The organism is Stenotrophomonas sp. KH_052, assembly GCF_057838755.1.
Genome location: NZ_CM174475.1, coordinates 705427 through 816961 on the forward strand (window position 1 = coordinate 705427; position 111535 = coordinate 816961).

Consider the following 111535-nt stretch of genomic DNA (forward strand, 5'->3'; position numbering starts at 1 on the left):
AGTCCATCGAGCAGTACAACCAGATGCTGCTGCTGGGCTGCTTCGTGCTGCTGCTGGCGGTGTTCGCGCCGGGCCTGGGCAGCACCGTCAACGGCGCGCGCCGCTGGATCAACCTGGGCATCTCCAAGTTCCAGACGGTCGAAGCGGTGAAGGTGCTCTACATCGTCTGGCTGTCCAGCTACCTGGTGCGCTTCCGCGACGAGGTCAACGCGACCTGGCCGGCGATGCTCAAGCCGCTGGGCGTGGCCGGTGCGCTGGTGCTGTTGCTGCTGCTGCAGCCGGACTTCGGTTCGTCCACCCTGCTGCTGGCGATCACCGCCGGCATGCTGGTGCTGGGCGGGGTGAACATGCCGCGCATGTCGATGCCGGTGATCATCGGCCTGGTCGGCATGAGCGCGCTGGCGATCATCGAGCCGTACCGCATGCGCCGCATCACCTCCTTCCTCGACCCGTGGGCCGACCAGCAGGGCGACGGCTACCAGCTGTCCAACGCGCTGATGGCCGTGGGCCGCGGCGAGTGGACCGGCGTTGGCCTGGGCAACTCGGTGCAGAAGCTGTACTACCTGCCGGAAGCACATACCGACTTCATCTTCTCGGTCACCGCCGAGGAGTTCGGCTTCCTTGGCACCTGCGTGATCGTGGCCCTGTACGCGCTGCTAGTTGGCCGCACCTTCTGGCTGGGCATGCGCTGCGTGGAAATGAAGCGTCACTTCTCCGGCTACATTGCCTTCGGCATCGGCCTGTGGATCAGCATGCAGACCTTCGTCTCGATCGGCGTGAACCTGGGCATCCTGCCGACCAAGGGCCTGACCCTGCCGCTGATCTCCTCCGGCGGTTCGTCGGTGCTGATGACCTGCGTGGCGATGGGCCTGCTGCTGCGCGTGTCCTATGAACTCAAGCGTGCCGAGCGTCGCCAGGCCGTGCGTATCGGTGGTGGCGACGAGGCCGTGGCCGATGCGCCCGTGGACGCGCCGGCCGCACCGGCTGCGGCCAGCGTGCCGATGAGCGCCGAACCGGTGGCCGCCGCTGCCGGGCCGGCCGCCGCACGTGGCACCAGCCGCCTGCAGTCGCGCATCGAACCGACCTTCGGGAGGCTGTCATGAGCGCAGCCACCCATAGCGTGCGCCCGGTGATGATCCTGGCCGGTGGCACCGGCGGTCACATCTTCCCCGGCCTGGCCGTGGCCCGCGTGCTGCGCGAGCGTGGCGTGCCGGTCACCTGGATGGGCGCCGATGGTGCGATGGAAACCCGTCTGGTGCCGCAGCACGACATTCCGATCGACACCCTGGCCATCACCGGCCTGCGCGGCAAGGGCAAGCTGGCCCTGCTCGGTGCACCGTGGCGGTTGATGCGCGCGCTGCGCGCCGCCGGCATGATCATCCGCAAGCGCCAGCCGCGCGCGGTGATTGCCTTCGGTGGCTTTGCCTCCGGTCCGGGCGGCATGGCCACGCGCCTGCACGGGCTGCCGTTGATCGTGCATGAGCAGAACCGTGCGCCGGGCCTGACCAACCGCATCCTGTCGCGCTATGCGCGCCGCCTGCTGACCGGTTTCCCGGGCACCTTCGCCAAGCGCGAGGAGTTCATCGGCAACCCGGTGCGTGCCGAAATCGCCGCCATCGCACCGCCGGAACAGCGCTTCGCCGACCGCCAGGGTCCGCTGCGCGTGCTGGTGGTCGGTGGCAGCCAGGGCGCGCGTGCGCTCAACACCGGCGTGCCGCAGGCCATCGCTGCGCTGGGTGCCACGGTGCCGGTGCAGGTACGCCACCAGAGTGGCGAAAAAATGCATGCCGAAGCGGTCGAGGCATATGCCAAGGCCGGCGTGCAGGCTGAAATCACGCCGTTCATCGCCGACATGGCCGAGGCCTTTGCCTGGGCCGATCTGGTGGTGTGCCGTGCCGGCGCTTCCACTCTGGCCGAGCTGTGCGCGGTCGGTGTCGGCAGCGTGCTGGTGCCATTCCCCGCCGCCGTCGACGATCACCAGACCCGCAACGCGGAGTACCTGGTCGAGCGCGGCGCGGCGGTTTTGCTGAAGCAGGACGGAACGCTGGCTGACGGCATTGCCGCACTGCTGCGCGATCTGTCCGAAAATCCCGCCCGCCGCATGCAGATGGCGCAAGCCGCGCGTGCCCTGGCCAAGGTCGATGCCGCCGAGCGCATCGCCGATATCATTCTCGAGGAAGCTGTATGAAGAAGGCATGCCACCGCGCCTGCCCTGCGCGAGGCCGCGCATGATCCGCCGCCTGCACGACACCAACGACCTGGTGCGCGCGTTCCCGCGCGTGCATTTCGTCGGCATCGGCGGCACCGGCATGAGCGGTATCGCTGAAGTGATGCTGACGCTGGGCTATGAAGTGTCCGGCTCGGACAACGCCGACAACGTGGCGACCCGCCGCCTGGCCAGCCTGGGTGCGCGCATCATGCGCGGCCATTCCGCTGCCAACGTGCTGGGCACCGACTGCGTGGTGGTCTCCAGTGCCATCCGCGAAGACAACCCGGAACTGATGGAAGCGCGCAGCCAGCGCATTCCGATCATGCCGCGTGCGGCGATGCTGGCCGAGCTGATGCGCTTCCGCCGCGGCATCGCGGTGGCCGGCACCCATGGCAAGACCACCACCACCAGCCTCACCGCTGCGGTGCTGAGCGAAGGTGGGCTGGACCCGACCTTCGTGATCGGTGGCCAGCTGCTGGCCGCCGGTGCCAACGCCAAGCTGGGTGGTGGCCAGTGGCTGGTGGCCGAGGCCGACGAAAGCGATGGCAGCTTCCTGCGCCTGAATCCGCTGATGTCGATCATCACCAACATTGATGCGGATCATCTGGAAAACTACGGCAACGACTTCGCCCGCGTGCAGGCGGCGTTCGCCGAGTTCCTGCAGCGCCTGCCGTTCTACGGCCTGGCGGTGCTGTGCATCGATGATCCCGAAGTGGCTGCGCTGGCCGCCAAGACCCCGCGCCACGTGATGAGCTACGGCATGAGCCCGCAGGCCGACGTACGTGCCGAGAACGTGGTGCAGGAAGGTTCGCGCATGCGCTTCACCCTGCGCCTGCCGCAGGGCACCAGCCAGGAAGTGGTGCTGGCGCTGCCGGGCAAGCACAACGTACTCAACGCGCTGGCCGCCGCTGCGGTGGGCTGGCAGCTAGGCGTGGCGCCGGACGCGATCGCGCGTGCGCTGGAAGGTTTCGCCGGTGTTGGCCGTCGCTTCAACGATCTGGGCGAAGTGACCACCGCCAGCGGTGCCAAGGTCCGCATCATCGACGACTACGGTCATCACCCGAGCGAGCTGGAGGCGGTGTTCGCCGCCGCCCGTGGTGGCTGGGCTGACAAGCGTCTGGTGGTGGCCTTCCAGCCGCACCGCTACAGCCGTACCCGCGACCAGTTCGACAAGTTCGCCGCGGTGCTGTCCAGCGTCGATGCACTGGTGCTGAGCGAGGTCTACCCGGCCGGCGAGGAACCGATTGCCGGTGCCGATTCGCATGCGCTGGCCCGCGCCATCCGCGCGCGCGGCCGCAGCGAACCGGTGGTGGTGGGCAAGGCCGCCGAGCTGGCCAGCGTGCTGCCGGACGTGCTGCAGGACGGTGACCTGCTGCTGATGATGGGCGCCGGCGACATCGGTGCCGTAGCCACCCATATCGCGGTGGAAGGCTTCAAGGGGGAGGGCGAGGCGTGAGCGCGCTGACCTTCCCGCCGCTGCGAGTGACCGACCCGGCCGTGTTCGGCCGCGTCGCCGTGCTGCTGGGCGGCAGCTCCAGCGAACGCGAGGTGTCGCTGGACTCCGGCCGCAACGTGCTCGAAGCCCTGCAGTCGCGTGGCGTCGATGCGTTCGCCGTGGACGGCATCCCGGCGCTGGCCAAGGCGCTCGCCGCCGGTGGCATCGATCGCGTGTTCAACATCCTGCACGGCCACAACGGTGGCGGTGAGGACGGCATCGTGCAGGGCCTGATGGACGCCTTCGGCGTGCCGTATACCGGCTCGAACGTGCTGGGTTCGGCGCTGAGCATGGACAAGATCCGCACCAAGCAGGTGTGGCTGTCGCTGGGCCTGCCGACCCCGCAGTACCGCAAGGTCACTGCCGAGGACGTGCACGCCAATGCCGCCGAACTTGGCCTGCCGGTGGTGGTGAAGCCGGCCAACGAAGGCTCCAGCGTGGGCATCAGCCGGGTCACCGATGACGCCGGCCTGGACGAAGCGGTGGCCCTGGCCGCGCGCTACGACGGCCAGCTGCTGATGGAACAGATGGTGGTCGGCGACGAACTGACCGTGGCCATCCTCGGCGATGTCGCGCTGCCGTCGATCCGCATCGTGCCCAAGGGCCAGTGGTACGACTACAACGCCAAGTACATCGCCGAAGACACCCAGTACCTGTGCCCGGGCCTGGACGGGGATGCCGAAGATGAAATCCGCCGCATTGCGCTGGCTGCATTCCGTGCTGCCGGCTGCCGTGGCTGGGGCCGCGTGGACGTGATGCGCGACCGCGACAGCGGCCGCTTCTTCCTGCTGGAAGTGAACACCGCGCCGGGCATGACCAGCCATTCGCTGGTGCCCAAGGCCGCACGCCAGGCCGGCATCGGTTTCGAGGAACTGGTGTGGCGCGTGCTGGAACAGACCCTGGAGGCATCGCACGCATGAACGCGCTGCTGCGCATCTTCGTCTGGCTGTTGGCCTTGTCGGTGGTTGCTCTGCCGGTGGTGGCCGTGGTCAATGGCTGGGTCGGCGCAGAGCGCTGGCCGCTGGCGAAGCTGCGCGTGCACGGTGAGTTCAAGCGGGTGCCGGCCGAGCAGTTGCAGCAGGTGCTGATGCCTTATGCGCGATCTGGTTTCTTCGCAGTCAAGCTGCAGGACGCGCAGGACGCGCTGGAAAAGCTGCCGTGGGTGGAAAGCGCGCGGGTGCGCAAGCAGTGGCCGGATGTGCTGGAAGTGACTCTGGTCGAGCACAAGCCGTTCGCGCGCTGGGGCAACGATCGCCTGGTTTCCGAGCAGGGCAAGCTGTTCCCCACGCCGAAGAAACTGGCCGACCTGGCGCTGCCCGAACTGGACGGCCCGGACAGCCAGACCGAAGAAGTGATGAAGCTGTACAGCGACTCGCGTGCATTGTTCGCACCGGCCGGCGTCGACGTGCGCCGGGTGACGATGGATGCGCGCGGCAGCTGGTCGCTGGTGCTCAGCAATGGCACCGAAGTGGTGGTCGGCCGCGATGACGCGCGCTCGCGCATGCAGCGCTTCGTCAAGGTGCTGCCGCAGCTCAATCGTCAGGACGCGCCGATCGAGCGCGCCGACCTCCGTTACACCAATGGTTTCACGCTGAGCTGGGGTACCCCGGCCACGTCGGCGAAAACGCCGGCGACCCCGGCCAGAAGCACGCAGGAAAGAACATGAATCGCAAGGGTGACAAATCGCTGATCGTTGGCCTGGACATCGGCACCTCCAAGGTGGTGGCGCTGGTGGGTGAGTATTCGCCGGGCAATCCGATCGAAGTGATCGGTATCGGCTCGCATGAATCGCGTGGGCTCAAGCGCGGCGTGGTGGTGGACATCGAATCGACCGTGCAGTCGATCCAGCGCGCGGTGGAAGAAGCCGAGCTGATGGCCGGCTGCGAGATCCGCTCGGTGTATGCCTCGATCTCCGGCAACCACGTGCAGTGCAAGAACTCGCCCGGCATCGTGCCGATCCGCGACGGCGAAGTGACCTGGGGCGACCTGGACCGCGTGCTCGATGCGGCCAAGGCGGTGGCGATCCCGGCCGACCAGAAGATCCTGCACGCGATTCCGCGCGAGTACGTGCTGGACGATTCGCAGGAAGGCATCCGCAACCCGGTCGGCATGACCGGCGTGCGCCTGGAAGTGCATGCACACCTGGTGGTGTGCGCGCAGTCGGCCGCGGCCAACATCAGCAAGTGCGTGCAGCGCTGCGGCCTGCAGGTGGACGACCTGGTGCTGTCCTCGCTGGCCTCCAGCGTGGCGGTGCTGACCGCCGACGAGCGCGAGCTGGGCGTGGTGCTGGTCGACATGGGCGCCGGCACCACCGACATCGCGGTGTTCGTGCAGGGTGCGATCTGCCATACCGCCTCGCTGCCGATCGCCGGCGACCACGTCACCAACGACATCGCGCACATGCTGCGCACGCCGACCCCGGAAGCCGAGCAGATCAAGGTGCGCTACGCCTGCGCCCTGGCCCAGCTGGCCACCGCCGAGGAAAGCATCCAGGTGCCGTCGGTGGGCGATCGTCCGCCGCGCCGCATGCCGCGCCACTCGCTGGCGCAGGCCGTGCAGGGCCGCTACGAGGAAATCTTCGAGATGGTGCAGGCCGAACTGCGCCGCTCCGGCTTCGAGGAACTGGTGCGCGCCGGCATGGTGCTGACCGGTGGTGCGTCGAAGATGGAAGGCGTGGTCGAGCTGGCCGAGGAAATGCTGCAGATGCCGGTGCGCGTGGGCATCCCGCAGCACGTCACCGGCCTCGGTGAAGTGGTCGGCAACCCCGTGCACGCCACCGGCGTGGGCCTGCTGCTGATGGGCAGCCAGATCGAGCACCCGCGCCGGCCGTCGCTGCCGACCGGGCGTGCGGGAAGCATGTTCAAGAAACTCAAGACGTGGTTCCGCGGCGAGTTCTGACGCGGAACCGGTAAACCCCGGCATCGCCCGGGCGCAACACCTGCAGTACCCGCAACACAACGCAGCACCGGCAACACACAACCCACACAGCCGCAACGCCGGCATGCAGCAGGAAGGCAGGACGCCCGAATGCCCATGCCAGCCGAAGCGGATACAACGAGGACACGGACATGGCGCATTTTGAACTGATCGAAAAGATGGCACCCAATGCGGTGATCAAGGTGGTTGGCGTGGGCGGCGGCGGCGGCAATGCCGTGGCGCACATGGTCAACTCGGCGGTGGATGGCGTGGAATTCATCACGGCCAACACCGACTCGCAGGCCATCAAGAATTGCGGTGCCAAGCTGCAGCTGCAGCTGGGTACCAACGTGACCAAGGGCCTGGGCGCAGGCGCGAACCCGGAAGTCGGCCGCCAGGCTGCTCTGGAAGATCGTGAGCGCATCATGGACGCGCTGCAGGGTGCGGACATGGTGTTCATCACCGCCGGCATGGGCGGCGGCACCGGCACCGGTGCGGCGCCGGTGGTGGCACAGCTGGCCAAGGAAATGGGCATCCTGACCGTGGCCGTGGTCACCAAGCCGTTCCCGTTCGAAGGCCGTCGCCGCATGCAGGTCGCGCTGAAGGGCATCGAAGAACTGAGCCAGCACTGCGACTCGCTGATCACCATCCCGAACGAGAAGCTGATCACCGTGCTGGGTCGCAACGCGACCATGATCCAGGCCTTCCGTGCCGCCAACGACGTGCTGCAGGGCGCCGTGCAGGGCATCGCCGACCTGATCGTGCGTCCGGGCCTGATCAACGTCGACTTTGCCGACGTGCGCACCGTCATGTCCGAAATGGGCCTGGCAATGATGGGTACCGGTACCGCCCGCGGCGATGACCGCGCGCAGGCCGCTGCCGAATCGGCGATCCAGAACCCGCTGCTGGACGACGTGAACCTGGCCGGTGCCAACGGCATCCTGGTCAACATCACCGCCGGCGCCGACTTCACCATGGCCGAGTTCGACGAGATCGGCCGCACCATCGACGGCTTCGCTTCCGAAGACGCCACCGTGGTGGTCGGTACCGTGCTCGACCCGGACATGCAGGATGAAGTGCGCGTGACCGTGGTCGCCACCGGCCTGAACCGCGTCTCGGCCAGCAAGTCCCAGCGTCCGGGCGAACGTGCGCCGATCAAGCTGGTCCGCAACGCCACCACCGGCCAGCCGGAGTTCGGCGAGTTCGACAATGGCGGCGACGCCGTGTCGAAGGCGGTGGGTGGCATGGGCCTGGGCCTGCGTCGCGCCAGCAGCGATACCGCGGCAGCCTCCGCTCCGTCGGCCCCGGCCGCTTCGGCCCCGGCTGCGGCGGAACTGCCGAACGATTACCTGGACATCCCGGCCTTCCTGCGCCGCCAGGCGGACTAAGCGGGGCGGCCCGGGGCTTGTCCTCCCCGGGTTGCGCCACCATGTCCTGAAAACGCGGGCGCCGGGCCAGGATGGGCCCGGCCGCCCTGCTTCACGCGCGTCCTACCGGCGCGCCGGTGTGTCCTGCCGGCGTTTCAGTCGGGGTAGGGGACCCTGCGTGTTAATCTAATGTGTCACTTCCGGTCCACCCCCCATGATCCAGCAACGCACCCTCAAGAACACGATCCGCGCCACCGGCGTTGGCCTGCACAGCGGTGACAAGGTCTACATGACCCTGCGCCCGGCACCGGTCAACCATGGAATCGTGTTCCGCCGCGTGGACCTGGACCCGGTGGTGGAAGTGCCGGCCAAGGCCGAACTGGTCACCGAAGTGACCCTGTGCACCGGCCTGACCTGCAACGACGCCAAGATCCAGACCGTCGAACACCTGATGTCGGCGTTGGCCGGCCTGGGTGTGGACAACATCATCGTCGAACTGTCTTCGGCCGAGCTGCCGATCATGGACGGTTCGGCCGGTCCCTTCGTGTTCCTGCTGCAGTCGGCAGGCATCGTGGAACAGGATGCGCCCAAGCGCTTCATCCGCGTGCTGAAGACCGTGGAAGTGACCGAAGGCGACAAGGTGGCCCGCTTCACCCCGTATGAGGGCTACAAGCTGGGCTTCACCATCCAGTTCGACCACCCGATGATCCCGGCCAAGCAGTCGCGCCAGGAAATCGAGTTCTCGACGCTGGCCTACACCAAGGAAATCTCCCGCGCGCGCACCTTCGGCTTCATGCGCGACCTGGAGTACATGCGCGAGCGCAACCTGGGCCTGGGCGGTTCGATGGACAACGCCATCGTGCTGGATGAGTTCCGCGTGCTCAACGAAGACGGCCTGCGCTATGCCGACGAATTCGTGCGCCACAAGATCCTCGATGCGATCGGCGACCTCTATCTGGCCGGTGGCCAGGTGCTGGGCGCCTACGAGGGCTTCAAGTCCGGCCACGCGCTCAACAACAAGCTGGTGCGGGCGCTGATGGCCGATGCCACCGCCTGGGAGTGGGTCAGCTTCGACTCGCCGGCCACCCCGGACCCGGTCGAGTATGCGACGCCGGCTTACGCCTGATTCGCATAAGTTTTTGAATTAAAAGAAAAAAGCGCCGCCTTCAAGGGCGGCGTTGTCGTTTCAGACGCATGCCGCGCATTCAGCGCGCTTGAGGCGCGTCAAGGCCGGTTCGAGGTCACGGTTTTGTGAACCTGTTGGATCGGAAGCCTGAATTTAACGCAGTTTTAACAACAATCTAACGACAGGGCTCCGGATGGCAGCTAGGATGCGACCCGGCCCCCGAAATGTTTCACGCCGTGGTGACACGCGCGACGGGGAGTGGAGCCGGATGCTCCGCTGTCATCAGGACCGCTTCTTCGGCTTCGAAGGAACGTCCTGCAGGCAAGCCAAGGCGTCGCGTAGCCCTTTGTGCGTGGCGGCTGAAACTGCGTGGGGTCCATTCCGGTTGTCGAGCGCTGGGGAGCGCGTGGGAGTGGAGGACGCAGTCTTGATGGTCACCTTGGTGGCCTTCAGCCCGATGGACCGGGCCGCGTCGAGCAACTGGGCTTCGGCAAGCCGCAACTTGGCATGCCAGACCGGGGATTCGACGAGAAAAACGAGGTGTTCCCCGTCCACATTGGCCAGCCGGCAACGGCTGCGCAGAGGTGGCGGCAACTGGGGGCGCAACTGACGGTCCAGCGCGTCGAGCCACAAGGCACGCCGCAGCGGGTTCCCGCTTTTGTCAGCCATCACCGCATCCAGCGCCGGTTTCGGCTTGGAGGCGGGGCGAACGCTGGATTTCGGCTCAGACATGAAAACTCACTGATGGCATTCAAAAAGATCGTAATCAAAACGCGTGAAGGACAGGCCAAATCGTCGCCCATCGCGCGTTTGCGGTTCTATTTCGAGGACCGCCCCCGTGCCCTGCTGGGCAGCGTGCTCGGGGTAGGCTGCATTATCGGCCTTGCTGGCGGCATTGGCGCCAGCGCGCTGAATGATTCCCGGCTGCAGGCCAAGGTCGAGCGCCAGGACGCGGAGCTGGCCAAGGTCCGGCGCGACGCGCAGACCCAGGTCAACGCGCTGGCAGCCCGCCTCGGCGAGCTGCAGGCCCAGGCCACCCGCCTCAACGCCCTCGGCGAACGGCTGACCCAGATGGGCAAGCTGGAAGACGGCGAGTTCGACTTCAACGAGACCCCCGGCCTCGGTGACGGCGATGCTGGTGGCCCGACCACCGACATCCCGGTCAAGGACGTCAACGCCGACTTACAGGTGCTGGAGCAGCGCTTCGCTGCTTCAGGCCGCCAGCTGTCGGTGATGGAATCGCTGATGTTCGACCACCAGCTGCAGCAGAACGCCGTGCCGTCGCGCATGCCGATCCGCAACAGCTATGTGACCTCCGGCTTCGGCACCCGTGCCGACCCGTTCGGCCGCGGTGCCGCCACCCACAAGGGCATGGACTTCCACGCCAGGGTCGGTGACCCGGTGATGGCCGTGGCCGAAGGCGTGGTCAGCTTCTCCGGTGTGAAGGGCGGCTACGGCAACGTCGTCGACGTCGACCACGGCAATGGCTATGTCACCCGCTACGCGCACAATTCGCGCCTGGTGGTGAAGGTCGGCGACCTGGTCCGTGCCGGCCAGGAAGTGGCCAAGGCCGGTTCCACCGGCCGTTCGACCGGTGCCCACGTGCACTTCGAGGTGTGGGAGAACGGCAACGTGGTCAACCCGCGCAAGTTCCTCGGCGACGGCGGCAACACGCCGGTCGGCCGCATCAGCCGCGGCTGATGCCCGGGTCGGATCCCTTCCGCGCCGCGGGAGGGCTCTGACCCGATGTGGTTGATCTGGTAGTGCCGGCCGCTGGCCGGCAATTCCTTGAGGTGGCCGAGCGAGGCTGCCGGCCAGCGGCCGGCACTACCGGGAACGTTCGGATGCCATTGCCGCCAAGGGTTGAAACCCCTTGCGGCCGTCCCAAGCTACAATGGGTGTTGCCATCGACAGGGCGCCAGGCGCCCTGTTTCGTTTGCGACGGACGGATCCCAAGGGGGAGGCCGGGCGTCGTGTCCATCCAACCCGGTTCCTTCAATGATCAACAGCCTGCTTACCCGCGTATTTGGCAGTCGTAACGAACGACAGCTGCGCCAGCTCAACCGCATCGTCGCCAAGATCAATGCGCTGGAGCCGGAGATCGAGAAGCTTTCCGACGAGCAGCTTCAGGCCAAGACGCCGGAGTTCAAGCAGCGCATCGCCGATGGTGAAGCCCTGGACAAGGTGCTGCCGGAAGCGTTCGCGGTCTGCCGCGAAGCCGGTCGCCGCGTGCTGGGCATGCGCCACTACGACGTGCAGCTGATCGGCGGCATGGTGCTTCACCTGGGCAAGATCGCAGAAATGCGCACCGGTGAAGGCAAGACCCTGGTGGCGACCCTGCCGGTGTACCTCAACGCGCTGGAAGGCAAGGGCGTGCACGTGGTCACCGTGAACGACTACCTGGCCCGACGCGACGCCGCGCAGATGGGCAAGCTGTACAACTGGCTGGGCCTGAGCGTGGGCGTGGTCTACCCGGGCATGCCGCACAGCGACAAGCGCGAAGCCTACGCCTCGGACATCACCTACGGCACCAACAACGAATTCGGTTTCGACTACCTGCGCGACAACATGGCGCTGTCCAAGGCCGACCGCTACCAGCGCGGCCTGCACTACGCCATCGTCGACGAAGTCGACTCCATCCTGATCGACGAAGCGCGTACCCCGCTGATCATCTCCGGCCCGGCCGACGACTCCCCGGAGCTGTACATCCGGGTCAACCGCGTCGTGCCGAACCTGGTCAAGCAGGAAGCGGAAGACGGCGAAGGCGACTTCTGGGTCGACGAGAAGGGCAAGCAGGTGCACCTGTCCGAAGCGGGCATGGAGCACGCCGAGCAGCTGCTGGTCGAGGCCGGCATCCTCGACGGCGAGACCGAGGGCCTGTACGCGCCGCAGAACCTGACGGTGGTCCACCACCTCAACGCCGCGCTGCGCGCGCACGCGATCTACCAGCGTGACGTGGACTACATCGTGCGCGATGGCGAAGTGGTCATCGTCGATGAGTTCACCGGCCGCACCCTGTCCGGCCGTCGCTGGTCCGATGGCCTGCACCAGGCGGTGGAAGCGAAGGAAGGCGTGCCGGTCCAGCGCGAGAACCAGACGCTGGCCAGCATCACCTTCCAGAACCTGTTCCGCATGTACAAGAAGCTGTCCGGCATGACCGGTACGGCCGATACCGAAGCCTTCGAATTCCAGAGCATCTATGGCCTGGAAGTGGTGGTGATCCCGACCAACCGCCCGACCATCCGCAAGGACAGCCCGGACCAGGTGTTCCTCAACCGCAAGGGCAAGTTCAACGCGGTGCTGGCCGACATCGAAGAGTGCGCCAAGCGCGGCCAGCCGGTGCTGGTGGGTACCACCTCGATCGAAACCTCGGAAATGCTGTCCGAGCATCTGGCCAAGGCCGGCGTGAAGCACGAAGTGCTGAACGCCAAGCAGCATGACCGCGAAGCGACCATCGTCGCCAATGCCGGCCGTCCGGCCGCGGTCACCATCGCTACCAACATGGCCGGCCGTGGTACCGACATCGTGCTGGGCGGTTCGCTGGAAGCGGAAATCCACGAACTGGGCGAGGGCGCGACCGATGAGCAGAAGGCCGCGGTCAAGGCCGATTGGCAGAAGCGCCACGAGGCGGTGAAGGCTGCGGGCGGCCTGCACATCGTCGGCACCGAGCGCCACGAATCGCGCCGTATCGACAACCAGCTGCGTGGCCGTTCGGGCCGCCAGGGTGACCCGGGTTCGTCCCGCTTCTACCTGTCGCTGGAAGACAACCTGATGCGCATCTTCGCCTCCGATTGGGTGCAGAAGGCCATGCGCATGATGGGCATGAAGGAAGATGACGTCATCGAGGACCGCCTGGTCAGCCGCCAGATCGAGAAGGCGCAGCGCAAGGTCGAGGCTCACAACTTCGACATCCGCAAGAACCTGCTGGACTTCGACGACGTCAACAACGACCAGCGCAAGGTGATCTACGCCCAGCGCGACGAGCTGCTGGACGCCGAGTCGGTGAAGGACAACGTCGATGGCATCCGCGACGACGTGATCTTCGACATCGTCGCCCGCTTCGTGCCGCCGAACTCCATCGACGAGCAGTGGGACCTGCGTGGCCTGGAAGCGACCCTGGAGTCGGACTTCGGCCTGCAGATGTCGCTGACCGGTCTGGTCAAGGAACACGAGGAGCTGGACGCCGAAGCCATCGCCGCCAAGGTGCAGGAGCGCGTCAACCAGCACTTCGCCGAGAAGGAAGCCGGTGTTGGCGAAGAGACCATGCGCGCGCTGGAGAAGCACGTGATGCTGACCGTGCTGGACCAGAGCTGGAAGGAGCACCTGGCCCGCATGGATTACCTGCGCCAGGGCATCTACCTGCGTGGTTATGCGCAGAAGCAGCCGAAGCAGGAGTACAAGAAAGAAGCCTTCGAGCTGTTCTCGGACATGCTGGAGAACGTCAAGCGCGAAGTGGTGACCCTGCTGTCGCGCGTGCGCATCCGCAGCGACGAGGAAGTGCAGGCCCTGGAAGCGGCCGAGCGCCAGCAGGTCGAAGCCCGCCTGAGCCAGTCGCAGTTCCAGCACCAGGACGTTGGCAGCTACAGCGCCGACGAGGAAGCCGCGCAGGTGCAGGCCGCCCAGCAGGGCATCGCACAGGTGCAGCGTGACGAGCCGAAGATCGGCCGCAACGATCCGTGCCCCTGCGGCAGTGGCAAGAAGTACAAGCACTGCCACGGCCAGCTGAGCTGACCCGAAGAGCCCCGCGAAAGCGGGGCTTTTCTTTCATGGCGGCTGTTTTGCGCGGCTGATCCGGCCGGATCCGAGATTGCGCGGCCCGCCCTGTTCTGGGCATGCTTCCCCCATGCCTTCCCCCACCCGATCGATCCACGTCGTGGCCGCCGTCATCACCGACGCCCGTGGCCGCGTGCTGCTCAACCGCCGTACCGAGAACCGCGACATGGCCGGCCTGTGGGAATTCCCCGGCGGCAAGCGCGAATCCGGCGAAACCTCCGAACAGGCGCTGGTGCGCGAGCTGCGCGAGGAACTGGGTATCGAGGCGGATGTCGGCGAGTGGCTGATGGACGTGCCACAGCGCTACCCGGACAAGCACCTGACCCTGGAAGTGCGCCATGTGCGCAGCTGGAAGGGTACCCCGCGCGGGCGCGAGGGCCAGGCCATCACCTGGGTGGCGCCGGACAAGCTGGGCCGCTACTCGATGCCGCCGGCCGACCTGCCGGTGGTGGCCGCCCTGCGCCAGCCCGACAGTTACCTGATCACACCAGCGCCGGCCGACGATGACAGCGGCGTGCAGCACTGGCATGAGCAGCTGCAGCGCGCGGTAGGCGCGGGCCAGCAGCGCATCCAGCTGCGCCTGCCACCGGCGCATCCACAGCGGCAGGCGATGCTGGAACAGGCCCTGCGCACGCATCGGCGCAGCGGCGTGCAGTGGCTGCTCAACCGCGATATCGAACTGGCGCGCGCACTGGGCGTGGGCGTGCACCTGGGCAGCGAGCAGCTGCTGGAACTGGAGAAGCGCCCGCTGCCAGAGGGACAGCTGGTTGCCGCGTCCTGCCATGACCTGCGGCAGCTGCAGGCTGCGCAGCGTCTGGGCTGTGACTTCGCCGTGCTGGGTCCAGTGCAGGCCACGGCCAGCCATCCCGATGCCGCGCCGATGGGCTGGGATGCCTTCGCCGCATTGCGCGCGCAGGTATCGCTGCCGATCTATGCACTGGGTGGCATGGGCAGCGGCCACATCGCCGAGGCGCGCCGCCATGGCGGGCAGGGCATCGCCGCCATCCGTGCGTTGTGGCCGGCGTAACGCCGCGCACGCGGGGTCAGATCCCTGCGCAGCAGGGCTCTGACCCCATGGCCGGGATCGGGGGTCAGAGCCCTTTCCGCAGGAAAGGGATCCGACCCCTAGCGATCACAGCGTGATCCAGAAGCACCCGTACTGTCGCCGCAACCCCAGCACCGTCGAAGCGCGCGACGCGCTGCCGGGCAGCGTCTGCTCCAGGCGCAGACCGATCGGATGCCGCGCCACAGTGTCCACAGGGCCGGATCCCTGCGCAGCAGGGCTCTGACCCACTTCCTGCGAGTCGTCCTGCGCCTGCCGCGGATACACCGGCACCACGTCCACCAACGGCCGCCGCGCCAACGATTCCAACTGGCCGAGAATGCGCTGTGCGCCCGCGTCGGAGACTGCGCTCCACAGGTACAGCGAAGACAGCCGGTTCACATCATTGCTGACGATGCCGGTGCGCAGCGCTTCCACCAGCTCACTCAACCTTCGCGGACAGCGCGCGCCGAGGGTGTCGCGCGGCATCGTGTTGCCGGTGGGCGCAGGCGGTGGCAACCGCGACCGCGCGCCCAGGCTGTCGCAGGGCCGGTCGGTGTAGACACTCTGGCCCTGCGCATCGGTGCAGCGGTTCAGGCGCGTGGACTGCGCATGGGCGACGCTCGATGCCGCGCACATCGACAACAGCAGCAACAGGAAGAAGAGCCGGTTCATCGACGCAGGGTAGCGCCGATCATGCGCGCGTGGCGTGCTTTCAGCCCTGCAGCAGCTTCAGCACCGAGGTGGTCGGCTTGGCCAGATTCAGGGTGTAGAAGTGCAGGCCGGGTGCACCGCCTTCGATCAGGCGTTGGCACAGCCGAGCCACCACTTCGGTGCCGAATGCACGCACCGATTCGGCGTCATCGCCATAGGCCTGCATCTTGCGGCTGATCCAGCGCGGAATCTCCGCACCGCACTGTTCGGAGAAACGGCGCAGCTGGCTGAAGTTGGCGATCGGCATGATGCCGGGCGTGATCGGTACCTGCACGCCCAGCCGCCGCACTTCATCGACGAAATGGAAGTAGGCGTCAGGGTTGAAGAAGTACTGGGTGATCGCCGCATCAGCACCAGCGTCGATCTTGGCCTTGAAGTGCTTCAGGTCGGCCAGCGCGTCGGAAGCCTGCGGGTGCGTTTCCGGATAGGCGCCCACTTCGATGTGGAACGCATCGCCGTGCTCGGCACGGATGAAGTCGATCAGTTCGGCGGCATAGCGCATGTCGCCGGGGAAACCCATGCCCGAGGGCAGGTCGCCGCGCAGCGCGACCAGACGCCGGCAACCGATCGCGCGGTACAGCTTGAGCAGCTCGCGGATTTCCTGACGGGTGCCGCCGACGCAGGACAGATGTGGTGCGGCATCGAAGCCATGGTGCTGGTTGAGGTGGCGCACGGTCTCCGAGGTATAGCTCAGGGTCGAGCCACCGGCACCGAAGGTGCACGACACGTACTCGGGACCGTAGTCCTTCAGCTTGGCGGCGGCGCGGTCCAGCTGGCTGCGCTGTTCGTCGGTCTTGGGCGGATAGAACTCGAAGCTGATGGCGGTCATGGCACGGGCGGCAGCGGCGGGTGCGGATCAGTATATCGCTTCATCAAGATGGATGTGTGATGGCAGGCCGTCCGTCACTGGCGACCGTTCGCCCCGGCGCCCGGCCGTTGCTCCGGAATCGCAACCGGGCTGCTGCCGCTGGGGCCACGCTGACCCCAGACCCGGCAATACCCACCCGATGAAGGAGCAGACGATGAAGATCTTCCTGGCACTCTGGTACGCGATGAAGGCACTGGCCCGGCTGGCGATGATCGGCATGGCGATGGCCGTGCTGGGTTCCGGTCCCGCCCATGCGGCCACTGCCATCACAGCCGGCAAGGTGCAGGTCGAAGTGGTTGGCAACGGCCGCCCCCTGCTGATGATCCCCGGCCTGAACAGCAGCGCTGAGGTCTGGCGCGAGACCTGCCTGGCGCTGAAGGATGTGCAGTGCCACCTGGTGCAGCTGCCCGGCTTTGCCGGCGCCGCACCGGCCGATCCGCGCCCGGCCGAATTCCTGCCGGCGTTGCGTGGGCAGCTGCTGGCCTACCTGCATGACCAGCACCTGGGCCCGGTGGTGGTGATCGGCCACAGCCTCGGTGGCCTGCTGGGCCTGCAGATGGCGCAGGCCCAGCCGACGGTAGTCAGCGCACTGGTGGTGGTCGATGCGTTGCCGTTCCTGCCGGCCGCGCGTGACCCGAACGCCACCGCTGACAGCGTGCGGCCGATGGCCGACCAGCTGCGCAAGGGCATGCTGGCTGCTGACGCCGCGCAATGGCAGGCGCAGTTGAAGGCAGGTCTGCCGGGGATGACCCGCGACCCGCAGCGCCAGGCGGAGCTGGGCCGCTGGGGCGAAGGCAGCGACCGCCAGACCACGGCTGATGCCATGCATGCGGTGATGACCACCGACCTGCGCGACAGCATCGCCTCGATCAGCGCACCAACCCTGGTGCTGGGCAGCTGGGCCGGTTACCAGCCGATGGGCGCTACCGAGGACAGCACCCGGGCGGTGTTCCAGACCCAGTACGCGAAGCTGCACGGCGTGCAGATCGCGATGAGTGCGCAGGGCTTCCACTTCCTGATGTGGGATGATCCGCGCTGGTTGCAGGAGCAGGTGCAGCGTTTCCTCGCCGCACATCCCTGACCGTTGTCCGCCCTCCTGCCACCGCCGAGAGCCCGCATGGACGCCACCACCTCATCCCGTCGTTTCTGGACACTCAACGCATTGGCGTGGGCCGGCTACGCGATGTACAGCCTGTGGGTCGGGATGCGGATCGGGGGCGGCGTACTGTTCAGCGGCGTGGCCTTGATCAGCGTCAGCATCGCGGTCTCGCTCTGGCTGTGCAGCGGTGCATTGCGTTCGGTCGCGCTGCGCCAGCGCTGGTGGGACGGCGGGCTGGGCCTGCTGGTGTTGAAGCTGGCTGCCGGCGTGATGATCGGCGCCAGCGTTGCACAGGCGGTGACGGCTGCACTGTTGCTGCCATCGCTGGCACTGGACTGGGTGCGGTTGCCCGGAGGGCACGCCGACTACCAATGGTCCTCGCTGCTGGTGTACTGGATGAACACCGCGCTCTTCCTGCTGATGTGGACCGGCCTGTGGGCCGGCCTGCATGGACTGCGCCGTGCACGCCACAGTGAGCTGGCCCGCCTGCGCGCCGAAGCCGAGCGCAGTGCGCTGGAACGCGATGCCCTGCGCGCACGGCTCAATCCGCACTTCATGTTCAACGCGTTGAACAACCTGCGTGCCTTGATCCTGGAAGATCCCGAGCGCGCACGCGACATGGTCACCCGCTTGTCGCGCACGCTGCGCCAGGCGCTGGCGCACAACCGCAGCGAGCAGGTGACTCTGGCCGAGGAACTGGCAGTGGTCGATGACTATCTCGCCATCGAGGCGATCCACTTCGAACAGCGCCTGCAGGTGCAGCAGCACATCGATGCCGATGCCACCCAGGCGCAGTTGCCGGCAATGGCGTTGCAGCTGCTGGTGGAGAACGCGATCAAGCACGGCATCGCCAGTCGTCCGGGCGGCGGTGACGTGCAGATCCGTGCCACGCTGGACAATGATGTGCTGCGCCTGCAGGTGGACAACCCACTGGGCAGCGTCAGCGAGCCCACGCATGGCCACGGCGTCGGCCTGGCCTATCTGCGTACCCAGCTCGGCACGCGCGGTCGTTTCATCCTGCAGCCGGTCGGTGACCGCATGCAGGCCCTGCTGGAGATTCCGCAATGAGTGGTGCGCTGCGCGTACTGATTGTCGATGACGCGCGGCTGGCGCGGCAGGAGCTGCGCACGCTGCTGTCGGCGCTGCCGTGGGTGCAGTGCGTAGGCGAAGCCGACGATGTGCCTGCCGCACGCGAGGCGATCGCCACGCTGGCACCGGATCTGGTGCTGCTGGACGTGCAGATGCCCTCGGGCAGCGGCTTCGATGTGCTGGATGGTCTGGAGACGGTACCCGCCGTGGTGTTCGTCACCGCCTATGACACCTACGCAGTGCGCGCGTTCCAGGCCAATGCGCTGGATTACCTGGTGAAGCCGGTGGAAGCGCCGCGGCTGCTGGAGGCGCTGCAGCGGGCGCGTAAGCGAGAGGTCGTGGCGGCAGAAGTGCCGGAATCGCGCGGCACGCTGGGCGCGCAGGACCAGGTGTTCGTGCGCGAGGGTGAGCGCTGCTGGTTCGTGGCGGTCTCCGAGATCCGCCGGCTGGTGGTGGATGGCAACTACACGCGGTTGTGGTTCCGCGACCAGAACGCGCTGCTGACCCGCAGCCTGAGTGCGCTGGAAGCACGCCTGCCCACGGAGCTGTTCTTCCGTGCCAACCGCAACACGCTGGTCAACCTGCGGCGCATCCGTGGTGTGACGCCCAGCATCGGCGACGGCTACGACCTGGCACTGGATGACGGCAGCGAGGTGGAGGTGTCGCGGCGGCAGGCGCGTGAATTGCGCGAGCGGATGGCGTTGTAGCTGCCGCTACAGCTCGGCGCTGACCGGGCTGGTGATGAAGCCCCATAGCAGGCGCGCCATCACCGCCGGTGAACGGGCCTGCGCGCGGGCGTAGGCGAGCAGTGCATCCAGCCGCGGGCGGTTGTAGAGGTGCCCGGCCAGAAGCACCGCGTGCACGCGACGGGTATTGGCGGTGTCCTGCAGCGGGTTGCCATCGAGCAATACCAGGTCGGCGGCTTTGCCGACCTCGACACTGCCATGCGATGCCTGCAACTCCAGATGACGCGCCGCGTGCAGCGTTGCCGCGCGCAGCACGTCGGCCTGGCTCAGGCCTGCCTGCCGCAGCCACTGCAGTTCATCGTGATAGCGGAAGCCGCCCAGCCCGGTATCGGTGCCGACCAGCACGCTGACGCCGGCACGGTGCGCGGCACCGGTGAGGGCCAGTCCATGCTCGAAGTACGCCTTCAACGCGTCTTCGCCGCGCAGGCCAGGATAGCGTTCGGTGGTGGCCGTCAGATCATCGCGCCATGCCCAGCGCGAAAGTGGATCGAGATAGGCCAGGCGTGGATCGTCGACGAACTCTGGATCGCGCGCGCGTGCATCCTCTTCGCGGGTGACATGGGTCGGCACGAACGCGGCGCCGCTGGCCTGCATCAAGCCGAACGCCTCATTGCACACGGAAGGCTGGTAGCCGCCGACCATGCGTTCGGCCAGTGCGGTCGGGTCTTCGCCATCCAGCGTGCCGCCGCGCCACGCGGCGGCGTTGTCGAAGCAATGACGCACGAACAGGTGCGCATGCTCGAAACTGCGCTGGCCCGCCTGAAGCGCGTCCTCCAGCGGAACTGCCCTGGGCAGGTGGCCGACCAGCGGGCGATTCAGGTGCCGCGCTTCGCTGGCCAGCCGCTGGTAGGTATCCGCACGCAACCGGTTGTAGACCTTCAACGCGTCGACACCGCGCGCGCTGTACGTGCGCGCACGCTGTGCCGCGGTGTCCGGCGCCAACGCTGGATCTTCGAAATAGAAGCTGGCGATCTGCACGAAGCGGGGTGCGACCTGCTGGCCGGCAACGGCCTGTGAGGTCCAGCGGCGCTTGTCGGCCACGCAGGCGATCAGCGGATCGGTGGCCTGCGGGCAGTCCATCATGTCGCGGGTGCCGGTGATGCCGTTGGCCAGCATCAGCGGGAACTGCAGTTGCGGCGACAGCTGCAGGGCGTGGGTATGCATGTCCCAGAAGCCGGGCAGCAGCCAGCGGCCGCCGGCATCGAGCACTGGCAATGTGGTGTCCCGTGGCGTTTCGCCAATGGCGGTGATCGTGCCGCTGCGCACTGTCACTGTCGTGGGTTCGCTGACCTGGCCGCGCGCGACGTCCACCACCCGCGCGTTGACGATCACGCGGCTGTTGCCCGGCTCGGGCAACGGCGGTGCACGCAGCGGCCAGAGCAGGGCGGCGGTGAACAGCAATGGCGGCGCCAGCAGGACGACAGCCAGCACCTTCAGTAAGCGTTTCATGGGCCGCATTGCTGACCTCGAAGCTGCGCATGAACACCACCGTCATTGGCCTGTATGTCCAGATGCAGGCCGTGGTGGTCGCAAAGCCGGCGCATGATCTCCAGCCCCAATCCGCTGCCGCTGCTGTCTGCGCGCTTCTGGAAGGGGCGGGGCGTGGGCCAGCTGCCCAGCGACGGTGTGGAGGAAGCGGTGTTGTAGACCTGCAGAACGCCTGTTTCGAACGTGATCGATACCGTGCCCTGCGGCGTGTGCGCGAAGGCGTTGCCGATCAGATTGGCCAGCACCACCTGCAGCGCAGCCTCTGGCGCGCGCAGTGCTGCGCCGTGGGGCACAGAGAGTTGCACGTCCACCGGCCGCGAGGCCAACAGCGGTGACTGCTCGACGATCACTCTCTCAAGTAGCGGAACGAGTCTGACCGGCCCGCAACATGCGTCTGCAGGTTCTTCGCGAGCCAGCGCCAGCAATGCGGTCATGGCTTGCTGCAGCTGCAGCGCCGACAGGCGGATGTGCTGCAGATGCTGTTGCCCGCGTGCGGACAGTCCAGCCTCACCGAGCAACTGGCCGGCCGCGCTGGAGATGACGCTCAACGGCGTACGCAGCTCGTGGCTGGCATCACGGGTGAAGGCATGCTCCCGTTCGATGAACGCGGCAACCCGCTCCGACAAGCCATCCAGCGCGCGCGCAAGTACCCCGATTTCGTCATCGCCGAAACGGTCTGCCAGGTGAGTGCGCTGTCCAGACGGTGGTTGCAGCGCTTCAACCTCATGGACCAGCGCATACAGGGGGCGTGTGGCGCGGCGCGCCAGCCAAAGCCCGAGCAGGATCGCGACCAGGATCATGCCCAGCGCCGTACCGCCCAGCAGCAGCACTACTCTATCGCGGACCGGACGGACCACCAGCTGTTCGCTGACTTCATACACCAGCCACGCGGGAGGCATGGACGGGGAGGCCTGCAATCGCTTGACGTGGTAGTGGCGGCCCTGCTCGCCGCCGAACTCCGAGCGCCAGGGCTCCTCCGCGAACACGGTCCGCAGGTCGGCGGGAAATGTGGCAGGTGAGTCATGCAGCTGGACCGCTGCATCGGCGGGCAGGCCCCAGTGCCCCGTGCGGGCATGGTAGGCACGCTGCGCCTGCGCTTCACGGTCCAGCTGGGCGTTGAAGATGCTGTCCTCCACCGCATACATGAAGACCAGCGAATACACTCCGAAGACCGAGGCAATCAGCAGCGCGAAGACGGTGAACGCCACCACCAGGCGCCGGCGCAGGCGATGGACCGGGCGTGGCCTCATGGTGATGCTTCCAGACGGAAACCGACACCATGTACGGTACGCAGCATCTCGCTGTCGAAGGGTCGATCCAGTACCTGCCGCAACAGGTACAGATGCGAGCGTAGCGGGTCCGACGGTGGCGCTTCATCGCCCCACAAGCGCTGTACCAGTTCACTGCGGGTCACGGTGCACGGCCACGCTTCGGCCAGTTCGAGCAGGATGCGCTGAGCCAGCTGTGGCATCTCCAGCGCAACGCCATCACGCCACGCCTGGCCAGTGCGGCGATCGATGCACAGTGGGCCGATCTGCAACCGATGGGGCTGGTTGAGGCGATGGCGGCGCGCCAGCGCGAGACAGCGCGCCAGCAGCTCGGCATCGTCGAACGGCTTGATGAGGTAGTCATCTGCGCCGGCGGCGAAGCCCTGCAGTTTGTCGACCAGCGCGTCGCGTGCGGTCAGCATCAGCACAGGCACGTGGCGGTCGCAGCCATCGCGCAGGCGACGGCACACAGTGGTCCCATCGATTCCCGGAAGGCCCAGGTCGAGCAGCACGACGTCCGGCGGATTGGCCAGGGCCATCCGCAGGCCGAGCTCGCCGTCGGCGGCGAAATCCACCTGGTGGCCCTGCGCCTGCAGCATGTCGACGATGGCCGAGGCCAAGGGCAGGTTGTCTTCGATCAACAGCAGGCGCAGGCGTTCGGCGTTCATGGTCAAGGCTGCATGCGGGCCAGAAGTGCCTTAGCTTCTTCCAGTGCAGGTTGTTTTTCCAGCACGGCCTGCAGTTGCGTGCGGGCGTGCGTGGCATCGCCCAGACGCCAGTGCGCTTCGGCCATCGCCACGTCGAGGCGCGGTTCGTCCATGTGTGGACGGGCCAACTGCATGATCGCCAACGCATCGGCGATCGCTGCCGGCGTCTGTGCAGCCTGCAGCTGGTAGAAGCCAAGGATGCCGATCAGTTCGACGTGGTAATCCACGGGGTGCCGAGCCAGCTGCTGGACGGCCTGCTCGTCGCGCAGCTTCAGGTGCCGCTCCACCAGCGCCATGCTGCGCTCGTCGCGCCAGGGTTCACGGGCCACCGGTACCTGTCCGCTGGCACGCACGAAGGCCTCGGCCAGCACGGGAGTGGAATAAGGATTCTGTCCGGTTACGAGGCGTCCATCCACCACCACCTTTGGCATCATCAGTGGCGCTTCCTGCCAACGGGCCCCGAGTTCACGCATGCGTGGCTCCAGCTGGAAGGCAAATTCCTTCGCCCAGCGCTTGCCGAACAGTGCCTCCTCCTCCTCGCTGAAACCGGTCATGGAGCGGCCTTCCACCAGTGCGCGACCATTGCCAAGGCGGATGCCTGCCAGCGCCGCCGGACCATGACAGACCGCTGCGACTACGCCGCCTTGTTCCCATATGGTGGCAATCGTGCGCTGCAGCGCGCTGTCAGCCGGCAGATCGAACATGGCGCCCTTGCCGCCGATCACCAGCACGCCGCGATAGTCGCCTGCCCGCAGTTGCGCCGTTGGCAGCGTAGCGGCCAGTGCGCGGACGGCCAGGGGATCAGCCAGAACCGCAGCGTTGAAGGGTTCCGCGGCGTTGTACTTGTCGGCTTCCACGGCGCCGCCGCGTGGGCTGGCCACATCGATTTCGAAGCCGTTGCGCCGAAGTATCAGCCAGGCCTGGGCGAACTCGTCCATCTCGAAGCCTGGTCGGATACGGCCCTGATCGCGACCTTCGCTGCTGACGACCAGCAGCACGCGCGGTGGCTGTGTGGGATCGGCGGTTGAGGCGACCACGGGTCCGTGGAGGATGGCCATCACGCAGGCCAGCAGCAGGGGAGGGAAGCGGTTCATGCTCGGGTTTCCTGGGAATGTGCAGGCACTGTGCCGTGCAGATGTGAAGCAGACTTCAAGTCGCTTGGCCGGTACCCTGAACACTTGTTCCTGCACTGTGCCGCCATGTCCATCGTCCTCACCGATTTCGCCCGCCCCCGCCTGTTTCCACGCGTTCCGCGCGGCAACACCATCCAGGATTGCAGCGCAGAGCAGTTCGAGGCACACCTCAACGCGCACGCCCCGCTGAAGGTGCTCGATGGCTATGCGCCGTTCTGCAAGCTGTTCGTCTACGAGAACTGGACCAGCACGCGCTGCCTGACGGTGCCGGTCAGCGATGCCAACCGCCACCAGCTGCGCAGCGGCTACGAGGCACGCAACCGCGAGGAGCTGCCGGTGCTGGTGCGCTGGTTCGAGGGCGTGGAGTCGCCGCGTGCGAGCTACCTGGTGGTGATCCTGTACAGCGCCGAGCAGCTGGCGAAGGAAGGTTCACCGATCGAGGCTGACTGGGGCATCGTCGGCTGCATCTATACCGCCGAACCGGAAGAGGTGCCGATGGCGCCGATCACGATGATGCGCAATGCGCTGGGTGTGGAAGAGGGCGGTTCCGGCGTGCCGCTGGATCGTGAGGCCTACCGGCGTTCCGTCGAGTTCTGGGAGAACAACGCCAACTGGCGTCCCTGACTCGGATCCCCGTATCGCGGGGGCGCTGACCGGGTCATTCGACCCCACGCGCACGCGCCATGCCCAGCTGATCTATGATCGGGCCAGACCAACGCACGGAGGGCGGAGCATGGCTAGCTGGGCAAGGATGATCCTGATGGTGCTGGCTGGCCTGCTGCCGGCCATCACAGCACCGGCGGCAGCGCCGGTTGCAGAGACGGCCTGTTCGCCTTTGGCGGCGGTTCCGGGGCTGCGCGACAGGGGCGTGACCGCGTTGTCGATGCGGCCCGAGGGCGGTCGTTGCGTGGTCGAGGTGACCGCAGCCGACGGCAAGGCGCTGCTTCGGCAGCAGCAGATGCTGAGTGTATTGGCGCAGCACGCCTGTGCAGCGCCTGCGGAGGTGACTGTGGACGGCGCGCAGATGTCCCTAACGTTGCGCCTGCCGAAGCATTGCGCGGCGCGCGGCGCTCGGGACCTGTTCGCGGGCGAGGGCATCCCGTGGATGCAGCCGCGCGGCGTATCGCCGCGCTACCCACCAGAGGCCATGCAACAGGGACTTTCCGGACGCAGCCAGCTGAAGGCGCTGATCGATGCACAAGGAGCCGTTGCCGCGGTGATCGTGGAGACCTCCAGCGGCTACGCGCTGCTGGATGAAGCGGCGGTGGAAGAACTGCGCGGCTGGCGTTTCGTCCGCGCCGACGCGAAGAGCACGGTGCCGGAGTTGACCATCGTGCGCGTGCCGATGCGCTACGAATTGGTAGTGATGGCAATCCACGCACGGCGTGAATCTGCGCGCTGCCGCAGTAGCGCCACCCCATGCGTGGCTGCATCCCGTCAGGCGGCCATCCACTCCCACCAAGGGTAGTGATACTCGCGGTCGATGGCCTGCCAGTGCCGGCCACACTGTGCGCAGGCAACCGCGTGGCACTCGCCCCAGCCACCTTCGGCTTCGCCCACCGAAAGCAGCCGCATCTGCCCCTGTTCAAGCAGGCGACGGGGATCGAAGAACGGGTAGCCGGGATTGAGCGCACACAGGCAACCCTCGCGCGCACGCCAGTAGCGCAACCGTTTCAGTGCGGCTTTCAGGTGCGCCTGATTGCTGATCAGCATGCCACCGAGCGCGATGCCCTGGCAGCGCTGTTCGATCAGGTCCGCGTGCGTGGCCAGTGCTTCCAGCGAGGACGGGCTGAACAGCCGTGCGACCGTGCGAGCAGCATCGGTGATGCGCGCGCCGTCGCGCGACAACAGGTCCTGCAGTACTACATCGGCCTGTGCATCCTCAAGCCGGGGCAGTGGTGCGGCAGACCACGGCCAGCGCATCAGCGCGCCTTGCCGATGGCAGCGAAGTGGCCGGCGGTCAGGCGCAGCAGATCGGCCGGCGCCAGTTCCACTTCCAGGCCGCGGCGACCGGCGCTGACATGCAGGCTCGGCAGTACCTGCGCACTGGCATCCAGGAACGTGCGCAGGCGCTTCTTCTGCCCGAGCGGGCTGATGCCGCCGACCAGGTAGCCGGTCGCGCGCTGTGCGGCGTCGGCAGCGGCCATCTCGCATTTCTTGCAGCCGGCCGCTTCGGCCAGCGCCTTCAGGTCCAGCTGGCCGGCCACCGGCACGATCGCCACCAGCAGTTCGTGGGTTTCAGTGCTGGCCAGCAGGGTCTTGAACACCTGGGCCGGGTCGAGGCCGAGCTTCTCGACGGCTTCGCCCCCATACGATTCGGCGTGGGCGTCGTGCACGTAGCTGCGCACGGTGTGGGCGATCTTCTCGCGCTTGAGCAGGTTGATGGCCGGAGTCATGGGGGAATCGTAGCGTGGCGTGGAGGCGTTGCCTTGACCGAGGCTATTGCCGCCATCCGGTAGCGCCGGGCCATGCCCGGCGGCGTGGAGATCAAATCGCCGGCGCGCTCGCCGTGCATGGCCCGGCGCTACCGGCATATCCAACGCAGAACGGGCGCCCGAAGGCGCCCGTTCTTTCTGCTTCCGTTGCTGGGGCCAGAGCCCTTTCCTTTGGAAAGGGATCCGACCCCGGCGCGATCAGTAGCGGTAGTGGTCCGGCTTGAACGGGCCTTCCACCGGCACGCCGATGTAGTCGGCCTGTTCCTGGCTCAGGGTGGTCAGCTTCACGCCGATCTTTTCCAGGTGCAGGCGCGCCACTTCCTCGTCCAGCTTCTTCGGCAGCAGGTACACCTTGTTCTCGTAGCTGTCCTTGTTGGCCCACAGGTCGATCTGGGCCAGGGTCTGGTTGGCGAACGAGTTGGACATCACGAAGCTCGGGTGGCCGGTGGCGCAGCCCAGGTTGACCAGGCGGCCTTCGGCCAGCAGGAAGATCGCATTGCCGTTCGGGAAGATGTACTTGTCCACCTGCGGCTTGATGTTGACGTGCTGCACGCCCTTGAAGCCCACCAGCGCATCGACCTGGATCTCGTTGTCGAAGTGGCCGATGTTGCAGACGATGGCCTGGTCCTTCATCGCGCTCAGGTGCTCGATGCGGATGATGTCCTTGTTGCCGGTGGTGGTGACGTACAGGTCGGCACGGCCCAGGGTCGATTCGATGGTGTTGACTTCATAGCCTTCCATCGCCGCCTGCAGGGCGCAGATCGGGTCGATCTCGGTGACGATCACGCGCGCGCCGTAGGCACGCAGCGACGCGGCGCAGCCCTTGCCGACGTCACCGTAGCCGCAGACCACGGCCACCTTGCCGGCCAGCATCACGTCCATCGCGCGCTTCAGGCCGTCGGCCAGCGACTCGCGGCAGCCGTACAGGTTGTCGAACTTGCTCTTGGTGACCGAGTCGTTGACGTTGATCGCCGGGATCAGCAGGGTGCCGGCCTGGGCCAGCTGGTACAGGCGGTGCACGCCGGTGGTGGTCTCTTCGGAGACGCCCTTCCAGTCCTTGACCACGCGGCCCCAGTAACCCGGGCGCTCGGTGGCGACGCGCTTGAGCAGGTTCTTGATGACCTGCTCTTCGTGCGATGCAGCCGGCTCGTTGACCCAGGTGCTGCCGTTTTCCAGTTCGTAGCCCTTGTGGATCAGCAGTGTGACGTCACCGCCGTCATCGACCACCAGCTCCGGACCGGTCAGGGTGCCGTCGGCCAAGGTGAAGGTCAGCGCGTCCAGGGTGCAGTCCCAGTACTCTTCCAGCGACTCGCCCTTCCAGGCGAACACCGGGGTGCCGGTAGCAGCGATGGCGGCAGCAGCGTGGTCCTGGGTGGAGAAGATGTTGCACGAGGCCCAGCGCACGTCGGCGCCGATGTCCTTCAGGGTCTCGATCAGCACCGCGGTCTGGATGGTCATGTGCAGCGAACCGGTCACGCGCACGCCCTTCAGCGGCAGGCTGGCGGCGTGCTTGCGGCGGATCGACATCAGGCCCGGCATCTCGTGCTCGGCGATGTCCAGTTCCTTGCGGCCCCAGTCGGCCAGGGTGATGTCGCGGATCTTGTAATCGCCTTCGGTGGAGAAGGTCTTGGCAACAGCATTCATGCAATAGCTCCGGTTGTGGACGAGCGGATGCTCGCTTCTGGCCGGGCGCCGTTGTTGCAGTACCACCTGGCCGAGCCTGGCCGGCCTCAAGGGATCCGGTCGCAGCGCCCCTCGGCAGGGGAGGACGGCCATTATATCGCGCCTCCGGTGTGACACGCCGATGACCCAACCATCGGCAGGTGGGCCGGCAGGCATGGCCTGTTAAGGTCGTTGTTTTCACGCATCACACAGGTGGAACGATGAGCATGCACCCGCGCCGCAACCGGCGCTTGACCGGCCTGGTCCTGTCGATGGCACTGCTGGCGGTGGCTCCGCTGGCGCTGGCCGCTGCGCCGAAGGCCGCTCAGGGCCAGACGCAGGCCCAGGGCGCCACCGGCTACGAGCTGCCCTCGGCGGCGCTGCAGGCGGTGGTGGACGCGCCGCGCGCGCCCTCGCTGTACCTGTCGCCACGCCGCGATGTCGCCGCGATGATGCAGATGCCGTCGCTGCCGTCGATCCAGGTGGTGGCGCAGCCGGAACTGAAGCTGGCCGGCCTGCGCATCAACCCGCGCACCTTCTCCGACAGCCGCTTCAGCTTCGGCGAGAAGCTGTGGCTGATGAACGTGGCCGACGGCAAGGAACGGCAAATCAGCGGCCTGCCGGCCAAGCTGTCGATCGCCAGCGTGATGTGGTCGCCGGACCAGAAGTGGCTGGCCTTCAACCAGGTCGACGCCGCCAGCGGCGCCAATGAGCTGTGGCTGGTGGACGTGGCCGGCGGCAGCGCCCGTCGTCTGGTCGCCGGCCTGAACACGGTGATCGGCAGTGGCTACCAGTGGCTGCCGGACAGCCGCGGCCTGGTGGTGTTCACGCGTCCGGCCAACCTTGGTGCGGCCCCGGCCGCCGATGGCATCCCGACCGGTCCGGCCGTGCAGCAGACCAGCCAGGGTGGCGGCGTGGTGTCGATCCGCACCTACCAGGATCTGCTGAAGAACGAGGCCGACGCGCGCCAGTTCGATTACTACGCGACCACCCAGCCGATGGAAGTCAGCCTGGATGGCAGTACCCGCGCGATTGGCACGGCCGGCATCTTCATGGGCTTCGCGGTGTCGCCGGATGGCCGCTTCGTGCTGCGCCAGCCGGTGCAGCGCCCGTACTCGTACGTGGTGCCGGTAAGCAGCTTCCCGCGCCGCATTGAAGTGATCGACCGTGCCAGCGGCAAGCTGGTGCACACCGTGGCTGTGCGTCCGCTGGTGGAAGGCCTGCCGACCGGCAACGATGCCGAAGTGACCGGCGTACGCGATATCAGCTGGCGAGGTGATGCCGATGCCACCCTGGTCTGGGCCGAGGCGCAGGACGGTGGTGACCCGAACAGGGACGCCAAGGTGCGTGACGCGGTGCTGATGCAGGCCGCGCCGTTCGACACGCCGCCGGTCACGTTGGCCCAGCTCGGCAGCCGCCTGGCCGGCATCAGCTGGGGCCGTGGCGACCTGGCCCTGCTGACCGAATCGTGGTGGAAGACGCGCAAGACCAAGACCTGGCTGATCGCCCCGGACAATGCCAGCGCCGAGCCGCGCCTGTTGTGGGATCGTGACGCGCAGGACCGTTATTCCGATCCGGGCCGGCCGCTGTTGTCCAGCGACGACCGCGGCCGCTCGCTGCTGCAGACCAGCGCCGATGGCAGCAGCCTGTATCTGGCCGGTGCCGGTGCATCGCCGGAAGGCGATCGTCCGTTCGTGGACCGCTTCGATGTCGCTACGGGCAAGGCCACCCGCCTGTTCCACTCGCAGGCGCCGAGCTACGCGCTGCCGGTGGCGCTGCTGGACAACCAGGCCAGCTCGCTGCTGCTGAGCCGCGAGAGCCCGGACGAGCCGGCCAACTTCTACGTGCAGTCGCTGTCTGACGCTGGTGCTGCGCCGCGTGCGTTGACCCACTTTGCGCATCCTCTGCCGCAGCTGAAGGGCGTGCAGAAGGAGCAGATCCGCTACAAGCGCAAGGACGGTGTGGATCTGACCGCGACCCTGCTGCTGCCGCCGGGCTACGACCCCAAGCGCGACGGTCCGCGCCCGCTGCTGATGTGGGCCTACCCGGGTGAGTTCAAGAGCGCGGCCGCGGCCAGCCAGGTCACCGATTCGCCGTACCGCTTCAATGCGGTCAGCTACTGGGGCCCGCAGGCGTTCCTGGCCAAGGGTTATGTGGTGCTGGCCAGCCCGTCGATGCCGATCATCGGCGAGGGCGACAAGGAGCCGAACGACACCTACATCGAACAGTTGGTGGCCAACGCGCAGGCAGCGGTGGATGAAGTCGTGCGTCGTGGCGTGACCGATCGCGATCACATCGCCATCGGTGGCCATTCCTATGGTGCGTTCATGACTGCCAACCTGTTGGCGCACACGCGCCTGTTCAAGGCCGGCATCGCCCGCAGCGGCGCCTACAACCGCACGCTCACCCCGTTCGGCTTCCAGGCCGAAGAGCGCAACTACTGGCAGGCGCAGGACGTCTACCAGAAGATGGCGCCGTTCAATTACGCCGACAAGATCAAGGATCCGATCCTCTTCATCCACGGTGTGGACGACAACAACTCCGGTACGTTCCCGATCCAGAGCGAGCGCATGTTCGCTGCGGTGAAGGGCCTGGGTGGCACCGCGCGCCTGGTGATGCTGCCGAACGAATCGCATGCCTACCGCGCACGCGAGTCGATCATGACCATGCTGGCCGAGAGCGAGCGTTGGCTGGAGCAGACCATCGGCCCGGCCGATCAGGGCAAGGCGAAGAAGAAGCGCTGACGTGACCCGGTAGTGCCGGTCGCTGGCCGGCAACCTCATGGACTCACGCGGCCTGAGGTTGCCGGCCAGCGGCCGGCACTACCAGATGAAACCATTTTTGCATCGCAGCACGATGCCCGTTCTGGTTTAGGCTTGGGGTCTGGATCCGTTGACCGAGGCCTGTGCGTCGCCGATGAACGAGTACCGCAGCAGCATCGAATTCGCTTCTCCCGATCTTCCGCTTCGCGATGATGTGCGCCGCCTTGGCGCGCTGGTCGGCGACCTGCTGGTTGAACAGGTATCCGCCGCGTTCCTCGACGATGTCGAGGACGTGCGCACCCGCGCCATCGCCCGCCGCGAGAACCAGGCGCCGCTGTCCGAGCTGGCCGATGGCCTGGCCGGGCGCGCGCCGCAACAGGCCGAGACCATGGTGCGGGCCTTCAGCACCTACTTCCAGGTGGTCAACATCGCCGAGCGCGTGCATCGCATCCGCCGTCGCCGTGACTACCAGCGCGCCGGTACCGCAGGTGCGCAGCCCGATGGCCTGCAGGATGCCCTGCAGCATCTGAAGGCGCAGGGCGTGGGCCTGGACGAGCTGGCGCAGTGGTTGCCACGCATCGACATCGAACCGGTGTTCACCGCACACCCGACCGAAGCGGTACGCCGCGCGCTGCTTGAAAAAGAGCAGCTGATGGTGGCCAGCCTGGTCGACAACCTCGACGGCCAGCGCACGCCGGGCGAAGCCGCTGCCGATGCTGCGCGCTTCCGCATGGCGCTGACTGCCTCATGGCAGACCACCGATTCCTCGCCGGTGCGGCCCACCGTCGATGACGAACGCGAGCACGTCGGCTTCTATCTGGTGCAGGTGCTCTACCGGGTGATTCCGGTGCTGTACGAATCGCTGCAGCAGGCGTTGCGCGATACCTATGGCGAAGAACTGCCATTGCAGCGACTGCTGCGCTTCGGCACCTGGGTGGGCGGCGACATGGATGGCAATCCGAACGTGGATGCCACCACCATCCGCAACACGCTGGATGCGCAGCGGCAGGCGGTACTGGGGCGTTACCAGAAGGAACTGTTGCAGCTGGCCAGCCTGCTCAGCCAGTCCACCGAGCGGGTGGGCGTGAGCAATGCGCTGCAGGCGCGCGTAGCGCATTACCAGCAGTTGCTGCCGCAGGTGCAGTCGCGCCCGCGCCATGCCGACATGCCGTACCGGTTGCTCAACGACCGCATGCGCGCGCGCCTGCAGGCCACGCTGGATGATGGTGCAGGCGCTTACGCTGGTCCGGACGAACTGATCGACGACCTGCAGCTGATCCTCGACAGCCTGCGCGCCAATCGTGGCGAACATGCTGGCGGTTTCGCGGTGCAGCGCCTGCTGTGGCGGGTGAAAACGTTCGGCTTCCATCTTGCGCGGTTGGACGTGCGCCAGGAATCGAGCGTGCACGCGCGCGCGTTGGCCGCGGTGCTGGGTGGCGACGCTGCGTGGGAGGGCCTGGATGTGTTGGGTCGCGCGCGCCTGCTGGCGCCGCATGCCGGTGGCGAGGTGCCTTTGCCGAAGGGCGAGGACGAAGGCAACCAGCGTTTGGATGCGGTGTTCGCGGCGTTGGCCGATGCACGTGCGCGCCATGGTGGTGATGCACTGGGCAGCTACATCATCTCGATGGCACACGACCGCAGCGACGTGCTGGCGGTGCTTGCGCTGGCACGCCGTGGCGGCCTGGTGGAAGAGGGCGGTTCGGTGCCGCTGGATATTGCGCCACTGTTCGAGACCGTGGATGACCTCAAGCGCGGCACCGCGACCCTGCGTGACCTGCTGGCCGACCCGATCTATCGCGCGCACCTGCGTGCACGCGATGACGTGCAGATGGTGATGCTGGGCTATTCGGACAGCAGCAAGGACGGTGGCATCGCCGCTTCGCGCTGGGGCCTGCAGCGTGCGCAGGTGGAACTGCTGGAGGTCGCGGCCGAGGCCGGCATCCGCCTGACCTTCTTCCATGGCCGTGGCGGTTCGATCAGCCGCGGTGGCGGCAAGACCACGCATGCGGTCGATGCCTCGCCGCGCGGCAGCATCGATGGCCGCTTGCGGGTGACCGAGCAGGGCGAGGTGATCCACCGCAAGTACGGCATCCGTGCATTGGCCCTGCGCTCGCTGGAACAGGCCACCGGCGCAGTACTGCGCGCCAGCCTGCGCCCGCGTGCAGCGGAGCCGCGCGAGGATGACTGGCGACCGGTGATGGATGTGGTTGCTGGCTCCAGCAGCGAGGTGTACCGCGCCTTCGTCGGCCAGTCTGGTTTCATGGACTACTTCCGCACGGCGACACCGATCGATGTGATCGAGCGGATGACGCTGGGTTCGCGGCCGTCGCGCCGGCTCGGTCAGGACGCGGCGTTGGGCAATTTGCGCGCGATTCCGTGGGTGTTCGCCTGGAGCCAGGCGCGTGCCGTCATTCCCGGGTGGTACGGGGTGGGCAGCGGCCTGCAGGCGGCGGTGGATGCTGGCCACGAACAGACGCTGCGCGAGATGGCGCGTGACTGGCCGTTCTTCCGTACCTTCCTCGATGACATCGCGATGGTGCTGTCCAAGGGCGATATCACCATTGCCGAGCAGTTCTCGCTGTTGTCGGGCGACCTGCACGGGCGTTTCTTCCCGCAGGTGAAGCGCGAACTGGAACTGACCCGCCACTGGCTGCTGGCGCTGATGGGCCAGCAGACGTTGCTCGACCACGATGCGCGGCTGTCGCTTTCGATCCGCCTGCGCAATCCCTACGTTGATCCGATCAGCGTGCTGCAGGTGGACCTGCTGCAGCGCTGGCGGGCCAGCGGGCGCGAGGATGACGACCTGCTGCGCGCGCTGGTGGCCTGCGTGAACGGTGTTTCGCAGGGCGTGCAGAACACCGGCTGATCCGCATCCGCCGGGCATGGCCCGGCGAATTCGAAATGGTAGTGCCGGCCGCTGGCCGGCAACCTCATGATGTCTGGCAGCACGCGCGAGGTTGCCGGCCAGCGGCCGGCACTACCTCACTCTTCCGGCGACGGCGGGTTCGACGCCAGCAGTTCCAGATGGCGCTGCTCCATTTCCTGGCGCAGCTGGCGGCGGATCAATGCGGCTGCCTGGCGGCGCTTCTCGTCCGACGTGACCGGCTGCAATGACGGCACCGGTGTCGGCCGGCCTTCCTCATCCACCGCCACCATGGTGAAGAAACAGCTGTTGGCATGGCGCACGCTGCGCTTGAGGATGTCCTCGGCCACCACCTTGACGCCGATCTCCATCGACGAGGTGCCGGTGTGGTTCACCGAGGCCAGGAAGGTGACCAGCTCGCCCACCGCGATCGGCTGGCGGAACATCACCTGGTCCACCGACAGGGTGACCACGTAGCGGCCGGCGTAGCGGCTGGCGCAGGCGTAGGCGACCTGGTCGAGCAGGCGCAGGATGGCGCCGCCGTGGACCTTGCCGGAGAAATTGGCCATCTCCGGCGACATCAGCACGGTCATGGACAGCTGGTGGGTTTTGAGTTCGGTCGACATGCGCCGATTGTATCGGCAACCGGGTAGTGCCGGCCGCTGGCCGGCAACCACGCGATTGTTTCCGAAGGCCATGAAAAAGCCGGCCAGCGGCCGGCTCTACCAGAAAAGAGAAGGGCCGCTTGCGCGGCCCTTCTTCAGGGACAGCCGACTAACAGTCGGCTCTACCCGTCGGCTCTATCAGCCGACTTTACTTCAGCTTCGCATCGGCGCGCAGGGCGGCGGCGCGGTCGGTCTTCTCCCAGGAGAAGGCCGTGGCGTTGACGGTCTCGCCTTCGCCGTTGAGGTAGCTGAACTCCTTCGGCTTGCGGCCGAAGTGGCCGTAAGCCGCGGTCTGCTGGTACATCGGGTGCACCAGGTCCAGCATCTTGATGATGCCGTACGGGCGCAGGTCGAAGTGCTTGCGGATCAGCTTTTCGATCTTGTCGTCGCTGATCTTGCCGGTGCCGAAGGTGGTGACCGAGATCGAGGTCGGCTCAGCCACGCCGATGGCGTAGGAGACCTGCACTTCGCAACGGTCGGCCAGGCCGGCGGCAACCACGTTCTTGGCCACGTAGCGGGCCGCGTAGGCTGCCGAACGGTCGACCTTGGACGGGTCCTTGCCGGAGAACGCGCCACCACCGTGACGGGCCCAGCCGCCGTAGGTGTCGACGATGATCTTGCGGCCGGTCAGGCCGCAGTCGCCCACCGGGCCGCCGATCTCGAACTTGCCGGTCGGGTTGATGTGGAACTTGGTGCCCTTGTGCAGCCACTTGGCCGGCAGCACCGGCTTGATGATCTCTTCGCGGACAGCCTCGATGAGGTCCTTCTGCTTGATGCCCGGGGCGTGCTGGGTCGACAGGACCACCGCGTCGATGGCCGAGACCACGCCGTTTTCATAGCGCAGGGTGACCTGGCTCTTGGCGTCCGGGCGCAGCCACGACAGCGGCGAGTTCTTCTTCTTGCGGATCTTGGCCTGCTGCTCGACCAGACGGTGCGACAGGTGGATCGCGGCCGGCATGTAGCTGTCGGTCTCGTTGGTGGCATAGCCGAACATCAGGCCCTGGTCGCCAGCGCCCATTTCTTCGGGCTTCTTGCGGTCCACGCCCTGGGCGATGTGCGGCGACTGCTTGCCGATCAGGTTCAGCACGCCGCAGGTGGCGCCGTCGAAGCCGACGTCGGAGCTGTCATAGCCGATGTCCACGATGACCTTGCGGGTCAGCGCTTCCAGGTCGATCCAGGCGCTGGTGGTGATTTCACCGGCCACGATGGCAACGCCGGTCTTGACCATGGTCTCGCAGGCCACGCGGGCGCGCTGGTCCTGGGTCAGGATCGCGTCCAGCACCGCATCGGAGATCTGGTCGGCAACCTTGTCCGGATGGCCTTCAGAGACCGACTCGGAGGTGAAGAGGTAGCTGGACATCAGGCTTAATATCCTTTGATTCGGATGGAAAGATGGGCGCGAATGATACACGGGGTGCGCCGCCTGTGCATTGTGAACCTGTACCGGTTGCCGGTGGTTAAGCCCATGTAGGCCCGCCGGGCCCGCTGCAGCGGGATTGAGGCCCAGCCTCGACGCCCAGTGTTCCACCAGCGTGACAACGGCGCGGGTCCTGCCTGGCCCCGGCCGCGCAGTCCGCGACCCCGCCCCGGGGCACCCGGCCGTCATCGTTCTGCCCCGAAACCGCCATCTGGTTGCCGCCTGCCGGGCGCAGGCTGTCGGCCAATCCGGCCGCCGGGCACGAGCGAACACGCCATGCAGGAACTCGAACAGCGTCTCCAGCAACGCTTCCCCGATTGGTTCCATGGCCGTCGTGGCCAACTGGCCCGGCCCTTGCTGCGCAGCGTCGGACGCTGGTCGCGCCTGGACCAGATCGAAGCCTTCCTGCAGCGCAGTGCAGGATTGCGCGGATTCGGCTTCGTCGCCGCCGGCCTGGAGTTCATCGACGGCCAGTACCAGGTGGATCCAGCCGCGCTGGCGAAGATTCCCGCCACCGGCCGCCTGCTGATCGTCGCCAATCACCCCTCCGGAGCGCTGGACGCGCTGGCCCTGCTGGACGCGGTCGGCCGCATCCGCCGCGACGTGCGGATCGTGGCCAACGACCTGTTGGGGGCGATCGCGCCACTGCAGGACCTGCTGCTGCCGGTGCGCATCCTCGGTGGCAAGGCCCAGCGCGGCAGTCTGCATGCGGTCGAAGAGGCGCTGGCCGCCGAGCAATGCGTCATCGTGTTCCCGGCCGGTGAGGTCTCGCGGTTGTCGCTGCGCGGCATCCGTGATGGCCGCTGGCAGCGCGGTTTCGTCCGCTTCGCCCGTGCCGCCGGTGCGCCGGTGCTGCCGGTGCGGGTGGAAGCGCGCAACTCGGCGTTGTTCTACGGCGCCTCGACCCTGTTCAAGCCGGCCGGCACCGCACTGTTGGCGCGCGAGATGTTCACCCGTCGTGGGCGCCCGCTGCGCCTGTGCATCGGCGAGCCGATGCAGCTGGGCAAGGGCGGTGACCCCGGCGCACAGCTGCTCGCGGTGCGTCGCGCGCTGTACGCGCTGGGCCGCAATGGCACGACCGCCGATGCCGCGGCTCATGGCGGCCCCGAGCCGCTGGCCGCGCCGGTCCCGCCCTCGCAGGTCGCCGCGGGTATCGCGGCCGCCACCCAGCTGGGCCAGACCGCCGACGGCAAGCAGATCCTGCTGGCGACCTGTACGGCCGATTCTCCGCTGCTGCTGGAACTGGGCCGTCTGCGCGAGCTGACCTTCCGCCAGGTCGGTGAGGGCACCGGCCGCAGCCGCGACCTGGACGCCTTCGATCCGCAGTACGAGCACATCGTGATCTGGGACGCGGCCGCGCAGCGCATCGCCGGCGCCTACCGCATCATGCGCGGTGCCCATGCGCTGGCCCGGCATGGTCTGTCCGGGCTCTACAGCGCGTCGCTGTTCCGCTATTCCGATGATGCCATCACCCACATTGCCGAAGGCCTCGAACTCGGCCGCAGCTTCGTGGTGCCCGACTACTGGGGCAGCCGCAGCCTGGACTACCTGTGGCAGGGCATTGGTGCTTACCTTCAGTGCCGGCCGGGCATCCGCTACCTGTTCGGCGCCGTGTCGATCAGCGCAGCACTGCCGCGTGATGCGCGCGAGCAGCTGGTGGCGTACTACCAGCGCTATTACAGCGGTAGCGCCGGCCTGGTCGAATCGAACCGGCCGTTCCAGTACTTCGCGGCCCCACCGAGTTTCGGCGAGCTGGATGCCGGCGCCGCATTCGACGTGCTGAAGGCCAACCTGGCCGCACTCGGCACCGGCGTACCGACGCTGTACCGCCAGTACACCGACCTGTGCGAACCCGGCGGCGCCCGCTTCCTTGCCTTCGGGGTCGATCCGGATTTCAGCGATTCGATCGATGGCCTGATCGAAGTGGACCTGTGTGCGATACGGCCCAACAAGCGCAAACGCTACTTGCGCGATGCGGGGATGCCGGCATGAGCTCGCTGGCGAACCTGTCGCCGCACCGGCGCGCAGTGTTCGTCTCCGACGTGCACCTGGGCTCGCGCCACTGCCACGCCGCCGAGCTGGCGCGGTTCCTCTCGCAGTTGCGCTGCGAACGGCTGTACCTGGTCGGTGACATCATCGACCTGTGGTGGATGGCGCACCGCCGCGCCAACTGGCGGCAGTCGCACAGTGAAGTCATCCAGGCCCTGCATGCGCTGCGCCGTGCCGGCACCGAGATCATCTACATTCCCGGCAATCACGACGCCTCGCTGCGCCAGGTGTGCGGGCTGATGCTGCCGGCGATGCAGGTGCGCCGCCGTGCGATCCATACCACCGCTGATGGCCGCCGGCTGCTGGTCGTGCATGGCGACGACTATGACGGCGTGACCCATTTCGGGGGGCTGCAGGAGAAGTTCGGCGATTGGCTGTACTACCGGATCCTCACCGGCAACCAGGCGTTGAATGCGGTGCGGCGCCTGCTGGGCATGCGCTACTGGTCGCTGTCTGAATTCCTGAAGAAGCGCAGCGGTGCAGCCGAACGCTACATCGAGCGCTTCGTGCAGGCCGGGCTGGACGACGTTCGCCGGCGCGGCCTGGATGGCATCGTCTGCGGCCACATCCACCGCGCTGCCTTGATTGAACGCGATGGCCTGGTCTATGCCAACGACGGCGACTGGGTGGAGAGCCTGACCGCACTGGCCGAAGACCATGATGGCGCGCTGCGCCTGCTCGACCACAACGGGCAGACCCTGGTGGAGCTGCCAGGGGCGCGTATCAAGCAGGCCGCCTGACCCGCTCTTGTAGAGTCGAGCCATGCTCGACTGCCGTATGCGACGGGGTCGGACCGAAAAACAGTCGAGCATGGCTCGACTCTACAAAAAAGGCGCGAGCGGCACTCTTCAACAGGTGTGCCATCGAGACGGCGCGCACGCAAGCCGCTAGCATCGGTCCATGGATTCCCTTACCCAGATCGTGCTCGGTGGCGCCGTCGCCGCTGTCATCGCTCCGCCCGGCCATCGCCGCGCGGCCCTGCTGGCTGGTGCCGCGCTCGGCACCCTGCCGGATCTCGATGCCCTGTGGCTGGGCTTCACTGCTGCCGATCCGGTGGCGAACATGATCGAACACCGCAGCTTCAGCCACTCGCTGCTGGTGCTGCCCTGGGTGGCGGCACTGATCTGGTGGTTGTTCAAGCGCTTCGGCAATGGCCGCGTCGCCCAGTCACCTGTGCGCTGGTTCTGGGCGATCCAGTTGGCGCTGGTCACCCATCCCATGCTGGATGCGTTCACCGTCTACGGCACTCAGCTGTGGTGGCCGTTGCGGCCACACCCGACCATGGGTTCCAGCGTCTTCATCATCGATCTCGGCTACACGATGTGGCTGCTGCTGGGCTGCGTGCTGGCCTGGTTTGGCCGCGCCCGTCCCTGGGCGGGCAAGGTGCTGGGCGTGGCACTGCTGCTCAGCAGCGGCTACCTGGGCTGGGGCCTGATCGCCAAGGCGCAGGTCGACCGTGCCGCGCAGCAGAGCCTGGCTGCGATGGGGCTGGGCGATGCGCCGCGGTTCTCGGTGCCGATGCCGTTCAACACGCTGCTGTGGCGGGTGGTGGCGATGACCCCGAATGGCTACGTGGTGGGCGACCGTTCGCTGGTGGCCGACCATGGACCGATGCAGTTCGAAGGCCATCCCTCCAACGTGCAGGCATTGCGCGAAGCGGAGGGCATTCCGGCCGTTCAGCAGCTGCAGTGGTTCAACCGCGGTTTCATGCGTGCGCAGGTGGTCGACGGCCGGCTGGTGCTGAGTGATCTACGCATGGGCCTGGAGCCGGACTACACCTTCAACTTCGCCGTGGCCGAGCAGGTGGATGGGCAGTGGCGGGCGATCACGCCCGAGCAGCCGCGGGTGGACTACAGCAGCCCGGCCGCGCGTGCCGATGCCGGGCGCCGGCTGGCGGCGATGTGGCAGCGCATCTGGCATGCGCCCGCAGTACCTTCAGCCGGTGCCGCCGAGTAGAGCCACGCCACGCGTGGAAGGTGGGGTATTGGCGGCGGCAGCCACGCATGGCGTGGCTTTACTGCGGTGCGCGGTTGAGTTTGATCGATCGGTTCAATACCTGGCGCGGCACGTTGGCGATATCGAAGCCGACGAATGCCAGCAGGAACTGCAGGCCCGAGATCAACGCGACCATGGTGATCATGATCGTGCCTACCGGTGTGGCGACATCGGCCTGCGCCGAGCGAATCCAGTGATACAGGCCGAACAGCCCGCCGAAGGTGAGCAGGCTGCTGCCGGCGACCAGCTCCAGCGACGCGATGCTGAGATCGCGCAGGAAGTAGTTGTAGGCAATGCGCTTTAGCGTGTTGCGCATGTGCTTGAAGGTGAATTCGCCGAGGATGCGGCCAATGCGGAGATTGCTGGTCTCGTCGCCGTAGTGGGCATCCATGGCCACGTCCTGGACAACTGCGCGTACGGTGTTCAGGCGGAACAGCATGTCCGTCTCGAAGAAGTAGCGGTCGCTGACAGCATCGAGCTTGAGGTGGCTGGCGACCCTGGCATGGATGGCGGTGTAGCCATTGGTCGGATCGAATACCTGCCAGTATCCGGACGATGCCTTGGTCATGAAGGACAGCAGCAGGTTGCCCAGGCGTCGCACGGGCGGCATGCGACGGATGTGGGTCAGATTCCAGAAACGATTGCCCTTGGTGTAGTCCGCGTGGCCTTCCGCGATGGGGGTGACGAAATCCATGAGTAGTGCCGGATCCATCTGTCCGTCGCCATCGACCTTGACCAGGATGTCCATGCCATCGGCAATGGCCGCGCGGTAGCCGGTCTTGATGGCGCCGCCGACGCCGCGATTGTGCTCATGGAACAGCACGGTGACGCGCGGGTCGCTGGCTTCGGCCTGGATGAGCCGGCCGCTGCCATCAGGGCAGGCATCATCCACGCAGTAGATTGCCGTCACCGTTGGGTCGATTGCGGCCAGCACCGCCAGCACGTGGCGGGTCACCCTGTAGCAGGGGATCACCACGGCGATCCGCGGGGTTGGCGTAGCAGGTTGCGCTGTACCCATCGTCGGACTCACGGTTGCGCCCCTGCGCGGCAATCCCGGGTTCCGGGCGTGGCGCAGGCCGGGGCCGCAAGCAGGATGTTGGCCGGCACTTCCACCAGATCACCCTGCAGCACGCGCGGCATATCGCTATCGGCGGCCACGGTGATGTGGTGGTAGCGGTTGAAGGTGAAATTGAACGCTTCGTCCTGCATCGCCGGGAAGTACCGGCCGAAGTAATCCAGCTGTGGCAGGTACAGCACGTGGTTCACGGCTGCGATCCCGGCGCCGGGCAGAAGCGCCCCGAAGCCCCCCGGGGCGACCAGTACGCCTTCGGTGTTGTTGCGCGCGCCTCGCGCCTGTAGCGATTGCAGGACGGCAGTGCGGTCCATCGCGAAGATCGGACCGGCGGGTTGCACCGGATTGAACAGGCCGTTGCCCAGCAGGTTGGCCAGTGCGGCAGTGGCCAGCACCAGGCTGGCTGCATGCACCGAAAGCCTCGGGCGCTTTGCCGCAATGGCGAGCGCGGCCAGGCACAGGTACGGCAGTGCATCGGCGGTGCTGTGCAGGCGGCTGAGCTGACCCTCGCCGAACAGGAACTTGGCCAGGCTGCCTGCCACCAGCAGCGCGGCCAGCAGCAGCAGGCGCCAGCGCTCGAGGCGAACCCCGCATCGCACCAGGATCATGGCGCAGCCGATGTTGAGCAACAGGCCGAAGGCGAGCAGTGCGCGGGCGGGCGGCACCATCGACAGGCCCGTCAGCTTGCCGACCACGGCGGGAATGGGCAGGAAGATCCAGCAGGCGATCAACAGCAGGCCCGCTGCCAGGATCAACAGCGTGCTGCGATGGCTTCCCGCCCATGCGCGGAGCCGCGCACCATCGGCCAGTACCACGGTGAACAATGGCAGCAGGCTGCCCAGGACCGCGATTTCGCAATCGTTGGATGCCTTGAACAGTGGCAACGGTGCGAACCGGTAGGTCATCAGGTTCGGAAAGAGATGCGCCAGCAGGGTCGTCAGTCCGACGCCGCCACCGGCACTTTGCCGCTGGCCCGGATACACCGTGTTGCGCACGATCGGGATGATGTCGTGGAAGTAGCCGACGAATACGGCCAACGCGATCGCACCGGCAACTGCGGCGTCGAACAGCCGCCGCAGCGTGATGGCGTCGCGGCGGAAGGCCAGCACCAGAACCGCCATGGCCAGCAGCGAGGAAATGATGAACGGCGGGTAGGACACCGCAACCAGCCATGCCGCCAGTGCATAGGCACTGGCCGCGATACGCAAGCCACGATGGCCGATGCGCAGCCACGCCACCGCAGCCCAGGGCGCCAGCGCAAAGGCACCGGCGTTGCTGGTCCACCAGACCTGTACGAAAGGAGCGAAGAACAGCGTGACTGACACCAGCATCGCGGCCAGTGCCGGCAACCGCAATTGGCGCAGGAACAAGGCCCATCCGCACAGGAAGGCCATGGCCATGAACATGAAAAAGAACGAATAGGCGTTCGCGGCAGGCAGCAGGAAGAATGCCCAATGGTAGGGCTTGAACAGCAGGCCCCAGTCCAGAAGTGGCAGCGCCTGGAAGGTGCGCAGCGACTCGTGGTACGCCGAGTGCGCGTTGACCTGGCCGAAATCGTTGCCGACGGCGATCTGGATGTAAGGCGTGAACACCATCCATTCGTCGGTGCGGATGTAGCGCGCAGTGCCGAGCAGCGGTTGCTGCGGCGCCAGGCCCAGATACTCGTAGGCCAGCGCATAGGAAGATGGTGTCAGTGCGAACGCGACATAGAGGATGCACAACAGCGCGACGATCCCGGCGAACAGGCGTGCCTGGCTGGACCGAAGCCCACCCAGCAGGCTTGCGTCATGGGCAGGCAAAGGCGTTGGGGCGCTGTCACTCATCTCGTTCTCGAAGGTCGGGTCCATCCATGCGCGATGTGCCCGCGCACCGATGCCCGAGGGCAGCAGAGGGGGATCCTGGCACGCGCCTTTCTCGGCCGGGATTGGCGGATTCTAACGGGTTGCCGCCGCAGCTGCTGGTGGGACGAGGCCCGCTTCAGTACACCGCTGGCGCGGCCTTGCACGAGTGCGGCTTCGCATCAGAAGGTCCCCGCCATGCGTGGATGGCGGGGACATCGGCGGCTGCAGCCACGCAAGGCGTGGCACTACTGCATCAATCGGCCGTGCGGCGTCGGTTCAATACACCGTCGCGCGGCCCTGCACGAACGAGTAGAAGAACACCGCGTTCGGGTCGTTCTGCACCAGGCGGAACTCGCGGCGCATGCCCTCCACTGTCTCCTCGTCCACGCTGCCGGCCTGCAGCAGCGGGTCGGCCGCCGACAACAACAGCTGCTCCCAGAACGCGATCATGGTCTTGCGGCGTGCCGGCTCGCGATTGTCCAGGTGGATGGTCTTGATCTCGGTATGCACATCGCGGAAGCCGCCGGCCAGCAGCAGGTTGCCCAGCTTGGCGCCGACGAACGGGTCGCCGCCGTGGTCGTACTGGAAGTCGTTGAAGGCCATCCAGTAGCGCCAGATGTGCGGCGAGTAAGGGTCGAGCAGGAACGAGGCGTTCATCACCTCGGTGATGTACACCGGCGAACCCGGGGCCAGCACCCGTCGCACTTCGCTCAGCACGCGCGCCGGTGACGGCACGTGTTCCAGCACCCAGCACAGGAACGCCGAATCAAAGCTGCGGGCCTCGAACGGCAGTTCGTCGGCATCGGCCTGCTGCAGGGTGTAACGGTCGCTGCACCACGGCGTGCGCGCCAGGTTCTCGCGTGCGGCTGCCAGCTGCGTTTCGCTCAGGTCCACGCCGGTCACGTGCAGCTCGGGGAAGCGGCGCAGCAGGATCTCGGTCTGTGCACCGACACCGCTGCCGACTTCCAGCAGGCGGCGGGCGCCGCTGTAGTCGATCTGGCCGAAGATGCTCGATTCCAGCAGCCGGGCCTGGGTCATCAGGCGCTGCTGCTCGGTGCCGGAGAATCCGTGCAGGTAGGTCGGGGAAGAGATCGGCGGGGTCATGATGGGCTCTTGTAGCGTCGAGCTTGCTCGACTGCTCTGGAAATTCAGTCGAGCAAGCTCGACTCTACGGTTTGAGGAATCAAGCAAGCTCGACCCTACGGTGTAGCGGTTCGCTCAGGCAGCAGAAGACAACGCCGGTTCCCCGGCGATCAGGCTGTCGAAGTAATCGGTGGTCAGTGCGATCTGGCTGGCCGGATCCTCGGCACGGTTGACCACCGCACGGAACGCCGCGTTTTCCGGCCGGTCCTTGGCGTACCAACCCAGGTGCTTGCGCGCGATGCGCACGCCCTGCGGTTCGCCGTAGAACGCGTGTAGCGCGTGCAGATGGCCGAGCAGGATGTCGCGTACTTCGGCCAGCGACGGCCGCGGCAGTTCCTCGCCGGTGGCCAGGTAATGCGCCACCTCGCGGAAGATCCACGGCCGGCCCTGCGCCGAGCGGCCGATCATCACTGCATCCACGCCGGTCTGCTTCAACACGAAGGCAGCCTTCTGCGGCGAATCGATATCGCCATTGGCGATGACCGGGATGCGCAGCGCGGCCTTGATCTCGCCAATGGTGGCGTACTCGGCCTGGCCGGTGTAGTGCTGGTCGCGGGTGCGCCCGTGCACGGCCAGCGCAGCAATGCCGCTGTCCTCGGCAATGCGCGCGATCAGCGGGCCGTTGCGATGGTCGCAGTCCCAGCCGGTGCGGATCTTCAGGGTGACCGGTACGTCCACCGCGTTGACCACGGCTTCAAGGATGCGCGCCACCAGCTGCTCGTCGCGCATCAGCGCCGACCCCGCCCACGCATTGCACACCTTCTTGGCCGGGCAGCCCATGTTGATGTCGATGATCTGCGCGCCGTGGTCGACGTTGTAGCGTGCCGCCTCGGCCAGCTGCTGCGGCTCGGTGCCGGCGATCTGCACGCTGATCGGGGCCGGTTCGCCGTCGTGGTCCATGCGGTGGATCGACTTGCGCGTGTTCCAGAAGCGCGGGTCGCTGATGGTCATTTCCGAGGCGGCCAGGCCCGCACCCAGCCGTTTGCACAGCAGGCGGAAGGGCTTGTCGGTGACGCCGGCCATGGGCGCCAGCACGACGTTGGGAGCAATGGAGTACGGGCCGATCTGCATGCGCCCATTGTAGGGCGCAGGCACCCACTCGAACGTGCCCGGCACGGCCGGGTTCAGGCCTATCCGGACCGTTCTCATGCCGCACGGGCATCAGCAGATGCTTGACGGTTGCTTCCGCCGCCCCCAGGGGCAGGCAATGGTAGGCGGCTGGGCGGGGCCTAGCCCAAGGCCTGCCAGGCCTGGCGGGTGCCCAGCGCGAAGGCCAGGCCCAGTCCCAGGCAGGCCAGTGAACTGGTCACCCAGAATCGCGCGCCGTTGTAACCCGGCCGGATCAGTGCCAGCCCGAAGCCCATCCCCGCGCGCAGCAGCAACAGCAGGGCGATGCCCGACAGGATCTGGCGGCTGCCCGGCAGCGGCGAATGCCAGCCGGCGGCTGCCAGCGCGTACAGCGTCCAGATCACCAGCACGGCAGTGATGCCTGCGGTCATCAGCGGCGGCCACCAATGCCCGGCCTTGGCCAGCCGCACCACGCGCGAGCCAGCACCGAAACGCTGGTACCAGGCCGCGCCGAAGGCGATGCAGCCGATGTGCAGCAGCGCTGCGATGGCACTGCCAGCGGCTGCGACCAGCAGCCAGGGGAATCCGTCCATGTCCTGCCCGTGCAAGGAAGCTGCGCGGATGGTGGGCGAGGGCCGCGGTGCCGGCAATGCGACGGGCGGTCGCAGCAGGGATCAGTGCGGAGGGTCGATCCGCAATCCGGCGCCGAGACGGTCCAATGCCACATCCACGCGCGGCAGCCGTTGCCGGCCCTGCGGCCACAACAGCCGCAACGGCAGGCCACGGCAGTCCAGCGCCGGCAGGATCGACACCAGGCTGCCGCGCGCCAGCGCGTCATCGACCAGCCAGGTGGCCAGCTGGGCAATGCCGAAGCCCGCCTCGACGGCCGCCACCTGTGCTTCGGCACTGCCGACCACCAGCCGTGCGCGGGCCTGCAGCGGTGCACTGCGCTGCCCGCCATCGGCCACCTGCCACGGGCCGATACTGCCGTCGGCACGGCCGAACAGCACGCCATCGTGGTCGGCCAGCTCCGCTCCGGAGGTCGGCAGGCCGTGCCGCTGCAGGTAGGCCGGCGATGCACAGAAGCGCAGGCATTCGTGGCCGAGCAGGCGGCTGCCGAGGGTGGCCGGCAACGGCTCCGGGCCACCGATGCGCACGGCCAGATCGACGCCGTCCTCGGCCATATCGATGAAGCGGTCGCTGAAGGTCACTTGTGGTCGCAGCCGGGGAAACTCGGCGGCCAGCTGCAGCAGCAGCGGCCACACTTTCAATCGCCCGAAGGTGGCCGGAGCGTCCACCCGCAGGCGGCCCACCGGGGCATCGGCATGCGCGGCCAGCACCGATTCGGCATCGGCCAGTTCGCCAAGCACGCGCACGCACGTGCGGTAAAAGCCTTCACCGGCCTCGGTCAGGCGCAGGCGGCGAGTGCTGCGTTCGAACAACCGTGCCCCCAGGCGCGCTTCCAGTCGGGCAACGGTCTTGCCGACTGCCGAACTGGTCAGGTGCAGGCGCTCGGCGGCGGCGGTGAAGCTGCCGGCTTCGGCGGTGGCGACGAAGGCCTCGATGCCGCGCAGCCGCTCGTTGGGAAGCATGGGCGAAGTTCTGTCCGGAATGGATGGAAAACATAGCAGCAATCGGAACAATGGGAGGAAATAGGCTGGGCGGCCCTTGTCCTTGGCGGTCCTGCATGTCTTCCCTCGATTGTTCCGTTGCCACCGGTCACCGTGCTGCCCGTGCCCGCCTGTCCGTTGCACTGTTGGCGGTCTCCGCGTTCGTCATCGTCACCACTGAGTTCCTGATCGTCGGCCTGCTGCCGGCGCTGGCGCGCGATCTCGGCCTGGGTATCGCGCGCGCCGGGCAGCTGGTCACCCTGTTCGCGTTCACCGTGATGCTGGCCGGACCACCGCTGACCGCACTGCTGGCGCATCTCGACCGGCGTCGCCTGTTCGTGGCCATCCTGCTGCTGTTTACGGCCTCCAACGCGCTCGCGGCGGTGGCCACGCTGCCGTGGTTGCTGGCCCTGGCGCGGGTGTTGCCCGCGTTGGCGCTACCGGTGTTCTGGGGCACGGCCAGCGAGACTGCTGCGCAGCTGGCGCCGGCGGAGCAGGGTGGGCGTGCGGTGGCACGGGTCTATCTGGGCATCACCGCCGCGATGCTGTTCGGCATCCCGCTGGGTACGCTGGCCGCCGAGGCCATCGGTTGGCGCGGCAGCTTCTGGCTGCTGTCGGCGCTGTCACTGCTGATGGCAGGTGCACTCGCACTGTGGATGCCGGGCACCGCTGCAGAGCCACGGCGCGCGCTGGGCGAACAGGCGCGTGTGCTGCGGCAGCCGCGGCTGCTGGGCAACGTGCTGCTGTCGGTGCTGGTGTTCACTGCCATGTTCGCCGCCTACACCTATCTGGCCGACGTGCTCGAACGCCTGTTGCAGGTTCCCGCCCCTGGCTGATGGGTTTCGGTGCGGTCGGGTTGCTTGGCAATGCACTGGGTGGGCGTTGGGTGGATCGTGCACCGCTGGGCGCGACGCTGGCGTTCTGCACGGTGCTGGCGCTCGGCGTGCTGGCCAGCGTCTGGCTGGCCGGGCAGGGAGGGTTGGTGGTCATCGCACTGGCGTTGTGGGGTGTTGCGCATACCGCGCTGTTCCCGCTGTGCCAGGTGCGGGTGATGCGCGCGGCGCCGCAGGCGCAGGCGCTGGCCGGCACCTTGAATGTGTCGGCGGCCAATGCTGGTATCGGCCTGGGCGCGCTGCTCGGTGGCGGTGCCATCGAACGTTGGGGCCTGGACTCGCTGGGCGTGGTGGCCGCTGCGGTGGCGCTGCTGGCAATCGCAGCCGGGCTGCTGCTGCGACGTGCGGAGGAACCATGAAAAAGCCCGGGCATCTGCATGCCCGGGCTCGTTCATCCACGCATGGCGTGGATCTACTTTGCTTCGGAATCAGCCGGGGTGAAGCGCGGCATCGCCGCGGCAGCGCCTTCCTTCTCGGTCGAGCGACCGGCGAACTGGTTGGCGAAGCGCACGTGGCGGGCGAACGGTGCGTCGGCCACCTGCGCCAGCGACGCGGCCAGCGCGCCGTTGAAGGCGTCACCGGCACCGGTGGTGTCGATCGCCTGCACCTGTTCGGCACCCACGCGGTAGTACGGCTGGGTATCGCCGCGCAGGTTCTCGTCGGCATGCGACACGAACACGCCCACCGAACCCAGGGTCACCACCACCGTACCGTTGCCGACCAGCTTGCGGCACAGCGCATGCAGGCTGGCGCCATCCAGCGCGGCGACGTCGTTGGCATCCACGCGCTCACCGACATGGCGGCCGAGCAGGGCGGCGAACTCGGTCTCGTTCGGGGTGATCACATCGGCCAGCTTGAGCAGGCCGATGGTCGAGGGAGCGTCGGCCGGTGCGGTGTTGAGCACCGTGGTGACGCCGGCCTCGCGGGCCGTGGCCAACGCTGCTTCGATGGTCTGCACCGGCGATTCCAGCTGCACCAGCACCACCTTGGCGCCGGCCAGCAGCGCGTGCTGCTGTTGCAGGAAGTCGGTGCTCAGTGCGGCGTTGGCACCCGGGCCGATCACGATGGTGTTGCGGCCACGGGCATCCACGTAGATACCAGCGGTGCCGGTCGGTTCGCTGCTGGCTTCGGCGATCAGCCCGAAGCCATCCTGTGCGGCCAGCTCGCGGGCGGTGGCGCCACCGGCGTCATCGCCCAACGCGCACACGAAGTGCGTGTCGGCACCGGCGCGGCAGGCCGCCACGGCCTGGTTGAAGCCCTTGCCACCGGGGCCGGTGCTGTAGCGGCCGGCAATGGTCGCACCCGGTGCAGGCAGCGACTCGCACCGCCACACGTGATCGACATTGAAGGAACCGACGACAACGACACTGCTGCTCATAGGGAATCTTTTCTCAACCAAGGGTTCAACTGAAGTGCGTCAGCACGCCGGCGATGGTCGCCGTCATGAAGGTGGCAATGGTACCGCCCAGCACCGCGCGCAGGCCGAACTTGGCCAGATCGTGGCGACGTTCCGGGGCCAGGCCGCCGATGCCGCCGATCTGGATCGCGATCGAGCTGAAGTTGGCGAAGCCGCACAGCGCGTAGGTGGCGATCAGGCGACCTTCGTCAGACAGGCTCACGCCGGCCACCTGGCCGTTCACGATCTGCGACAGCTCGGTATAGGCCACGAATTCGTTGATCACGACCTTCTGGCCGATCAGCGAACCGACGGTGGTGGCATCGGCCCACGGCGTGCCGATCACCCAGGCGATCGGGGCCAGCACGTAGCCGAAGATGGTCGACAGGTTGGTCGGCTTGCCGATCTGCGCGGCCAGCCCGGTCACTTCACCGATCCAGGTCAGCGGGGCGTTCAGCAGCGCGATCAGCGCGATGAAGGCCAGCAGCATCGCGCCGATGTTCAGCGCCAGCTTCAGGCCGTCACCGGCGCCAGCGGCTGCGGCATCGATGATGTTGCTGGAGGTCTTCTCCACTTCCATCTTCACCGTGCCGCGGGTGAGCGGGGTACCGGTTTCCGGAATCAGCAGCTTGGCCACGACCAGCGTGGCCGGCGCGGCCATGATGCTCGCCGCCAGCAGGTGCTTGGCGTAGAAAGCCTGCTGTACCGGGTCGCCGCCGCCGAGCATGCCCACGTAGGCCGCCAGCACGCCGCCGGCGATGTGGGCCATGCCGCCGATCATCATGGTCAGCAGCTCGGACTGGGTCATCTTGGCAATGTACGGGCGCACCGTCAGCGGCGCCTCGGTCTGGCCGATGAAGACGCTGGCGCAGACGCTGGTGGTTTCCGCACCGGACACGCGCATCACCTTGGTGATCGACCAGGCCATCACGCGCACGATGCCCTGCATGACGTTGAGGTGGTACATGACCCCCATCAGCGCCGAGAAGAAGATGATGGTCGGCAGCACCTGGAAGGCGAAGATGAAGCCGTAGTTCTTGACGTCCATCAACGAGCCGAAGATGAACTTCGAACCTTCGTTGACGAAACTCAGCACCTTCACGAAGCCGTGGCCCAGCGCATCGAACACGTCGCGGCCGCCCGGCACCAGGATCACCAGCGCCGCGAACGCGATCTGCAGGGTGATACCGGTGGCAACCAGCTTCCAGTCAACCGCGCGCTTGTTGTTGGAAAACAACCAGGTGATGCCGATCAGCACCGCCAACCCGAACAGGCCGAAGCCGATCCTGCCCAAACCTTCGACCATGTGAGTGACTCCCCTGGGGCGTCGCGAAAAACGGGAAGCCTAGTGCAGGGCAGGGGCCGGGGCAAGGAAAAGCAGCGTGCGCGCGGCCATCGGTACCGATCAGGCCAGCAACGGCAAGGGGTTGCAGCCGGCAGGGGCAGGTAGAATGGCGGTTCGATCCCGGCCCGGATGCGGGCCCGCAGCAGGAGATTCGCATGCAATACCGTCGCCTGGGCTCCACCGGCCTGCCGATTTCCGCCCTGTCCTTCGGTGCCTGGGTGACCTTCGGCGACCAGATCCCGCGCGACGAGGCCCGCAACCTGGTGGCCGCCGCCTGGGATCATGGCGTCAACTTCTTCGATAATGCGGAGGGCTACGCCAACGGCCGCGCCGAACAGGTGATGGGCGATGTGATCACCGACCTGCGCCTGCCGCGCGATGGCTTCTGCGTGTCCAGCAAGGTGTTTTTCGGCAGCGCCAAAGACCCGCGGCCGACCCAGCGTGGGTTGTCACGCAAGCACGTGACCGACGCCTGCCACGCCGCGCTCAAGCGCCTGCGGGTGGATTACCTCGACCTTTATTACTGCCACCGCCCGGATCCGGACGCACCGATCGCCGAGACCGTGCACGCCATGGACACCCTGGTGCGGCAAGGCAAGATCCTCTACTGGGGTACCTCGGAGTGGTCGGCGGCGCAGATCCAGCAGGCGCTGGACATCGCCGAAGCGCACAACCTGCAGGGCCCGTCGATGGAGCAGCCGCAGTACAACCTGCTGCACCGCGAGCGGGTCGAGGTCGAGTACGCGCCGCTGTATGCCGGCGCCGGCCTGGGGACCACCATCTTCTCGCCGTTGGCGTCAGGCCTGTTGAGCGGCAAGTACGACCAGGGCATCCCGGCCGATGCACGGTTGGGCCGCGAGGGCATGGAATGGCTGCAGGACCTGGTGCTGGGTGCAGACGCCGAGGCACGGCTGGCCCAGGTGCGCCGTTTCAGCGAGGTCGCGCGCTCGCTCGGCCACGCCCCGGCGACGCTGGCGATTGCCTGGTGCCTGCGCAACCCGAACGTCTCCAGCGTGATCCTCGGCGCCAGTCGGGTCAGTCAGCTGCTGCAGAACCTGCAGGCGCTGGACGTGCTGGAGCAGGTCGATGCCGCCGGCTGGGCCCAGCTCGAAGCCATCTTCGCCTGACCGGCAGCAGCGCCATGTAGAGTCGAGCCACGCTCGACTCCGCGCGCAGCGCGGGTTTCCAGGATCGCCGCCTCTGTAGAGTCGAGCCGTGCTCGACTCCGCGCGCAGCGCGGGTTTCACCTGGCTGGGATCGAAGAGCAGTCGAGCATGGCTCGACTCTACAGAAGCGGTTATGCCTTCAATTCATAGATGGTATCTATCGAATTTCAGAATTCGATCATTAATCTCATCAATGAAATTGAGAATGGTTGTTGATTGTCAACTGAGAATCATTATCATTTAACTCGTCCCTCGCACGAGTCCAGATGCTCATGAATGCTCAACCTGTACTGCTGCGCCCCGAAACGCTGACCCTCCGCGATCGTCCGGTCCGCGTCGTTCCGCCGGAAGAGGTCATCGACAGCGAAGCCCTGCTCAAGGGCCGTCGTGAAATCCTGATCCAGCACGGCGACCGCTTCTATCGCCTGCGTCACACCAGCAACGACAAGCTGATCCTGACCAAGTAATCGCGGCCTGGTCGCCCGCCTCCCTCCCTCCTGCCGGCAGCGCCGACAGGGTGGGCGACCCGTCCGCTCCCGCTCTCTCCCCCTCGGTCTACCGCGTGCACCTTCCGGGTGTGCCGGTAACCGGGGGTTCCCTTGCCTGACCGAATGAACCCGATGACCCGCCATACCGCCCTGTGTCTCGCCGTCTGGATGGCCTTGCCGCTGTCCGCCCACGCTGCTGCTGCCGCCGCGCCCGATGCGCGCGAATTCGACCGGGTGCAGGTCACCGCCACCCGCACCGAACGGGCCGTGAGCGACGTCGCGGCCACCGTCGACGTCATTGACCGCGAGCAGATGGACCGGCACCTGGTACAGGACATCAAGGATCTGGTGCGCTACGAGCCGGGCCTGTCGGTCACCCGCAGCGCCACCCGCTTCGGCCTGGATGGTTTCCGCATCCGTGGCCTGGATGGCAACCGCGTGCGCATCCAGACCGACGGTATCGTCATGCCGACCCGGTTCGATATCGGTTCGTTCGCCAGTTCCAACCGCAACTTCACCGATCTCGATACGCTCAAGCGCGTGGAGATCGTGCGCGGCCCGGCCAGTTCGCTGTACGGCTCCGACGCATTGGGCGGCGTGGTCGCGTTCGTCACCAAGGACCCGGCCGACTACCTCAAGGACGGCAAGAACAGCTACTTCGGCCTGAAGTTCGGCTACGACGGCGAGTGGAAGGGCCTGCTTGGCGGTGCCACCGCTGCTTTCGGTGGCGAGCACTGGAGCGGTCTGGTCAACGTCAACCACCACCAGGGCCAGGAAACGGACAACAAGGGCACGGTACGCAGCGACAACGACACCCGTACGGCGTCCAATCCGCAGGACCGCGACGGCCGCAGCCTGCTCAGCAAGCTGGTCTACGCACCGAGCGAAGACCAGCGCTTCCGCCTGACCGTGGAAGGCAACGAAGACACCACCGATACCAATGTGTTGTCGGCGATTGCCAGCGTTGCACCGCGCCCCGGCGCGATGGCTGCGGCCACTGGCATGAAGTCCCACGACACGCAGAAGCGTACCCGCGTGTCCTTTGCCCACGAAATGGATGCGCTGGACCAGCCGTTCGCCGACAACCTGCATTGGCAGGTGTATGCGCAGAACAGCGAAACCCGGCAGCAGACCGACGAGACCCGCACCGACGGCAGTCGTCGCCACCGCGTGTTTTCCTTCGACCAGCATGCCTATGGCCTGCAGGCGCAGTTCAACAAGGCCTTCAGCACCGGTGCGGTCGAACATGCGTTGACCTACGGCTTCGAGGGCACGCGCACCGAGATCCGCCAGAAGCGCGACGGCTATCAGGTCAACCGTGCCGGTGTGGTCAGCAACACCGTTACCCCCGACACCTTCCCGGTGCGTGACTTCCCGATCAGCAAGACCACCGAGTTGGGCCTGTACGCGCAGGATGAAATGCGCCTGGCCGACGGCAAGCTGTCGCTGGTGCCGGGCGTACGCGTGGACCGTTACGAGCTGAAGCCGGAAGTGGACAGCATCTTCGCCGAAGACAATCCGACTACCGCCGTAGCGCAGCTGAAGAAGACCAGCGTGTCGCCGAAGCTGGGCATGGTCTGGCGCTTCACCGACGAATGGTCGCTGTTCGCCGGCTATGCTCGCGGCTTCCGGTCGCCGCCGTACAACGACGTCAACATCGGCCTGACCAACGTCGCCTTCGGATACACCGCCATCGCCAACCCGGACCTGAAGCCGGAAACCAGTGACGGCTACGAGCTGGGCCTGCGCTTCATCGCACCGGCCGCGTACGTCAGCGTCAGCGGCTATTACAACGACTACAAGGACTTCATCGAGTCCAACGTCAACACCGGCCGCAACGCACAGGGCCTGATGGTGTTCCAGTCGCAGAACATCGCCGACGCGCGCATCTATGGTGCGGAAATGAAGGCCGGCATCGAATTCGGTGAACTCAGCCCGGCGCTGAAGGGCTGGGCGCTGCGCAGCGCACTGGCGTGGTCGCGTGGCGACAACAAGACCGACGACGAACCGCTGGCCTCGGTCGATCCGCTGCGTGGCACGCTGGGCCTGATGTACGACACCGACACCTGGGGTGTCGAGCTGGCCGGCACCTTCGTGCAGCGCAAGAAGCATCTGCCGCCGCCGGCCGCGCAGACCAACCCGAATGCACCGGCGCCGTTCGTCTACCAGCCGGCTGGCTACGGCGTGCTGGACCTGATGGCGCACTGGAACTTCGCACCGGGTGCCACCTTCAATGTCGGCGTGTTCAACCTGGCCGACAAGCGCTACATCGAATGGTCGTCGATCACCCCGAGCCTGATCACCAATCGCGCATTGAGCGATCGCTTCAGCAGCCCGGGCCGTACCTTCTCCGCCAGCCTTGCCGTTTCCTGGTGACCTCATGAGCCGAGCACTGTCCGCCCGCAGGAATGACTCCATCGCCGCGCCGAACAGCGCGGCCTGGCCGACCCCGGCACAGCTGGCCACGCTCGGCACCGTGCTGTGCCTGTACCACGCCGACGGCAATGAGCTGGGTGGCTGGCGCCAGGCGGTGCGTGTACATGCCTGCCAGGGCGTGGACAGCGAGGGCCTGCGCGAAAGCCTGTGCTTCCTCGATGGCCGCGGCCGCTGCGTGTGGCGCCTGTACCTGCTGCCGGACAGTGACTTCCTGGCCTGGGACCGGCTGGTCGCCGCGCTGCCGCCGGGCCCGGAACACGACAGCGATGCCAGCGTCGGTGAACGCCTGTGGCGGCGCCTGGCCGGCCATCTGGGGGGCCAGCGCTGGCGCCTGTGCGCGCTGCGCCTGCATGCCGCCGACGATGGCCGCACACTGGCCGCCAGTCTGTCGACCCTGTCCTCGCTGGGCGCAGCCACCGCGCGCCGCATTGCACGGCTGGAAGGTGCCGAAGGCGAGCTGGCAATCGACGATTGCTGCTGTGCCGATGCCGCGCGGCGTCCGGCGCCACGGATTCCCGGCGACCTGCCGCTGATCCGCCTGTGACCCACTCCTGATGGAACGCCTGTCGGCCACGGACGGCCTCTCAACGCATCTGCAACCCCGAAGGAAGACCCCGATGAAGCTCCAGACAGCCAGCGTCATGCTGCTGCTCGCCGCCAGCGGCGTGGCCAGCGCGCAGCCCTCCGACATCGCCCGCGACCACGACAGCATCCTTGCCATGCAGGGTGAGTACACCGTGGACTTCGCCTTTGACGAGACCGTGCTGCTGAAGCCGGGCTACGAGCGCGCACCGGCGATGCGCAGTGGCGGCAACGAAGTGGTCATCGTGGTCGAAGACACCCCGAAGCGCATCGTGCTGCAGCACCTGCTGCTGGACGAGAAGAGCGGCCACATCACCAAGCACTGGCGCCAGGACTGGGTCTACGAAGCGCCGAACCGTTTCGAGTTCAGTGCCGACCAGACCTGGAAGGTGCGCAGCATTCCGGCGGCGGTGAACCAGGGCGCCTGGACCCAGTGCGTGTACGAAGTGAGCGACGCACCGCGCTACTGCGGCACCGGCACGTGGACCTACACCAACAACGTGCCGAGCTGGATCAGCGACCTGAGCTGGCGTCCGCTGCCGCGCCGTGAGTACACCAAGCGCAGCGATTACAACGCGCTGGCCGTGATCAACCGCCACACGCTGACCCCGAACGGCTGGACCCACGAGCAGTTCAACACCAAGGTGCAGCGCAACGCCGACGGCAGCCAGGTGGAGATCGCCCGCGAGTTCGGCTTCAATGATTACGTGAAGACCACCGAGGTCGATTTCACCCCGGCGCGCAACTACTGGAAGGCCACTGCCGGTTACTGGGCCAAGGTGCGCCAGCGCTGGGACGGTTTCCTCGGCCAGGCGCCGGGCGTGCACCTGAAGACCAAGATCGACGGCATGGCGATGATCATCCCGATGTTCACCCAGGCCGAAGAGATCCAGGCCGGCAAGAAGGTGAAGGACAAGCAGATCGACGACCTGTTCGCCAAGTACGTGGAAAAGGCCCAGTAAGTCGAGCCATGCTCGACTCATGGCGCGGATCCTCTGGTCAGGTGCCGTGCCGCATATCCGCTTCTGGTAGGTGCCGAGCTTGCTCGGCACGCTCTTCGCCGGCGATTGCACGTGGCATCCATGCTTGGGGTCGCGTTACATGGCGCCTGATGCGTATCGCTTTGACGTAATTCGCCACATTCTCTCGAAACCTCCGCTCGGAGGTTGGGCATGCGATAGGGTGGCTGCCCACGCCGCCCTTGATCATCCCACCGATGAAACTCTCCGAACTCTGCAGCCAACTGTTGTCCGGCGAAGCCTGCGACGACATCGACAGTTTCCATCTCGAAATCGACGACTTCGAGGAGCTGGAACTTGTCTCGCGCTTGAGTCGGATCGATGGAGTGCTGGAGCGCCTTGGGCCTCGATGGACCTCGGCCTATCTGCTCAGTCTCTGCAATCACGTGCTTTCAACAGTCCGCATTTCCGGTAGTGCACGCGATTCAGCCGATGCGAAGATGTTTCTCGCATTGAGCTTCACCGACTTCGAGCTGCACGCGCAAGAGGGCATCCTGCTTCCAAGCGTCTTCTATTATCCAGGCCCCGAAGGGGTTGCGTTCGGGAGCCACCGTCGGCACGAATCCGACAGGGCGGCTTCGGCTGAAATCGACATCGTGCGCTCCGTGTTCGAAGATGCTGGCATGATCGCTGGATTTCGCTTCTGCGAGAGCCGCACCGATGGTCCCCCAGGTCACGACGTGGTTCGTGTCTTTGCGATTCCATCGTTCGAAAATGAGGTTCGCTGATGCTCGTGGAAGAGCGCCAGGTGTTCGAAACCTACCTGTCCGATCCGCAAGTTTGTGATCGTCTCGAACAGCATTTCCTCGACGCGTTCACAGCCGGCATCCAGGCGGCCAATCTGCGTGCTGAAGACTTCCGCAGCCCGCATTACAACGTGTTCTTCGTCGATGGTACAAAAGACCGCGAAGCCAACCCCATTTTCTCCGCCAAGCATATGATCAGCGGCAACATCGTCCGTATCGTCATTTTCGAAAGCCCTCCGGACTACACCGAAGTCCACAACCGGTAGGGGATGACAATGCCAAGGACGAGCTCTGCGTGTTCGTAACGCTTTCGGGTATGCAGCGTGCGATGGATTCGACCGTGGCTTGGGCGAAGCAGCAGGCGTTGTGAGCCGCATCCACGCATGGCGTGGATCTACCTACCTCTGCTTCCGGTAGGTGCCGAGCCTGCTCGGCACGCTCTTCGCCGGTGATCGCACACCGCATCCACGCCATGCGTGGATGCGATGCACTCAAGACGCCTTCTCACCCAACGTGGTCAGGTCCAGCCCGGCGTCCTGGAAGGCACGCAGGGTGGCCTGCAGGCTGGCCTCGTCATCGCGGGTGCGGACGCCCATGACAGCTTGGTGGCAACGCACTCGATCCGTGCTGCAGGCGCTCCGGTCCGGCAGCAGCAGCGCGGTCTGTGCGACGAGGATCGCCATGTGCGCCACTTCCTTTCTCGGTTTCGGTTGGCCCCGGTAGAACCGGTCGAACTCAGTACGCAGGTCGGCCACCACGTCGGCATCGCTGCGCGTGCGTGACACGCTGGCCGGAACCAGATAGGTCGGGTGGCCCTCGTGGAAGGCTTGTGCTTCATCGGCCAGCACCGTTTCCAGCACGAAAGCCTGCACCGCGTCAGGAACATAGCCCTCCGCCGCGCGGGCGCCTGCGGGTAGCACCGCGGTGAGCAGCGGGGAACTGGCGAGAAGGATGCGCAGACAGACGCCGTATTTCATCTTCATTCCTTGAACATCGGGAGCGCGGTGAACGAGGTTCCGCTTCCGGACGATCTGATCGGGTGGGGCGCGCAGCATAGCGCCCCACCCGAGCGTGTCACGATCGCGTCAGGCTTCGCGCAGGGCCAGTGCCGGTGGCGTATGCAGGATCGCGCGCGTGCCCCACCAGCCTGCCAGCAGGCTCAAGCCGATGCCGACCACGCCGCCGATCAGCAGGCCCGGCCACGGCGGCAGCAACGGCAGCTCGAACACCTTCTGCGAGACCGCCACACCGATCGCAGCGGCCGCGCCCACCGCCAGCAACGCGGCCAGCGTGCCCAGCGCACCGAATTCCACCAGTACCGCGCCACGCAGCTGGCGCCGGGTCGCGCCCAGCGTGCGCAGCACGGCGCTGTCGTAACGTCGTTCGCCCGCCGTGGCCTGCAGCGCGGCCAGCAGCACCAGCACGCCGGCCAGCAGACTGAACACCATCACCAGCTGCACCGCCTGCGCCACCCGTTCCATCACATCGCGCACCTGCGAGATCACCGCGTCCACGTCCAGCAGCGACAGGTTCGGCTGCGCGCGTACCAGCTCGCCCAGTCCGGCGGCCTTGCCGGCCGGTAGATGGAATGCCGACAGCAGGTTGTGTGGCGTATCGCCCACCGCGTTCGGGTTCAGCAGCACGAAGAAGTTCGGACGGAAGGTGTTCCAGTCCGCCTTGCGCACGCTGGTGACAGTGAACTCGCGCTCCTGCTCGCCCACCGCAATGGTGATGCGGTCGCCCGGATACACGCCGTAGCGCTTGGCCCAGCCGATTTCGACCGAGGCTTCGGCGGCGGTGCTGTCTGCCTTCCAGAACGTACCGTTGACCAGCGTGTTGGCTGGCGGGAAGCTGCTGCGCCAGCTGAAGTTCAACGGCCGGTTTTCGTCATCGTCATCGCGCTGGCCTTCGCCGGACGCCGGCTGCCCGCTCTGTTCCGGCGAGCGGTCCACGCGCAGCGGCGGCTTGCCGTTGATCGCGATCAGGCGGCCGGTGGCCATCGGTTCGATGCTGGCGTCGTTGGCGCCCAGTCCACGCAGCGCGGCCAGCACGTTGTCGCGCTGCTCGGGCTGGATGTTGATCAGGAAGTAGTTCGGCGTATCCGCGGGCAGTCGCTCGCGCCACTGCTGCAGCAGGCCGGGACCGGTCACCGCCAGCAGCAACAGCGCGCACAGCGACAGCGACAGCCCCACCAGCTGCATCACCGCCAGCATCCGGCGCCGGGTCAGCGCCGCCAGGCCCAGTCGCCAGTTGCCATGCAGACGGTGCTGCAGGCCGCGCAGCAGCTGCAGCAGCACGAAGCCGACCACGCCGGCCGCCACCGCCAGCGCGGCCAGGCCGCCCAGCACCCACAACGCCAGCTTGAGATCACCGGTGACCTGCACCGCCAGCAGCAGACTGGCCGCCAACGCCGCCACGTAGGCCAGCAGCGAAGCCGGCGGCAGGGCGGCGAAGGAACGGTTGAGCACCCGCATCGGCGGCACCCCGCGCAGGCGCAGCAGCGGCGGCAGGCCGAAGCCGAACAGCAGCAACAGCCCGATGCCGGCGCCGGTCAGCGCAGGCATTGCCTCGGGCAGCGGCAGGCGCTGCGGCACCAGGCTGCCCAGCACCTGCACCAGGCCCTCCTGCGCAGCCATGCCCAGGCCGATGCCGAGTGCGCAGGCCGGCACCGCCAGCATCAGCAGCTGCAGTGCCAGGCCGGACAGGATGTCGCGCTGGCGCGCGCCCAGGCAGCGCAGGATCGCCACCTGGTCGATGCGGCGCAGGGCGAAGCGGTTCGCCGCCAGCGCCGTGGCAACACCGGCCAGCAATACCGCCAGCAGCGCGCTGAGGCCGAGGAAGCGCCCGGCCAGGTCGAAGGCCTGGCGCACGCCACGCTGGGTGTCGTCCATGCTCAGCAGGCGCAGGCCCTTGATCTGCGGCAGCAGCCACTGGCGCAGCGCAGCAACCTGGTCGGCCGGCCCGGCGAACATCAGCCGGTAGTTGATGCGGCTGCCCGGACCGAGCAGGCCGGTGCCTTCCACATCGGCGCGGTTGACCAGCAGGGTGGGGGAAAGCGTAAGCAGGTCGCCGCCGGTATCCGGCTCGGCCTCGATGATGCCGGCGATGCGCAGCGTGCCAGCGCCGAATTCAAGGTCGTCGCCTGCTTTCAGTCCCAGCCCCTGCAGCAGGCGCGGGTCGGCATAGGCCTGGCCCTTGGCCGGCATGCCGGCGTTGTCGATCAGGGCGCCCCCGGGCGTGGCCCGCACCCGCAGCGTGCCACGCAGCGGATAGCCCGCCTGCACCGCTTTGATGCTGGCCATCTGGCTGGCATCACCGTTGAACAGCACGCTGCCGAAGCTGGCGATACGGGTGTAGGACAGTCCGCGCCGCTGCGCCTCGTCGGCGAACGCCTGCGGCGGGTCATCGCGCCCGGCGATGCCGAGGTCGCCGCCAAGCATTTCCGCTGCGCTGCCGGTCAGTGCCAGGTTGACCCGGTTCACCAGCGTGCCGACCGCGGTCATCACCGCCACGCCCAGCACCAGCGCGGCGAACACTGTCAGCAGGTCGCCGGCCAGCGCCTCGCGGCGCAGCGCGCGCCACGCGTGCCGCAGCAGGTTCATGCCTGCGCCCCACGCTCGACCGGCAGCAGGCGGCCGTCGTCGATGCGGTGGATGTACTGGCAACGCTGGGCCAGGCGCAGGTCGTGAGTGACCAGCACCAGGGTGGTGCCGCTGCCGGCGTTGAGTTCGAACAGCAGGTCGCTGATGTGCTGGCCGGTGGCGTGGTCCAGCGAACCGGTCGGTTCGTCGGCGAACAGGATGCGCGGGCGGGTGACGAAGGCACGTGCCAGCGCCACGCGCTGCTGCTCGCCGCCCGACAACTGGCGTGGGTAGTGGCGGGCACGATGGCCCAGGCCGACCTGCGCCAGTACCTCGTCGACGCGTGCGCGGTCCTCGCGCCCGGCCAGCTCCAGCGGCAACGCGACGTTCTCGGCGGCGGTCAGCGCCGGCAGCAGGTGGAAGCTCTGGAACACGAAGCCGACCTCGCGTGCGCGCAGCTGGGCGCGGGCTTCCTCGTCCAGCGCCGCCAGATCCTGGCCGGCCAGCGCGATGCTGCCGCGGCTGGGCAGGTCAAGCCCGGCCAGCAGGCCGAGCAGGGTGGTCTTGCCGGAACCGGACGCGCCGACGATGGCCACGCTGGTGCCTTCATGGACGGTCAGGGTGATGTTGTCCAGTATGTGGACTTCACCCTCCGGGCCCTGCACGGATTTGCCGACCTGTTCGACGGCGATGGCGACGGGCGCGCTGCGGGGGGACAGGCTGTCGATGAGGAGACTCCAATGCGCAAGACGGGATGGAGCCGGCGAGCCGGCGCGATGATGGTGCTGTTGCTGGGGTTACTGCTGCTGCCCGGGCTGGCCTCTGCCAAAGGTCCGGTCGGCACGGTGCTGGTGCTCGGCGACAGCCTCAGTGCTGCCCACAATATCCCTGCCGACGCCGGCTGGGTCAGCCTGCTGCAGCAGCGGGTCAGGCAGCAGTCGAAAACCCCGGCGCGCATCGTCAATGCCAGCATGAGCGGTGAGACCACCGCCGGCGCTCTGACCCGCCTGCCGGGCCTGCTGGCCAAGGAGAAACCGACTGTGGTGGTGATTGCCCTCGGCGGCAATGACGCACTGCGCGGGCTGACCCCGGCGCAGGTGCAGGGCAACCTGGAAAAGATGGTGCAGGCCAGCCAGAAGGCTGGTGCCAAGGTGCTGCTGCTGGGCATCGATGTACCACCCAACTATGGGGCGGGTTATCGCCAGCGGCTGGCGGCGGCCTACAAGGCACTGGCCACGCAGTACAAGGTGCCGCTGCTGCCGTTCCTGCTGGAAGGTGTGGCACTGCAGCCCGGGCTGATGCAGGCTGATGGCCTGCACCCGACCGCGCAGGCGCAGCCGAAGGTGCTGGACAACGTCTGGCCATTGCTGCGGCCCCTGCTCTGAACGATTTACATCCCTCTTGACGGAACTTCACATCGCGTCCACCGTCGATCCGGCATGTTTCACAAAGCTGAAGTTAGAGGGAATCACATGCGTCAGACGAAGGAGACCTCCGGCTTGGTGCTGGTGGTCGAAGACAACCGCAACATCTCCGAGATGATCGGGGAATACCTGGAAGGTCGCGGCTTCGAAGTCGACTATGCACAGGACGGCCTGGATGGCTACCGCCTTGCGGCGGAGAACAGCTATGACGTCGTGGTGCTCGACTTGATGTTGCCGCGCCTGGATGGCATCGAAGTGTGCCGTCGCCTGCGCAACGATGCGCGCAAGTCCACCCCGGTGCTGATGCTCACGGCACGCGACACGCTGGATGACAAGCTCACCGGGCTCGGTTTCGGCGCCGATGACTATCTGACCAAGCCGTTCGCGATCCAGGAGCTGGAAGCACGCCTGCGCGCGCTGATCCGTCGCGAACGCCGTCAGGTCGGTTCGGAAGTGCTCAAGGTCGCCGACCTGGTGCTCGATCCGGTCAGCATGCGTGCCACCCGTGCCGGCACCGAGCTGCAGCTGTCGCCGATCGGCCTGCGCCTGCTGACCATCCTGATGCGCGAATCGCCGCGCGTGGTCACCCGCCAGGAGATCGAGCGCGAGATCTGGGGCAACGGGCTGCCGGATTCGGACACCCTGCGCAGCCATCTGTACAACCTGCGCAAGATCATCGACAAGCCGTTCGACCGCCCGCTGCTGCACACCGTACAGAGCGCCGGTTACCGCATTGCCGATATCGCCCAGCCGATGGCCTGAGCAGGGCCATCGCCGGTGCAGCAGCAAGCCCGGCCGGGCAACGGCCACGCACCAGGGCAGGGCATGACCGGCAGGCGGTACCGCCGGTCAGCGCCCATGCACGACTACGGCGCGGTGCGCTGCCTATAATCGCAGCGCTCCGACCGGGACCCCGCAATGCCGCACGGCCTGCCGCGCAAGATCCGTATCGCTTTCATCCTGCAGGCAGTGCTGGCCAGCCTGGGCATCCTGCTCGGTGCCTGGCTGGTATCGCTGGTGATCAAGCACAGCCTGGTCGGCGCCGCCCTGCGCGAAGAAGCGGCGTACTTCTGGACCCTGCACGAGGCCTCGCCGGTGCAGCCGCCACCCAACACCCAGAACATCCGTGGCTACCTGCTGGAAAGCGGGCAGTCGGCGTTGTCGTTGCCGGCCAACCTGCGCAATCTGGAGCCGGGCTTCCACGAACTGCGCAAGGACGACCAGCTGGTACTGGTCGATGTGCGCCCGGCCGGCCGCCTGTACCTGGTGTTCCTGCGTTCGCGCGCGGAAATGCTGGCGTTCTGGTTCGGCATCGTGCCGGTGCTGCTGACCCTGCTGGCGGTGTATGGCGCCAGCTGGGTGACCTATCGCGCCTCCAAGCGGCTGGTGTCGCCGGTGAACTGGCTGGCGCGCCGTGTCTCGCGCTGGGACCCGGGCCATCCCGAGGCGGCCGACCTGGAGCCGAACAAGCTGCCGGCGGACATGCAGGGCGAGACCCGGCAGCTGGCCGCCGCACTGCATTCACTGGCCAACCGGGTCAGCGCGCACGTGGCCCGTGAGCGCAACTTCACCCGCGATGCCAGCCATGAGCTGCGCACACCGCTGACCGTGATCCGCGTGGCCAGCGACATGGCGCTGGGCGATGACAGCCTGCAGCCGCGCCTGCGCCGCAGCCTCCAGCGTATCCAGCGCGCCGGGCGTGACATGGAGGCAGTGATCGATGCGTTCCTGATCCTGGCCCGCGAGGCCGATGTCGAGCCGCAGATCGAGCTGTTCGACGTCAACGACATCGTCCGCTACGAGGTGGACAACGCCAACGAGCTGCTGGGTACGCGTCCGGTATCGGTGCACCTGCACAGCGATGGTCCGGTGCAGCTGCATGCGCCGCCACGGGTGCTGCAGGTGGTGGTCAGCAATCTGGTGCGCAACGCCTGCAGCTATACCGACGAAGGGCGCATCGACGTGCACGTGCACAACGACCGGGTGGTGGTGCGCGACACCGGCATCGGCATGTCCGCCGAGGCGCTGTCGCGCGCGTTCGAGCCGTTCTACCGCGCCGAGCCGAGCCGCCCGCAGGGTACCGGCCTGGGCCTGTCGATCGTGCGTCGGCTGTGTGATCGCTTCGGCTGGAAGGTCAGCCTGGCCAGTGAGCCGGGCAAGGGCACCGAAGCCACGGTGATTTTCCGCTGACGCCACGCCGGGCATGGCCCGGCGCTACCCCGGTGCTTGGCCGGGGTCGGATCCCGTTGCCACGCAACGGGCTCTGACCCCACGCCCGATCCCGGTAGATCCACGCCATGCGTGGATGGGCGACGGTAGCGCCGGGCCATGCCCGGCGTCGGCAATGGCTCAGTTGCAGTTGACCTTCGGCGCCAGCGCCCTGGTCCAGATCGCATAGCCGGCCGGGGTCATGTGCAGCATGTCCTCGCGGAACAGCGTCGCATCCGGCTGGCCGTCGGTGCCGAGCATCGGCGTGTAGACGTCGGTGAAGCCGGTGTTGGGCAGCTTGGCCAGGGCCGCCTTGATCAGCGTGTTGGCCTCGTTGATCGCCGGCAGCAGGTGCGCGCGCGACGGGCTTGGCTTGATCGACAGGTACTCCACCTTCGTCTTCGGCAGGTCGCGATGCACGCGCTGCACGAAGGCAACCACATCGTCGCGCACCTGCACGGCGCTGCGGCCGCTGTTGAGGTCGTTGTCACCGGCGTAGAAGAACACCTTGCACGGTGCATACGGCACCACGATCTGGCCGGCATACCAGGTGCTGTCGCGCACTTCCGAACCGCCGAAACCACGGTTGAACACCGGCTGGCCGGGGAAGTCGGCTGCCAGGCCTTCCCACATGCGGATCGAGGAGCTGCCGATGAACTCGATGCCGCCCCGTGGCGGCGGGCTGGCCTGGTCGGCGCTGGCAAAGTGGGCCATGTCGCCGGCCCAGGCCACGTTGGAGACCTGCTCGGGCACGCGCGGCGGCTTGGCCGGGCTCAGCGCCTGAGCCAGGGGGGCGGCGGTCAGCAGGCCCAGCATCAGCAGGCAGGTACGGCGACGGGACATCAGGCGCTCCAGCAGGGAAGGGGAAAGCCATCATAGAAGCTGGGCCGGGCCGGGGCTTGCCCCTGGCAGTCCATTCACCGGGCCGGTGCCGGGATGCGGCTGGCGGCCTTGTGGCAAAATGGCCCCCATCTGCCTATCCCTGTGCACCCATGATTCCCTGCCGTGCGTCTGAGCGGTCGCTGCGCCGCGCCCCTGTTGCTGGATGTTCCACCCGTGGCTGATCAGTTCGGCCATCTGCCCCGCGGCCCGCGCCGCATCTTCCAGGCCGCCCGCTGGTCCTGGCAGGGCCTGCGCGCCGCCTGGCTGCACGAGTCCTCGTTCCGGCTGGAGGTCTACCTGCTGGTGCTGCTGACCCCGCTCGCGGTCTGGCTGGGCCAGACCCCGGTCGAACGCGCGCTGCTGATCGGCTCGATGCTGCTGGTGCTGGCGATGGAACTGGCCAACTCGGCCATCGAGGCGGTGATCGAGCGCTACGGCAGCGAGATCCATGAGCTGGCCGGCCGCGCCAAGGACATGGGCTCGGCGGCGGTGTTCATGCTGATGATGAACGTGCTGCTGTGCTGGGGCCTGGTACTGGTGCCGCGCCTGTTCCCGGCCAGCGCCGGCTGATCCTTCTTCCTCCCCCTTGTTGAAGACTTCCCATGTCCCTTGAGTTTCTCGCCGATCCGAACGTCTGGTTGACCCTGTTCACCCTTAGCGCGCTGGAAATCGTGCTCGGCATCGACAACCTGGTGTTCATTTCCATCGCGGTCAGCAAGCTGCCCGAGCACCGCCGCCCGTTCGCACGCCGGCTCGGCATCGCCGTGGCCTGCATTACCCGTATCGGCCTGCTGGTGTCCCTGGCGTACCTGGCGCACATGCAGGCGAACCTGTTCACCGTGGCCGGCATGGGCATTTCCATCCGCGACCTGGTGCTGATCGTCGGTGGCCTGTTCCTGATCATCAAGGGCTGGATGGAGATCAAGGAAATGATCACCGGTGGCGAGGATGAGGACCCGAGCACGACCAAGACCTCGGCCGTGTTCGGCTACGTGATCGCGCAGATCGCGATCATCGACATCGTGTTCTCGCTGGACTCGGTGATCACTGCCGTCGGCATCGCCGACCACGTGCCGGTGATGGTCGCCGCGATCCTGCTGTCGGTGGCGGTGATGCTGCTGGCCGCCAACCCGCTGGGCCGCTTCATCGATGCCAACCCGACCGTGAAGATGCTGGCCCTGGCCTTCATCCTGCTGATCGGTGCGGTGCTGATCCTGGATGGCCTGGACGTGCACGTGCCCAAGCCCTACATCTACGCGGCGATGGGCTTCTCGGTGCTGGTGGAGTGGCTGAACCTGCTGATGCGCCGCCGCGCGCGCGAACACCACGTGCCGGGCGCCGGCGACTGGTAAGCGGCTCACAGGCAAGCGTGTCACCCCGAACCCCCGGCCCTGCCGGGGGTTCTTCGTTTCGGGGCCGCTGCGCCCGCCGGGCATGGCCCGGCGCTACCGTTCGTGGCGTGGTCTGGTAGCGCCGCGCCATGCCCGGCGGGGAGGTTCCCGCCAGCTGTGAATTGAGATCAACAGTGTTTTCCCGGGGCGAGGCTTAATCCGGGCCGGTAAAGCGCGCAGGCTACGCGCTCTTTCCCAGGACCTGCCCCCACGCAGGATGACCCCATGAACTCCAGAGCCGCCTTGTTGGCCCTCGCTGTTGGCGCTTTCGCCATCGGCACTACCGAATTCGCGCCGATGGGCCTGCTGCCGGTCATTGCCGACGGCGTAGGCGTGAACATCCCCACCGCCGGCATGTTGATCACGGCCTACGCCGTGGGCGTCATGCTGGGTGCACCTGTGATGACCCTGCTGATGGGACGCTTCGGCAAGCGCACTGCGCTGATGCTGCTGATGTCGATCTTCGTGGTCGGCAACCTGCTGTCGGCACTGGCCCCGAACTACGGCCTGCTGCTGTTGTCGCGCCTGGTCACCAGCCTCAATCACGGTGCCTTCTTCGGCATCGGTGCGGTGGTCGCCGCCAGCCTGGTACCGAAGGAAAAGCAGGCGGCCGCCGTGGCGACCATGTTCATGGGCCTCACCATCGCCAACATCGGCGGTGTGCCGCTGGCCACCTGGGTGGGGCAGCAGCTGGGCTGGCGCCTGTCCTTCGCCGGCACGGCGGTGCTGGGCCTGGTCGCGATCACCGCGCTGGGCCTGGCCCTGCCGGCATCCGCGCCCGATGCGCGTCCGGACGTGCGCCGCGAACTGAAGGCGATCCTGCAGCCGCAGGTGCTGCTGGCCATGGCCACCACAGTGCTCGGCGCCGGCGCGATGTTCACCCTCTACACCTACGTGGCGCCGGTGCTGACCGAGCTGACCGGCGCGTCCAACGCCTTCATTGCGATGTCACTGGCCCTGATCGGCATCGGTTTCACCTTCGGCAACGGCATTGGTGGCCGCATGGCCGACTGGTCGCTGGATGGTGCCACCCGCATCCTGCTGGCGGTCCTGGCCGTGCTGATGTTCGTGCTGCCGCTGGCCTTCATGAGCCACGCCACGGCGGCGCTGGGTGTACTGCTGTTCGGTGCCGCGACTTTCGCGATCGTGCCGCCGCTGCAGATCCGGGTGATGCAGGCGGCCAGCGAGGCGCCAGGCCTGGCGTCGTCGATCAACGTCGGTGCGTTCAATCTCGGCAATGCGCTCGGTGCAGCACTGGGTGGTGCGGTGATCAGTTCGGGCCTGGGCTACGCCGCGATTCCGGTGGCCGGTGGCCTGCTGGCGGCCTCAGGGTTGCTGCTGGCATGGCTGGGGCGTCCGCGCGCTGCGGTGGCTGAGGCCTGCTGAGGAGTGTTGGATTCCGGCAGGGCTTGCAGCCCTGCACCCGCTGCAATCAACGTCAACGGCAAAAGCCGGCGCTGGTTTTCTGAGGGTTGGGCGGGGTGGTGTGGGTTGGCAGGACACGCCGTGAACCCATCCATGGGGGCTCGATGGCGCCATCCATGGCGCCAACGGTCCTGCCAACCCACACCGCCCCACCTCCGACAGATTGCCGCGATCGGTCGGAAAGGCGTTCTGCTTTGGTAGGTGTCGACCTTGGTCGACACGAATGCCTGAAGAACCGGCTTTTGCTTTTATTTTTTTCTTTTGATCTTCCCGCGGTGCGCAGGAAACCGTATGAGGCCGGGCGGGTGGGCGTGGCGGGGGTGTCCGCGGCATGGATGCCGCGGCCAAGCCTCCAGGGACGGATTCACGGCGTCCCCCGCCATGCCCACCCGCCCGGACTATTCAGGCGATCCATGAGCATGGCCACCGCGGAGGGGGCGGCGCCCGATGGCCGGTCTTTCACCCGAACCATGGCATGCTCGGCGCCAAGCCCACCCGGAACCTTCGCCATGCGCCTGTTCACCCGCGTCCTGCCCTTGATGCTGCTGGCTTCACTGCTCTCCGGCTGTGGCTACAACGCCATCCAGCAGAAGGATGAAGCGGTCAAGGCCAGCTGGTCCGAAGTGCTCAACCAGTACAAGCGCCGTGCCGACCTGGTACCCAACCTGGTGCAGACCGTGAAAGGCTTTGCCAGCCAGGAAGAGCGCGTGCTGACCGAAGTCACCAACGCCCGCTCGCGGGTCGGCCAGATCAACGTCAACGCCGACGACGAAACCTCGCTCAAGCAGTTCCAGCAGGCCCAGGGCGAACTCGGCAGTGCGTTGTCGCGGCTGCTGGTGGTCACCGAGAATTATCCGGTGCTCAAGTCCGACCAGAACTTCCGCGATCTGCAGGCGCAGCTGGAAGGTACCGAGAACCGCATCACCGTCGCCCGCGGTCGCTACATCCAGCAGGTGCAGGACTACAACACCTACATCCGCTCGTTCCCGCAGGTGATCACCGCCAAGATCTTCGGCTACAAGACCAAGCCGAACTTCACCGTGGACAACGAAGCGCAGATCTCCAATGCGCCGGCGGTGGATTTCGGCAGCGCGCCGCAGCAGCAGCCGGCTCCGCAGCCGGGCCATTGACCCATGCGCCTGGCCACTGCGCTGCTGGCCCTGCTGCTGTGGCTGCCGTTGGCGTCGCAGGCCCAGCAGCTGGCGCCGATTCCGGCGCTGGACTCGCCGGTGGTCGATACCACCGGAACGCTGGATGCCGCGCAGAAGCAGGCGCTGGTGCAGCAGGCACTGGACCTGCAGCAGCGCAAGGGTAGCCAGCTGCAGGTGCTGGTGGTGCCCAGCACCCAGCCTGAGGACATCGCGCAGTACACCACGCGGGTCTTCGACCAATGGCAGATCGGCCGCAAGGGCGTGGATGACGGTGTGCTGCTGGTGGTGGCGAAGGACGACCGGCGCGTGCGCATCGAACCGGGCTACGGCCTGGAGGGCGCCATTCCCGATGCCATCGCCAACCGGGTCATCCAGGAATACCTGGTGCCGCGCTTCCGAGCCGGCGACTACGCCGGTGGCATCACCGATGCCACCGCGGTACTGGTGAAGATCGTCGATGGCGAGGCACTGCCGGCGCCGGTCAGCGGCCAGCGGGGCCGCGAGCCCGACGGTGGCGGCGATACCTGGTTCCTGGCCCTGTTCATCGGTGTATTCGCCGGCAGCATCCTGCGCGGCGTGTTCTCGCGCGTGCCGCGACCGTTGCGTGGCCTGCTCGGCGGTGCTGGTGCCGCACTGGCGGCGTTCCTGTTCACCTCCACCCTGTTGGCCAGTGGCCTGGCGGGCATCGTCGGCCTGATCGTCGCCATGCTGTCCGGCCATCCCGGGCGCTTTGCCGGTGGTGGAGGATGGGGCGGTGGCAGCTGGGGCGGCGGAGGGGGCTTCGGCGGGGGCGGTGGATTTGGTGGTGGCGGCGGCTGGGGCGGCGGCGGTGGCCGTTCCGGCGGCGGCGGTGCTTCGGGGGGCTGGTGATGATCCAACGTCTGTGTCGCCATGTATTTTCGCCGTCGGTGCGGCGTGCGTTCCCGCCGGCCACGCTGCAGGCGATCACCGAGGCCATCGCGGCCGGTGAGCAACGCCACGGTGGCCAGGTGATGTTCGCGGTCGAAGCCGACCTGCCGTGGGCCGCGTTGTGGCACAAAGTGACCCCGCGCCAAGCCGCCGAACACGCCTTCGCCCGCCTGCGTACCTGGGACACGGCCCACAACAACGGCGTGCTGATCTACCTGCTGCTGGCCGATCACGCGATCGAGATCGTCGCCGACCGCGGCCTGCACGGCCGGGTCAGCCCGGCGCAGTGGCAGCGGGTCTGTACCCACCTGCGCGAGGGCCTGCGTGGTTCCAATCCGGTGGAAGCGCTGCAGGATGCCATCGACGAGGTCTCCAGCCTGATCGAAGGGCACTTTCCAGCCTCGACGCGGTCGAACGATGACGCGTTGCCGAACTCGCCCCAGCTCCTTGGTTGAGCCGGGGCGGCACTGGCCCGAGAATAGGCGTTCAACCGCAAGGCACCTTCCATGATCTATTTCCACGACATCGACCCCATCGCCCTCTCGCTGGGGCCGATCAAGGTGCACTGGTACGGCATCATGTACCTGCTCGGCTTCACCGCAGCCTGGCTGCTGGGCCGCAAGCGCATCGCCGATGGGCGCCTGCCGGGCGTCGATGCCAACGGCTTCTCCGACCTGCTGTTCTACGCCATGCTAGGCGTGGTGCTGGGCGGGCGCATCGGCTACATGCTGTTCTACGCGCTGGGCGATTTCCTGCACAACCCGCTGCTGCTGTTCAAGGTGTGGGATGGCGGCATGAGTTTCCACGGCGGCCTGTTGGGCGTGATTGCCGCCTGCTGGTGGTGGTCGCGCAAGCACAAGCTGCATTTCTTCGACACCATGGATTTCATGGCGCCGCTGGTGCCGCTGGGCCTGGGCTTCGGCCGTATCGGCAATTTCATTGGTGCCGAGCTGTGGGGCAAGTACACCGACGGCAGCTGGGGCGTGGTGTTCCCGTCCGGCCTGCCGGCGCCGCTGAACCAGCTTGACCACGCAACGCTGCAGGCGCAGTTCGCCACCGGTGCGTTGAACCAGTTCGCACGCCATCCCTCGCAGCTGTATGAAGCGTTGCTGGAAGGCCTGGTGATGTTCGTGGTGCTGTGGGCGGTATCGGCCAAGCCACGCCACCGCTACCTGGTGGGTGGCCTGTTCGCGCTGATGTACGGCCTGTTCCGCTTCGCGGTGGAGTTCGTGCGCATGCCCGACAACGGCGTCTACGTGGCCTTCGACTGGCTGACCCGTGGCCAGATCCTCAGCCTGCCGCTGATCGCCTTCGGCCTGGTGCTGCTGGTGATGTCGCGCCGCGCGCCGGTACTGCAGCCGCAGCTGCCGGTGGCTGCCGAGGGCAAGGCATGAAGGCTTACCTGGACCTGCTCTCGCACGTGCTGGAACACGGTGCCGAGAAGAGCGACCGCACCGGTACCGGCACCCGCAGCGTGTTCGGCTGGCAGATGCGTTTCAACCTGGCCGACGGCTTCCCGCTGGTCACCACCAAGAAGCTGCACCTGCGCTCGATCATCCACGAGCTGTTGTGGTTCCTGAAGGGCGACACCAACATCGGCTACCTGAAGGACAACCAGGTGCGGATCTGGGACGAGTGGGCCGACGACAACGGCGACCTCGGCCCGGTCTACGGCAAGCAGTGGCGCAGCTGGGCCACTGCCGATGGCGGTGAGATCGACCAGATGCAGTGGCTGGTGGACGAGATCAAGCGCAACCCCGATTCGCGGCGGCTGGTGGTCAGCGCCTGGAACGTGGGCGAGCTCTCGCAGATGGCGCTGATGCCGTGCCACAACCTGTTCCAGTTCTACGTGGTGGACGGCAAGCTCAGCTGCCAGCTGTACCAGCGCAGCGGCGACATTTTCCTCGGTGTGCCGTTCAACATCGCCAGCTACGCGCTGCTGACCCACATGGTGGCGCAGGCCACCGGCCTGGGCGTGGGTGATTTCGTGCACACGCTGGGCGATGCGCACCTGTATTCGAACCACTTCGAGCAGGCCCACGAGCAGCTGTCGCGTGAGCCGCGCGCGCTGCCGAAGCTGTGGTTGAACCCAGAGGTGACCGACCTGTTCGGCTTCCAGTTCGACGACATCCGCATCGACGGCTACGATCCGCATCCGGCGATCAAGGCGCCGGTGGCGGTATGAGCGCGCGCATGCTTTCCCGCTGCCTGTTGGCGCTGTGTGCCGCGCTGCCTCCGGGCATGGCCCAGGCCGCACCGTCGGATACGCTGTCGCTGGCCAGGCAGGTCAATGAGCAGATCGTGCACAAGCACATGCGCGAGGAAGTGCAGGCGTTCGCCGGGGCATTCAACGGCAGCACGATGATGCCCCAGGATGTGCCGGAAGGCTGCCGGGCACAGATGCGTGAGGCGGTGACCGGCATGTACACGGCGATGACCGAGCACTTGAAGGCGGGCGTCGAGAACCCGGCGTATCAGCGTGAGCTTGAACAGGGGCTGGCCACCGTCTATTCCAACGACCAGCTGAAGGCGTTCCTGGCGCGCGGCGCCAGTGACGATATCGCTGCGCTGTCGGCAGAGATCCTGTCGGGACCGGGCCTGAAGGAGATCGAAGAGGCGCAGAAGCAGAAGATCCTCGCTGGCCTGGATGAGCAGACCACGTCCAGCCCTGCGCTGGCTGCGGCATTGCAGGCCGCCAGTGCCGCGAACGCTGCCTGCGAACGCCTGCAGATAGATGCCAGCTGAGGAGGTGGTAGCAGTGAAGCTGTCGATGATCGTGGCGCTGGACCGCAATCGTGGCATCGGCCAGGGCAATGCCATGCCCTGGCACCTGCCGGATGATTTCAAGCATTTCAAGGCGCTCACCCTGGGCAAGCCGATCCTGATGGGGCGCAAGACCGCCGAGTCGATCGGCCGCGTGCTGCCGGGGCGGACCAACCTGGTGCTGACCCGCAGCGGCCAGGTGCCGTTCGAGGGCATGCGTGCAGTGGCGTCGCTGGACGAGGCGAAGGCGATTGCCGAAGGCGAGGGCGCCAGCGAACTGTGCATCATCGGCGGCGGCGAGATCTTCCACCAACTGCTGGACCAGGCCAGTGACCTGTACCTGACCTGGGTCGATGCAGAAGTCCCCGCCGACACGCATTTCCCCGAGGTGGACGCGGATGACTGGCAGGAAGTGAGCAGCGAGCCGCACCCGGCCGATGAACGCCACGCCTACGCGTTCCGCTTCGTGCACTACGTGCGCCGCTGACCGCCGCGCATCTGTAGAGCCGAGCCATGCTCGGCTGCTTTCCGCGGACACCTCCCGTAGCCGAGCATGGCTCGGCTCTACAGGATTGCCTACGGCATCCGGTAATGCCCGATGATCGTGTGCTGGAACAACAGGTTCTCTTCCCGCGTGCCGCGCGCGATGTTGTGCAGCACCAGCGGCGTGCCATCGGCCAAGCGCCGGTCGGAGACGATGCCCACATGCAGCAGGCCGTTGCCGTTGAGCTTCCAGGCGACGATGTCGCCGGCTGCGTAGTCGGCGGCGGCGGTGCTGATCGGCTGCTGCCAGCGCTGTCGCTCGAACCAGCGCATCAGGTTCGGGACGCGACGATGATCGATGTTGCGGTCCGGCCGTGACAGGCCCCAGATCGACGGGTAGGCGCTGAAGTTGCCGCGCATGTCTTCGTGCACGCGGGCCTGCAGGTCCAGGCCCTGGCTGCGCAGAGCGCGCACCACCACGTCAGTGCATACGCCGCGATCCAGTGGCACGTCGCCGCCGGGATAGGCCAGCACCTGGTAAGCGGGGTCGTAGCGGGTGGTGACGCCGATCTGCGCGCGTGCCGCAGCCACCAGCGGCGGTGAGGCGGCCTGCGCTTGCGTCGGTGCGCGTTCAGCGCTGTCCGCAGCCGTTGGAGCAGGCGGCGAGCCGGGCTGGCAGCCGCTGGCCAGAGCCAGCGTCAGCAGCAGCACCGTCCATGGTGCCCAGCCCTGTCGTGTCATGCCTGCGGTGGTGCGCCGTTGTTGTTGCCACCACCACCGTTGCCGCCAGCGCCACCACGACGGCGGCGACGACGCGGGCCGCGGTTGCCCGGGTTGGCGGCCGGAGCATTGCCTCCGCCCTGTTCCTTGCCCTGCGCCGGTGCAGCCGGGCGCTCGTGCGCCGGGCGCGCTGGCGGGCGGGCGTTGGGCACGGGTGCCGGTACATCGCGGCCTGGCACCTGCACCACGCGCAGTTCTTCGGTATCGAGCTGGATCGCGGTGAGCTTGCCGCCCCAGACCGCGCCGGTGTCGATGGCGTGCACGCCCTGGGTGATGGTCAGGCCCAGCGCCGACCAGTGGCCGCAGACCACCTTGAGGTCACGCTCGACCCGGCCCGGCACTTCGAACCAGGGGTACAGCCCCTGTTCCTGCGTGCCCGGCGTGCCCTTGTCCTCGATGCCGATGCGCCCACGCGGGGTGCAGTAGCGCATGCGGGTGAGCACGTTGATGATCGCGCGCGAACGGTCGTAGCCGGACAGGTTCGGTGCCCAGCTCGGCTTGTCGCCGTACATGTTGCGGAACAGCTTGCGGTAGCCGGCGCCGTGCAGCTGCACTTCGACTTCAGCGGCATGCCGCTCGGCCATCTGCGTGGTCCACTTCGGCGCCAGGCCGGCGTGCACCATCATCCAGCCCAGCTCGCGGTCCACATGCACCAGCTTCTGCAGGCGCAGCCAGTCCAGCAGTTCGTCGCGATCCTCGGCCTGCACGATGCGCAGCAGGTCCGGATTGACCTTGCGCTGTTCCTCTTCGGTGCGCGCACCCACGGCCAGCAGCGAAAGGTCGTGGTTGCCCAGCACCACCACGCTGTGCTCGCGCAGCGAGTGCACCAGCCGCAGCGTTTCCAGCGACTGGCCGCCGCGGTTGACCAGGTCGCCACAGAACCACAGGGTGTCCTGCGCGGGGTCGAAGCGGATCTTCTCCAGCAATCGCTGGGTGACGTCATAGCAGCCCTGCAGGTCGCCGATCGCCCACACACTCATCGTTCGGCCTCCGTGTCAGTGCAGGGTGCGCGGGATGGCCAGCACGAAAGGTGCGACCGCCGCAGCGAATTCGGTGCCATCGTCGGCAACCATGTCGTAGTGCCCCTGCATGGTCCCGTGATCGGTCCCCAGCATGACACCGGAGGTGTAACGGAAGTCTTCACCGGGGCGCAGGCGTGGCTGCTCGCCGATCACGCCATCGCCATCGACGTGCTCGACACGGCCGTTGGCATCGGTGATGCGCCAATGGCGTGCGATCAGGCGCGCGGCGACCTGCCCCTGGTTGTGGATGCGGATCGTATAGGCGAACGCATATCGGCCGTCTTCCGGCGCGGATTGATCGTCGAGGAAGCGCGGGGCGACTTCGACGGAGATGGCATAAACGTCAGCGTCTTCCATACCGGCAGTGTAATCAGGAGGCATTGGCCAAAGCGATGAATTCGGCCACGTCCAGCTGTTCGGCACGGGCATCGGGACGCACGCCGGCGGCAGCGAACTGCTCGGCGGACACCACGTTGTTCAGGGCATTGCGCAGCGTCTTGCGGCGCTGGCCGAAAGCGGCCTTGACCACTTCGGCAAAGCGCTTGTGATCGCGGATGTTGATCGTGGCCGGGTCGCGCGGTACCAGTCGCACCACGGCCGAATCGACCTTCGGCGGCGGCCGGAACGCGCCCGGCGGCACCACGAACAGCGAGGTCACCTCGCAGTACGCCTGCAGCATCACGCTGAGACGGCCGAACACCTTGCTGCCGGGGCCGGCGGCCATGCGGTCGACCACTTCCTTCTGCAGCATGAAGTGCATGTCGCGGATCACCGCGGCATGTTCCAGCGCATGGAACAGGATGGGCGAGGAGATGTTGTAGGGCAGGTTGCCGACCAGGCGGATCGGCTGGCCGTCGGCCAGTTCGGTGAAGTCCACGCGCAGCACATCGCGGTGGACGATGGTCAGCTCGCCCAACGGTTCGGCGGCCGCGGTCAGCGGCGCGATCAGGTCGCGGTCGAACTCGATCACCGTCAACTTCGGGTGCACGCGCAGCAGCGGCAGGGTGATCGCACCCTGGCCCGGGCCGATCTCGACCAGGCGGTCACCGTCTTTCGGGTTGACTGCCATCACGATCTTGTCGATGTAGTGGCGGTCGGCCAGGAAATGCTGGCCAAGCTGCTTCTTGGCCGGTGCGGTGAACACCGGGCCGGAGGGGGAATGCGGGGAATTCATGCGCTCAGTGTACGTTGCCGCGCAAGCTGCGCACACAGCGTCGTTGCCGCCTGCAGGCTGGAGGGATCGGCGATGCCGCGGCCGGCAAGATCCAGCGCGGTGCCATGGTCCACGGCCACGCGCGGATAGGGCAGGCCCAGGGTCAGGTTCACCGCCTGCTCGAAGCCTGAGTACTTCAGCACCGGCAGGCCCTGGTCGTGGTACATCGCCAGCACGGTGTCGAAGCCGGCCAGCTTGGCGGGCAGGAAGGCGGTGTCGGCCGGAAGCGGCCCGACCAGATCCATGCCCTCTGCGCGCAGGCGCTGCAGCAGGGGGATGACCAGGTCCAGCTCCTCGCGGCCCAGATGGCCGTCTTCGCCGGCATGCGGGTTCAGGCCGAGCACGGCGATGCGAGGCGCAGCCAGGCCGAACTCGCGGCGCAGCGCGGCATGCACGGTACGCAGGGTGTGCTCCAGGCCGGGAGCGGTGATCGCATCGGCGACGTCGCGCAGCGGCAGGTGGGTGGTGGCCAACGCCACGCGCACGATGTGGTTGGCCAGCATCATCACCACCTTTACCCCGGCCTGGTCGGCCAGCAGTTCGGTGGTGCCGCTGTAGGCGATGCCGCCCTCGTTGATGACCGCCTTGTGCACCGGGCCGGTGACCACCCCGTGCAGTTCGCCGGACAGACAGGCCTGGCCGGCACAGAGCAGGGCGCCGATGACCGCGCCGGCATTGGCCGGATCGGCGTGGCCGAAATGGCTGGGTACGGCGTTGGGGACGGCACGCACGCGCAGGTCACCAGGGACACGCGCTTCGGCGTCCTCGGGCAGCAGCTGCAGTGGCAGGTTCAGCGCGGCCGCGGCCGCGCGCAGGGTGTCCGGGTCGGCGAAGGCCAGCAGCCGGCAATCTTCACGCGGCTGCTGGACAAGGCGGACGCACAGCTCCGGGCCGATCCCGGCGGGCTCGCCCGGTACCAGAGCGAGCTCGGGGCGCATCGGTCAGGACTGCGGCGGGGTCGCGGTGTTTTCCGCGCGGTCACCGCTGCGGAAGCTGACGTAGGCTTCGCCACGCAGTTCCTGCAGGAAGCGGTTGTACTCGTCTTCCAGCTTGCGGCGGCCGATGGTTTCGCGGACCTGGGCACGCTGGTTGTCGTTGGTCACGTCGGTCTGGCGGGTGGCCACGCGCTGCAGGATGTGCCAACCGGCATCGGTGCGGAACGGCTGGCTGACGCCACCGTCCTGGATGCCGGCGACCTGCTGGCCAAAGGCCGGGCCGAATGCGTCAGCCGGGAACCAGCCGAGATCGCCGCCCTGGCCCTTGCTGTTGCTGTCCTCGGAGGACTCCTTGGCCACGGTCTGGAAGTCGGCACCGCCGGCGATACGAGCGCGCAGGGTATCGATCTTGGCCTTGGCGGCGGCGTCGGTCTGGTGGTCGTCCACCCGTACCAGGATGTGGCGGCCGTGATACTCGGTGACGGTGTTCGCGCCGGCTGCGGCACTGGCATCACGTACTTCCACCAGTTTCAGCAGCTGGAAGCCGCTGGGGCCACGGATCGGGCCGACCACTTCACCGGCCTTCATCTTTTCCATCATCTGCGCGAAAGCCTGAGGGATTTCATCCAGGCTGCGCCAGCCCAGGTCGCCGCCTTCCAGCGCGTTCGGGCTGTCCGAATAGCGGACGGCAGCGGCATTGAAGTCCAGCTCGCCCTTGTCCAGCAGCGCCTTCACGCCATCGGCCTTCTTCTGGCCGGTAGCGATCTGGTCGGCGTTGGCACCATCGGGCACGGCGATCAGGATGTGTGCCAGGTGGTACTGGTTGCCAACCGTGGCCTGCTGCTTCAGGGCGGCATCGACTTCGCCCTCGCTGACGCTGATGCGGCTCTGCGCGAAGCTCTGGCGCAGGCGCTGCACGGTGATCTCATCACGCACCGAAGCGCGGAAATCGTTGAAATCGATGCCGTCATGGGCCAGGCGCTGGCGCAGGGCGTCCAGCGTCGAACCATTCTGCTGGGCGATGGCATTCATCGCCTGGTTCAGCTCCTGGTCGCCGACCCGGATGCCGCTGCCCTGGGCACGGGCCACCTGCAGCTTGACCAGCACCAGGCGCTCAAGCACCTGCCGGCTAAGCACGTCTTCCGGTGGCAGCTGGTTTTCACGGCCGACGTACTGCGCCTTGATATTGGCGATCGCACGCTGGAGCTCGCTCTGCAGGATCACGTCCTCATCGACGACGGCGGCGATGCGGTCAAGCGGCTGCGCCTCCTGGGCAAGCACCTGCAGGGGGGCGGACACGCTGGACACCGCCAGCAGCGAGGCGAGAAGAACGGGGAAGCGCTTGGTCATGGGATCAGATTCGGATCGTAGTCATCGCGGGCCGCTCCGGTGTTGCTGGGCGGCACAAGATAGAGGTCGTCGCGGTTGTAGCCGAGGATAGCACGGCGCAGAGTGCGGTCCGTGTCCTGGCCGATGGAGCTCAAGCCCTTGAGTACGAACTCGAGCTGGAAGGCGTTGTTCATCTCACCTTCGCGGTTGCGGACGTAGCGGCGGGCGACCGCACGCACGGCCAGACAGCAGCTGTCCCACTGCACGCCGGCGATGATTTCCAGCGGCTCCTTGTCCTGCAGCGAGTAGTAATAGCGGCCAACCAGGCTCCAGCGCGCATTCAGCGGGTACAGGAAGGACAGGTCGGCCTGCTCCAGCAGGGTCCGGTCATGCTTGTTGGCGCCCGGGGCCGCACCGGCATTGATGCGGTAGCGGTAGCGGTAGCTCAGGTTGACCACGCCGTCGTTCGGCATCAGGTAGCGGGCACGGACGCTGGCCAGATCCTCGCGCTTGTACTTCGGGTCCCACTGGTAGGTGGCGCCCAGTGTCCAGCGGTCGTTGATCATGTAGTTGCCGTCGGCGATCCAGGCCGACTTGCCCTTCTCCACAGGCGCGCCGCCCGGGGTGGTGCTGACCCGCGACTCGTCGAAGTACTGGATCTGGCCGATCGCGGCCGAGAACCGTTCCTTGCCGGTGGTCTGGTCGATGAAGCGGGTTCCCAGCGCCAGGGTCAACTGGTTGGCATCGTTCTGGCGGTCGGCGCCGGTATAGCGCGAGTCGCGGAACAGCTGGCCCCAGCTGAAGGTGAAGTCACGCGTATCGAAGATCGGCAGATCGTCCTGGTTGCGATAGGGCGTGCGCAGGTAGAACAGGCGCGGCTCCAGGGTCTGCAGGAACGACTTGCCGCCGATGCGGGTCTCGCGATCGAAGAACAGGCCGGCGTCGATGCTGCCGATCGGCAGGCTGCGGCTGGGCGAAGTGTTGCCACGCAGCTGCTCGGGCGTGGCGGTGTTCGGGTCGACGCCCTGCGAGCGCAGGACGTTGGCGCGCACCTGGTCTGCCAGGCCGCGATCCAGCTCGTAACCGGTATAGCGGTAGGCCAGGGTCGGGGTGACATACCAGGCCGCGCCACTGATCGGGAACGACACGTAGGGCTTCACGTCCAGGCGCGAACCACCGTACATGCGCTGCACCTGACCCGTGCGGGTGTACTGCAGGTCAGGGCCAGCCTCGGCACCGTACTTGAGGTTGATGTCGTCGTGGGTGAAGCGCACCGCTTCGGTGTAGATGCCGGTTTCCAGCCACGGCAGGACCGGCTTGTCCCAGGTGAAGTACAGGCGCGGCTGCCGGTTGTAGGCCAGAGCGCTCTCGTTGAGGGTGTAGTCGGTCAGCTGCCAACGGTCGGCCATGATGCCCGCCGTCCAGTTCTGGCCGGTACCGTACAGGCCGACCGTGCTCTGCAGGTTGGAGGCGGTCACCCCCACCAGGCGGTTGGCGAAGTCCTCGACATAACGTTCGTCGCTGACCCAGGCCAGGTTGGCGCGGGCCTGCCAGTGGCTGTCCACGTTGTGATAACCGGTGAACATCACCCGGCCGCGATCACGATCGCGCAGCTTGTCGTTGGGCATGAAGGAGGTCAGCACCTCGCCGCGGCCGCCGTTGTAGAGATAGCGGAACTCGTTGTCGAGCAGCAGGCCGCGCCGGCTCATGTAGCGCGGGGTCAGGGTATCGTCGTAGTTCGGCGCCAGGTTGAAATAGATCGGCTGCGCATAATCGAAGCCATTGCGCCCGGACATGCCCAGCTGCGGGAACAGCAGGCCGGTCTTGCGGCGGTCATCGATCGGGAACTTGAAGTAGGGCGCCCACAGCACCGGCACCTTGCCGATGCGCAGCACGGCGTTGCGGGCCGTGCCGAAGCCTTCGTCGTTGTCCACTTCGATCTGGGGCGCCGACAGCTTCCACACCGGCTGCGACGGGTCGCAGGTGGTGTAGGTGGAGCGGTGCATCTGGCCGACCGCGCCCTGCAGGTCGACTGACTCGGCATCGCCGTTGCCCCGGCGCGACACCAGCTGGTACTGGATGTCGGTGATCTTGTGGGTGTCGCTTTCCTGGTTGCCCTCGGCGCGCTTGGCGACCATCCGGATCGACCCGTCCTGGTAGCGGACATTGCCGTCGGCGATGTAGTTGCCGGTCTCGGTATCAAAGCTGAGCTTGTCGGTACCGACGAACTGGTCACCCCGGCGCAGCGCCACGTTGCCCTCGTACTGCGGCACGGTGGTGGTGCCCAGCAGCTGGTCGCCTTCGATGTCGGTCGGCTGCTGTTCGCGCGCGGCGGCGGCAGTGGCCTTGTCCTGGCCGGGGACCGGGGTCGGGGCGTCGGTGAACGCGGGAATGACGTCGGTGGCCGGGCACAGGCCCCAGTTGAGCGGCTTTTCATCGGCCATTGCCGGCAGGCAGATGGCGATGCTCAGAGGCAGGGGAAGCAGGCGGAGGGCTCGGCGCACGCGGTTCGGATTCGGGCGAAAACGGACGGTAGCTTGCCCCATCCCTTGCATAGGGGCAATGAAGGGGGGTCGATCCTGCCGGTTCGGGTTCATCCGGCGCCGTCACCGGTGGCCGCTGACATCAGGGCCTGGACATGGGCCACGCTGCACTCGGCCAGGGCCTGCAGGTCGTAGCCGCCCTCCAGCATCGAGACCACCCGGCCGGCCGCATGGCGGCGTGCCAGCGCGTGCAGTTCACGGGTGATCCAGGCGAAATCGTCGGTCTCCAGCATCAGATCGGCCTGCGGGTCGCGCAGGTGGGCGTCGAAGCCGGCGGAGATCAGCAGGAGTTGCGGACGGAAGTCGTCGATGGCCGGCAGCATCTCGTCGGCCCAGACATTGCGGAAGCGGAAACCGCCACTGCCGGGGGGCAGCAGGATGTTCATGAGGTTGCCGGCACCGCGATCACGACGCAGGCCGGAATTGGGAAACAGCCCGGCCTGATGGGTGCTGTAGTACGAGACCCGGGCGTCGTGCTGGAAGATGTCCTGGGTGCCATTGCCGTGGTGGACGTCGAAGTCGACCACCGCGATACGCTCCAGTCCGTGGCGGTCGCGGGCATAGGCGGCAGCGATGGCGATGTTGTTCAGCAGGCAGAAGCCCATCGCCGTGCTGCTGGTGGCGTGGTGGCCCGGTGGGCGTACCGCGCAGAAGGCCAGCGGGTCCTCGCCCAGCATCACCGCATCGACCGCGGCCACGCCGGCACCGGCGGCGTGCACGGCGGCGCTGGCCGAGCCGGGCGAGGTCCAGGTGTCCATGTCCAGCTGGCGCAGCGGCGCGGTCTGCGGCTGCAGCACGAAGTCGAGCAGGGCGCTGTCGTGGACCCGGGTCAGTTCGCCGAACTTGGCCGGCGGCGCCTCGCGCCAGTCCAGCTGATCAGGGAAGGCGGCGTGCAGTGCGTCGAGTACGTACTGCAGGCGCTGCGGGCACTCCGGATGGCCGGGGCCGGGGTCATGCAGCAGGCAGGACGGATGGGAGTAGACCAGCATCGTGCCGACTCAGCGCTGGCGCTGCTGTGGCTGCCACAGCGCTTCGCCGTGGCCATCGGCACGGGCCAGCACCCGGGCCAGCACGAACAGCAGGTCCGACAACCGGTTGAGGTACTGCAGCGCCTCGCTGCGCACAGCCTCGTGGCGGGCCAGGGTGACCGTCTCGCGCTCGGCGCGGCGGACGATGGTGCGCGCCAGATGGCAGCGTGCAGCGGCCTCGCCGCCGGCCGGCAGGATGAACTCCTTCAGCATTGGCAGGCCTGCGTTGTAGTGGTCCAGCTGCTGCTCCAGCGCGGAGACATCGGCGGCGTGGATCGCGGCGTGGCCGGGGATGCACAGCTCGGCGCCGAGGTCGAACAGCTGGTGCTGCAGATGCACGACCAGCGCGCGCACGTCCTCGGGCAACGGGGCCGCCAGCAGCAGGCCGAGTGCGGCATTGGCCTCGTCGACGGTGCCGTAGGAGGCGACCCGGGCGTCATCCTTGGCCACGCGCTGGCCGTCACCGAGGCCGGTGCTGCCGTCGTCGCCGGTGCGGGTGTAGATGCGCGAGAGGCGATGACCCATGGTGCGGCTCAGTGGCGGATGTCGCGGCGGGCCTGCTGCAGCTTCAGCACCTGCTCCACGGCCAGCTGCAGGGCGGCGGCCAGCGCCACGTAGATCGCCGTGGTGCGCAGGTACGGCCCGAACCACTGCGCGTAGTTCTGTGCCCAGCCGGCCAGGGTCGGCTCGGCCACGTTGCGGCTGCTCCAGTAGAAGCCGCCCTGTGCCAGCAGATGGCAGACCGCCACCGAGGCAACCAGCAGCAGCGCGCCCTTGGCCAGCACCGACCAGCGCGCGCTCTGGTAGTTGCGGCCCAGCAGCATGCCGCCAGCCCACAGCGAGAAGTACGCCGGCAGCAGCAGCCAGTAGCCCGGCGACACGCAGTAGTGCTGCCAGAAATCCAGGCCACTGCTGCGGATCACGATCCAGTCCACCAGCACCGCGAACACCATCAGCAGCGGGAACGCCCAGCGCGTCCAGCGCGCCAGGTAGAAGCCGCCGATGAAGAACACGGCCCAGGAGGCATCGGGGATCGCCGCGAAGTGGTTGACGCGGGTCGCCGCCAGCAGCAGTACGAGTACTGACAGGACGAAGGCGCGGTTGGCGGTGTCGGACATGGCGGCGGGCCCGGAGCGGATTCAGGTTTCATTCTAGCCCGCCGCGCGGGTTGGCGCAGGTGGGATGCATTGGGCTTGCAGTGGGGGCGAGCGCGTATCATGAGCCCATGAGTGAACGACATGACGTGCTGATCGTCGGTGGTGGCCTGGTCGGTGCCAGCCTGGCCATTGCCCTGGACCGCCTGGGCCGCGACGTGGGCCTGCTCGAGGCCAGTCCGGCCGGAGAGCTGCCGGCGGTGTTCGACCAGCGCAATCTCAGTTTCGCCGCTGCCACCGTCAATGCGCTGACCGCGCTGGGGGTGATGCAGAAGCTGGCGATGGTACCGGGCCCGATCCGGCGCATCCATGTCAGTCGTGCCGGCGATTTCGGCCGTGTGCAGCTCGAAGCGGCCGATTACGACCGGCCGTGGTTCGGCCAGGTGGTGGTCGCGCGTGATTTCGGCCAGGCGCTGGAATCGCGTCTGCAGGAGCTGCCACGACTGCGTCGCTACCGGCCGATGCGGTTCCTGGGGCTGGGCGAGGTGGTCGATGACTACCGCCAGGTGCGGGTGGCCGATGAGGCCGGCGAACGCGTGCTGCTGGCACGGCTGGTGGTCGGTGCCGATGGCACCAGCAGCGGCGTGCGTGGCGCGCTGGGCATCGAGGCTGACCGCCACGATTTCCAGCAGACCCTGTTCGTGGCCCGCGTGCGCAGCCAGCGCGCGCCGGATGGCACCGCCTGGGAGCGCTTCACCGATACCGGCCCGACTGCCCTGCTGCCGCGTGGCGATCGCCACTTCGGCACCGTGCACGGTGTCGCGCGCGACCAGGCCGATGCGGTGATGGCGTTGGACGATGCGGCCTGGCTGCAACGCCTGCAGAGCGCGATCGGCTGGCGTGCCGGCCGCCTGCTTGAATCCGGCCCGCGTAGTGCCTACCCGCTCATCCAGGTGCTGGCGCGCGCGCTGGCCGGTGAGCGCACGGTGCTGCTCGGCAATGCCGCGCAGACCATCCATCCGCTGGGCGCGCAGGGCTTCAACCTGGGCCTGCGCGATGCGCTGACCCTGGCCGAACTGCTGGAGGATGCGCATGAGGATGCCGGCAGTGATGCATTGCTGCAGGCCTATGTCGCGCGCCGCGAGGAAGATCGCCGGCAGACGGTGGCGTTCTCCGGTGGCCTGGCGCGCCTGACCAGCAACCCGGCGCCGCTGATGCGGCCGCTGCGCAGCCTTGGCCTGGTCGCCGCACAACGCGCGTCGGTGCAGTCGATGCTGGTCGGTGGCGCGATGGGCTTCCGTGGTGAAGTGCCGCGCCTGTGCCGCGGAGAAGCCGCATGAGCCGGCGCACGCGTCTTGATGTAGCCATCGTTGGTGGTGGCGTCGTCGGTGCCGCGTGTGCGCTGGCGCTGGCCGATGCCGGCCTGTCGGTTGCGCTGGTGGAAGGCCGCGAACCAGCACCGTGGCAGGCCGCACAGCCGGACCTGCGCGTGTTCGCCTTCGCCGCTGATAACGTACAACTGTTGAACCGCCTGGGCGTGTGGCCGGCGATCGCGCAGGCCCGCGCCTGCCCTTACCGGCGCATGCAGGTGTGGGATGCGGCCGGTGGCGAGGATCTGCTGTTCGACGCCGACCGCTTCGGTCGTCGCGAGCTGGGCTACATCGTCGAGAATGGCTTGTTGCAGGATCGCCTGTGGGCGGCACTGCCAGCGGCGGGCGTGCAGCTGCACTGCCCGGCACGGGTGGAAGCGCTGGAACAGGATGATGACGGTGTTCGCCTGCGCCTGGACGACGGTCGTCGCCTGGAAGCGGCGCTGGCAGTGGCGGCCGATGGCGCCGAGTCGACCCTGCGCCAGCTGGCCGGGATCGAGGTTGAGAAGCATGACTACCACCAGCGTGGCGTGGTGGCCTATGTGGACAGCGATCTTCCCAACCAGGCCACCGCATGGCAACGCTTCCTGCCGACCGGGCCGCTGGCGCTGCTGCCGGTGGCCGAGCGCCGCAGTTCGATCGTCTGGACCCTGCCCGAGGATGAAGCGGCTCGCGTGCTGGCCTTGGACGAGGACGCCTTCAACCGCGAACTGACGCGTGCGTTCGCCGCGCGCCTGGGCGAACTGCGGCTGGCATCACCGCGTGCGGCGTTCCCGCTGCGTCGGCAGCTGGCCCGTCACTACGTGGCCGGCCGCGTGCTGGCGTTGGGCGATGCCGCGCACGTAGTGCATCCACTGGCCGGGCAGGGCGTGAACCTGGGGCTGCGCGATGTCGCCGCCCTGCAGCAGTGGCTGGCGCCGTCGGCCGAACGCCGCGGCCAGCCGCGGCTGTCGCCGCAGCGCCTGCAGCGCTGGGCACGCGAACGGCGCAGCGACAACCACATCGCCGCTTACAGCTTCGATGCGATCAACCGCCTGTTCTCCAACGACGAGATGCATCTGACCCTGGCCCGCGGCCGCGCGCTGGGCTGCGTCGGCAAGTGGCCGCCGCTGGTGCAGGCATTCTGGAAGCGCGCCGCCGGGGTCTGATGCAAAAAGGGGACGGAGGGGATTAAGTCGTATGTGCACATACGACTTAATCCCCTCCGTCCCCTTTTTCAATCAACCAGCCAACCGGCCAGGTCGGCACGATCCAGCTTGCCGCGGCGCTTCACGTCCAGCGCATTGAATTCATCGGCCAACGCCGGATTCGCCTGCGCTTCCTCGCGGCTGATGAAGCCATCACCGTTCACATCCAGCGCAGCGAAGTGGATGCGGTACTGGCCGACCACGCTGCTCGGTTCCAGCGAACGCACGGTCACCTGTGCCTCGCCGGCCGGCCGTGCAATCTCGACGCTGCCGCTGACCCGGCCGGCATCCAGCGGCTGCTGGCGGATCGCGCCGCCGGTCGGGCCCAACGGCTGGCTCTGCGCCGGCATGGGTGGCAACTGCTGTGCAATGGCCGGTGCGGCTGCCAGTACGGTGATCAGCAAGGCGAGCGGGTGGTATCGCATGGTTCCCTTCCTCGGTAGCGCCGGGCCATGCCCGGCGGGCGCGATGGCCTCAGCGCAGCGGCGAGGCCAGCACCGTGATCTCTTCACGGTCGTGATACAGCTGCTTGGCACGTACCACCAGCGGCTTGCCGGCCTGCTCCTGGAACAGGTCCAGGCACAAGCGGGTTTCGTCCCAGCGCTTCTTCATCGGCAGCTTCAGGTTGAAGATCGCGTGCCTGCACCAGCCTTCGCGGAACCAGGTGGCCATGCGTTCGGCCACGCGCCGCGGCTGCTCGACCATGTCGCAGACCATCCAGTCCAGCGGCTGTTCCGGGTGCCAGTGGAAGCCGTCGGCGCGCAGGTGCTCGACCAGGCCGGTGTCCAGCACGTGCTGGCGCAGCGGGCCGTTGTCGATGCTCAGCACGTGCATGTGCTGGCGGGTCAGCACCCAGGTCCAGCCGCCCGGTGCGGCGCCCAGGTCAGCCGCGCGCATGCCGGGCTTGGCCAGTGCCTCGCGTTCTTCCGGGGTCAGCAGGGTCAGCAGCGCTTCGTCCAGCTTCAGCGCCGAACGCGACGGCGCTTCCGGCAGCAGCTTCAGGCGCGGGATGCCCAGTGCCCACGGTGCGCTGTCGGCCGGGTCGGCCACGCAGACGAAGGCGTGGGTGCCGTCGACAAACACCACGTGCAGGCGCGGCAGGCGATTGTTTGGCTTGTCAGTGAGCTTGCCGGCCTTGCGCAGCGCCGGGCGCAGCGCATTGCCGAAGGCACGGGCCAGCCCGGACAGTGGCTTGCCGGCGTCCGAATCGGGATGCTCCACCCACAGGTCGCCGAAGCGCGGCGCATCGGCCAGCACCTCCAGCATCGGGGTGATGCGGTCAGCCGGGTCCAGCTGCGGCAGCTCGGCCAGCACCACCAGCTTCTGCCGCGCGAAGATCAGTTCGCGCCAGCGCAGCCGTGGTGCCAGCGCGGCGGCTTCGTCGCACATGAACAACACGTAGCCGTCATTGCGCTGGGTGCGCGCATAGCCGGCGAAACCGGCTTCACCGGCGCGGAACTGCAGCTCGCCGGCCAGCTCGGGCTCGAAGCCCTGCCGGCACAGGCACAGCAGGCCGATGCCGGTTTCAGTAACGGGCGCCATCGCTTTCCCCATAGGCACGCAGCACACTGCGTGCGGCGTCGCGGTTCAGGCCCTGCACCACTTCGATGCCGCGCTTGTTGAGTTCACCCACCCAGTCGGCCGGCAGCGGGCCTTCATCGAACGGGGTCAGCTCTTCGACGTCGGCCGAGTTGGCACCGATCAGCAGGCGGTCGATGCCGGCCCACACGGTGGCGCCGTAGCACTGGCAGCACGGCTGCGAACTGGTGGCCAGGGTGACCGGTGACAGTACCGCGTTCAGACGCGGCGTCTGCAGGCGCTGCTGGGCCAGCATGTAGGCCATGTTCTCGGCATGCGCCAGCGAGGTCGAGTGCGGCATGACCCGGTTCACGCCGGCGGCGATGACCTTGTCTTCAGGGCCGAACACCACCGCGCCGAACGGGCCGCCACTGGCGTGCTCGACGTTCAACCGCGACAGCTCGATCGCCAGCGCGACCTTGGCCTCATCGCCCGGATATCGACGATCCAGGTCGATCTGGTCGTGAATCCAGGCGGGAAGGGTCAGGTGGACTTGCGCGTACAGCATCGCGGGGGTGCCTCTTAGGGAATGGAAGAAGGTGCGGTTGCTTTGGAAACCGGCGCGCAGTGTAGCTGCACCGGCCTGTATCGGGTGTGGCGGCGGGTCAGCCCGGCGAACCGGTGCGGATCACCACGTACTGCTTGCGGAACTCCAGCCCGGCCTGCGGCCAGCTGGCGGCGTAGGCGCGCAGCAGGGGCAGGGCGGCGGTAAAGTCGTGGCCGTTGACCCGGCAATCGGCCTCGCACAGGCCGTCGGCATCGCGCGAGGCGAACAGGCGGATGGCGAGGAATTGGCGGGCTTTCAGCAGCTCATCGAAGGCCTCCATGCTGCGGGTGAACAGGCAGCATGGGCAGGAGCCGTGGTCGTCCTCGCTGCAGGTGGATGCATCCACCTCCTGCGCGCGGTAGTGCGCCAGCGGCCCCAGCACTACGGTGCGCTGGTGTTCCTCGCCGTCATCGCCGGCCGGATAGGTCAGGCCCATCATCGGCAGGCCCTGCGCGTCTTCGGCGCCGATCGCGGTCTGCAGCGTGGCCAGGTCCACCCGCACCCAGGTCTGGAAACCAGACAGCAGCGATGCCTGCTCATCGGCACCGTTGGCGTGCTGGTACTCGAACAGGCCATCGGCGAACAGCACCGGATGCTGGCTCTCGATGACGGTGGAGGTCTGCCAGCCGCCGTTGTCGCGCTCCTGCGCGGCCATCGCATGCGGGGTCAGGCGCAGGCCGCTGTCCAGCAGCAGCGCGCCACCGTTGGCGCGGCTGGCGATATCGGCGCCTTGCAGGACCTGCTGCAGCAGCGGGAGGAGGGCGGTAGAGGTCGTGGTCATGTCAGGCCTGTGGGTGGATGGGGGGGAACATCCAGGCAGGGCCTGGAACTAGCGCTCGAGCGCTTCGAGTTCGGCGCGGTATCGCTGCGCGTCGGGCTGCTGCTGCGGATCGTTGCCGTGGTCGCGCAGCCAGGTTTCCAGCTCGCGGCGATAGTCCGCGCGGAAATCGGCATTGCCCGGGCTGAAATGCAGCTTGCGTGCCGCCACCTCCACGCGCTCGCGCGCGCTGGCCCGGGCCTGGGCGATGCCGTGCGGTGATTCGTTGGTGAGGATGACGAAGTTGCGCGGGAAGCCCGGCGTGTACTTCACTACGAACGGCTGGTCGCGTGCAGGGATGCGGATGGCGTTTTCCAGCGGCCACAGCGAAGCGGTATTGGTGTGGAACACCACCTCCACGTCGCGGCCCTCGGCGGTGCGAAGCACCGCTTCGTAGCGCCAGATGTACTGCTCGTTGAGCGTGGAGTTGGTTTCCTCGGCCTTGACGATCACCGCTTCACCACGCTCGCCCACCACGTTGAGGAAGGCGGCGTTGAGGAAGTGGCCGAGGAACATGTTGAGCATCGCCAGCGGGAACACCACGATGGCGTAGCCCGGAAAGCGCCGCCACCACGAGACCAGCCCGGCCAGCACCATCGCTGCAAAGAACGTCAGCAGCGGATGCTGCGAGATGAACCAGAGCAGGACGGAGAGGGCGGTGATCATCGTCGGATTCGTGCGGGCGCCTTCCCGGCGCCCGCGCAGGTCCTCAGGCCGACCAGGTGTCGCGCAGGGTCACGCTGCGGTTGAACACCGGCTTGGCTTCGGTGTGGTCGCGGCGGTCGGCCACGAAGTAGCCGGTGCGTTCGAACTGGAACGACTGCTCCGGCGCAGCGCTGGCCGCGGCCGGCTCGACATAGCCGGTAACAGTGCGGCGCGATTCCGGGTTGAGGTAATCGCGGTAGGTCTTGCCTTCCGACTCGTCGTCCGGGTTCGGCACCGAGAACAGGCGGTCGTACAGGCGGATCTCGGCCGGCACACCATGCACAGCGCTGACCCAGTGGATGGTGCCCTTGACCTTGCGGTTGGCGCCTTCCATGCCCGGACGCGATTCCGGATCCAGCCAGCCGCGCAGCTCGGTGATGGTGCCGTCGGCATCCTTGATCACTTCGTCGCAGCGGATGATGCCGGCGCCGCGCAGGCGCACTTCGCCACCCGGGACCAGGCGCTTCCAGCCCTTCGGCGGTACTTCGGCGAAGTCCTCGCGGTCGATCCACACTTCGCGTGCGAACGGCACTTCGCGGCTGCCGAAGCTCTCGTCCTTCGGGTGGTTGCTGAAGGTGAGCTGCTCTTCGTGGCCTTCCGGCAGGTTGGTCAGCACCAGCTTGACCGGATCGACCACCGCCATGCGGCGCGGCGCGGCGCTGTCCAGGTCTTCGCGCAGTGCGCCTTCCAGCACGCTGAAGTCGATCAGCGAATTCTGCTTGCTGATGCCCACGCGCTCGGCGAACAGGCGCATCGCCGCCGGGGTATAGCCACGGCGGCGCAGGCCCTGCAGGGTCGGCATGCGCGGGTCTTCCCAGCCGTCCACCAGCTGTTCGGTGACCAGCGCCATCAGCTTGCGCTTGCTCATCACCGTGTAATTGATGTTCAGGCGCGAGAACTCGATCTGGCGCGGCTTGGCCGCTTCGCGCGGCAGGCCGGCATCGACCAGCGGCTGGGTCAGCGCGTCGTCATGGGCGAAATCGACGTTGTCCACGCACCAGTCGTACAGCGGGCGGTGGTCTTCGAATTCCAGCGTGCACAGCGAGTGGGTGATGCCCTCGATCGAATCACCCAGTGCATGGGCGAAGTCGTACATCGGGTAGATCGGCCACGCGTTGCCGGTGTTCTGGTGTTCGACGTGCTTGATGCGGTACAGCGCCGGATCGCGCAGGTTGATGTTGCCGCTGGCCATGTCGATCTTGGCGCGCACGGTGCGCGCGCCATCGGGGAACTCACCGGCACGCATGCGGCGGAACAGGTCAAGGTTTTCCTCGACGCTGCGGTCGCGCCATGGCGACGGACGGCCCGGCTCGGTCAGGGTGCCGCGGTAGGCGCGCACTTCCTCGGCCGACAGGTCGCAGACATAGGCCTTGCCCTGTTCGATCAGCTTCTCGGCGGCCAGGTAGTAGGTCTGGAAATAGTCCGAGGCGTGGCGCAGCTCGTTCCACTCGAAGCCCAGCCAGCGCACGTCATCCTGGATCGCGGCCACGTATTCCGGATCTTCCTTGGCCGGGTTGGTGTCGTCGAAGCGCAGGTTGCAGACGCCGCTGAACTCGCCGGCGATGCCGAAGTTCAGGCAGATCGACTTGGCATGGCCGATGTGCAGGTAGCCGTTCGGTTCTGGCGGGAAGCGGGTCTTGATCGCCTGGTGCTTTCCGCTGGCCAGGTCCTCGCGCACGATCTGGCGGATGAAATCGCGCTTTTCGTGGCTGTCGGCGGGGGTCTCGGGGCTGGCGGGGGTGTGCTCGGACATGAGTCGGCGAAGAGAAAGGCAGAAAGACCAACAGTTTAGCGCGTAAGGGGCGGGGCTGCCCGGTCCGGGTCGGTAGCGCCGGGCCATGCCCGGCGAGCGCAGCGGTAATCCGCCGGGCATGGCCCGGCGCTACCGGGATGGGGCAGGCGTATGCTGGAGCTCTGCCCCGAGGAGCCGCCGCATGCACATCGTGTACAAGGCCGACAATCTGTTCGACGCCCACCTGGTCAAGCACGCGCTGGAGGATGCTGGCATCCCGGCCTTCGTGTTCGGGGAGTCGTTGCTGGGCGGCATGGGCGAGCTGCCGCTGTTCGGCGTGCTGCGGGTGGGCATCCCCGATGCGGCGCGGCCGCAGGCCGAGGACATCGTGGCCGCGCTGGACTTGGGCCACGCGCCGGACGCCCCCATTTCAGATGCAGACGACATAGCCGGCCTTCCGGCGTAGGAGCGCATCATGTTGGGAATTGGCCAGGGCATCCTCGGCATCGGCGCCTTCAAACAGCGCCTGCCGCGCCCGGAAGAAGCACTGCCGGGCCGCGAGCAGCCGTTGCCGCTGCACAGCAACCAGCACTTCGTGAACAGCCATCCGCTGAAAGACCGTTTCGCCGGCCTGCAGCAGATCCGCTTCGCGCTGGGCTGCTTCTGGGGCGCCGAGCGCAAGTTCTGGACCGAACCGGGCGTGTACAGCACCTCCGTGGGCTATGCCGGTGGCATCACCCCGAACCCGACCTACGAAGAGGTCTGCTCGGGCCTGACCGGCCACACCGAAGTGGTGCAGGTGGTGTTCGATCCGGCCGTGGTGAGCCTGGAGCGGCTACTGCAATTGTTCTGGGAAAGCCACGACCCGACCCAGGGCATGCGCCAGGGCAACGACACCGGCACCCAGTACCGTTCGGCGATCCACGCCACCGACGAGGCACAGTACGCCGCTGCTCTGGCCAGCCGCGAGGCCTACCAGGCCCAGCTGGATGCGGCGGGCTACGGCCCGATCACCACCGAGATCGTGTACCCGGCGCCGGCGTACTACTACGCCGAGGACTATCACCAGCAGTACCTGGCGAAGAACCCGAACGGCTACTGCGGCATCGGCGGCACCGGTGTGAGCTGCCCGATCGGGTTGGATGTGGAGGCGCCGCGCTGACGCGCGGTGGTCCGCCTGCGGCGGGCAGAATCTACGGCAGAAGCCAAAGCCAAAGCGGCTCTGCGTTTCTGCGGGTTGGGCGGGGCGGTGTGGGTTGGCAGGACACGCCGTAAACCCGTCCCTGGGGGCTCGATGGCGCCATCCATGGCGCCAACGGTCCTGCCAACCCACACCGCCCCACCCCCGACAGTTTCCCGGTGACGGTGGGCAAGAGCATGGGTTACTGACGAACTGAAAGAAAAGAAAAAGGACGCGGCCTTCGCCGCGTCCTTTTTGTTTGATCGTGCACTGCCTTCTGTAGAGCGGAGCCATGCTCCGCTCCGAGCAAGCGAAGCGCGCGACCCGCTTTGCTCTTCTTTCTTTCATCCGTGGCGGGCGGCCGCAGGAAACTGTCGAAGGCAGGGTGGGTAGGCCGTGCAGGGGCGTGAGCCGCATGGATGCGGCGACCGAGCTTACATGGACGTACTTGCAGCGTCCCCTGCACGGCCTACCCGCCCTGCCAACCGCATGACCCGCTCTTCGCGACCAAGCCCCCCGCCACGAGGGGCTCAGCCGTTGGCCGAAATCCTCACAGTTCCGAACGAATGCGCTCGCGCAGCGCTTCCAGATCCTTGGCAAATGCATCGATACCGGTTGCCAGCTTCTCGGTCGCCATCGGATCGGCCGCCAGATCCGCCGCGAACTTCGCCGCGTCGATCGGGGTCACGGCCACGCCGTCGGCCGCACCGGCCACCAGCTTGCGCGGCAGCTCGCCGTGGTCGGCGTCCAGCTTCTCCAGCAGGTCCGGCGAAATCGTCAGGCGGTCGCAGCCGGCCAGCGCTTCGATCTGCGCGGTCGAACGGAACGAGGCGCCCATCACCACCGTCGGCGAACCGCGGCGCTTGAATTCGGCGTACACGCCGCGCACGAACACGACGCCGGGGTCTTCATCGATGCTGGCCGGGGTCTGGCCGTTGGCAACGTACCAGTCCAGGATGCGGCCGACGAACGGCGAGATCAGGAACGCGCCGGCTTCGCTGCAGGCCAGGGCCTGGGTCGGGTTGAAGATCAGGGTCAGGTTGCAGTCGATGCCCTCGGCCTGCAGGATGCGCGCGGCTTCCACGCCTTCCCAGGTCGCGGCGATCTTGATCAGGATCTTCTCGCGCGGCACGCCGGCATCGGCGTACATCTGGATGAACTGGCGGGCCTTGGCCACGGTGGCAGCGGTGTCGTGGGCCTGGTCGGCGTCCACTTCGGTGGACACGCGGCCCGGCACCAGCGTGCTCAGCAGCGCGCCGACGCCGATGGTCAGGCGGTCGGCCACGGCGTGCACCACGGCTTCGCGGTCGCCCGTCTGCTGGCGGCCCCAGGCCAGTTCGCGTTCGATCAGCTCGGCGTACACCGGCAGGTCCAGCGCCTTCTTCACCAGGGTCGGGTTGGTGGTGCAGTCCACCGGCTGCAGGCGCTTGATTGCCTCGTAGTCACCGGTATCGGCAACGACCACGGACAGTTCGCGCAGCTGGGACAGTTTGGACGGGGTACTCATTACGGCTCCTGGTGCAGGGGGATCGAATCGCGCGCTGTGCGCAGCGGTAATCAGGGGCGGTCGTTGTGGACCGCGGTCACGCGCAGGCGCAGCTTGCGGCCGCCGGGCGCATTCCAGTCGATGCTCTGGCCGATGGAAAGGCCAAGCAGGGCACTGCCGACCGGGGCCAGCACGGAAACCTTGCCTTCATCGACGTTGGCTTCGCGGGGGAAGACCAGGGTCAGGACGTGCTTTTCGCCCGACACTTCATCTTCGCACTCCACGCGCGAATGCATCATGACGATGCCTTCGGGAATCTGGTCCGGTGCCAGCACGGTGGCACGGTTGAGTTCTTCAGCAAGCGTGAGCGCGGCAGGCGTCTGGCTCAGCGCAGGGGATTCGAGCATGGCGTCCAGGCGGTCCATGTCGAAGGTAGAAACGGTGATCGACGGCGGCAGGCCGCTGGCGGTGTTCATGGTGAAGCTCCTTGGTTGAAAGCCATGCAAAAGGCGGCACCTGCTGGCGCCGCCTGTCTGTATTGTGGGGACAAATGCGACCGGAATCGACTCCCACCGATTCCGGGCCGGTGCTGCGTAGGCTCAGCCGTTCAGCACGGGGCCGGGCAGGGTGCTGGCGTCGCCGCCGGCATTGACCGCCTCGAGGGTGAACAGTGCCTCCGGCAGGCGCTTGAACTGATCGGCCAACTCCGTCAGGAAATCGTTCATCGCCGAGCTGCGGCGCCAGATCATGGCGATGCGGCGGCTGGGACGGCCCTCGCCGGTGAAGTCGAGCAGGCGGATGTTGCTCGAGCGCGGCACCGGCGGTTGCACCGACAGGCTCGGCAGCAGGGTGATGCCGACGTCGGCGGCGACCATCTGCCGCAGCGTCTCCAGGCTGGTGGCGCGGAACTCGGACTTCTCGTTGGCGCCGAACAGCCGGCACACTTCCAGTGCCTGGTCGCGCAGGCAATGGCCGTCTTCCAGCAGCAGCAGCTTCTGCGTGGCCAGCTCCTGCACGTCCAGATGCTCGCGGCGGGCCAGCGGGTGGCGCCCGGATACGGCCAGCAGGAACGGCTCCTCGAACAGGAACTCGGCATGCAGCTGGTCGTCGATCACCGGCAGTGCCAGCAGCGCGGCGTCGAGCTTGCCTTCGCGCAGGCGGTCCAGCAGCACATCGCTCTTTTCCTCGACCAGCAGCAGCTCCAGTTCCGGGAAACGCTCGCGGATGCGCGGGATCACATGCGGCAGCAGGTACGGGCCGAGGGTCGGGAAGATCCCCAGGCGCACCGTACCGGCTTCCGGATCGCGGCTGCGACGTGCCGCTTCCTTCAGCTGTTCCACTTCGGACACGATCACCCGTGCCCGTGCTGCTGCTTCCTGCCCAGCCGGGGTCAGCATCACCTTGCGCGGCGCGCGTTCCACCAGCGGCAGGCCCAGCTCTTCTTCCAGCTTGCGGATCTGCGTGGACAGCGTCGGCTGGCTGACGAAGCAGGAGGCGGCAGCCCGGCCGAAATGCTTGTGGTCGGCCAGGGCTACCAGGTACTTCAGATCACGTAGGTTCATCCTTACACCCCAGGGGTAACGGACCGGCTGACGGCATGGTTACCCGACAGGCAGACAATGTTCCCGGTGATCTGGGAACGATGGATCAGGCAGCTTCAGCAACAGCACCACTGCTGCTGCTCACCGACGAGCGGATCAGGTGGTCGAACGCGCTCAGTGCGGCGGTCGAACCGGCGCCCATGGCAATGATGATCTGCTTGTAGGGTACCGTCGTGCAATCGCCAGCAGCGAACACGCCCGGCAGGTTGGTCTGGCCGCGGTCATCGATGACGACTTCGCCACGCGGCGACAGCGCCACGGTGTCCTTCAGCCACTCGGTGTTGGGCAGCAGGCCGATCTGCACGAAGATGCCTTCCAGCTCGACGCGGTGGGCGTCGCCGCCGACACGGTCCTTGTAGACCAGGCCGGTGACACGGCTGCCGTCGCCCAGCACTTCGGTGGTCTGTGCGCTGGTCAGCACGGTGACGTTGGCCAGGCTGCGCAGCTTCTTCTGCAGCACTTCGTCGGCGCGCAGGCTGGAATCGAACTCCAGCAGGGTTACATGCGACACGATGCCGGCCAGATCGATGGCCGCTTCCACGCCGGAGTTGCCGCCGCCGATCACCGCCACGCGCTTGCCCTTGAACAGCGGACCATCGCAGTGCGGGCAGTAGGCCACGCCCTTGTTGCGGTACTGGTCTTCGCCCGGCACGTTCATCTGCCGCCAGCGCGCGCCGGTGGACAGGATCACCGAGCGCGACTTCAGTACCGCGCCGTTTTCCAGCTGCACCTGCACCAGGCCGTCTTCGCCGGCGGGCACCAGCGCACTGGCGCGCTGCAGGTCCATGATGTCCACCTCGTACTCGCGCACGTGCTGTTCCAGCGCCGTGGCCAGCTTCGGGCCTTCGGTCTCCTTCACCGAAATGAAGTTCTCGATCGCCATCGTGTCCAGCACCTGGCCACCGAAACGCTCGGCGGCGATGCCGGTGCGGATACCCTTGCGTGCAGCGTAGATCGCTGCTGCCGCGCCGGCCGGGCCACCGCCCACCACCAGCACGTCGAAGGCGTCCTTGGCGGCGATCTTCTCGGCATCGCGCTTGCTGGCATTGGTATCCAGCTTGGCCACGATCTGCTCGAGGGTCATGCGGCCCTGGTCGAACACTTCACCGTTGAGGTACACGGTCGGCACCGACATGATCTCGCGCTTCTCGACTTCGTCCTGGAACAGGGCACCGTCGATGGCCACGTGCTGGATGCGCGGGTTGAGCACCGCGGCCAGGTTCAGCGCCTGCACCACGTCCGGGCAGTTCTGGCAGGAAAGCGAGAAGTAGGTTTCGAACTTGTATTCGCCTTCCAGGTTCTGCACCTGCTCGATCAGCTCGGCGGTGGCCTTGGACGGATGACCGCCCACCTGCAGTAGCGCCAGCACCAGCGAGGTGAACTCGTGGCCCATCGGCAGGCCGGCGAAGGTCAGGTGGATATCCTGGCCCGGGGTACCCAGGTCGAAGGACGGCACGCGGCCCTGGCCATCGCGCAGGACCTGCAGCGTGATCTTGTCCGACAGGCTGTCCAGGGTCTGCAGCAGTTCCAGCATTTCCTGCGACTTGGCGCCGTCGTCGGCGTGCGCGGTGATCTGGATCGGGCGGGTCACGCGCTCCAGATAGGTCTTCAGCTGCGACTGCAGGTTGGCGTCCAACATCGGGTCATCTCCTGGCTTCAGGCAAACAGGGGGCGTGGCACCGCTGTAGAAGGTAGCGGACCAACAGGGGGTAGGGGTGAACCCAAGACAGCGACCGTGGAAGGGGCTGGCTGGCCAAGGCGGGCGAGCGTTGGCTGTCTTGGGTTCACCCCCACGCCGGCGGGGGGGGCCGGCACGGGGATGAAGGGCGCGCCGTGGCGTGGGGCCACGGCAGGCCGGTACTGCTTTAGATCTTGCCGACCAGGTCCAGCGACGGGGTCAGGGTCTTCTCGCCTTCCTTCCACTTGGCCGGGCACACCTGGTTCGGGTTGGCGGCGGTGAACTGGGCAGCCTTCAGCTTGCGCAGGGTCTCGGAGACGTCACGGGCGATCTCGTTGGAGTGGATCTCCAGGGTCTTGATCACGCCTTCCGGGTTGATGATGAAGGTGCCGCGCAGGGCCAGGCCTTCTTCCGGAATGTGCACGCCGAAGGCGTTGGTCAGCTGGTGGGTCGGGTCGCCGACCAGCGGGAACTGGGCCTTGCCGACGGCCGGCGAGGTTTCGTGCCACACCTTGTGCGAGAAGTGGGTGTCGGTGGTGACGATATAGACCTCGGCGCCGGCCTTCTTGAACTCGGCGTAATGGTCAGCGGCGTCTTCGATCTCGGTCGGGCAGTTGAAGGTGAAGGCGGCCGGCATGAAGATCAGGACCGACCACTGGCCCTTCAGGGTGCTGTCGGAAACCTTGATGAACTCGCCATTCAGGTAAGCATTGGCTTCGAACGGCTGGATCTGGGTGTTGATCAGGGACATCGTTATTCCTCTGGGTGAAGGGGAGTGGGTGAATCGACAGGACCTAGATTACCGACTCGCTATCGATAAGAACAATCCATTGATTGCATCTATTTGATAGATGAAGTCTATCAAAATGTACTGAGCAGGCACTGAACCCGGACGCTTTCATCCTGCAACTGCCTGTGTGACAAGGAAAATCTTCCGGAACGGCTGAATAGGGCCAATAGTCCCTCCTTATCCCGTCGGGCAGAACCTGAACGGATTGCAGCCTTTTGTAGAGTCGAGCCATGCTCGACTGCGGGCCTGTGGATGTGTAGCTCGACTGCGGCAGAAGCAGCCGAGCATGGGCTCGGCTCTACAATTGCGGCATGTCTTTCCAAACCGAACCCACCCTGCGCCAGGTCGTGGCCGAGGCCAGTGCCCGCCTGGGCGGCGTCGAGGCTCGCCACGAGGCCGAACTGCTGTTGTTGCACGTGCTGGATTGCCCGCGCAGCTGGCTGTTCGCGCATGCCACCGATCCGCTGGACGCCAATGACCAGGCCGCCTTCGAGGCGTTGCTGGCCCGCCGCGTGGCCGGTGAGCCGGTCGCCTACCTGACCGGCCGCCGCGGTTTCTGGACGCTGGACCTGGAAGTCGATCCGGCCACGCTGATCCCGCGTCCGGAAACCGAGTTGCTGGTCGAGCTGGCATTGGAGCGCCTGCCACAGGACCGCGCGCTGCAGCTGGCCGACCTCGGCACTGGCAGCGGCGCGATCGCCTTGGCACTGGCCAGCGAACGGCCGCAGGCGCAGGTGCTGGCCACCGATGCCAGCCCGGGCGCGCTGGCTGTGGCCGCGCGCAATGCTGCGCGCCATGAACTGCGCAACGTCCGCTTCGCCGAGGGCGGGCACGACTGGTATGCGCCACTGCAGGGTGCACGCTTCGACCTGATTGCCAGCAACCCGCCATACATCGCCAGCGACGACCCGCATCTGGAGCAGGGCGACCTGCGTTTTGAACCGGCTACCGCGCTGGCCTCCGGCGTGGATGGCCTGGATGACATCCGTCGTATCGTCGACGGTGGCCAGGCCCACCTGCTGCCCGGCGGTTGGCTGCTGATCGAGCACGGTTGGGAGCAGGGCGCGGCGATCCGCGCGCTGTTCGACGCCGCGGGTTTTGCAGAGGTGCAGACCGTGCAGGACCTGGAGCAGCGCGACCGCATCACCCTGGGCCGGCGTCCGGCCTAGAATGGAGGTTCTCCTGCCCCGGCAGGGCATCACCCTGGAGCTGCAAGCATGCGTACGCTGTACCCCGCCATCACCCCCTACGACGTTGGCACCCTGAAGGTCGACGACCGCCACACGCTGTACTTCGAACAGTGCGGCAACCCGGACGGCAAGCCGGTGGTGATGCTGCACGGTGGTCCGGGCGGCGGCTGCAGCGACAAGATGCGCCAGTTCCACGACCCGTCCAAGTACCGCATCATCCTGTTCGACCAGCGCGGTGCCGGCCGTTCCACGCCGCACGCCGACCTGGTGGACAACACCACCTGGGACCTCGTCGCCGATATCGAGAAGCTGCGCGAGCACCTGAAGGTTGATCGCTGGCAGGTGTTCGGCGGCAGCTGGGGCTCTACCCTGGCACTGGCCTATGCCGAAACCCACCCGCAGCGCGTGACCGAACTGGTCCTGCGCGGCATCTTCATGCTGCGTCGCTGGGAGCTGGAGTGGTTCTACCAGGAAGGCGCCAACCGCCTGTTCCCGGATGCGTGGGAGCACTACCTGAAGCCGATCCCGTCGGTGGAACGCCATGACCTGATCTCGGCCTTCCACCGCCGTCTGACCAGTGACGACGAAACCACCCGCCTGGACGCCGCCAAGGCCTGGGCGGTGTGGGAAGGCGCGACCAGCTTCCTGCACGTCGATGATGACTTCATCAACAGCCACGAAGACCCGCACTTCGCGCTGGCCTTCGCGCGCATCGAGAACCATTACTTCGTCAACGGCGGCTTCTTCGAGGTGGAAGACCAGCTGCTGCGCGACGCACATCGCATCGTCGATATCCCGGGCGTGATCGTGCACGGCCGCTACGACGTGGTCTGCCCGCTGGCCAACGCCTGGGACCTGACCAAGGTGTGGCCGAAGGCCAAGCTGGAAATCACGCCGGCCTCGGGGCATTCGGCGTTCGAAGCGGAGAACGTGGACGCGCTGGTGCGCGCGACGGATAGCTTCGCCTGATCGGTAGTGCCGGCCGCTGGCCGGCAACCCGGAAACGGTTGGATGCGCGCAGGCGCCGGCCAGCGGCCGGCGCTACCAATCCCCGGCCAGCAACGCGTCGGCCAGCACCTGCAGCTTCGGCGAATGCTGGCGCGAAGGCGGATAGATCAACGACAGCGCGCGGCTGCGGCCTTCGAATGGCTGCAGCACGCGTTGCAGGCGGCCATCGGCCAGCGCGTCGGCCACCGCGAAATCCATCACCTGCACGATGCCGATGCCAGAAATTGCTGCCTCCACCAGCGGGTCGCCGCAGTCAAACACCATCCGCGCCGGTGGCGTGACCTCCCGCAGTTGCCCGTCCTGCAGGAACTGCCAGTCCACCAGCCGGCCACTGCGCAGGTTGCGCACCGCCAGGCAGGCATGATCCTGCAGCGCGGCCACATCGTCCGGTGTGCCACAGCGGTCCAGATATTCCGGGCTGGCCACCGTCACCCAGCGTAGTGGCTTCAACGGGCGCGCCACCATGCGCTGGTCAGCGATGGTGCCGGTGCGCAGCGCGGCATCGAAGCCTTCCTCGACCAGATCGACCAGGCGATCGCTGAGCACGGCTTCCACCTGCAGCTGCGGATGCTGCTGCAGCAACGGCCCAAGCAAAGGCACCAGCACCCTGCGCCCGAACATCGACGGCGCGCTGATCTTCAAGGTGCCCGAGGGCGTGCACGGACGATCCGCCAATTGCCGCTCGGCATCGTCGAGGCCGGCCAGCAGCGGCGCCACCTGCTCGACGAACTGGCGGCCGTCCGGCGTCAGCGCCACGTTGCGGGTGTTCCGCTGCAGCAGCTTCACACCGAGGGTGGCCTCCAGCCGCCCGATCGCGCGCGACAGGCCGGATTGGCTCAGGCCGAGCTGGCCGGCGGCCACGGTGAAGCTGCGGGCTTCGGCCACCTGCACCAGCATGCGCACTGCATTGAGGTCCATCGAGGCTGCATTCATGCCGAAAATCATGACAGATATGGTCGAGGAGGGGTTTATTGATTGGCTCGCATCAATGAGACTGCGCTCCCCCACCGCGCCAGACCGCCGATGCCTCCCCTCAAATACCCGCGCTGGGCGCTGACCCTGCTGGCCACCGCCCAGCTGATCATCGCCCTGGATGCCACCATCATCTTCGTTGCCCTGCATGACATGGGCCGCGCGCTGCAGATCAACGCGCAGCAGCTGCAATGGGTGGTCAGTGCCTACACCGTGGCCTTCGGCGGCAGCCTGCTGCTGGGTGGCCGTGCCGCCGACCTGATCGGCCGCCGCCGCTTCTACCGTCTGGGCATGCTGCTGTTCGCGCTGGCCTCGCTGCTCGGTGCGCTGGCGCCGAATGCCACGCTGTTGATCATCGCGCGTGCGGCACAGGGCATCGGCGCGGCGTTGCTGTTCCCCGCCACGCTGGCACTGATCAACACGCTGTATGCGGAAGGTCCGGTGCGCAACCGCGCGCTGGCAATCTGGAGCATGGCCAGCGCGGTGGGCCTGGCGCTGGGCACGCTGCTCGGCGGCGTGCTGACCCAGGCATTCGGCTGGCCGGCGGTGCTGGCGGTGATCGTTCCGCTGGCCACCGCCTGTGCAGTCGCGGCCGGTGTGTGGTTGCCGGCCGATGGTCCACGGGTGCAGGGCCGTTCATTCGATCTGGCCGGTTGCCTCACTGTCACCGCCGGCGGCAGCCTGCTGGTCACCACCTTGGTGCAGGGCCCGGAGTGGGGCTGGACGGCGCCGGCCACGCTCATCTGCCTGCTGCTTTCCGCCGTACTGTTGACGGTGTTCGTACAGATCGAAAAGCGCAGCCGCGACCCGCTGATGCAGTTTTCGCTGTTGCGCCTGCCCGGCCTGCGCGCCGCGCTGGGTTTGACCTTCGCTTTCATGAGCAGCTATGGCGTGCAGTACTACTTCCTGGCGCTCTACTTCCAGGATGGCTATGGCTGGAGCCCGCTGCAGGCGGGCATGGCCTTCCTGCTGCCGACATTGGTGTGCACCTTCGGCATCCGTATTGCCGAACGCATGCTGCGGCGCCGTTCGCCACGGCAGGTGCTGGCCTGCGGCTTCGCCGCAGGTGCCGTCGGCATCGCCGCGGTGGCGCTGGCGATGCCGCATGGCGCAGGTTACTGGCCGCTGCTGCCGGGCGTCGTGGTGCTCAGCATCGGCCAGGGCATGAGCTGGACGGCGATGTGGATCGTGGCCGGGCAGGGCGTACCGGGTCCGCAGCAAGGTGTTGCGTCCGGCATGGCGGCCACCGCCCAGCAGATCGGCGGCGCCTTGGGATTGGCGGTACTGGTGATGGTCGCCAACGCCGCGCGCGGCACGCAGGCGGCAACCAGCCCTGATGCGTTGCAGGGCATGGTCAATGCACAGTACGGCGCCGCGCTGTTCGCCGCGTTCGGCGTGGTGATCGCGCTGGGCCTGCGCCCGGCACCGGTAGACTCGGCAGCGACTGCCTGCCTGAGCACCGACGCATGATCGAACTGCTGGACCTGCAACAGACCCTGCATGCCTTCGCCGCCTGCAACGATGAGGATGCGGTGTATGCCTCCTTCGGTTGGGTGCACGCCACCGATGGCGATCTGCTGCAGGCGCGTTTCTGGTTGCCGGCCGATGAAGAAGCAGCGTTCGACGACGACAGCGATGTTCCTGCCCGCGCGCGCGCGCTGGGCCTGTCCAGCTATCTTGAACCGGCGACCTTCGCCGACGTGCTCGACGTGCAGAAGCGGCAACGCCCAATGTCCACACTGGCCGATTATGCGCAGGCGCTGGCGTACTACGCCGAGTACGACGCGTTCCAGCAGGTCGATGGCATCGACGAGGCCCTGGGTGAAGCGGGTGCTGAGGAACAGGCGGCTGCGCGCGAGGCAGGGGTGGGCGAAGGCATCTTCGCTTCGTTCGACCTGTGCATGGTGGCGTGCCCGGTAGACCAGCTGAAGGCCGCTGCGCAGCGCGTGGCGCACGTGCTGGAAATCCCGGTAGGCGAAGCATTGGCGCGCTGCCGCTCGTTGCCGTTGGCGCTCGGTGAAGGACTGGATCGCAACCGTGCGCAGGCGATCAAGGATGACTTCGACGCCATCGGTGCGACCTTGCAGGTGCACGGGTTCAAGTCGTTCCCGTGGATGGATGCGCCCGTATTGCGGTAGTGCCGGCCGCTGGCCGGCAACCCCAAGGTCCGTTGGATCATTGCAGTTGCCGGCCAGCGGCCGGCACTACCAAGCCTGGGTAAATCACCCGGCGGCCAGCAACTGCGGCTGCAGCGCGCTGAAAATCCGCGCCAGCCGCTCCCAAGGATGACTTCGACGCCACCGGTGCGACCGTGCAGGTGCACGGGTTCAAGCCGTTCCCGTGGATGGACGCGCCCGTATTGCGGTAGTGCCGGCCGCTGGCCGGCAACCCCAAGGTCCGTTGGATCATTGCAGTTGCCGGCCAGCGGCCGGCACTACCAAGCCTGGGTAAATCACCCGGCGGCCAGCAACTGCGGCTGCAGCGCGCTGAAAATCCGCGCCAGCCGCTCCCAAGGATGACTTCGACGCCACCGGTGCGACCGTGCAGGTGCACGGGTTCAAGCCGTTCCCGTGGATGGACGCGCCCGTATTGCGGTAGTGCCGGCCGCTGGCCGGCAACCCCAAGGTCCGTTGGATCATTGCAGTTGCCGGCCAGCGGCCGGCACTACCAAGCCTGGGTAAATCACCCGGCGGCCAGCAACTGCGGTTGCAGCGCGCTGAAAATCCGCGCCAGCCGCTCCGCCCATGCCTGCTGCCCGGCGGCATCGGCGATCAGGTCCTGGCGGATTTCCAGTTCCACGTGCACCAGGCCGCGGCCTTCGCCGTGCACCGGCACCGCGTAGTCGCTGGTACTGCTGACCGAATACGGTTCGTTGTCGCCCACCACCAGGTCGCCTTCGTCGCGCAGTGCCTGCAGCAGTGCATGCGCAAAGCGCGTGTCCTGGTGGTACAGCACGCCGGCATGCCACGGCCGCTGCGCGCCGTTCATCGCCGGGGTGAAGCTGTGCATCATCACCAGCAGGGTGGGGCGACGGGCATCGCGGCGTGCGTCCAGTTCGGCGTCGATGCGTGCGTGGTACGGCGCATGGATCGCATCAATGCGCTGTTGCCGCTGCGCCGCCGACAGCCCGGCATTGCCCGGCACCACGGTGTGGTCGCTTACTTCCGGAATCAGCGTCGGCGAGGCCAGTGGGCGGTTGCAGTCGATCAGCAGCCGCGAATAGGTCTGCTCGATCGCCCAGGCATCCAGCAGCGCAGCCAGCGCACGGGTGGTGCCACCGATGCCGATGTCCCAGCCGATGTGGCGGTCCAGCTCGGCCTGCCCCAGGCCAAGCCCGCCCAGCGCCCGCGGTACCTGCTGGCCGGCGTGATCGGCCAGCAGCAGGAACGGCGAAGCACCCTGCGGGCGGTGGATCGTGTAGATCGCAGGATCACCGCCACCCAGCAACGCCGGCAGCGTGTGCAGGTCGGCGTCAGCCACGCGGGCGCCCGTCCAGGTGATGCTCGATCATCCACAGTCCGGCCCACAGCTTGGCATCCAGCTCGTAGCCTTCGCCCATCTTCTGCACCAGCCACGCCGCCGCTTGTGCGCGCGGAATTTCGTGCACGGTGATGTCCTCGCTGTCGTCGCCGCCACCTTCGCCGATCCGGCGCAGGCCGGTGGCACGGACGAAGGCGATCTTCTCGGCGCTCGCGCCGGAGGAGGTCGGGCCGATCATCAGCACTTCGGCGTGATCGGCGGTCCAGCCGGTCTCTTCTTCCAGTTCGCGCACGGCCGAGACTTCGATCGACTCGCCGGCATCGATGTCGCCAACCAGGCCGGCCGGCATTTCGATGGTGGGGGCCTGCAGCGGCACGCGGAACTGTTCGACGAACAGCACCTTGTCCTCGGGGGTGACGGCGATGATGATCGCCGCCAGGCCGCCAGCATGGGTGCGTTCGCTGTATTCCCAGGTGCCGCGCACCAGCATGCGCTGGTACTTGCCTTCGTAGACGACACGCGGGGCTTCGGTGTTGCGCTGGCTCATGCGGGCTCGCCGGAATTGGAAAAAGATGGAGTGGGAACGGGGTCGGCCACGCCTGCGGCATCGAACAGCCGGCGGCGGGTCATCGGACCAAAGCGCAGGGTCTGGCACAGGCCAGCGAGCAGCTCCGGGTCGGCCGACTGGCGCAGCAGGCCGGGTTGGCTGCCCTCCAGCGGCGCGTCCAGCGCGATGGTGGTCAGCTGGCGCCAGAGCAGGGCGTGCTCGCGCTGCTCGCGCAGGCGCACCGCCATCTGTGCGGCGCCGCGCAGGCGCAGGAACGGCACTTCGTCCAGACGTTCGTAGAGCACGTCCATGCTGCCGAAATGGGCCAGCAGCACCGCAGCGGACTTGCTGCCGACGCCGCTGACGCCGGGAATGTTGTCCACCGCATCGCCGCACAGCGCCAGGTAGTCGGCGATCTGGTGCGCGTGCACGCCGTGCCGTGCCTTCACGCCGGCCACGTCCCAACGCTGGTTGCGGGCGTAGTCCCACTGTTCGTCGTGGTCGACCAGCAGCTGCGACAGGTCCTTGTCGGCGGAGATGATCACCCCGCGATGGCTGCCGCGGTGCACGTGCAGGGCGCTGCCGATCAGGTCGTCGGCCTCGTATTCGTGGTGGGCCAGCACGGCCAGGCCCAACGCCGCGCACAGCGCCTTGCAATGCACGAACTGGCGCTTCAGCGCTTCAGGAGCCGGATCACGGTTGGCCTTGTAGGCCGGATACAGCCGATGGCGGAAGCCGCTGTCGAGCGCTTCGTCGAAGGCGATGGCGATGTGCCGCGGGCGCTCGCGCTCCAGCAGATCGAGCAGGAAGCGGGCGAAGCCGTGCACGGCATTGGTCGGCCAGCCCTGGCTGTCCTGGAACTCGTCCGGCAGCGAATGCCAGGCGCGGAACACATAGATGCTGGCATCGACCAGGTACAGCGACGGCGGCGGAGCCGGCAGGGTCATGCCGGCGGCGTCCAGTCGCGCAGCAGGGCCGCCGGGTCGGGGCGCTCGCGCTCGGGAACATCGGCCTTGGGCGTACCAATGTGGATGAAACCGGCGATGCCCTCGCCCTCGACCAGGCCCAGATGGGCCTGCACGACCGGATCGAAGGCCATCCAGGCGGTCAGCCACTGCGCGCCGAAGCCCAGCGCCTGCGCGGCCTGCAGCAGGGCGAAGCAGACGCAGCCGGCGGTCATCAGCTGTTCCTGTTCGGGCACCTTCGGGTCCGGGCGCGGGCTGGCCACCACCACGATCACCAGCGGGGCGTGGCTGAAACGCTGGCGGTCCTTCTCGAATACCGCCTCGCCGGCATGCGGGTCGCGCTGGCGGCTGCGCTCGGCCAGAAAGTCGCCCAGAGTGTGACGTGCATCGCCGGCGATCTTCAGGAAGCGGAACGGCACGCGCTTGCCGTGATCGGGCACGCGTACTGCTGAAGCCAGCATCCGCTGCAGGGTGGCCGGATCTGGTCCGGGCTCGCCCAGTTGCCGCGAAGGCACTGAGCGGCGGGCATCCAGGGCAAGCAGGGCAGCGGGGTCGGGCATGGAGTATTAACCGGTCGTCACGGGTGTTTGATTATAGTCGGGGCGGCCAATGGCACCGTCTGTGTCGCGTCCGGACCCTGAATATCAAACTGTGATGAACATCATGCCACTGGCGGGAAACGGACGACCGCTTCCCCTCGCCTCATGGGCCTTGCACCGCTTACGATATCTGTCTTGCCGGGCCGCCGGTCATGAGGTTTGAAGTGAGGACTGTTTCACTGTCCGTGACGGGCTGGCCGGCCTACCATCGACGTACCGGTACATGGGGTGTACCGGTCGTCGTGATGTCCATGTTGTCTGTCGTACCAGAGAAGGTGGGGAGCCTTCCCGAATGATGAGCGCGCCCACACCGATGGGATCGCCGGGCCGTGACCCGGCACAGCTCCAGCGTGCCCGGGAGGTGGTCCTGCCTGCCCTGTGCCAGGCCTTCGGGGCCGCACTGGCGCGTTTCGACGATGCCCTGTTCGACCGCGCCGGCAATGCTGGCTCGTCGCAGCTGCTGTTCCTGGATGCGATGCGCGAGCTGCGCCGCCGCCGTGAGGACATCGCCGCCGCCTTCGCCGGCCACCTGCAGCGGGCCTGGGATGCGCTGGCCAGCGGGGAGCCGTTGTCGGCCGAGGCGACCCTGTCGGGCCCGGCCGAGGATGGTCTCAGCCTGCTGGATGAGCATGTACTGGAGTCGCGGCTGGCGGTGCGCAATTTCGCGACCGTGCTGCTGCGCGACTTCAAGCCGGTGCTGGCGCGGCTGGACCGCCGCCTGGGCCGCTTGATCGGCGGCGCCGAGCTGGATGCCGACCACAACCCGGTCAGCCCCGAACACCTGGGCGTGGCCATCCATGAGGCCTTTGCCGGTTGCGAGCTGGCGCCGGAAGTGCACCTGGTGCTGATCAAGCTGTGCGAGCGCGACCTGCGCGCGCCGGTCGGCCGTATCTACGAGAAGCTGGACGAACAACTGGCTGCCGCCGGGGTGATGTCGCAGATGGGGGCGCCGCGACGTCCGCTGTCGGCTGCGCCCGAGCCGCGGATGCCTTCGGGCCTGGACGACCTGGTCGAGCAGCGTCAGGGCGCGGGTTTCGATGCTGAATCCGGCGACGACGAACAGGCCGCACCGGCCTGGGCGCAGCGCTTTGCCGCACGCTGGTCCGAGCGCCGCGGCCACATGCAGCAGCACCTGGATGGCGAAGACGGCGGCACCGGCGAGGCCTACACGGGCCAGCAGGGCATGCTGCTGGAAGCGCTGCACGAACTGCTGCAGCAGACCCGCCACGTGCGCGAGGACGCGACGTCGGCTGCACAGGTCGCTGTTGGCCAGCATCGCCCCTTGAGCCAGCGCGAGATGATGTCGGTGCTGTCGCTGCTGCAGGCCACGCCCAGCGCAACCCTGCGCGCAGCCATTGGCGAGGACGGCGAATCGCTGGCGCAGCGGCTGAAGAGCGAAGTGCTGTCCAGCGCCACCCGGCTTGGCGTCGACCCCGGCCAGAGCCGGCTGGATCCGCAGGACGAAGATGCGATCGACCTGGTCGGCATGTTGTTCGACGTGATGCTGGACGAACGCGAACTGGAAGGCCGCTCGCGCGAACTGATCGGTCGCCTGGTAGTGCCCTTCGTCAAGGTCGCCATGCTCGATCGCCGCATGTTCGTGCAGAAGACCCACCCGGCGCGCAAACTGCTCAACTCGCTGGCCGAGGCCTGCGAAGGCAACACCGGCGAGAGCCAGGCCGAGCGCATGCTGATGGCCAAGGTCGAGGAGATCATCGAGCGCCTGGTGGCCGAGTTCAACGAAAACCTGGCGATCTTCCTGACCCTGGAAGAAGAATTCCGCGAATTCCTGGTGCAGCATCGTCGCCGTGTGGAAATTGCCGAGCGTCGCGCCGCCGAAACGCAGCGCGGCCAGGAAAAGCTGGAAATGGCCCGCAGCCGTGCCGGCGCCGAACTGGACCGCCGCATCGGCGATGCCACCCTGCCGTCGGCCATTGCCGAGTTCCTGCGCCAGCCATGGCAGCATCACCTGACCCTGGCACTGCTGCGCGAGGGCGAGGAGGGGGCGTCGGTGGCCGAGGCGCTGAGCCTGGGCGATGGCCTGCTGGAAGAAGTGGCCGAAGCGCGCCGCCAGATCGTCGGCAAGCCGTGGCTGCAGGCCTGGCAGCCGGTACTGGCCAAAGTATTCGCCAGCGTCGGCGTGCATGGCGATGCGGCCACCGCCGCCATCGATGCGCTGCATGACACCCTGCAGGGCATTGCTGAATCGCGGCCGGAACTGCAGCGCGCGCTGCCGGAGCTGCCGCAGGTCGCGCTGCCGACGCCGCCGGTGGCCGAGTCGCCGGCGGTGGAGTTGAGTGGCCAGATCAATGCTGATGATTTCGACAACGTCGACGCCGATCGCTTCCGTCGCATGGAGATCGGCAACTGGCTGGACTTCGTCGACAAGGATGGCAAGGTCCAGGCCGGCAAGCTGTCCTGGATCAGTCCGATTTCCTCGCGCCTGCTGTTCGTCAACCGCCGTGGCGTGCGTTTCTGCGTGGCTTCGCCGGAGGAACTGGCGGTGATGGTGCGGTTGGGCCGCCTGCGCGCCCATGTTGACGATGGCGCCTTCGACAGCGCCATGCAGGGCGTGATCGATCGGCTGGACCCGGGCAGCGCCACCCTGCACTGAGCGGTGGCGGCCTGCTAGGATCGGGAAAACACACCGATCAGCGGGGACCTGCATGGCCGTGGCGTTGCTGGGGATCAAGGAGACCGCGCCGGGCGAGCGGCGCGTGGCACTGACGCCGGAAACCGCGCGCAAGCTCGGTGCGCTGGGCGTCAGCGTCTGGTACGAAGCCGGTGCCGGCCTTGCCGCAGGCTTCACCGATGCTGCCTATGACGATGCAGGCGCGCGGGTCTTCGACGCCAGCCGCTGGGGCGAGATCGACATCCTGCTGTGCGTGCAGGCGCCGCCGGCGGCGGTGCTGGAGCAGCTCAAGCCCGCTGCCAGCGTGGTCGGCCTGCTGGCCCCGGCCAGCGACCCGGCCCTGGCCGCGTTGGCCAGTGACGACCGTCTGTACCTGTTCCCCCTGCAGCAGCTGCCGCGCACCACCCGTGCACAGGCGATGGACGTGCTCAGCTCGCAGGCCGGCATGGCCGGTTACAAGGCCGCGCTGATCGCGGCCGAGCGCGCACCACGCTTCTTCCCGATGCTGACCACCGCCGCCGGTACCGTGCGTCCGGCCAAGGTGCTGGTGATCGGTGCCGGCGTGGCCGGCCTGCAGGCCATCGCCACCGCGCGCCGCCTTGGCGCGCAGGTGGAAGGTTTCGACGTGCGTCCGGAAACCCGCGAGCAGATCCAGTCGCTGGGCGCGCGCTTCCTCGACCTGGGCGTCAGCGCGGCCGGCGAAGGCGGCTATGCGCGTGCGTTGACCGATGAGGAACGCGCTGAGCAGCAGCGCCGGCTGGCCGACCACCTGCGCAGCGTGGACGTGGTGATCTGTACGGCGGCGGTACCGGGGCGCCCGGCACCGACGATCGTGACCGCGGCGATGGTGGAAGGCATGGCCACCGGCAGCGTGATCGTTGATCTGGCCGCCGAAAGTGGCGGCAACTGCGCGCTGACCCGGCCGGGCGAGTGCATCGAGCATCAGGGTGTGACCATCGATGGCCCGCTCGGCCTGGCCAGCCGCGGCGCGACCCAGGCCAGCGAGATGTATGCGCGCAACCTGCTCAACTTCGTCGCGCTGTTCGTGCGCGAGGGCCAGCTCGCCTTCGACTGGGACGACGAGCTGTTGGCGAAGACGCGCTGGCGGGCGTGAGCCGGTAGCGCCGGGCCATGCCCGGCGAGCGCAGCGGCAGGCATTGGATCCGCCGGGCATGGCCCGGCGCTACCGTGTTATCGCGGCTTTGCCGGCGGAGGGTTGTCGCGCACCCAGTCCTTGCGCTGTTCCGGCGTCATCTGTGACCAGCGCTCGCGCAGGGCGTCGCGCTGTGCGGGTGGCAAGTCACGCATCTGGCCGAACAGGGCACGCGCCTGCTCGCGCTGCTCCGGGCTCATGTGCTCGAAGCGGCGTAGCCCACGGCGGGCCTTGTCGCGTTCCTCCGGACTCATCGATTGCCAACGCTGGCCATGCGAGAGCATGCGTTGGCGCTGGCCGGCGTCGGCGCTGTTCCAGCGGTCGCGCAGCGGCGCCAGCAGGGATTCACGCTGGGCGTCGCTCAGTTGTTCCCATGCCGGCAGCGGTGCGGTCGGCATGGGACGCGTGGCAGGGGCGGGTGCGGCGCTCTGTGCCAGCGCTGGGATGGCTGGTAACAGCGACAGGGCCAGCAAGAGTGGCAGGGTATGCAGTCGGGACATGGGTTCACTCCATCGCCAGGTCGTTGTCGCCCAGCCACAGGTACAGATCGGGATTCTCGTCGTACAGCGCGCTGTTGTCTTCCACTGCCGCAAGCACCGGTGCCGGCGCAGGGCCCGTCAGCGTGCCATGGCCGGTGAACTGCAGGCCGATACCCAGTGCCACCACCAGCGAACAGGCGCTGGCCAGCCACCAGCGCCAGCGCCCGCGATGGGTCGCGCCGGCGCCATGGCGGGCCTGGCGCAGCCGTGACAGCGTCGTCGGCGACAACGCCTGCAGCGACTGCGCGTGCAGGCTGCGCAGGGTGTCATCGGAGGGCAGGGAGCGGTTCACGGGTGGGTCTCCAGGTAGTCCTGCAGCGCCTGCCGGGCGCGTGCCAGATGGGTTTTTACCGCGCCTTCGCTGCAGCCCATGGCGCGGGCGGTGGTGGCTCCGTCCAGGTCCTGCAGCACGCGCAGGGTGAACGCCTCGCGCTGGCGGGCGGGCAGGGAGCGCAGTGCCTGCACCAGCTGCTGGTACTGCTGGTGCTGCTCATGCGCCTGCGACGGGTCGGGGCCGGGGTCGGCCCAGTCGATCTCGCCGCCGTCGGCGTCCTGGTTGTCACGCCAGAACGGCAGGCGGAAGCGACGCCGGCGCTGCAGGTCGATCACCCGCCGGCGCAGGATGCTCCAGAACAGCGGTGCCCATTCGACGGCCGGCTTGTCGGCGTAGTCCAGCATGCGCAGCAGGGCATCCTGCACCGCGTCCAGCGCATCCTCGCGCTGGCGCAGGCCGGCCTCGGCGAAGCGGAACGCACGCGGGCCGACGCTGGCCAGGAACGCCTCCAGCGATGCCGGCAGGGCATCGGTCTCGGCGCTCGGGGGGAGGGGGCTGCTCACCAGCACAGGGTACGGTTCCTCGCTCGGGGTCACCATCGACAACGCGTGAGCGCGGCTTTGGTTGACGCCGGGCGCGCGCCGGGTTCAG

General features: G+C 67.2%; 103 protein-coding genes, 2 pseudogenes and 1 riboswitch (1 of these 106 cut by a window edge). Of the genes and pseudogenes, 52 read left to right on the forward strand and 53 right to left on the reverse strand.

Features of this window, described 5'->3' with window-relative positions:
- The 8 genes and pseudogenes from ftsW to lpxC form a co-directional block, all read left to right on the forward strand.
- Nucleotides 1-1103, forward strand: the 3' portion of a protein-coding gene (ftsW, locus tag AC3ITW_RS03105) for a putative lipid II flippase FtsW (RefSeq protein ID WP_004143661.1). Its footprint begins 223 nt before the window's first position; only the last 1103 of its 1326 coding nucleotides appear in the window; its start codon lies off the left edge, out of view; its stop codon occupies nt 1101-1103.
- Nucleotides 1100-2188 (forward strand): undecaprenyldiphospho-muramoylpentapeptide beta-N-acetylglucosaminyltransferase, encoded by a 1089-nt coding sequence (murG, locus tag AC3ITW_RS03110; RefSeq protein ID WP_004143663.1) that lies wholly within the window; start codon nt 1100-1102, stop codon nt 2186-2188. The genes ftsW and murG overlap by 4 nt, the downstream gene beginning before the upstream one ends.
- A 40-nt stretch (nt 2189-2228) precedes the next feature.
- Complete coding sequence (gene murC / locus AC3ITW_RS03115; protein ID WP_012510048.1) at nt 2229-3665, forward strand: UDP-N-acetylmuramate--L-alanine ligase; 1437 nt, start codon at nt 2229-2231, stop codon at nt 3663-3665.
- Nucleotides 3662-4624: a D-alanine--D-alanine ligase gene (locus AC3ITW_RS03120; RefSeq protein WP_136638863.1), complete on the forward strand. Its 963-nt coding sequence runs from the start codon at nt 3662-3664 to the stop codon at nt 4622-4624. The genes murC and AC3ITW_RS03120 overlap by 4 nt, the downstream gene beginning before the upstream one ends.
- Nucleotides 4621-5298 (forward strand): annotated as a pseudogene (locus AC3ITW_RS03125) (cell division protein FtsQ/DivIB); the annotation flags it as partial. The gene AC3ITW_RS03120 and the pseudogene AC3ITW_RS03125, both read left to right, overlap by 4 nt.
- Before the next feature lie 68 nt (nt 5299-5366).
- The gene (gene ftsA, locus AC3ITW_RS03130) at nt 5367-6602 is read left to right on the forward strand and encodes a cell division protein FtsA (protein WP_005408083.1); all 1236 of its coding nucleotides are present in this window, start codon (nt 5367-5369) and stop codon (nt 6600-6602) included.
- Nucleotides 6603-6772: 170 nt separating this feature from the next.
- Nucleotides 6773-8008 carry a cell division protein FtsZ gene (ftsZ, locus tag AC3ITW_RS03135; RefSeq protein WP_004143720.1) on the forward strand — a complete coding sequence of 412 codons (1236 nt, stop codon included), beginning with the start codon at nt 6773-6775 and terminating at the stop codon, nt 8006-8008.
- A gap of 193 nt (nt 8009-8201) precedes the next feature.
- A complete protein-coding gene (lpxC, locus tag AC3ITW_RS03140) occupies nt 8202-9113 on the forward strand; it encodes a UDP-3-O-acyl-N-acetylglucosamine deacetylase (RefSeq protein ID WP_004143722.1) in 912 nt (303 codons plus the stop codon).
- Between the two features lie 282 nt (nt 9114-9395).
- Here lpxC and AC3ITW_RS03145 read toward each other — a convergent pair whose 3' ends face one another.
- Nucleotides 9396-9845, reverse strand: coding sequence for a DciA family protein (locus AC3ITW_RS03145; RefSeq protein ID WP_012510050.1), 450 nt, complete (start codon nt 9843-9845; stop codon nt 9396-9398).
- Between the two features lie 12 nt (nt 9846-9857).
- Between AC3ITW_RS03145 and AC3ITW_RS03150 the strand changes: the two genes are divergently transcribed.
- The 3 genes from AC3ITW_RS03150 (at nt 9858) to AC3ITW_RS03160 (ending at nt 14913) form a co-directional block, all read left to right on the forward strand.
- Complete coding sequence (locus AC3ITW_RS03150) at nt 9858-10814, forward strand: M23 family metallopeptidase (RefSeq protein WP_012510051.1); 957 nt, start codon at nt 9858-9860, stop codon at nt 10812-10814.
- Between the two features lie 297 nt (nt 10815-11111).
- A complete protein-coding gene (gene secA, locus AC3ITW_RS03155; protein WP_489390054.1) occupies nt 11112-13844 on the forward strand; it encodes a preprotein translocase subunit SecA in 2733 nt (910 codons plus the stop codon).
- Between the two features lie 112 nt (nt 13845-13956).
- Nucleotides 13957-14913 (forward strand): Nudix family hydrolase, encoded by a 957-nt coding sequence (locus AC3ITW_RS03160; RefSeq protein ID WP_065722778.1) that lies wholly within the window; start codon nt 13957-13959, stop codon nt 14911-14913.
- A gap of 105 nt (nt 14914-15018) precedes the next feature.
- On the opposite strand, the gene AC3ITW_RS03165 is transcribed toward AC3ITW_RS03160, so the two are convergent.
- Together AC3ITW_RS03165 and metF are read right to left on the reverse strand one after the other, a co-directional pair.
- Nucleotides 15019-15603, reverse strand: a complete 585-nt coding sequence (locus tag AC3ITW_RS03165) for a DUF4124 domain-containing protein (RefSeq protein WP_100434046.1) — start codon at nt 15601-15603, stop codon at nt 15019-15021.
- A gap of 40 nt (nt 15604-15643) precedes the next feature.
- Nucleotides 15644-16471 (reverse strand): methylenetetrahydrofolate reductase [NAD(P)H], encoded by an 828-nt coding sequence (metF, locus tag AC3ITW_RS03170; protein WP_004143823.1) that lies wholly within the window; start codon nt 16469-16471, stop codon nt 15644-15646.
- 193 nt (nt 16472-16664) lie between these two features.
- Here metF and AC3ITW_RS03175 point away from each other — a divergent pair, with 193 nt between their 5' ends.
- The 3 genes from AC3ITW_RS03175 to AC3ITW_RS03185 are packed head-to-tail and all read left to right on the forward strand — an operon-like array spanning nt 16665 to nt 19405.
- The gene (locus AC3ITW_RS03175) at nt 16665-17591 is read left to right on the forward strand and encodes an alpha/beta fold hydrolase (protein WP_153674997.1); all 927 of its coding nucleotides are present in this window, start codon (nt 16665-16667) and stop codon (nt 17589-17591) included.
- Between the two features lie 36 nt (nt 17592-17627).
- Entirely contained in the window at nt 17628-18677 is a 1050-nt protein-coding gene (locus tag AC3ITW_RS03180) for a sensor histidine kinase (protein ID WP_489390055.1), read from the forward strand.
- A complete protein-coding gene (locus tag AC3ITW_RS03185; protein ID WP_489390056.1) occupies nt 18674-19405 on the forward strand; it encodes a LytR/AlgR family response regulator transcription factor in 732 nt (243 codons plus the stop codon). The genes AC3ITW_RS03180 and AC3ITW_RS03185 overlap by 4 nt, the downstream gene beginning before the upstream one ends.
- Before the next feature lie 6 nt (nt 19406-19411).
- Here AC3ITW_RS03185 and AC3ITW_RS03190 read toward each other — a convergent pair whose 3' ends face one another.
- The 4 genes from AC3ITW_RS03190 to AC3ITW_RS03205 are packed head-to-tail and all read right to left on the reverse strand — an operon-like array spanning nt 19412 to nt 24001.
- A complete protein-coding gene (locus AC3ITW_RS03190; RefSeq protein ID WP_489390057.1) occupies nt 19412-20902 on the reverse strand; it encodes an amidohydrolase family protein in 1491 nt (496 codons plus the stop codon).
- Nucleotides 20890-22143: a sensor histidine kinase gene (locus AC3ITW_RS03195; protein ID WP_489390058.1), complete on the reverse strand. Its 1254-nt coding sequence runs from the start codon at nt 22141-22143 to the stop codon at nt 20890-20892. The genes AC3ITW_RS03190 and AC3ITW_RS03195 overlap by 13 nt, the downstream gene beginning before the upstream one ends.
- A 35-nt stretch (nt 22144-22178) precedes the next feature.
- Nucleotides 22179-22868 carry a response regulator transcription factor gene (locus AC3ITW_RS03200; protein WP_012510061.1) on the reverse strand — a complete coding sequence of 230 codons (690 nt, stop codon included), beginning with the start codon at nt 22866-22868 and terminating at the stop codon, nt 22179-22181.
- Between the two features lie 2 nt (nt 22869-22870).
- Complete coding sequence (locus AC3ITW_RS03205; protein WP_012510062.1) at nt 22871-24001, reverse strand: type 1 glutamine amidotransferase domain-containing protein; 1131 nt, start codon at nt 23999-24001, stop codon at nt 22871-22873.
- 105 nt (nt 24002-24106) lie between these two features.
- Between AC3ITW_RS03205 and AC3ITW_RS03210 the strand changes: the two genes are divergently transcribed.
- Together AC3ITW_RS03210 and AC3ITW_RS03215 are read left to right on the forward strand one after the other, a co-directional pair.
- A complete protein-coding gene (locus AC3ITW_RS03210) occupies nt 24107-24664 on the forward strand; it encodes a DUF3228 family protein (protein WP_012510063.1) in 558 nt (185 codons plus the stop codon).
- Nucleotides 24665-24791: 127 nt separating this feature from the next.
- Nucleotides 24792-25508, forward strand: a complete 717-nt coding sequence (locus AC3ITW_RS03215) for an energy transducer TonB (protein WP_489390059.1) — start codon at nt 24792-24794, stop codon at nt 25506-25508.
- Here AC3ITW_RS03215 and AC3ITW_RS03220 read toward each other — a convergent pair.
- The 3 genes from AC3ITW_RS03220 to ahcY form a co-directional block, all read right to left on the reverse strand.
- Nucleotides 25478-25963: a hypothetical protein gene (locus AC3ITW_RS03220; RefSeq protein WP_004144020.1), complete on the reverse strand. Its 486-nt coding sequence runs from the start codon at nt 25961-25963 to the stop codon at nt 25478-25480. The genes AC3ITW_RS03215 and AC3ITW_RS03220 overlap by 31 nt on opposite strands.
- Nucleotides 25963-26436: a Cys-tRNA(Pro) deacylase gene (ybaK, locus tag AC3ITW_RS03225; RefSeq protein WP_004144021.1), complete on the reverse strand. Its 474-nt coding sequence runs from the start codon at nt 26434-26436 to the stop codon at nt 25963-25965. Before ybaK ends, AC3ITW_RS03220 begins: the two co-directional genes overlap by 1 nt.
- 237 nt (nt 26437-26673) lie before the next feature.
- Nucleotides 26674-28119 carry an adenosylhomocysteinase gene (gene ahcY, locus AC3ITW_RS03230; RefSeq protein WP_032968675.1) on the reverse strand — a complete coding sequence of 482 codons (1446 nt, stop codon included), beginning with the start codon at nt 28117-28119 and terminating at the stop codon, nt 26674-26676.
- 36 nt (nt 28120-28155) lie between these two features.
- Nucleotides 28156-28238: riboswitch (S-adenosyl-L-homocysteine riboswitch) on the reverse strand.
- 120 nt (nt 28239-28358) lie between these two features.
- Here ahcY and AC3ITW_RS03235 point away from each other — a divergent pair.
- Entirely contained in the window at nt 28359-30881 is a 2523-nt protein-coding gene (locus AC3ITW_RS03235) for a S9 family peptidase (RefSeq protein ID WP_004144050.1), read from the forward strand.
- A gap of 172 nt (nt 30882-31053) precedes the next feature.
- Entirely contained in the window at nt 31054-33765 is a 2712-nt protein-coding gene (gene ppc / locus AC3ITW_RS03240) for a phosphoenolpyruvate carboxylase (protein WP_180889801.1), read from the forward strand.
- 116 nt (nt 33766-33881) lie between these two features.
- On the opposite strand, the gene AC3ITW_RS03245 is transcribed toward ppc, so the two are convergent.
- Together AC3ITW_RS03245 and metK are read right to left on the reverse strand one after the other, a co-directional pair.
- The gene (locus AC3ITW_RS03245) at nt 33882-34388 is read right to left on the reverse strand and encodes an acyl-CoA thioesterase (RefSeq protein ID WP_100434053.1); all 507 of its coding nucleotides are present in this window, start codon (nt 34386-34388) and stop codon (nt 33882-33884) included.
- Nucleotides 34389-34575: 187 nt separating this feature from the next.
- The gene (gene metK / locus AC3ITW_RS03250; RefSeq protein ID WP_012510070.1) at nt 34576-35787 is read right to left on the reverse strand and encodes a methionine adenosyltransferase; all 1212 of its coding nucleotides are present in this window, start codon (nt 35785-35787) and stop codon (nt 34576-34578) included.
- A gap of 333 nt (nt 35788-36120) precedes the next feature.
- Here metK and olsF point away from each other — a divergent pair, with 333 nt between their 5' ends.
- The 3 genes from olsF to AC3ITW_RS03265 all read left to right on the forward strand — a co-directional run bounded on the left by olsF (nt 36121) and on the right by AC3ITW_RS03265 (nt 39849).
- Nucleotides 36121-37836: a bifunctional ornithine lipid synthase OlsF gene (gene olsF, locus AC3ITW_RS03255; RefSeq protein ID WP_100434054.1), complete on the forward strand. Its 1716-nt coding sequence runs from the start codon at nt 36121-36123 to the stop codon at nt 37834-37836.
- Nucleotides 37833-38633 (forward strand): UDP-2,3-diacylglucosamine diphosphatase, encoded by an 801-nt coding sequence (locus AC3ITW_RS03260; RefSeq protein WP_100434055.1) that lies wholly within the window; start codon nt 37833-37835, stop codon nt 38631-38633. Before olsF ends, AC3ITW_RS03260 begins: the two co-directional genes overlap by 4 nt.
- 160 nt (nt 38634-38793) lie before the next feature.
- Nucleotides 38794-39849: a metal-dependent hydrolase gene (locus AC3ITW_RS03265; RefSeq protein ID WP_100434056.1), complete on the forward strand. Its 1056-nt coding sequence runs from the start codon at nt 38794-38796 to the stop codon at nt 39847-39849.
- 58 nt (nt 39850-39907) lie between these two features.
- Here AC3ITW_RS03265 and AC3ITW_RS03270 read toward each other — a convergent pair whose 3' ends face one another.
- The 6 genes from AC3ITW_RS03270 to AC3ITW_RS03295 all read right to left on the reverse strand — a co-directional run bounded on the left by AC3ITW_RS03270 (nt 39908) and on the right by AC3ITW_RS03295 (nt 46604).
- The gene (locus AC3ITW_RS03270; protein ID WP_012510074.1) at nt 39908-40906 is read right to left on the reverse strand and encodes a glycosyltransferase family 2 protein; all 999 of its coding nucleotides are present in this window, start codon (nt 40904-40906) and stop codon (nt 39908-39910) included.
- A gap of 8 nt (nt 40907-40914) precedes the next feature.
- On the reverse strand, nt 40915-42783 hold the full coding sequence (locus AC3ITW_RS03275) for a DUF7657 domain-containing protein (RefSeq protein ID WP_229298178.1): 1869 nt from the start codon (nt 42781-42783) through the stop codon (nt 40915-40917).
- Nucleotides 42784-43077: 294 nt separating this feature from the next.
- Entirely contained in the window at nt 43078-43905 is an 828-nt protein-coding gene (locus tag AC3ITW_RS03280) for a class I SAM-dependent methyltransferase (RefSeq protein ID WP_180889793.1), read from the reverse strand.
- Between the two features lie 114 nt (nt 43906-44019).
- Nucleotides 44020-45015: a tRNA dihydrouridine synthase DusB gene (gene dusB, locus AC3ITW_RS03285; protein ID WP_180889794.1), complete on the reverse strand. Its 996-nt coding sequence runs from the start codon at nt 45013-45015 to the stop codon at nt 44020-44022.
- A 158-nt stretch (nt 45016-45173) separates the two neighbouring features.
- Nucleotides 45174-45605 carry a hypothetical protein gene (locus tag AC3ITW_RS03290; RefSeq protein WP_100434057.1) on the reverse strand — a complete coding sequence of 144 codons (432 nt, stop codon included), beginning with the start codon at nt 45603-45605 and terminating at the stop codon, nt 45174-45176.
- An 81-nt stretch (nt 45606-45686) separates the two neighbouring features.
- Nucleotides 45687-46604, reverse strand: coding sequence for a LysR family transcriptional regulator (locus tag AC3ITW_RS03295; RefSeq protein ID WP_489390060.1), 918 nt, complete (start codon nt 46602-46604; stop codon nt 45687-45689).
- Nucleotides 46605-46699: 95 nt separating this feature from the next.
- Here AC3ITW_RS03295 and AC3ITW_RS03300 point away from each other — a divergent pair.
- Nucleotides 46700-47874 (forward strand): annotated as a pseudogene (locus AC3ITW_RS03300) (MFS transporter).
- A gap of 53 nt (nt 47875-47927) precedes the next feature.
- Here AC3ITW_RS03300 and AC3ITW_RS03305 read toward each other — a convergent pair.
- Together AC3ITW_RS03305 and AC3ITW_RS03310 are read right to left on the reverse strand one after the other, a co-directional pair.
- Entirely contained in the window at nt 47928-48893 is a 966-nt protein-coding gene (locus AC3ITW_RS03305) for a ribokinase (protein ID WP_012510080.1), read from the reverse strand.
- Between the two features lie 25 nt (nt 48894-48918).
- Nucleotides 48919-50217: a NupC/NupG family nucleoside CNT transporter gene (locus AC3ITW_RS03310; protein ID WP_004144334.1), complete on the reverse strand. Its 1299-nt coding sequence runs from the start codon at nt 50215-50217 to the stop codon at nt 48919-48921.
- Between the two features lie 194 nt (nt 50218-50411).
- Between AC3ITW_RS03310 and AC3ITW_RS03315 the strand changes: the two genes are divergently transcribed.
- The 7 genes from AC3ITW_RS03315 (at nt 50412) to AC3ITW_RS03345 (ending at nt 56959) form a co-directional block, all read left to right on the forward strand.
- Nucleotides 50412-51383, forward strand: coding sequence for an aldo/keto reductase (locus AC3ITW_RS03315; RefSeq protein ID WP_153675009.1), 972 nt, complete (start codon nt 50412-50414; stop codon nt 51381-51383).
- Between the two features lie 311 nt (nt 51384-51694).
- Nucleotides 51695-51889, forward strand: a complete 195-nt coding sequence (gene hemP, locus AC3ITW_RS03320; RefSeq protein WP_005412278.1) for a hemin uptake protein HemP — start codon at nt 51695-51697, stop codon at nt 51887-51889.
- Nucleotides 51890-52042: 153 nt separating this feature from the next.
- Nucleotides 52043-54286: a TonB-dependent hemoglobin/transferrin/lactoferrin family receptor gene (locus AC3ITW_RS03325; RefSeq protein WP_489390061.1), complete on the forward strand. Its 2244-nt coding sequence runs from the start codon at nt 52043-52045 to the stop codon at nt 54284-54286.
- 4 nt (nt 54287-54290) lie between these two features.
- The gene (locus AC3ITW_RS03330; RefSeq protein WP_100467818.1) at nt 54291-54890 is read left to right on the forward strand and encodes a ChuX/HutX family heme-like substrate-binding protein; all 600 of its coding nucleotides are present in this window, start codon (nt 54291-54293) and stop codon (nt 54888-54890) included.
- Between the two features lie 73 nt (nt 54891-54963).
- Nucleotides 54964-55890 (forward strand): DUF6607 family protein, encoded by a 927-nt coding sequence (locus AC3ITW_RS03335; protein ID WP_489390062.1) that lies wholly within the window; start codon nt 54964-54966, stop codon nt 55888-55890.
- A gap of 254 nt (nt 55891-56144) precedes the next feature.
- On the forward strand, nt 56145-56675 hold the full coding sequence (locus AC3ITW_RS03340; protein ID WP_004144370.1) for a hypothetical protein: 531 nt from the start codon (nt 56145-56147) through the stop codon (nt 56673-56675).
- Nucleotides 56675-56959, forward strand: coding sequence for a hypothetical protein (locus AC3ITW_RS03345; protein WP_004144371.1), 285 nt, complete (start codon nt 56675-56677; stop codon nt 56957-56959). Before AC3ITW_RS03340 ends, AC3ITW_RS03345 begins: the two co-directional genes overlap by 1 nt.
- 225 nt (nt 56960-57184) lie before the next feature.
- Here AC3ITW_RS03345 and AC3ITW_RS03350 read toward each other — a convergent pair whose 3' ends face one another.
- From AC3ITW_RS03350 to AC3ITW_RS03360, 3 genes are all read right to left on the reverse strand, one after another.
- Nucleotides 57185-57670 carry a hypothetical protein gene (locus AC3ITW_RS03350; RefSeq protein ID WP_141650935.1) on the reverse strand — a complete coding sequence of 162 codons (486 nt, stop codon included), beginning with the start codon at nt 57668-57670 and terminating at the stop codon, nt 57185-57187.
- Between the two features lie 108 nt (nt 57671-57778).
- Complete coding sequence (locus AC3ITW_RS03355; RefSeq protein WP_100434062.1) at nt 57779-60295, reverse strand: ABC transporter permease; 2517 nt, start codon at nt 60293-60295, stop codon at nt 57779-57781.
- Complete coding sequence (locus AC3ITW_RS03360; RefSeq protein ID WP_012510087.1) at nt 60292-60939, reverse strand: ABC transporter ATP-binding protein; 648 nt, start codon at nt 60937-60939, stop codon at nt 60292-60294. Before AC3ITW_RS03360 ends, AC3ITW_RS03355 begins: the two co-directional genes overlap by 4 nt.
- Nucleotides 60940-61014: 75 nt before the next feature.
- Between AC3ITW_RS03360 and AC3ITW_RS03365 the strand changes: the two genes are divergently transcribed.
- The 3 genes from AC3ITW_RS03365 to AC3ITW_RS03375 all read left to right on the forward strand — a co-directional run bounded on the left by AC3ITW_RS03365 (nt 61015) and on the right by AC3ITW_RS03375 (nt 63888).
- Nucleotides 61015-61659, forward strand: coding sequence for an arylesterase (locus tag AC3ITW_RS03365; protein WP_065722802.1), 645 nt, complete (start codon nt 61015-61017; stop codon nt 61657-61659).
- An 87-nt stretch (nt 61660-61746) separates the two neighbouring features.
- Complete coding sequence (locus tag AC3ITW_RS03370) at nt 61747-62460, forward strand: response regulator transcription factor (protein WP_002811889.1); 714 nt, start codon at nt 61747-61749, stop codon at nt 62458-62460.
- Between the two features lie 156 nt (nt 62461-62616).
- Nucleotides 62617-63888, forward strand: a complete 1272-nt coding sequence (locus AC3ITW_RS03375; protein ID WP_012510089.1) for a sensor histidine kinase — start codon at nt 62617-62619, stop codon at nt 63886-63888.
- A gap of 159 nt (nt 63889-64047) precedes the next feature.
- On the opposite strand, the gene AC3ITW_RS03380 is transcribed toward AC3ITW_RS03375, so the two are convergent.
- Entirely contained in the window at nt 64048-64749 is a 702-nt protein-coding gene (locus AC3ITW_RS03380; protein WP_100434063.1) for an SGNH/GDSL hydrolase family protein, read from the reverse strand.
- A 213-nt stretch (nt 64750-64962) separates the two neighbouring features.
- Between AC3ITW_RS03380 and AC3ITW_RS03385 the strand changes: the two genes are divergently transcribed.
- The 10 genes from AC3ITW_RS03385 (at nt 64963) to AC3ITW_RS03430 (ending at nt 72914) form a co-directional block, all read left to right on the forward strand.
- Nucleotides 64963-65358: a diacylglycerol kinase gene (locus tag AC3ITW_RS03385; RefSeq protein ID WP_100434064.1), complete on the forward strand. Its 396-nt coding sequence runs from the start codon at nt 64963-64965 to the stop codon at nt 65356-65358.
- Between the two features lie 32 nt (nt 65359-65390).
- Nucleotides 65391-66140 carry a TerC family protein gene (locus tag AC3ITW_RS03390; protein ID WP_012510092.1) on the forward strand — a complete coding sequence of 250 codons (750 nt, stop codon included), beginning with the start codon at nt 65391-65393 and terminating at the stop codon, nt 66138-66140.
- Nucleotides 66141-66404: 264 nt separating this feature from the next.
- Nucleotides 66405-67565, forward strand: a complete 1161-nt coding sequence (locus AC3ITW_RS03395; protein WP_489390063.1) for an MFS transporter — start codon at nt 66405-66407, stop codon at nt 67563-67565.
- A gap of 548 nt (nt 67566-68113) precedes the next feature.
- Nucleotides 68114-68734, forward strand: coding sequence for a LemA family protein (locus tag AC3ITW_RS03400; protein ID WP_489390064.1), 621 nt, complete (start codon nt 68114-68116; stop codon nt 68732-68734).
- Nucleotides 68735-68737: 3 nt separating this feature from the next.
- Nucleotides 68738-69625 carry a TPM domain-containing protein gene (locus AC3ITW_RS03405; protein ID WP_004144473.1) on the forward strand — a complete coding sequence of 296 codons (888 nt, stop codon included), beginning with the start codon at nt 68738-68740 and terminating at the stop codon, nt 69623-69625.
- Complete coding sequence (locus tag AC3ITW_RS03410) at nt 69625-70119, forward strand: TPM domain-containing protein (RefSeq protein WP_004144481.1); 495 nt, start codon at nt 69625-69627, stop codon at nt 70117-70119. The genes AC3ITW_RS03405 and AC3ITW_RS03410 overlap by 1 nt, the downstream gene beginning before the upstream one ends.
- Nucleotides 70120-70170: 51 nt before the next feature.
- On the forward strand, nt 70171-71058 hold the full coding sequence (gene lgt, locus AC3ITW_RS03415; protein WP_004144483.1) for a prolipoprotein diacylglyceryl transferase: 888 nt from the start codon (nt 70171-70173) through the stop codon (nt 71056-71058).
- The gene (locus AC3ITW_RS03420; protein WP_100434068.1) at nt 71055-71849 is read left to right on the forward strand and encodes a thymidylate synthase; all 795 of its coding nucleotides are present in this window, start codon (nt 71055-71057) and stop codon (nt 71847-71849) included. The genes lgt and AC3ITW_RS03420 overlap by 4 nt, the downstream gene beginning before the upstream one ends.
- Before the next feature lie 8 nt (nt 71850-71857).
- Nucleotides 71858-72409, forward strand: coding sequence for a hypothetical protein (locus tag AC3ITW_RS03425; protein ID WP_153675019.1), 552 nt, complete (start codon nt 71858-71860; stop codon nt 72407-72409).
- Nucleotides 72410-72422: 13 nt separating this feature from the next.
- Nucleotides 72423-72914 (forward strand): dihydrofolate reductase, encoded by a 492-nt coding sequence (locus AC3ITW_RS03430; protein WP_012510098.1) that lies wholly within the window; start codon nt 72423-72425, stop codon nt 72912-72914.
- A gap of 89 nt (nt 72915-73003) precedes the next feature.
- On the opposite strand, the gene AC3ITW_RS03435 is transcribed toward AC3ITW_RS03430, so the two are convergent.
- From AC3ITW_RS03435 to AC3ITW_RS03480, 10 genes are all read right to left on the reverse strand, one after another.
- Nucleotides 73004-73651 (reverse strand): DUF1287 domain-containing protein, encoded by a 648-nt coding sequence (locus tag AC3ITW_RS03435; protein WP_100434069.1) that lies wholly within the window; start codon nt 73649-73651, stop codon nt 73004-73006.
- A complete protein-coding gene (locus tag AC3ITW_RS03440) occupies nt 73648-74670 on the reverse strand; it encodes a symmetrical bis(5'-nucleosyl)-tetraphosphatase (protein ID WP_448122583.1) in 1023 nt (340 codons plus the stop codon). The genes AC3ITW_RS03435 and AC3ITW_RS03440 overlap by 4 nt, the downstream gene beginning before the upstream one ends.
- Before the next feature lie 15 nt (nt 74671-74685).
- Nucleotides 74686-75069 (reverse strand): Co2+/Mg2+ efflux protein ApaG, encoded by a 384-nt coding sequence (apaG, locus tag AC3ITW_RS03445; RefSeq protein ID WP_032968744.1) that lies wholly within the window; start codon nt 75067-75069, stop codon nt 74686-74688.
- Nucleotides 75070-75082: 13 nt separating this feature from the next.
- On the reverse strand, nt 75083-75886 hold the full coding sequence (rsmA, locus tag AC3ITW_RS03450) for a 16S rRNA (adenine(1518)-N(6)/adenine(1519)-N(6))-dimethyltransferase RsmA (RefSeq protein ID WP_012510102.1): 804 nt from the start codon (nt 75884-75886) through the stop codon (nt 75083-75085).
- Nucleotides 75883-76863, reverse strand: a complete 981-nt coding sequence (pdxA, locus tag AC3ITW_RS03455; protein ID WP_489390065.1) for a 4-hydroxythreonine-4-phosphate dehydrogenase PdxA — start codon at nt 76861-76863, stop codon at nt 75883-75885. Before pdxA ends, rsmA begins: the two co-directional genes overlap by 4 nt.
- Nucleotides 76864-76866: 3 nt before the next feature.
- Nucleotides 76867-78210 carry a peptidylprolyl isomerase gene (locus AC3ITW_RS03460; RefSeq protein WP_004144556.1) on the reverse strand — a complete coding sequence of 448 codons (1344 nt, stop codon included), beginning with the start codon at nt 78208-78210 and terminating at the stop codon, nt 76867-76869.
- Nucleotides 78207-80693 carry an LPS-assembly protein LptD gene (gene lptD / locus AC3ITW_RS03465; RefSeq protein WP_489390066.1) on the reverse strand — a complete coding sequence of 829 codons (2487 nt, stop codon included), beginning with the start codon at nt 80691-80693 and terminating at the stop codon, nt 78207-78209. The genes AC3ITW_RS03460 and lptD overlap by 4 nt, the downstream gene beginning before the upstream one ends.
- A gap of 89 nt (nt 80694-80782) precedes the next feature.
- Nucleotides 80783-81721: a histone deacetylase family protein gene (locus tag AC3ITW_RS03470; RefSeq protein ID WP_004144562.1), complete on the reverse strand. Its 939-nt coding sequence runs from the start codon at nt 81719-81721 to the stop codon at nt 80783-80785.
- 9 nt (nt 81722-81730) lie between these two features.
- On the reverse strand, nt 81731-82285 hold the full coding sequence (locus tag AC3ITW_RS03475) for a cob(I)yrinic acid a,c-diamide adenosyltransferase (protein WP_004144563.1): 555 nt from the start codon (nt 82283-82285) through the stop codon (nt 81731-81733).
- A gap of 8 nt (nt 82286-82293) precedes the next feature.
- Nucleotides 82294-82878 (reverse strand): hypothetical protein, encoded by a 585-nt coding sequence (locus tag AC3ITW_RS03480; protein ID WP_004144564.1) that lies wholly within the window; start codon nt 82876-82878, stop codon nt 82294-82296.
- 107 nt (nt 82879-82985) lie between these two features.
- Between AC3ITW_RS03480 and ubiH the strand changes: the two genes are divergently transcribed.
- A complete protein-coding gene (gene ubiH, locus AC3ITW_RS03485; RefSeq protein WP_489390067.1) occupies nt 82986-84194 on the forward strand; it encodes a 2-octaprenyl-6-methoxyphenyl hydroxylase in 1209 nt (402 codons plus the stop codon).
- Nucleotides 84191-85372 (forward strand): UbiH/UbiF family hydroxylase, encoded by a 1182-nt coding sequence (locus AC3ITW_RS03490; protein ID WP_100434073.1) that lies wholly within the window; start codon nt 84191-84193, stop codon nt 85370-85372. Before ubiH ends, AC3ITW_RS03490 begins: the two co-directional genes overlap by 4 nt.
- Nucleotides 85373-85440: 68 nt before the next feature.
- Here AC3ITW_RS03490 and AC3ITW_RS03495 read toward each other — a convergent pair whose 3' ends face one another.
- The 6 genes from AC3ITW_RS03495 to AC3ITW_RS03520 all read right to left on the reverse strand — a co-directional run bounded on the left by AC3ITW_RS03495 (nt 85441) and on the right by AC3ITW_RS03520 (nt 90811).
- Nucleotides 85441-85836 carry an EF-hand domain-containing protein gene (locus AC3ITW_RS03495; protein ID WP_012510107.1) on the reverse strand — a complete coding sequence of 132 codons (396 nt, stop codon included), beginning with the start codon at nt 85834-85836 and terminating at the stop codon, nt 85441-85443.
- A gap of 49 nt (nt 85837-85885) precedes the next feature.
- The gene (gene rlmM, locus AC3ITW_RS03500; RefSeq protein WP_136639917.1) at nt 85886-86953 is read right to left on the reverse strand and encodes a 23S rRNA (cytidine(2498)-2'-O)-methyltransferase RlmM; all 1068 of its coding nucleotides are present in this window, start codon (nt 86951-86953) and stop codon (nt 85886-85888) included.
- Entirely contained in the window at nt 86937-87497 is a 561-nt protein-coding gene (locus AC3ITW_RS03505) for a nucleoside deaminase (RefSeq protein WP_012510109.1), read from the reverse strand. Before AC3ITW_RS03505 ends, rlmM begins: the two co-directional genes overlap by 17 nt.
- Nucleotides 87498-87594: 97 nt before the next feature.
- Entirely contained in the window at nt 87595-88317 is a 723-nt protein-coding gene (locus AC3ITW_RS03510; protein ID WP_489390068.1) for a DUF6348 family protein, read from the reverse strand.
- Nucleotides 88318-88365: 48 nt separating this feature from the next.
- Nucleotides 88366-89019 (reverse strand): hypothetical protein, encoded by a 654-nt coding sequence (locus AC3ITW_RS03515; protein ID WP_065722814.1) that lies wholly within the window; start codon nt 89017-89019, stop codon nt 88366-88368.
- Between the two features lie 43 nt (nt 89020-89062).
- Nucleotides 89063-90811, reverse strand: coding sequence for a glutamine--tRNA ligase/YqeY domain fusion protein (locus AC3ITW_RS03520; protein ID WP_065722815.1), 1749 nt, complete (start codon nt 90809-90811; stop codon nt 89063-89065).
- A 181-nt stretch (nt 90812-90992) separates the two neighbouring features.
- Between AC3ITW_RS03520 and AC3ITW_RS03525 the strand changes: the two genes are divergently transcribed.
- Both AC3ITW_RS03525 and msrA read left to right on the forward strand, forming a co-directional pair.
- Complete coding sequence (locus AC3ITW_RS03525; RefSeq protein ID WP_010481810.1) at nt 90993-91256, forward strand: putative signal transducing protein; 264 nt, start codon at nt 90993-90995, stop codon at nt 91254-91256.
- A 30-nt stretch (nt 91257-91286) separates the two neighbouring features.
- A complete protein-coding gene (msrA, locus tag AC3ITW_RS03530; RefSeq protein ID WP_032956996.1) occupies nt 91287-91952 on the forward strand; it encodes a peptide-methionine (S)-S-oxide reductase MsrA in 666 nt (221 codons plus the stop codon).
- A gap of 568 nt (nt 91953-92520) precedes the next feature.
- On the opposite strand, the gene AC3ITW_RS03535 is transcribed toward msrA, so the two are convergent.
- The 5 genes from AC3ITW_RS03535 to ahpC form a co-directional block, all read right to left on the reverse strand.
- Nucleotides 92521-93477 carry a transaldolase gene (locus AC3ITW_RS03535; protein ID WP_004144803.1) on the reverse strand — a complete coding sequence of 319 codons (957 nt, stop codon included), beginning with the start codon at nt 93475-93477 and terminating at the stop codon, nt 92521-92523.
- Between the two features lie 50 nt (nt 93478-93527).
- Entirely contained in the window at nt 93528-93932 is a 405-nt protein-coding gene (gene rnk, locus AC3ITW_RS03540; protein WP_004144805.1) for a nucleoside diphosphate kinase regulator, read from the reverse strand.
- A gap of 123 nt (nt 93933-94055) precedes the next feature.
- A complete protein-coding gene (locus tag AC3ITW_RS03545) occupies nt 94056-95018 on the reverse strand; it encodes a LysR substrate-binding domain-containing protein (RefSeq protein ID WP_012510116.1) in 963 nt (320 codons plus the stop codon).
- 85 nt (nt 95019-95103) lie between these two features.
- Nucleotides 95104-96696: an alkyl hydroperoxide reductase subunit F gene (gene ahpF, locus AC3ITW_RS03550; RefSeq protein ID WP_004144809.1), complete on the reverse strand. Its 1593-nt coding sequence runs from the start codon at nt 96694-96696 to the stop codon at nt 95104-95106.
- 226 nt (nt 96697-96922) lie between these two features.
- Complete coding sequence (gene ahpC, locus AC3ITW_RS03555; RefSeq protein WP_004144811.1) at nt 96923-97486, reverse strand: alkyl hydroperoxide reductase subunit C; 564 nt, start codon at nt 97484-97486, stop codon at nt 96923-96925.
- A gap of 350 nt (nt 97487-97836) precedes the next feature.
- Between ahpC and prmC the strand changes: the two genes are divergently transcribed.
- Together prmC and pip are read left to right on the forward strand one after the other, a co-directional pair.
- Entirely contained in the window at nt 97837-98694 is an 858-nt protein-coding gene (gene prmC / locus AC3ITW_RS03560) for a peptide chain release factor N(5)-glutamine methyltransferase (protein ID WP_100434076.1), read from the forward strand.
- A gap of 48 nt (nt 98695-98742) precedes the next feature.
- Nucleotides 98743-99684: a prolyl aminopeptidase gene (gene pip, locus AC3ITW_RS03565; RefSeq protein ID WP_012510118.1), complete on the forward strand. Its 942-nt coding sequence runs from the start codon at nt 98743-98745 to the stop codon at nt 99682-99684.
- Between the two features lie 72 nt (nt 99685-99756).
- Here the strand turns inward: pip and AC3ITW_RS03570 are convergent, their stop codons facing one another.
- Nucleotides 99757-100641, reverse strand: a complete 885-nt coding sequence (locus tag AC3ITW_RS03570) for a LysR family transcriptional regulator (protein ID WP_065722886.1) — start codon at nt 100639-100641, stop codon at nt 99757-99759.
- A gap of 105 nt (nt 100642-100746) precedes the next feature.
- On the opposite strand from AC3ITW_RS03570, the gene AC3ITW_RS03575 reads away from it, so the two are divergent.
- A complete protein-coding gene (locus tag AC3ITW_RS03575) occupies nt 100747-102165 on the forward strand; it encodes an MFS transporter (protein ID WP_100434077.1) in 1419 nt (472 codons plus the stop codon).
- Nucleotides 102162-102833, forward strand: a complete 672-nt coding sequence (locus AC3ITW_RS03580) for a DUF7716 domain-containing protein (RefSeq protein WP_153675024.1) — start codon at nt 102162-102164, stop codon at nt 102831-102833. Before AC3ITW_RS03575 ends, AC3ITW_RS03580 begins: the two co-directional genes overlap by 4 nt.
- Before the next feature lie 544 nt (nt 102834-103377).
- Here AC3ITW_RS03580 and AC3ITW_RS03585 read toward each other — a convergent pair.
- From AC3ITW_RS03585 to AC3ITW_RS03600, 4 genes are read right to left on the reverse strand one after another with little or no spacing between them, the layout of a single operon-like run.
- Entirely contained in the window at nt 103378-104175 is a 798-nt protein-coding gene (locus tag AC3ITW_RS03585) for an N-formylglutamate amidohydrolase (protein ID WP_100434078.1), read from the reverse strand.
- On the reverse strand, nt 104168-104722 hold the full coding sequence (locus AC3ITW_RS03590; protein WP_004144854.1) for an NUDIX hydrolase: 555 nt from the start codon (nt 104720-104722) through the stop codon (nt 104168-104170). The genes AC3ITW_RS03585 and AC3ITW_RS03590 overlap by 8 nt, the downstream gene beginning before the upstream one ends.
- Nucleotides 104719-105669, reverse strand: a complete 951-nt coding sequence (locus tag AC3ITW_RS03595; RefSeq protein WP_032968783.1) for a 5'-3' exonuclease — start codon at nt 105667-105669, stop codon at nt 104719-104721. Before AC3ITW_RS03595 ends, AC3ITW_RS03590 begins: the two co-directional genes overlap by 4 nt.
- A complete protein-coding gene (locus AC3ITW_RS03600; RefSeq protein ID WP_012510124.1) occupies nt 105666-106247 on the reverse strand; it encodes a nitroreductase family protein in 582 nt (193 codons plus the stop codon). The genes AC3ITW_RS03595 and AC3ITW_RS03600 overlap by 4 nt, the downstream gene beginning before the upstream one ends.
- 331 nt (nt 106248-106578) lie before the next feature.
- Here AC3ITW_RS03600 and AC3ITW_RS03605 point away from each other — a divergent pair, with 331 nt between their 5' ends.
- On the forward strand, nt 106579-108900 hold the full coding sequence (locus tag AC3ITW_RS03605; RefSeq protein ID WP_100434080.1) for a PacR family protein: 2322 nt from the start codon (nt 106579-106581) through the stop codon (nt 108898-108900).
- 52 nt (nt 108901-108952) lie between these two features.
- The gene (locus AC3ITW_RS03610) at nt 108953-110032 is read left to right on the forward strand and encodes an NAD(P) transhydrogenase subunit alpha (protein ID WP_004144857.1); all 1080 of its coding nucleotides are present in this window, start codon (nt 108953-108955) and stop codon (nt 110030-110032) included.
- A gap of 77 nt (nt 110033-110109) precedes the next feature.
- Here the strand turns inward: AC3ITW_RS03610 and AC3ITW_RS03615 are convergent, their stop codons facing one another.
- The 3 genes from AC3ITW_RS03615 to AC3ITW_RS03625 are packed head-to-tail and all read right to left on the reverse strand — an operon-like array spanning nt 110110 to nt 111483.
- Complete coding sequence (locus AC3ITW_RS03615; protein WP_100434082.1) at nt 110110-110571, reverse strand: DUF3106 domain-containing protein; 462 nt, start codon at nt 110569-110571, stop codon at nt 110110-110112.
- A gap of 4 nt (nt 110572-110575) precedes the next feature.
- Nucleotides 110576-110902 (reverse strand): hypothetical protein, encoded by a 327-nt coding sequence (locus AC3ITW_RS03620; RefSeq protein WP_100434083.1) that lies wholly within the window; start codon nt 110900-110902, stop codon nt 110576-110578.
- Nucleotides 110899-111483, reverse strand: coding sequence for an RNA polymerase sigma factor (locus tag AC3ITW_RS03625; RefSeq protein WP_100434084.1), 585 nt, complete (start codon nt 111481-111483; stop codon nt 110899-110901). Before AC3ITW_RS03625 ends, AC3ITW_RS03620 begins: the two co-directional genes overlap by 4 nt.
- Between the last annotated feature and the right edge of the window lie 52 nt (nt 111484-111535).

Excerpts from the sequence above, each read along its gene's own strand:
- murG (WP_004143663.1), top strand. The coding sequence starts at position 1,100 with ATGAGCGCAGCCACCCATAGCGTGCGCCCGGTGATGATCCTGGCCGGT.
- murC (WP_012510048.1), top strand. The coding sequence starts at position 2,229 with ATGATCCGCCGCCTGCACGACACCAACGACCTGGTGCGCGCGTTCCCG.
- ftsA (WP_005408083.1), top strand. The coding sequence starts at position 5,367 with ATGAATCGCAAGGGTGACAAATCGCTGATCGTTGGCCTGGACATCGGC.
- ftsZ (WP_004143720.1), top strand. The coding sequence starts at position 6,773 with ATGGCGCATTTTGAACTGATCGAAAAGATGGCACCCAATGCGGTGATC.
- lpxC (WP_004143722.1), top strand. The coding sequence starts at position 8,202 with ATGATCCAGCAACGCACCCTCAAGAACACGATCCGCGCCACCGGCGTT.
- AC3ITW_RS03145 (WP_012510050.1), bottom strand. The coding sequence starts at position 9,845 with ATGTCTGAGCCGAAATCCAGCGTTCGCCCCGCCTCCAAGCCGAAACCG.
- AC3ITW_RS03150 (WP_012510051.1), top strand. The coding sequence starts at position 9,858 with ATGGCATTCAAAAAGATCGTAATCAAAACGCGTGAAGGACAGGCCAAA.
- secA (WP_489390054.1), top strand. The coding sequence starts at position 11,112 with ATGATCAACAGCCTGCTTACCCGCGTATTTGGCAGTCGTAACGAACGA.
- AC3ITW_RS03160 (WP_065722778.1), top strand. The coding sequence starts at position 13,957 with ATGCCTTCCCCCACCCGATCGATCCACGTCGTGGCCGCCGTCATCACC.
- AC3ITW_RS03165 (WP_100434046.1), bottom strand. The coding sequence starts at position 15,603 with ATGAACCGGCTCTTCTTCCTGTTGCTGCTGTTGTCGATGTGCGCGGCA.
- metF (WP_004143823.1), bottom strand. The coding sequence starts at position 16,471 with ATGACCGCCATCAGCTTCGAGTTCTATCCGCCCAAGACCGACGAACAG.
- AC3ITW_RS03175 (WP_153674997.1), top strand. The coding sequence starts at position 16,665 with ATGAAGATCTTCCTGGCACTCTGGTACGCGATGAAGGCACTGGCCCGG.
- AC3ITW_RS03180 (WP_489390055.1), top strand. The coding sequence starts at position 17,628 with ATGGACGCCACCACCTCATCCCGTCGTTTCTGGACACTCAACGCATTG.
- AC3ITW_RS03185 (WP_489390056.1), top strand. The coding sequence starts at position 18,674 with ATGAGTGGTGCGCTGCGCGTACTGATTGTCGATGACGCGCGGCTGGCG.
- AC3ITW_RS03190 (WP_489390057.1), bottom strand. The coding sequence starts at position 20,902 with ATGCGGCCCATGAAACGCTTACTGAAGGTGCTGGCTGTCGTCCTGCTG.
- AC3ITW_RS03200 (WP_012510061.1), bottom strand. The coding sequence starts at position 22,868 with ATGAACGCCGAACGCCTGCGCCTGCTGTTGATCGAAGACAACCTGCCC.
- AC3ITW_RS03205 (WP_012510062.1), bottom strand. The coding sequence starts at position 24,001 with ATGAACCGCTTCCCTCCCCTGCTGCTGGCCTGCGTGATGGCCATCCTC.
- AC3ITW_RS03210 (WP_012510063.1), top strand. The coding sequence starts at position 24,107 with ATGTCCATCGTCCTCACCGATTTCGCCCGCCCCCGCCTGTTTCCACGC.
- AC3ITW_RS03215 (WP_489390059.1), top strand. The coding sequence starts at position 24,792 with ATGATCCTGATGGTGCTGGCTGGCCTGCTGCCGGCCATCACAGCACCG.
- AC3ITW_RS03220 (WP_004144020.1), bottom strand. The coding sequence starts at position 25,963 with ATGCGCTGGCCGTGGTCTGCCGCACCACTGCCCCGGCTTGAGGATGCA.
- ybaK (WP_004144021.1), bottom strand. The coding sequence starts at position 26,436 with ATGACTCCGGCCATCAACCTGCTCAAGCGCGAGAAGATCGCCCACACC.
- ahcY (WP_032968675.1), bottom strand. The coding sequence starts at position 28,119 with ATGAATGCTGTTGCCAAGACCTTCTCCACCGAAGGCGATTACAAGATC.
- AC3ITW_RS03235 (WP_004144050.1), top strand. The coding sequence starts at position 28,359 with ATGAGCATGCACCCGCGCCGCAACCGGCGCTTGACCGGCCTGGTCCTG.
- ppc (WP_180889801.1), top strand. The coding sequence starts at position 31,054 with ATGAACGAGTACCGCAGCAGCATCGAATTCGCTTCTCCCGATCTTCCG.
- AC3ITW_RS03245 (WP_100434053.1), bottom strand. The coding sequence starts at position 34,388 with ATGTCGACCGAACTCAAAACCCACCAGCTGTCCATGACCGTGCTGATG.
- metK (WP_012510070.1), bottom strand. The coding sequence starts at position 35,787 with ATGTCCAGCTACCTCTTCACCTCCGAGTCGGTCTCTGAAGGCCATCCG.
- olsF (WP_100434054.1), top strand. The coding sequence starts at position 36,121 with ATGCAGGAACTCGAACAGCGTCTCCAGCAACGCTTCCCCGATTGGTTC.
- AC3ITW_RS03260 (WP_100434055.1), top strand. The coding sequence starts at position 37,833 with ATGAGCTCGCTGGCGAACCTGTCGCCGCACCGGCGCGCAGTGTTCGTC.
- AC3ITW_RS03265 (WP_100434056.1), top strand. The coding sequence starts at position 38,794 with ATGGATTCCCTTACCCAGATCGTGCTCGGTGGCGCCGTCGCCGCTGTC.
- AC3ITW_RS03270 (WP_012510074.1), bottom strand. The coding sequence starts at position 40,906 with ATGGGTACAGCGCAACCTGCTACGCCAACCCCGCGGATCGCCGTGGTG.
- AC3ITW_RS03275 (WP_229298178.1), bottom strand. The coding sequence starts at position 42,783 with ATGAGTGACAGCGCCCCAACGCCTTTGCCTGCCCATGACGCAAGCCTG.
- AC3ITW_RS03280 (WP_180889793.1), bottom strand. The coding sequence starts at position 43,905 with ATGACCCCGCCGATCTCTTCCCCGACCTACCTGCACGGATTCTCCGGC.
- dusB (WP_180889794.1), bottom strand. The coding sequence starts at position 45,015 with ATGCAGATCGGCCCGTACTCCATTGCTCCCAACGTCGTGCTGGCGCCC.
- AC3ITW_RS03290 (WP_100434057.1), bottom strand. The coding sequence starts at position 45,605 with ATGGACGGATTCCCCTGGCTGCTGGTCGCAGCCGCTGGCAGTGCCATC.
- AC3ITW_RS03295 (WP_489390060.1), bottom strand. The coding sequence starts at position 46,604 with ATGCTTCCCAACGAGCGGCTGCGCGGCATCGAGGCCTTCGTCGCCACC.
- AC3ITW_RS03305 (WP_012510080.1), bottom strand. The coding sequence starts at position 48,893 with ATGAGCAGCAGTGTCGTTGTCGTCGGTTCCTTCAATGTCGATCACGTG.
- AC3ITW_RS03310 (WP_004144334.1), bottom strand. The coding sequence starts at position 50,217 with ATGGTCGAAGGTTTGGGCAGGATCGGCTTCGGCCTGTTCGGGTTGGCG.
- AC3ITW_RS03315 (WP_153675009.1), top strand. The coding sequence starts at position 50,412 with ATGCAATACCGTCGCCTGGGCTCCACCGGCCTGCCGATTTCCGCCCTG.
- hemP (WP_005412278.1), top strand. The coding sequence starts at position 51,695 with ATGAATGCTCAACCTGTACTGCTGCGCCCCGAAACGCTGACCCTCCGC.
- AC3ITW_RS03325 (WP_489390061.1), top strand. The coding sequence starts at position 52,043 with ATGACCCGCCATACCGCCCTGTGTCTCGCCGTCTGGATGGCCTTGCCG.
- AC3ITW_RS03330 (WP_100467818.1), top strand. The coding sequence starts at position 54,291 with ATGAGCCGAGCACTGTCCGCCCGCAGGAATGACTCCATCGCCGCGCCG.
- AC3ITW_RS03335 (WP_489390062.1), top strand. The coding sequence starts at position 54,964 with ATGAAGCTCCAGACAGCCAGCGTCATGCTGCTGCTCGCCGCCAGCGGC.
- AC3ITW_RS03340 (WP_004144370.1), top strand. The coding sequence starts at position 56,145 with ATGAAACTCTCCGAACTCTGCAGCCAACTGTTGTCCGGCGAAGCCTGC.
- AC3ITW_RS03345 (WP_004144371.1), top strand. The coding sequence starts at position 56,675 with ATGCTCGTGGAAGAGCGCCAGGTGTTCGAAACCTACCTGTCCGATCCG.
- AC3ITW_RS03350 (WP_141650935.1), bottom strand. The coding sequence starts at position 57,670 with ATGAAATACGGCGTCTGTCTGCGCATCCTTCTCGCCAGTTCCCCGCTG.
- AC3ITW_RS03355 (WP_100434062.1), bottom strand. The coding sequence starts at position 60,295 with ATGAACCTGCTGCGGCACGCGTGGCGCGCGCTGCGCCGCGAGGCGCTG.
- AC3ITW_RS03365 (WP_065722802.1), top strand. The coding sequence starts at position 61,015 with ATGCGCAAGACGGGATGGAGCCGGCGAGCCGGCGCGATGATGGTGCTG.
- AC3ITW_RS03370 (WP_002811889.1), top strand. The coding sequence starts at position 61,747 with ATGCGTCAGACGAAGGAGACCTCCGGCTTGGTGCTGGTGGTCGAAGAC.
- AC3ITW_RS03375 (WP_012510089.1), top strand. The coding sequence starts at position 62,617 with ATGCCGCACGGCCTGCCGCGCAAGATCCGTATCGCTTTCATCCTGCAG.
- AC3ITW_RS03380 (WP_100434063.1), bottom strand. The coding sequence starts at position 64,749 with ATGTCCCGTCGCCGTACCTGCCTGCTGATGCTGGGCCTGCTGACCGCC.
- AC3ITW_RS03390 (WP_012510092.1), top strand. The coding sequence starts at position 65,391 with ATGTCCCTTGAGTTTCTCGCCGATCCGAACGTCTGGTTGACCCTGTTC.
- AC3ITW_RS03395 (WP_489390063.1), top strand. The coding sequence starts at position 66,405 with ATGAACTCCAGAGCCGCCTTGTTGGCCCTCGCTGTTGGCGCTTTCGCC.
- AC3ITW_RS03400 (WP_489390064.1), top strand. The coding sequence starts at position 68,114 with ATGCGCCTGTTCACCCGCGTCCTGCCCTTGATGCTGCTGGCTTCACTG.
- AC3ITW_RS03405 (WP_004144473.1), top strand. The coding sequence starts at position 68,738 with ATGCGCCTGGCCACTGCGCTGCTGGCCCTGCTGCTGTGGCTGCCGTTG.
- AC3ITW_RS03410 (WP_004144481.1), top strand. The coding sequence starts at position 69,625 with ATGATCCAACGTCTGTGTCGCCATGTATTTTCGCCGTCGGTGCGGCGT.
- lgt (WP_004144483.1), top strand. The coding sequence starts at position 70,171 with ATGATCTATTTCCACGACATCGACCCCATCGCCCTCTCGCTGGGGCCG.
- AC3ITW_RS03420 (WP_100434068.1), top strand. The coding sequence starts at position 71,055 with ATGAAGGCTTACCTGGACCTGCTCTCGCACGTGCTGGAACACGGTGCC.
- AC3ITW_RS03425 (WP_153675019.1), top strand. The coding sequence starts at position 71,858 with ATGCTTTCCCGCTGCCTGTTGGCGCTGTGTGCCGCGCTGCCTCCGGGC.
- AC3ITW_RS03435 (WP_100434069.1), bottom strand. The coding sequence starts at position 73,651 with ATGACACGACAGGGCTGGGCACCATGGACGGTGCTGCTGCTGACGCTG.
- AC3ITW_RS03440 (WP_448122583.1), bottom strand. The coding sequence starts at position 74,670 with ATGAGTGTGTGGGCGATCGGCGACCTGCAGGGCTGCTATGACGTCACC.
- apaG (WP_032968744.1), bottom strand. The coding sequence starts at position 75,069 with ATGGAAGACGCTGACGTTTATGCCATCTCCGTCGAAGTCGCCCCGCGC.
- rsmA (WP_012510102.1), bottom strand. The coding sequence starts at position 75,886 with ATGAATTCCCCGCATTCCCCCTCCGGCCCGGTGTTCACCGCACCGGCC.
- pdxA (WP_489390065.1), bottom strand. The coding sequence starts at position 76,863 with ATGCGCCCCGAGCTCGCTCTGGTACCGGGCGAGCCCGCCGGGATCGGC.
- AC3ITW_RS03460 (WP_004144556.1), bottom strand. The coding sequence starts at position 78,210 with ATGACCAAGCGCTTCCCCGTTCTTCTCGCCTCGCTGCTGGCGGTGTCC.
- AC3ITW_RS03470 (WP_004144562.1), bottom strand. The coding sequence starts at position 81,721 with ATGCTGGTCTACTCCCATCCGTCCTGCCTGCTGCATGACCCCGGCCCC.
- AC3ITW_RS03475 (WP_004144563.1), bottom strand. The coding sequence starts at position 82,285 with ATGGGTCATCGCCTCTCGCGCATCTACACCCGCACCGGCGACGACGGC.
- AC3ITW_RS03480 (WP_004144564.1), bottom strand. The coding sequence starts at position 82,878 with ATGTCCGACACCGCCAACCGCGCCTTCGTCCTGTCAGTACTCGTACTG.
- ubiH (WP_489390067.1), top strand. The coding sequence starts at position 82,986 with ATGAGTGAACGACATGACGTGCTGATCGTCGGTGGTGGCCTGGTCGGT.
- AC3ITW_RS03490 (WP_100434073.1), top strand. The coding sequence starts at position 84,191 with ATGAGCCGGCGCACGCGTCTTGATGTAGCCATCGTTGGTGGTGGCGTC.
- AC3ITW_RS03495 (WP_012510107.1), bottom strand. The coding sequence starts at position 85,836 with ATGCGATACCACCCGCTCGCCTTGCTGATCACCGTACTGGCAGCCGCA.
- rlmM (WP_136639917.1), bottom strand. The coding sequence starts at position 86,953 with ATGGCGCCCGTTACTGAAACCGGCATCGGCCTGCTGTGCCTGTGCCGG.
- AC3ITW_RS03505 (WP_012510109.1), bottom strand. The coding sequence starts at position 87,497 with ATGCTGTACGCGCAAGTCCACCTGACCCTTCCCGCCTGGATTCACGAC.
- AC3ITW_RS03510 (WP_489390068.1), bottom strand. The coding sequence starts at position 88,317 with ATGACCACGACCTCTACCGCCCTCCTCCCGCTGCTGCAGCAGGTCCTG.
- AC3ITW_RS03515 (WP_065722814.1), bottom strand. The coding sequence starts at position 89,019 with ATGATCACCGCCCTCTCCGTCCTGCTCTGGTTCATCTCGCAGCATCCG.
- AC3ITW_RS03520 (WP_065722815.1), bottom strand. The coding sequence starts at position 90,811 with ATGTCCGAGCACACCCCCGCCAGCCCCGAGACCCCCGCCGACAGCCAC.
- AC3ITW_RS03525 (WP_010481810.1), top strand. The coding sequence starts at position 90,993 with ATGCACATCGTGTACAAGGCCGACAATCTGTTCGACGCCCACCTGGTC.
- AC3ITW_RS03535 (WP_004144803.1), bottom strand. The coding sequence starts at position 93,477 with ATGAGTACCCCGTCCAAACTGTCCCAGCTGCGCGAACTGTCCGTGGTC.
- rnk (WP_004144805.1), bottom strand. The coding sequence starts at position 93,932 with ATGAACACCGCCAGCGGCCTGCCGCCGTCGATCACCGTTTCTACCTTC.
- AC3ITW_RS03545 (WP_012510116.1), bottom strand. The coding sequence starts at position 95,018 with ATGAACCTACGTGATCTGAAGTACCTGGTAGCCCTGGCCGACCACAAG.
- ahpF (WP_004144809.1), bottom strand. The coding sequence starts at position 96,696 with ATGTTGGACGCCAACCTGCAGTCGCAGCTGAAGACCTATCTGGAGCGC.
- ahpC (WP_004144811.1), bottom strand. The coding sequence starts at position 97,486 with ATGTCCCTGATCAACACCCAGATCCAGCCGTTCGAAGCCAATGCTTAC.
- prmC (WP_100434076.1), top strand. The coding sequence starts at position 97,837 with ATGTCTTTCCAAACCGAACCCACCCTGCGCCAGGTCGTGGCCGAGGCC.
- pip (WP_012510118.1), top strand. The coding sequence starts at position 98,743 with ATGCGTACGCTGTACCCCGCCATCACCCCCTACGACGTTGGCACCCTG.
- AC3ITW_RS03570 (WP_065722886.1), bottom strand. The coding sequence starts at position 100,641 with ATGGACCTCAATGCAGTGCGCATGCTGGTGCAGGTGGCCGAAGCCCGC.
- AC3ITW_RS03575 (WP_100434077.1), top strand. The coding sequence starts at position 100,747 with ATGCCTCCCCTCAAATACCCGCGCTGGGCGCTGACCCTGCTGGCCACC.
- AC3ITW_RS03580 (WP_153675024.1), top strand. The coding sequence starts at position 102,162 with ATGATCGAACTGCTGGACCTGCAACAGACCCTGCATGCCTTCGCCGCC.
- AC3ITW_RS03590 (WP_004144854.1), bottom strand. The coding sequence starts at position 104,722 with ATGAGCCAGCGCAACACCGAAGCCCCGCGTGTCGTCTACGAAGGCAAG.
- AC3ITW_RS03595 (WP_032968783.1), bottom strand. The coding sequence starts at position 105,669 with ATGACCCTGCCGGCTCCGCCGCCGTCGCTGTACCTGGTCGATGCCAGC.
- AC3ITW_RS03600 (WP_012510124.1), bottom strand. The coding sequence starts at position 106,247 with ATGCCCGACCCCGCTGCCCTGCTTGCCCTGGATGCCCGCCGCTCAGTG.
- AC3ITW_RS03605 (WP_100434080.1), top strand. The coding sequence starts at position 106,579 with ATGATGAGCGCGCCCACACCGATGGGATCGCCGGGCCGTGACCCGGCA.
- AC3ITW_RS03610 (WP_004144857.1), top strand. The coding sequence starts at position 108,953 with ATGGCCGTGGCGTTGCTGGGGATCAAGGAGACCGCGCCGGGCGAGCGG.
- AC3ITW_RS03615 (WP_100434082.1), bottom strand. The coding sequence starts at position 110,571 with ATGTCCCGACTGCATACCCTGCCACTCTTGCTGGCCCTGTCGCTGTTA.
- AC3ITW_RS03625 (WP_100434084.1), bottom strand. The coding sequence starts at position 111,483 with ATGGTGACCCCGAGCGAGGAACCGTACCCTGTGCTGGTGAGCAGCCCC.